The organism is Kitasatospora sp. NPDC002965, from assembly GCF_040611255.1.
In the GTDB taxonomy this organism is placed as follows: Bacteria; Actinomycetota; Actinomycetes; order Streptomycetales; family Streptomycetaceae; genus Kitasatospora.
In genome coordinates, this window is the sequence record NZ_JBEXNT010000006.1 from 1 (window position 1) to 113,982 (window position 113,982).

The 113,982-nt window shown below is 74.6% G+C and carries 98 protein-coding genes, 1 pseudogene and 1 CRISPR repeat array (1 of these 100 only partly in view); of the genes and pseudogenes, 56 read left to right on the plus strand and 43 right to left on the minus strand.

The window, feature by feature from the left end; genetic code table 11:
- Positions 1–359 precede the first annotated feature (359 nt).
- The gene (locus tag ABZY91_RS04255; protein ID WP_355399607.1) at positions 360–1,529 is read left to right on the plus strand and encodes an exonuclease SbcCD subunit D; all 1,170 of its coding nucleotides are present in this window, start codon (positions 360–362) and stop codon (positions 1,527–1,529) included.
- Positions 1,526–4,642, plus strand: a complete 3,117-nt coding sequence (locus ABZY91_RS04260) for an SMC family ATPase (protein ID WP_355399609.1) — start codon at positions 1,526–1,528, stop codon at positions 4,640–4,642. Before ABZY91_RS04255 ends, ABZY91_RS04260 begins: the two co-directional genes overlap by 4 nt.
- Before the next feature lie 65 nt (positions 4,643–4,707).
- Here ABZY91_RS04260 and ABZY91_RS04265 read toward each other — a convergent pair whose 3' ends face one another.
- Positions 4,708–4,971, minus strand: a complete 264-nt coding sequence (locus ABZY91_RS04265) for a hypothetical protein (protein WP_355399791.1) — start codon at positions 4,969–4,971, stop codon at positions 4,708–4,710.
- Positions 4,972–5,126: 155 nt separating this feature from the next.
- Between ABZY91_RS04265 and ABZY91_RS04270 the strand changes: the two genes are divergently transcribed.
- Positions 5,127–5,792 carry a DUF1990 domain-containing protein gene (locus tag ABZY91_RS04270; RefSeq protein ID WP_355399611.1) on the plus strand — a complete coding sequence of 222 codons (666 nt, stop codon included), beginning with the start codon at positions 5,127–5,129 and terminating at the stop codon, positions 5,790–5,792.
- A 75-nt stretch (positions 5,793–5,867) separates the two neighbouring features.
- Here ABZY91_RS04270 and ABZY91_RS04275 read toward each other — a convergent pair whose 3' ends face one another.
- Both ABZY91_RS04275 and ABZY91_RS04280 read right to left on the minus strand, forming a co-directional pair.
- Positions 5,868–6,311, minus strand: coding sequence for a secondary thiamine-phosphate synthase enzyme YjbQ (locus tag ABZY91_RS04275; protein ID WP_355399613.1), 444 nt, complete (start codon positions 6,309–6,311; stop codon positions 5,868–5,870).
- 241 nt (positions 6,312–6,552) lie between these two features.
- A complete protein-coding gene (locus ABZY91_RS04280) occupies positions 6,553–6,822 on the minus strand; it encodes a hypothetical protein (RefSeq protein WP_329880554.1) in 270 nt (89 codons plus the stop codon).
- A 721-nt stretch (positions 6,823–7,543) separates the two neighbouring features.
- Here ABZY91_RS04280 and ABZY91_RS04285 point away from each other — a divergent pair.
- Positions 7,544–9,760, plus strand: a complete 2,217-nt coding sequence (locus ABZY91_RS04285; protein WP_329950491.1) for a CDP-glycerol glycerophosphotransferase family protein — start codon at positions 7,544–7,546, stop codon at positions 9,758–9,760.
- 81 nt (positions 9,761–9,841) lie between these two features.
- Here the strand turns inward: ABZY91_RS04285 and ABZY91_RS04290 are convergent, their stop codons facing one another.
- The gene (locus tag ABZY91_RS04290; RefSeq protein ID WP_329880556.1) at positions 9,842–10,054 is read right to left on the minus strand and encodes an EF-hand domain-containing protein; all 213 of its coding nucleotides are present in this window, start codon (positions 10,052–10,054) and stop codon (positions 9,842–9,844) included.
- Positions 10,055–10,337: 283 nt separating this feature from the next.
- Between ABZY91_RS04290 and ABZY91_RS04295 the strand changes: the two genes are divergently transcribed.
- Positions 10,338–11,006, plus strand: coding sequence for a lysophospholipid acyltransferase family protein (locus ABZY91_RS04295; RefSeq protein WP_329880557.1), 669 nt, complete (start codon positions 10,338–10,340; stop codon positions 11,004–11,006).
- 130 nt (positions 11,007–11,136) lie between these two features.
- Here ABZY91_RS04295 and ABZY91_RS04300 read toward each other — a convergent pair whose 3' ends face one another.
- Together ABZY91_RS04300 and ABZY91_RS04305 are read right to left on the minus strand one after the other, a co-directional pair.
- Complete coding sequence (locus ABZY91_RS04300) at positions 11,137–12,993, minus strand: ABC transporter ATP-binding protein (RefSeq protein ID WP_329880558.1); 1,857 nt, start codon at positions 12,991–12,993, stop codon at positions 11,137–11,139.
- Positions 12,994–13,177: 184 nt separating this feature from the next.
- Positions 13,178–13,954 carry an SDR family oxidoreductase gene (locus ABZY91_RS04305; protein ID WP_355399617.1) on the minus strand — a complete coding sequence of 259 codons (777 nt, stop codon included), beginning with the start codon at positions 13,952–13,954 and terminating at the stop codon, positions 13,178–13,180.
- Between the two features lie 182 nt (positions 13,955–14,136).
- Between ABZY91_RS04305 and ABZY91_RS04310 the strand changes: the two genes are divergently transcribed.
- The 4 genes from ABZY91_RS04310 (at position 14,137) to ABZY91_RS04325 (ending at position 17,563) form a co-directional block, all read left to right on the plus strand.
- The gene (locus ABZY91_RS04310) at positions 14,137–14,337 is read left to right on the plus strand and encodes a hypothetical protein (RefSeq protein ID WP_329880560.1); all 201 of its coding nucleotides are present in this window, start codon (positions 14,137–14,139) and stop codon (positions 14,335–14,337) included.
- A gap of 225 nt (positions 14,338–14,562) precedes the next feature.
- Positions 14,563–15,423, plus strand: a complete 861-nt coding sequence (locus ABZY91_RS04315; RefSeq protein WP_355399619.1) for a hypothetical protein — start codon at positions 14,563–14,565, stop codon at positions 15,421–15,423.
- Positions 15,420–16,358, plus strand: a complete 939-nt coding sequence (locus tag ABZY91_RS04320) for a hypothetical protein (RefSeq protein WP_329880562.1) — start codon at positions 15,420–15,422, stop codon at positions 16,356–16,358. The genes ABZY91_RS04315 and ABZY91_RS04320 overlap by 4 nt, the downstream gene beginning before the upstream one ends.
- Positions 16,359–16,363: 5 nt before the next feature.
- Complete coding sequence (locus ABZY91_RS04325; protein ID WP_355399621.1) at positions 16,364–17,563, plus strand: serine hydrolase; 1,200 nt, start codon at positions 16,364–16,366, stop codon at positions 17,561–17,563.
- 55 nt (positions 17,564–17,618) lie between these two features.
- Here ABZY91_RS04325 and ABZY91_RS04330 read toward each other — a convergent pair whose 3' ends face one another.
- From ABZY91_RS04330 to ABZY91_RS04340, 3 genes are read right to left on the minus strand one after another with little or no spacing between them, the layout of a single operon-like run.
- On the minus strand, positions 17,619–18,512 hold the full coding sequence (locus ABZY91_RS04330; RefSeq protein WP_355399623.1) for an SDR family oxidoreductase: 894 nt from the start codon (positions 18,510–18,512) through the stop codon (positions 17,619–17,621).
- Positions 18,509–19,552 carry an alpha/beta hydrolase gene (locus tag ABZY91_RS04335; RefSeq protein WP_355399625.1) on the minus strand — a complete coding sequence of 348 codons (1,044 nt, stop codon included), beginning with the start codon at positions 19,550–19,552 and terminating at the stop codon, positions 18,509–18,511. Before ABZY91_RS04335 ends, ABZY91_RS04330 begins: the two co-directional genes overlap by 4 nt.
- Complete coding sequence (locus ABZY91_RS04340) at positions 19,549–21,171, minus strand: NAD(P)/FAD-dependent oxidoreductase (RefSeq protein ID WP_355399627.1); 1,623 nt, start codon at positions 21,169–21,171, stop codon at positions 19,549–19,551. Before ABZY91_RS04340 ends, ABZY91_RS04335 begins: the two co-directional genes overlap by 4 nt.
- Before the next feature lie 216 nt (positions 21,172–21,387).
- Between ABZY91_RS04340 and ABZY91_RS04345 the strand changes: the two genes are divergently transcribed.
- The 3 genes from ABZY91_RS04345 to ABZY91_RS04355 all read left to right on the plus strand — a co-directional run bounded on the left by ABZY91_RS04345 (position 21,388) and on the right by ABZY91_RS04355 (position 24,103).
- Positions 21,388–22,164 (plus strand): MerR family transcriptional regulator, encoded by a 777-nt coding sequence (locus ABZY91_RS04345; protein WP_329880567.1) that lies wholly within the window; start codon positions 21,388–21,390, stop codon positions 22,162–22,164.
- Between the two features lie 192 nt (positions 22,165–22,356).
- Entirely contained in the window at positions 22,357–23,382 is a 1,026-nt protein-coding gene (locus ABZY91_RS04350; RefSeq protein ID WP_355399628.1) for an iron-siderophore ABC transporter substrate-binding protein, read from the plus strand.
- A gap of 124 nt (positions 23,383–23,506) precedes the next feature.
- A complete protein-coding gene (locus tag ABZY91_RS04355; RefSeq protein WP_355399630.1) occupies positions 23,507–24,103 on the plus strand; it encodes a GNAT family protein in 597 nt (198 codons plus the stop codon).
- On the opposite strand, the gene ABZY91_RS04360 is transcribed toward ABZY91_RS04355, so the two are convergent.
- Positions 24,055–25,971, minus strand: coding sequence for an SMI1/KNR4 family protein (locus ABZY91_RS04360; protein WP_355399632.1), 1,917 nt, complete (start codon positions 25,969–25,971; stop codon positions 24,055–24,057). The genes ABZY91_RS04355 and ABZY91_RS04360 overlap by 49 nt on opposite strands.
- A gap of 831 nt (positions 25,972–26,802) precedes the next feature.
- On the opposite strand from ABZY91_RS04360, the gene ABZY91_RS04365 reads away from it, so the two are divergent.
- Positions 26,803–27,348: a GNAT family N-acetyltransferase gene (locus ABZY91_RS04365; protein ID WP_355399634.1), complete on the plus strand. Its 546-nt coding sequence runs from the start codon at positions 26,803–26,805 to the stop codon at positions 27,346–27,348.
- A 70-nt stretch (positions 27,349–27,418) separates the two neighbouring features.
- On the plus strand, positions 27,419–28,126 hold the full coding sequence (locus ABZY91_RS04370) for a VOC family protein (protein ID WP_355399636.1): 708 nt from the start codon (positions 27,419–27,421) through the stop codon (positions 28,124–28,126).
- Positions 28,127–28,142: 16 nt separating this feature from the next.
- Here the strand turns inward: ABZY91_RS04370 and ABZY91_RS04375 are convergent, their stop codons facing one another.
- From ABZY91_RS04375 to ABZY91_RS04385, 3 genes are all read right to left on the minus strand, one after another.
- A complete protein-coding gene (locus tag ABZY91_RS04375) occupies positions 28,143–28,913 on the minus strand; it encodes a dienelactone hydrolase family protein (protein ID WP_355399638.1) in 771 nt (256 codons plus the stop codon).
- A gap of 175 nt (positions 28,914–29,088) precedes the next feature.
- Complete coding sequence (locus tag ABZY91_RS04380) at positions 29,089–29,490, minus strand: VOC family protein (RefSeq protein WP_355399640.1); 402 nt, start codon at positions 29,488–29,490, stop codon at positions 29,089–29,091.
- Positions 29,491–29,524: 34 nt separating this feature from the next.
- Positions 29,525–30,505, minus strand: coding sequence for a (2Fe-2S)-binding protein (locus ABZY91_RS04385; RefSeq protein ID WP_355399642.1), 981 nt, complete (start codon positions 30,503–30,505; stop codon positions 29,525–29,527).
- Positions 30,506–31,517: 1,012 nt separating this feature from the next.
- Between ABZY91_RS04385 and ABZY91_RS04390 the strand changes: the two genes are divergently transcribed.
- The 5 genes from ABZY91_RS04390 (at position 31,518) to ABZY91_RS04410 (ending at position 38,859) form a co-directional block, all read left to right on the plus strand.
- Positions 31,518–32,777 carry an ATP-grasp domain-containing protein gene (locus tag ABZY91_RS04390; protein WP_355399774.1) on the plus strand — a complete coding sequence of 420 codons (1,260 nt, stop codon included), beginning with the start codon at positions 31,518–31,520 and terminating at the stop codon, positions 32,775–32,777.
- 128 nt (positions 32,778–32,905) lie between these two features.
- Complete coding sequence (locus ABZY91_RS04395) at positions 32,906–34,777, plus strand: IucA/IucC family protein (protein ID WP_355399776.1); 1,872 nt, start codon at positions 32,906–32,908, stop codon at positions 34,775–34,777.
- Between the two features lie 154 nt (positions 34,778–34,931).
- Positions 34,932–36,653: an IucA/IucC family protein gene (locus ABZY91_RS04400; RefSeq protein WP_355399644.1), complete on the plus strand. Its 1,722-nt coding sequence runs from the start codon at positions 34,932–34,934 to the stop codon at positions 36,651–36,653.
- Positions 36,650–37,867, plus strand: coding sequence for a type III PLP-dependent enzyme (locus tag ABZY91_RS04405; RefSeq protein WP_355399646.1), 1,218 nt, complete (start codon positions 36,650–36,652; stop codon positions 37,865–37,867). Before ABZY91_RS04400 ends, ABZY91_RS04405 begins: the two co-directional genes overlap by 4 nt.
- 194 nt (positions 37,868–38,061) lie before the next feature.
- Complete coding sequence (locus tag ABZY91_RS04410; protein WP_355399778.1) at positions 38,062–38,859, plus strand: inositol monophosphatase family protein; 798 nt, start codon at positions 38,062–38,064, stop codon at positions 38,857–38,859.
- 44 nt (positions 38,860–38,903) lie between these two features.
- Here the strand turns inward: ABZY91_RS04410 and ABZY91_RS04415 are convergent, their stop codons facing one another.
- The 4 genes from ABZY91_RS04415 to ABZY91_RS04430 form a co-directional block, all read right to left on the minus strand.
- Positions 38,904–40,352, minus strand: coding sequence for an aminotransferase class I/II-fold pyridoxal phosphate-dependent enzyme (locus tag ABZY91_RS04415; protein WP_355399780.1), 1,449 nt, complete (start codon positions 40,350–40,352; stop codon positions 38,904–38,906).
- A gap of 71 nt (positions 40,353–40,423) precedes the next feature.
- Positions 40,424–41,779: a diaminobutyrate--2-oxoglutarate transaminase family protein gene (locus tag ABZY91_RS04420; RefSeq protein WP_355399782.1), complete on the minus strand. Its 1,356-nt coding sequence runs from the start codon at positions 41,777–41,779 to the stop codon at positions 40,424–40,426.
- Between the two features lie 389 nt (positions 41,780–42,168).
- Positions 42,169–42,900, minus strand: coding sequence for a response regulator (locus tag ABZY91_RS04425; RefSeq protein WP_355399784.1), 732 nt, complete (start codon positions 42,898–42,900; stop codon positions 42,169–42,171).
- A gap of 95 nt (positions 42,901–42,995) precedes the next feature.
- A complete protein-coding gene (locus ABZY91_RS04430) occupies positions 42,996–44,645 on the minus strand; it encodes a sensor histidine kinase (RefSeq protein WP_355399648.1) in 1,650 nt (549 codons plus the stop codon).
- 241 nt (positions 44,646–44,886) lie between these two features.
- Between ABZY91_RS04430 and ABZY91_RS04435 the strand changes: the two genes are divergently transcribed.
- A complete protein-coding gene (locus ABZY91_RS04435; RefSeq protein WP_355399649.1) occupies positions 44,887–46,329 on the plus strand; it encodes a cation:dicarboxylase symporter family transporter in 1,443 nt (480 codons plus the stop codon).
- A 172-nt stretch (positions 46,330–46,501) separates the two neighbouring features.
- Here the strand turns inward: ABZY91_RS04435 and ABZY91_RS04440 are convergent, their stop codons facing one another.
- A complete protein-coding gene (locus ABZY91_RS04440; protein WP_355399651.1) occupies positions 46,502–47,593 on the minus strand; it encodes a hypothetical protein in 1,092 nt (363 codons plus the stop codon).
- A 45-nt stretch (positions 47,594–47,638) separates the two neighbouring features.
- Positions 47,639–48,211 carry an RNA polymerase sigma factor gene (locus ABZY91_RS04445; protein WP_355399786.1) on the minus strand — a complete coding sequence of 191 codons (573 nt, stop codon included), beginning with the start codon at positions 48,209–48,211 and terminating at the stop codon, positions 47,639–47,641.
- On the opposite strand from ABZY91_RS04445, the gene ABZY91_RS04450 reads away from it, so the two are divergent.
- The 5 genes from ABZY91_RS04450 (at position 48,140) to ABZY91_RS04470 (ending at position 52,497) form a co-directional block, all read left to right on the plus strand.
- Complete coding sequence (locus ABZY91_RS04450) at positions 48,140–48,289, plus strand: hypothetical protein (protein ID WP_355399792.1); 150 nt, start codon at positions 48,140–48,142, stop codon at positions 48,287–48,289. The two genes, ABZY91_RS04445 and ABZY91_RS04450, sit on opposite strands and share 72 nt — an antisense overlap.
- Positions 48,290–48,505: 216 nt before the next feature.
- Entirely contained in the window at positions 48,506–48,910 is a 405-nt protein-coding gene (locus ABZY91_RS04455) for a hypothetical protein (protein WP_329880598.1), read from the plus strand.
- Positions 48,911–49,470: 560 nt separating this feature from the next.
- Complete coding sequence (gene modA, locus ABZY91_RS04460; protein ID WP_355399653.1) at positions 49,471–50,310, plus strand: molybdate ABC transporter substrate-binding protein; 840 nt, start codon at positions 49,471–49,473, stop codon at positions 50,308–50,310.
- A complete protein-coding gene (locus tag ABZY91_RS04465) occupies positions 50,307–51,194 on the plus strand; it encodes an ABC transporter permease (RefSeq protein ID WP_355399655.1) in 888 nt (295 codons plus the stop codon). The genes modA and ABZY91_RS04465 overlap by 4 nt, the downstream gene beginning before the upstream one ends.
- A 175-nt stretch (positions 51,195–51,369) precedes the next feature.
- Positions 51,370–52,497, plus strand: coding sequence for an ABC transporter ATP-binding protein (locus ABZY91_RS04470; protein ID WP_355399657.1), 1,128 nt, complete (start codon positions 51,370–51,372; stop codon positions 52,495–52,497).
- 135 nt (positions 52,498–52,632) lie between these two features.
- Here the strand turns inward: ABZY91_RS04470 and ABZY91_RS04475 are convergent, their stop codons facing one another.
- Together ABZY91_RS04475 and ABZY91_RS04480 are read right to left on the minus strand one after the other, a co-directional pair.
- Positions 52,633–53,298, minus strand: coding sequence for a response regulator transcription factor (locus tag ABZY91_RS04475; protein ID WP_355399659.1), 666 nt, complete (start codon positions 53,296–53,298; stop codon positions 52,633–52,635).
- Positions 53,295–54,599, minus strand: coding sequence for a histidine kinase (locus ABZY91_RS04480; RefSeq protein WP_355399661.1), 1,305 nt, complete (start codon positions 54,597–54,599; stop codon positions 53,295–53,297). The genes ABZY91_RS04475 and ABZY91_RS04480 overlap by 4 nt, the downstream gene beginning before the upstream one ends.
- Before the next feature lie 182 nt (positions 54,600–54,781).
- On the opposite strand from ABZY91_RS04480, the gene ABZY91_RS04485 reads away from it, so the two are divergent.
- From ABZY91_RS04485 to ABZY91_RS04495, 3 genes are all read left to right on the plus strand, one after another.
- Positions 54,782–55,711 carry an ATP-binding cassette domain-containing protein gene (locus ABZY91_RS04485; protein ID WP_355399663.1) on the plus strand — a complete coding sequence of 310 codons (930 nt, stop codon included), beginning with the start codon at positions 54,782–54,784 and terminating at the stop codon, positions 55,709–55,711.
- Complete coding sequence (locus tag ABZY91_RS04490) at positions 55,708–56,511, plus strand: ABC transporter permease (RefSeq protein WP_355399665.1); 804 nt, start codon at positions 55,708–55,710, stop codon at positions 56,509–56,511. Before ABZY91_RS04485 ends, ABZY91_RS04490 begins: the two co-directional genes overlap by 4 nt.
- Before the next feature lie 101 nt (positions 56,512–56,612).
- Entirely contained in the window at positions 56,613–57,140 is a 528-nt protein-coding gene (locus ABZY91_RS04495) for an SRPBCC domain-containing protein (protein WP_355399667.1), read from the plus strand.
- 132 nt (positions 57,141–57,272) lie between these two features.
- Here ABZY91_RS04495 and ABZY91_RS04500 read toward each other — a convergent pair whose 3' ends face one another.
- Complete coding sequence (locus ABZY91_RS04500; RefSeq protein WP_355399669.1) at positions 57,273–57,986, minus strand: aminoacyl-tRNA hydrolase; 714 nt, start codon at positions 57,984–57,986, stop codon at positions 57,273–57,275.
- A 150-nt stretch (positions 57,987–58,136) separates the two neighbouring features.
- Complete coding sequence (locus ABZY91_RS04505) at positions 58,137–59,066, minus strand: hypothetical protein (protein WP_329880612.1); 930 nt, start codon at positions 59,064–59,066, stop codon at positions 58,137–58,139.
- Positions 59,067–59,211: 145 nt separating this feature from the next.
- On the opposite strand from ABZY91_RS04505, the gene ABZY91_RS04510 reads away from it, so the two are divergent.
- Both ABZY91_RS04510 and ABZY91_RS04515 read left to right on the plus strand, forming a co-directional pair.
- Positions 59,212–59,586, plus strand: a complete 375-nt coding sequence (locus ABZY91_RS04510) for a YbjQ family protein (RefSeq protein ID WP_329880614.1) — start codon at positions 59,212–59,214, stop codon at positions 59,584–59,586.
- A gap of 160 nt (positions 59,587–59,746) precedes the next feature.
- Positions 59,747–60,880 carry an NAD(P)-binding domain-containing protein gene (locus tag ABZY91_RS04515; RefSeq protein WP_355399671.1) on the plus strand — a complete coding sequence of 378 codons (1,134 nt, stop codon included), beginning with the start codon at positions 59,747–59,749 and terminating at the stop codon, positions 60,878–60,880.
- 81 nt (positions 60,881–60,961) lie between these two features.
- On the opposite strand, the gene paaE is transcribed toward ABZY91_RS04515, so the two are convergent.
- From paaE to ABZY91_RS04545, 6 genes are all read right to left on the minus strand, one after another.
- Complete coding sequence (gene paaE, locus ABZY91_RS04520; protein WP_355399673.1) at positions 60,962–62,047, minus strand: 1,2-phenylacetyl-CoA epoxidase subunit PaaE; 1,086 nt, start codon at positions 62,045–62,047, stop codon at positions 60,962–60,964.
- Positions 62,048–62,659 (minus strand): 1,2-phenylacetyl-CoA epoxidase subunit PaaD, encoded by a 612-nt coding sequence (gene paaD / locus ABZY91_RS04525; RefSeq protein WP_355399675.1) that lies wholly within the window; start codon positions 62,657–62,659, stop codon positions 62,048–62,050.
- Positions 62,653–63,534 (minus strand): 1,2-phenylacetyl-CoA epoxidase subunit PaaC, encoded by an 882-nt coding sequence (gene paaC, locus ABZY91_RS04530; protein WP_329880620.1) that lies wholly within the window; start codon positions 63,532–63,534, stop codon positions 62,653–62,655. The genes paaD and paaC overlap by 7 nt, the downstream gene beginning before the upstream one ends.
- A gap of 17 nt (positions 63,535–63,551) precedes the next feature.
- Positions 63,552–63,845, minus strand: a complete 294-nt coding sequence (paaB, locus tag ABZY91_RS04535) for a 1,2-phenylacetyl-CoA epoxidase subunit PaaB (protein ID WP_030056311.1) — start codon at positions 63,843–63,845, stop codon at positions 63,552–63,554.
- Complete coding sequence (paaA, locus tag ABZY91_RS04540; RefSeq protein WP_329880671.1) at positions 63,842–64,822, minus strand: 1,2-phenylacetyl-CoA epoxidase subunit PaaA; 981 nt, start codon at positions 64,820–64,822, stop codon at positions 63,842–63,844. Before paaA ends, paaB begins: the two co-directional genes overlap by 4 nt.
- Positions 64,823–65,304: 482 nt before the next feature.
- Complete coding sequence (locus tag ABZY91_RS04545) at positions 65,305–66,888, minus strand: M20/M25/M40 family metallo-hydrolase (RefSeq protein ID WP_355399678.1); 1,584 nt, start codon at positions 66,886–66,888, stop codon at positions 65,305–65,307.
- 165 nt (positions 66,889–67,053) lie between these two features.
- Here ABZY91_RS04545 and ABZY91_RS04550 point away from each other — a divergent pair, with 165 nt between their 5' ends.
- The 3 genes from ABZY91_RS04550 (at position 67,054) to ABZY91_RS04560 (ending at position 69,696) form a co-directional block, all read left to right on the plus strand.
- On the plus strand, positions 67,054–67,179 hold the full coding sequence (locus tag ABZY91_RS04550; RefSeq protein ID WP_329880624.1) for a hypothetical protein: 126 nt from the start codon (positions 67,054–67,056) through the stop codon (positions 67,177–67,179).
- Positions 67,180–67,927: 748 nt separating this feature from the next.
- Positions 67,928–68,944, plus strand: coding sequence for an aldo/keto reductase (locus tag ABZY91_RS04555; RefSeq protein WP_355399680.1), 1,017 nt, complete (start codon positions 67,928–67,930; stop codon positions 68,942–68,944).
- Between the two features lie 161 nt (positions 68,945–69,105).
- Entirely contained in the window at positions 69,106–69,696 is a 591-nt protein-coding gene (locus tag ABZY91_RS04560; RefSeq protein WP_329880626.1) for a TetR family transcriptional regulator, read from the plus strand.
- Positions 69,697–69,749: 53 nt separating this feature from the next.
- Here the strand turns inward: ABZY91_RS04560 and ABZY91_RS04565 are convergent, their stop codons facing one another.
- The 3 genes from ABZY91_RS04565 to ABZY91_RS04575 all read right to left on the minus strand — a co-directional run bounded on the left by ABZY91_RS04565 (position 69,750) and on the right by ABZY91_RS04575 (position 71,019).
- Complete coding sequence (locus tag ABZY91_RS04565) at positions 69,750–70,157, minus strand: VOC family protein (RefSeq protein WP_355399682.1); 408 nt, start codon at positions 70,155–70,157, stop codon at positions 69,750–69,752.
- A 229-nt stretch (positions 70,158–70,386) separates the two neighbouring features.
- Complete coding sequence (locus ABZY91_RS04570; protein WP_329880630.1) at positions 70,387–70,683, minus strand: barstar family protein; 297 nt, start codon at positions 70,681–70,683, stop codon at positions 70,387–70,389.
- A gap of 69 nt (positions 70,684–70,752) precedes the next feature.
- Positions 70,753–71,019 carry a GlsB/YeaQ/YmgE family stress response membrane protein gene (locus ABZY91_RS04575; protein WP_329950459.1) on the minus strand — a complete coding sequence of 89 codons (267 nt, stop codon included), beginning with the start codon at positions 71,017–71,019 and terminating at the stop codon, positions 70,753–70,755.
- Between the two features lie 140 nt (positions 71,020–71,159).
- Between ABZY91_RS04575 and ABZY91_RS04580 the strand changes: the two genes are divergently transcribed.
- The 10 genes from ABZY91_RS04580 (at position 71,160) to ABZY91_RS04625 (ending at position 87,320) form a co-directional block, all read left to right on the plus strand.
- Positions 71,160–72,410 carry a glycosyltransferase gene (locus ABZY91_RS04580; protein ID WP_355399685.1) on the plus strand — a complete coding sequence of 417 codons (1,251 nt, stop codon included), beginning with the start codon at positions 71,160–71,162 and terminating at the stop codon, positions 72,408–72,410.
- A gap of 801 nt (positions 72,411–73,211) precedes the next feature.
- On the plus strand, positions 73,212–73,427 hold the full coding sequence (locus ABZY91_RS04585; RefSeq protein WP_329879545.1) for a hypothetical protein: 216 nt from the start codon (positions 73,212–73,214) through the stop codon (positions 73,425–73,427).
- 153 nt (positions 73,428–73,580) lie between these two features.
- Positions 73,581–78,230: a type I-E CRISPR-associated protein Cse1/CasA gene (gene casA / locus ABZY91_RS04590; RefSeq protein WP_355399687.1), complete on the plus strand. Its 4,650-nt coding sequence runs from the start codon at positions 73,581–73,583 to the stop codon at positions 78,228–78,230.
- The gene (gene casB, locus ABZY91_RS04595; protein ID WP_355399689.1) at positions 78,227–78,937 is read left to right on the plus strand and encodes a type I-E CRISPR-associated protein Cse2/CasB; all 711 of its coding nucleotides are present in this window, start codon (positions 78,227–78,229) and stop codon (positions 78,935–78,937) included. The genes casA and casB overlap by 4 nt, the downstream gene beginning before the upstream one ends.
- Positions 78,934–80,142, plus strand: a complete 1,209-nt coding sequence (gene cas7e / locus ABZY91_RS04600) for a type I-E CRISPR-associated protein Cas7/Cse4/CasC (protein WP_329879542.1) — start codon at positions 78,934–78,936, stop codon at positions 80,140–80,142. The genes casB and cas7e overlap by 4 nt, the downstream gene beginning before the upstream one ends.
- Positions 80,139–80,843, plus strand: a complete 705-nt coding sequence (gene cas5e / locus ABZY91_RS04605; RefSeq protein WP_355399691.1) for a type I-E CRISPR-associated protein Cas5/CasD — start codon at positions 80,139–80,141, stop codon at positions 80,841–80,843. The genes cas7e and cas5e overlap by 4 nt, the downstream gene beginning before the upstream one ends.
- Positions 80,844–80,845: 2 nt before the next feature.
- Positions 80,846–81,640, plus strand: coding sequence for a type I-E CRISPR-associated protein Cas6/Cse3/CasE (gene cas6e / locus ABZY91_RS04610; RefSeq protein WP_355399693.1), 795 nt, complete (start codon positions 80,846–80,848; stop codon positions 81,638–81,640).
- A 5-nt stretch (positions 81,641–81,645) separates the two neighbouring features.
- The gene (cas1e, locus tag ABZY91_RS04615) at positions 81,646–82,611 is read left to right on the plus strand and encodes a type I-E CRISPR-associated endonuclease Cas1e (protein WP_355399695.1); all 966 of its coding nucleotides are present in this window, start codon (positions 81,646–81,648) and stop codon (positions 82,609–82,611) included.
- Entirely contained in the window at positions 82,608–83,033 is a 426-nt protein-coding gene (gene cas2e, locus ABZY91_RS04620; RefSeq protein WP_355399697.1) for a type I-E CRISPR-associated endoribonuclease Cas2e, read from the plus strand. Before cas1e ends, cas2e begins: the two co-directional genes overlap by 4 nt.
- A 320-nt stretch (positions 83,034–83,353) precedes the next feature.
- Positions 83,354–86,678: a CRISPR direct-repeat array (repeat unit 29 nt; unit sequence CTGCTCCCCGCGCCTGCGGGGATGTTCCC).
- A gap of 297 nt (positions 86,679–86,975) precedes the next feature.
- On the plus strand, positions 86,976–87,320 hold the full coding sequence (locus ABZY91_RS04625) for a hypothetical protein (protein WP_329879537.1): 345 nt from the start codon (positions 86,976–86,978) through the stop codon (positions 87,318–87,320).
- 189 nt (positions 87,321–87,509) lie between these two features.
- Here ABZY91_RS04625 and ABZY91_RS04630 read toward each other — a convergent pair whose 3' ends face one another.
- The 3 genes from ABZY91_RS04630 to ABZY91_RS04640 form a co-directional block, all read right to left on the minus strand.
- The gene (locus tag ABZY91_RS04630; protein ID WP_329950457.1) at positions 87,510–88,526 is read right to left on the minus strand and encodes a TIGR03842 family LLM class F420-dependent oxidoreductase; all 1,017 of its coding nucleotides are present in this window, start codon (positions 88,524–88,526) and stop codon (positions 87,510–87,512) included.
- A 116-nt stretch (positions 88,527–88,642) separates the two neighbouring features.
- Complete coding sequence (gene hydA, locus ABZY91_RS04635) at positions 88,643–90,058, minus strand: dihydropyrimidinase (protein WP_355399700.1); 1,416 nt, start codon at positions 90,056–90,058, stop codon at positions 88,643–88,645.
- A gap of 16 nt (positions 90,059–90,074) precedes the next feature.
- A complete protein-coding gene (locus ABZY91_RS04640) occupies positions 90,075–90,917 on the minus strand; it encodes a nitrilase-related carbon-nitrogen hydrolase (protein WP_329950456.1) in 843 nt (280 codons plus the stop codon).
- A gap of 480 nt (positions 90,918–91,397) precedes the next feature.
- Here ABZY91_RS04640 and ABZY91_RS04645 point away from each other — a divergent pair, with 480 nt between their 5' ends.
- From ABZY91_RS04645 to ABZY91_RS04690, 10 genes are all read left to right on the plus strand, one after another.
- Positions 91,398–94,904: a hypothetical protein gene (locus ABZY91_RS04645; RefSeq protein WP_355399702.1), complete on the plus strand. Its 3,507-nt coding sequence runs from the start codon at positions 91,398–91,400 to the stop codon at positions 94,902–94,904.
- 47 nt (positions 94,905–94,951) lie between these two features.
- The gene (locus tag ABZY91_RS04650; RefSeq protein ID WP_101948289.1) at positions 94,952–95,029 is read left to right on the plus strand and encodes a putative leader peptide; all 78 of its coding nucleotides are present in this window, start codon (positions 94,952–94,954) and stop codon (positions 95,027–95,029) included.
- A gap of 190 nt (positions 95,030–95,219) precedes the next feature.
- A complete protein-coding gene (locus ABZY91_RS04655; protein WP_355399704.1) occupies positions 95,220–95,957 on the plus strand; it encodes a cysteine dioxygenase family protein in 738 nt (245 codons plus the stop codon).
- A complete protein-coding gene (locus ABZY91_RS04660) occupies positions 95,951–96,337 on the plus strand; it encodes a rhodanese-like domain-containing protein (protein WP_329950453.1) in 387 nt (128 codons plus the stop codon). The genes ABZY91_RS04655 and ABZY91_RS04660 overlap by 7 nt, the downstream gene beginning before the upstream one ends.
- 326 nt (positions 96,338–96,663) lie before the next feature.
- Positions 96,664–97,866: an ATP-binding cassette domain-containing protein gene (locus ABZY91_RS04665; protein ID WP_355399706.1), complete on the plus strand. Its 1,203-nt coding sequence runs from the start codon at positions 96,664–96,666 to the stop codon at positions 97,864–97,866.
- On the plus strand, positions 97,856–98,524 hold the full coding sequence (locus tag ABZY91_RS04670) for an ABC transporter permease (RefSeq protein WP_355399708.1): 669 nt from the start codon (positions 97,856–97,858) through the stop codon (positions 98,522–98,524). The genes ABZY91_RS04665 and ABZY91_RS04670 overlap by 11 nt, the downstream gene beginning before the upstream one ends.
- Complete coding sequence (locus tag ABZY91_RS04675; protein WP_329879528.1) at positions 98,521–99,213, plus strand: ABC transporter permease; 693 nt, start codon at positions 98,521–98,523, stop codon at positions 99,211–99,213. The genes ABZY91_RS04670 and ABZY91_RS04675 overlap by 4 nt, the downstream gene beginning before the upstream one ends.
- Positions 99,214–99,401: 188 nt before the next feature.
- Positions 99,402–100,355, plus strand: coding sequence for an ABC transporter substrate-binding protein (locus ABZY91_RS04680; protein WP_329879527.1), 954 nt, complete (start codon positions 99,402–99,404; stop codon positions 100,353–100,355).
- A 302-nt stretch (positions 100,356–100,657) separates the two neighbouring features.
- Entirely contained in the window at positions 100,658–101,314 is a 657-nt protein-coding gene (locus tag ABZY91_RS04685) for a hypothetical protein (RefSeq protein WP_355399711.1), read from the plus strand.
- Positions 101,315–102,004: 690 nt separating this feature from the next.
- Entirely contained in the window at positions 102,005–104,104 is a 2,100-nt protein-coding gene (locus tag ABZY91_RS04690) for a glycosyl hydrolase family 18 protein (protein ID WP_355399713.1), read from the plus strand.
- Between the two features lie 270 nt (positions 104,105–104,374).
- Here ABZY91_RS04690 and ABZY91_RS04695 read toward each other — a convergent pair whose 3' ends face one another.
- From ABZY91_RS04695 to ABZY91_RS04715, 5 genes and pseudogenes are all read right to left on the minus strand, one after another.
- The gene (locus tag ABZY91_RS04695; RefSeq protein WP_329949161.1) at positions 104,375–105,670 is read right to left on the minus strand and encodes a multidrug effflux MFS transporter; all 1,296 of its coding nucleotides are present in this window, start codon (positions 105,668–105,670) and stop codon (positions 104,375–104,377) included.
- Between the two features lie 165 nt (positions 105,671–105,835).
- On the minus strand, positions 105,836–106,315 hold the full coding sequence (locus tag ABZY91_RS04700) for a hypothetical protein (RefSeq protein WP_329879478.1): 480 nt from the start codon (positions 106,313–106,315) through the stop codon (positions 105,836–105,838).
- Between the two features lie 509 nt (positions 106,316–106,824).
- Positions 106,825–107,652 (minus strand): annotated as a pseudogene (locus tag ABZY91_RS04705) (alkaline phosphatase family protein); the annotation flags it as partial.
- Between the two features lie 202 nt (positions 107,653–107,854).
- Positions 107,855–108,241 carry an ADP-ribosylation/crystallin J1 gene (locus tag ABZY91_RS04710; RefSeq protein WP_355399716.1) on the minus strand — a complete coding sequence of 129 codons (387 nt, stop codon included), beginning with the start codon at positions 108,239–108,241 and terminating at the stop codon, positions 107,855–107,857.
- Between the two features lie 126 nt (positions 108,242–108,367).
- On the minus strand, positions 108,368–109,558 hold the full coding sequence (locus tag ABZY91_RS04715) for an acyl-CoA dehydrogenase family protein (protein WP_355399718.1): 1,191 nt from the start codon (positions 109,556–109,558) through the stop codon (positions 108,368–108,370).
- 104 nt (positions 109,559–109,662) lie between these two features.
- Between ABZY91_RS04715 and ABZY91_RS04720 the strand changes: the two genes are divergently transcribed.
- Together ABZY91_RS04720 and ABZY91_RS04725 are read left to right on the plus strand one after the other, a co-directional pair.
- The gene (locus ABZY91_RS04720; protein WP_355399720.1) at positions 109,663–110,235 is read left to right on the plus strand and encodes a GNAT family N-acetyltransferase; all 573 of its coding nucleotides are present in this window, start codon (positions 109,663–109,665) and stop codon (positions 110,233–110,235) included.
- 62 nt (positions 110,236–110,297) lie between these two features.
- Entirely contained in the window at positions 110,298–110,615 is a 318-nt protein-coding gene (locus ABZY91_RS04725; RefSeq protein ID WP_355399722.1) for a hypothetical protein, read from the plus strand.
- 8 nt (positions 110,616–110,623) lie between these two features.
- On the opposite strand, the gene ABZY91_RS04730 is transcribed toward ABZY91_RS04725, so the two are convergent.
- Entirely contained in the window at positions 110,624–110,932 is a 309-nt protein-coding gene (locus tag ABZY91_RS04730) for an AzlD domain-containing protein (protein ID WP_355399724.1), read from the minus strand.
- Entirely contained in the window at positions 110,932–111,771 is an 840-nt protein-coding gene (locus ABZY91_RS04735) for an AzlC family ABC transporter permease (RefSeq protein WP_355399726.1), read from the minus strand. The genes ABZY91_RS04730 and ABZY91_RS04735 overlap by 1 nt, the downstream gene beginning before the upstream one ends.
- Positions 111,772–111,840: 69 nt before the next feature.
- Between ABZY91_RS04735 and ABZY91_RS04740 the strand changes: the two genes are divergently transcribed.
- Entirely contained in the window at positions 111,841–112,491 is a 651-nt protein-coding gene (locus ABZY91_RS04740; protein WP_355399728.1) for an XRE family transcriptional regulator, read from the plus strand.
- A 116-nt stretch (positions 112,492–112,607) separates the two neighbouring features.
- Here ABZY91_RS04740 and ABZY91_RS04745 read toward each other — a convergent pair whose 3' ends face one another.
- Positions 112,608–113,982 carry the 3' portion of a cholesterol oxidase substrate-binding domain-containing protein gene (locus tag ABZY91_RS04745; RefSeq protein ID WP_355399730.1) on the minus strand. It continues 554 nt past the right edge of the window, so 1,375 of the gene's 1,929 nt are visible here — the last part of the coding sequence; the start codon falls outside the window, past its right edge — the gene reads right to left on this strand; it ends in the stop codon at positions 112,608–112,610.

Consider the following 113,982-nt stretch of genomic DNA (forward strand, 5'->3'; position numbering starts at 1 on the left):
CCCGAAGCCGCACCGCCCGCCGCGCGGCAGCACCGGCCCGGGCCCGCCGGCCGGGGCCGGGGCGGTCCCGCAGGCCCGGCGGGTCGAGGTGGCCGAGGAGATCGAGGAGGTCGTCGGGGAAGGGGAAGCGGAACTGCCCGGTCATGGCCGTGTCCTTCCGTTCGGTCGTTCTCGCGGTCGCCGCCGGACCGCACCGCACCTGCGGGCTCCCGGCGACCGCGAACATACACACCGTCACTGACAATCGACCGAGAGCGACCTCCGCCGGACCGGGGCAGGTCACGGCTGACGGGCCGCCGTCCCCGTTCCGTCCCCGTTCCGGACCGCGTTGTCGGTGACGCCCGTTATGGTCGGGGACCATGCGACTGCTGCATACCTCCGACTGGCATCTCGGACGCTCGTTCCACCGGGAGAGCCTGCACGACGCCCAGCGCGCGTTCCTGGACCACCTGGTAACGGTGGTCCGGTCCGAACGCGTGGACGCCGTGCTGGTCGCCGGCGACGTGTACGACCGGGCGCTGCCCGGCCTGGAGGCGGTCGCCCTCTTCGACGACGTCCTGCACCGGCTCGCCGACCTGGGCGTGCCGACGGTGTTCATCAGCGGCAACCACGACTCGGCCCGCCGGCTGGGCGTCGGCGCGGGCCTCATCGGCCGGGCCGGCGTCCACCTGCGGACCGACCCGGGCGAGTGCGCCGCGCCCGTCGTGCTCGCGGACGCGGACGGACCGGTCGCCGTCTACGGGCTTCCGTACCTGGAACCGACACTGGTGCGGGAGCGGTTCGGGCTGGCCCGCGGCGGTCACGCCGCGGTGCTCGGCGCCGCGATGGACCAGGTCAGGGCCGACCTGGCGGGCCGCCCGGCGGGCACCCGGGCGGTCGTCCTGGCGCATGCCTTCGTCACCGGGGGCGAGCCCAGCGACAGCGAGCGGGACATCGCGGTCGGCGGCGTCGCGGCGGTGCCCGCGTCCGTCTTCGACGGCGTGCACTACGCGGCCCTCGGTCATCTGCACGGCTGCCAGACCCTCGCCCCGCACCTGCGCTACAGCGGTTCCCCGCTCGCCTACTCCTTCTCCGAGACCGACCACCGCAAGACGATGTGGCTGGTCGACCTCGCGGCGGACGGCTCGGTCGCCGCCGAGCGGGTCGACTGCCCGCAGCCCCGGCCGCTGGCGCGGCTGCGCGGCCGGCTCGACGAGCTGCTGACCGACGAGAGGCACGCCGCCGCCGAGCAGGCGTGGGTGCAGGCGACGCTCACCGACCCGAGCCGTCCGACCGAACCCATGGAAAGGCTGCGACGCCGCTTCCCGCACACCCTCCAGCTGCTCTTCGAGCCCGAGGCGACGACGGCTGACGCCTCCCCGTCCTATGCGGCCAGGGTCAGCGGACGGACCGACCTGGAGATCGCCGAGGGCTTCCTGCGGCACGTCCGCCCCGGTGCCGATCCGGACGCCGACGAGCTGGGCTGGCTGCGCGAGGGCTTCGAACGCGTCCGGCAGACCACCGACCGGAAGGCCGAGCTGCCCCGATGAGACTGCACCGGCTGACCGTCACCGCCTTCGGCCCGTTCGCGGGCAGCGAGACGGTCGACTTCGACGCGCTGGCCGCCGGCGGGCTCTTCCTGCTGCGGGGAGCCACCGGCGCGGGCAAGAGCAGCGTGCTCGACGCCGTCTGCTACGCCCTGTACGGCGAGGTCCCCGGCACCCGGCGGGCCAACCGGCTGCGCAGCGACCACGCCGATCCGAAGCGGCTGACCTCGGTCCGGCTGGAGCTGACGCTCGGCGGGCGGCGGCTGGAGATCACCCGGCTGCCCGAGCAGCCTCGGCCGAAGAAGGTCGGCAAGGGCACGACGGTCGAGCGTGCCCAGACCCTGCTCCGCGAGTGGTCGACGGACGGCGGCGACGCTACCGGGGCCGGGTCCGGGGGGAACGGAGACGGCGACGGAAGCGGCGGGCCGGGCTGGCGGGCGGTCAGCAAGTCGCACCAGGAGGCCGGCGAGGAGATCCACCGGCTGATCGGGATGAGCAGGGACCAGTTCTGCCAGGTGGTGCTGCTGCCGCAGGGTGACTTCGCGCGGTTCCTGAGGGCCGACTCGGAGGAGCGCGGCAAGCTGCTGCGGCGGCTGTTCGACACCGAGCGCTTCCAGTCCGTCGAGTCCTGGCTGGCCGAGCAGCGCCGGGCCCAGGAGGCGGCCGTCCAGACCGGCCGCCGCCGGCTGCGGGACTTGGCCAGCAAGGCCGAACAGGCGGCCGGCCCGGACGCCGAACCCGTCGAGGGCTGGGTGCCGGCCGAGGACGAGCCGGTCGCGCCGACCGGCGTGCAGGCCGGCACCGAGCTCACCACCGGGGTGCTCGGCTGGGCCGCCGTGCTGCGCGGCGGCGCGGCCGAACAGCTCGCCGTGACCGAGGCCGCGCTGGCCGGCGCGGAGGAGGCCCACCTGGAGGCCCAGCGGGCGGGGGCCGCCGCCGAACAGCTCGCCGACCGGCAGCAGCGGCACCGGCAGGCGGTGGCCGAGGCCGCCCGCCTGGCCGGGGACGAAACGGCCCGGACGGCCGACCGCCGCCGGCTGACCGCGGCCCTGGCGGCGGTCGGGGTCGAGTCGGTGCTGCACCTGCGCGACTCCGCCGCGGTCGCCCACCGGACGGCCCGCGAGGAGGAACGACGGCACCGCGCGGCCCTGGCAGCCGCCGGCGGCCCGGACGGCGAGGGCCGCGCCCTGGCGCACGCCGAGGCCGAGGAGCTGGCCGAGGCCGAACGCGGGCTGCGCGCCGAGCTGGTCCGGCTGGAGGCGGCGGCGGCGGACGAGCGGCGCTGCGCCGAGCTGGACGGCGCACAGGCGTCGCTGGCCGCCGACCGGCAGCGCGCCGAGGACCTCGCCGAGGAGGCGGCCGACTGGCTGTCCGGCTTCGAGGCGCGGTTCGCCGCCCTCCAGGAGGAGCAGTCCGTCGCGCGGGACGCGGCCGCGCAGGTCGACCGGCTGGACGTCCGGCGCAGCGAGCTGACCGGCCGCCTGACCGCCGCACGCGGCCGGGACGCGCTGCAGCGGGAGATCGACCGGGCCCGGCCGCAGGCACTCGCGCTGCGCTCCGACGCGCTGGACGCCCGCCGGCACAGCCAGGACCTGCGCGAGCTCCGGCTCGTCGGCATGGCCGCCGAACTCGCGGCACAGCTGCGGGCCGGTGCGCCCTGCCGGGTCTGCGGCTCCCCCGAACACCCGGCGCCCGCCCGGCCGTCCGGCGAGCAGGTCCGCGCGGCCGACGAGGACCGCGCCCAGGCCGCCCAGACGGCCGCCGAGCAGGCGGCCGACACCGCCGAACGGGAGCTCGCCGACCTCCAGGTGCGCCAGGCCGCCGCCGCCGGGGCCGCCGGCGCGGAGAGCACCGACGCCCTGGCCGAGGCCCTCGGTGGGCTGGAGCGGGAGCACCGCACGGGGGTCCGGGTCGCGGAGGGGCTCGGCGCGATCGGGCGACGGATCGAGCAGACCACCCGGGAGCAGGCCGCCCGGCTCACGGCCCTCGGCGACGCGCGTGAGCGGAGTGCCGAGCTCGGCGCCCGGATCCGCACCCTGCACGCCGAGCGGGAGGAGCGGGGCGGCCGGGTGGCGGCGGCCCGGGGCGGCGCGCCGTCGGTCGCCGCCCGCGCGGCCGGCCTGGCCCGCCTCGCGTCGGCCGTGTCCGCCCTGGCGGGCGCGGCCCGGACGGCTGCCGAGGCGGCGTACCGGCTGAAGGAGGCCGAGGGCGAGCTGGCGCGGGCCGCCGTCGCGGCCGGGTTCCCGAGCGCGGAGGACGCCGTCGCCGTCCTGCTGCGCCGGGAGGAGCGCGAGCGGCTGGAGCTGCGGCTGGAACGCCACCGCGCCGAGCTGGCGGCGGCCGAGCGGCGGCTCGCCGAACCGGAGCTCGCCTCCGCGGCGGCCTGCCCGCCGGCGGATCTGCCCGGCACCCGGGACCGGCTCCACGCCGCCACCGACCGCCTGCGGGCGGCGCACGCCGCCCGGGACGCGGCGCGCGCCCGCTGCGACGCGCTCGCCGGGATCGGACGGCAGCTCGCCGAGCTGGCCGGCTCGCTCGCCCCGGCGCTGGCCCGGTACGGCCGGATCAACCGGCTGGCCGCGCTCGCCGCCGGCACGTCCGCCGAGAACCGGCTGCGGATGCGGATGGAGTCGTACGTCCTGGCGGCCCGGCTGGAGCAGGTGGCCGCGGCGGCGAGCGACCGCCTGGTCCGGATGTCCGGCGGTCGCTACACCCTGGTCCACAGTGACGACCGGGGCACCGGCACCAAGCGTTCGGGGCTGGCCCTGCGGGTGGTGGACGCCTGGACCGGCACGGAGCGCGACACCGCGACCCTCTCCGGCGGCGAGAGCTTCTTCGCCTCGCTCGCGCTGGCCCTGGGCCTGGCCGACGTGGTCACCGACGAGGCCGGCGGCATGCCGCTGGACACCCTGTTCATCGACGAGGGGTTCGGCAGCCTCGACGAACACACCCTGGAGGAGGTGATGGACGTCCTCGACGGTCTGCGCGAGCGGGACCGCGCCGTCGGCATCGTCAGCCACGTCGCCGACCTGCGGAGCCGCATCCCGACCCAGCTGCTGGTCCGCAAGGGCCGGCACGGCTCCACGCTGGCCCTGGCGGGGCGGGAGGACGCCTGACCGGGGGACCGACGGCGGGCGTTCGGAACGCCGGGGAGCGCCGGGGAACGCAGGGCCCGGCGCGGTCAGCCGGAGCAGGCGATCCGCTGCGCCTGCTGCCAGGCGCACACCGGGCAGAGCGTGCTGCCCGGGTGGTCGGCGGGCAGCTCGGTCGGGTCGCCGCACAGGACGCAGTCGGCGCGCGGACCGGTCAGCTCCGGATCGTGCACCAGCGCCGCCTCTGCGCCACCGGGCGCCAGGGCACAGACCCCGCTGTCCGTGGCGTCCGTCGCGTCCGGGACGTTCCGGACGTTCCGGGCGTCCTCGTGGTTCGTGACCGCTTCGCTCATGCCGCCTTCCTACTCCGCACCCCGGCCCTGCCGCAAGGCGCCGGGGAGACCGCCCCGGGGGGCGCGGCGCGAGGAACCGGGCCACCGCGGACGGCGAGACCCCGGGGCGAAGGGCACGTCCTGACGTCCGGGAGGCGGCGGGTACGGTGAACCGCATGCCCGACGCCCCTGCGCCGCCCCCCGCCCTGCACCGACGGCTGCTGACCGCCCGGGCCGCCGAGCCCAGCTACCCGGAGGTCGGCGCCACGCGGGACGCCAGGCTGCCGGACGGGTACGCGCACCTGCGACGACGCGTCCATCTCGGACGCGGGCCCGAGGTGCTGGAGCGGGCCGGACGGTACGTACTGGGCTGGGGCAGCCAGCTGGGCACCGGCTTCGCCGTGTATCCGCACACGCCCGCCGAGCCGGGGGCGACCGTCCTGCTGCGCCTCAGCCTGCCCGGCACGCGCCGCCCCCGGATAGTGATCCCGTGCCGGGTGGTGTGGACCGTCGACGAGCCGGACCGGATCGGCTTCGCCTACGGAACGCTGCCCGGCCACCCGGAGTGCGGCGAGGAGGCGTTCCTGGTGTCCATGGACGCGGCGGGCGAGGTCTGGTTCGAGGTGACCGCGTTCTCCCGGCTCGCCGCCCGGTACGCGCGGATCGGCCGACCGGTCGCGCTGCTCTGCCAGTACCTGGCGATCGAGCGGTACCTCGCCGCCGTGGCCTCCGCCGCCGTCGGCCGCCCCCGGACCGGCCCCGACGACACCGGCCCCGACGAGGTGGCCGCCCGGCCCGCGCCGGACGCGCGGCGTACTCCACCGACGGTCGCCGCTCCGTAGCCGGCAGCCGCCGGGGCCCGGGCGCCCGGGCCCGGTGCGCCCGGGCACCCCCGGCCGAGCCCGGGCCGGCCCGGATCAGCCCAGGAACGAGAGCCGGACGGACCGCCGGGGGTTGTCGCCGTTGGTGTCGATCAGGACCACGGACTGCCAGACGCCCAGGGCCAGTTGGCCGTCTATCACCGGCAGGGTGGCGTGCGGGGCCACCAGTCCGGGAACGACGTGGTCGCGGCCGTGGCCGGGACTCCCGTGCCGGTGACGCCAGCGGTCGTCGGCCGGAATCAGCTCGCGCAGCGTGGCCAGGAAGTCGTCGTCGCTGCCCGAGCCGGTCTCCAGTACCGCGATGCCCGCCGTGGCGTGCGGCACGAAGACGTTGAGCAGGCCGTCGCGTCCGACCGCGTGGTCGTTGAGGAACCGCGTGCAGCGGTCGGTGATGTCGAGCGCGACCTCGCGGCTGCCGGTGGTGATCTCGAAGGTCGTGGTCCGGAAGGTCGTGGACGTGGTGTAAGTGTGGTCCGCCATGCCGTCATCCTGGCTCACGCCGGGGGGTGCGGCTGCCAGCCTCGCCGACTCCCCGTGCCGGGGCGGCAAGTCACCGTAGGGTGAGAGGTTCAGACCTCTCGGAGGCCCGGGCACCCGGTCCCGCAGGTCACCTGCGGGAGGCGTGCGGGGGCACGGCGAAGACCCGACGGTTCTGTGAGGATCCGCCGGGCCGGTGCTGGTGGGTGCGAGGGATGACGGGCACCCCGGGGCCTGGTGGCCCTCAGCCGCGCCCGCCGAAGAGACCACGTCGCAGCCGGCGCAGCGGCGCCAGCAGCTTGACCCGTGCGTGACGGCGCGGCGGCGCGGTCGGGGCACTGGCGCCGCGCGGCGTCAGCTCCCTTATCAACCCGAGCGCCTCGGCGGTGTCCACCGCCGGGAGTGCGGGCGCGCCGAGCACAGCCAGGTGACGCTCGATCCGGCGGCCGGTCGCACCGACACCGCACTGGATCGCCGGCACGCGGGGCCGAGTCCGGACTTGCATCTGTTCCATCAGTTTCCCACCCCTACGAGGCGCCAGGGCCGTGAGGCGAAGACTATCCGTGAGAGACGGCCTTCGCGCAACCGTCCTAGTGTGCTGCCACCGTATCGTGCGGCGTCAACTGACACTGCACCAGGGGCCGCTCGGCCGGTCACGACTAGGCATCAATGATGGTGCACGACCGGCCGTACGTCAGCGGGGCCTTCGGGGCACACGCCCGGCGCCCGCCCCGAAGGTGTGCGCCGGGGCGCACGGAGTCACCGCCGTCTCACCTCCCGTAGCCGCCGGGCGGGCGGTGGAGCGAGGGTCGAGCGAGGGTGGCCGGCCACAATCGGAGTCCGACTATCCGTTTAGGAAGTGAACACAGACGAGGGATTGACGCGAGCCTTGGCTCCAAGCAATATCTCTATCGACCGCGCAGGCGTGATCCCCTTCCGCAGGCCCGTTCGACTGATGAAGATTCCGGCTCCCCCGAGCCACTGCCGGGCCGCCTCGACGCTGCGGCGACCCGGCTCGGGCGGTGCCCGGACCGGCGGCCGGCCGTAGAGGGTCGGCCGGGCCGCCACCAGGCTGCCGGTGCCGCCCCGCACGGGTCCGGCACCGGCGGTCCCGGGAGTCCCCGCGTCCGCCCCGTCCCCGCCCGCACCCCCGCCCCGTCGGACCGGCCGCAGCGTGCCGCCGGGACCGCCCCGTCCGGCGGGTACGCGCACGCCGCTCGGTAGACTCGGCCAGCGTGCCAGTTCTCCTCAGCATCGTGCTTCCGGTCCACGGGGTGGAGCGCTTCCTGCCCCGCTGCCTCGACTCCCTCCTGGCGGACGCCCCCTCGTCCGAGTCCCGCTTCGAGGTGATCGCGGTCGACGACCGCTCGCCCGACGGCTGCGGCGCGATCCTGGACGCGTACGCGGCCCGCGACCCCCGGCTGCGCGTGCTCCACCTCGCCGAGAACCAGGGCCTCGGCGGCGCCCGGACCGCCGCCCTCCCCGAGGTCCGCGGCACCTACGTCTGGTTCGTCGACAGCGACGACTGGGTGCCCGAGGGCACCGTCGCAGCCCTCCTCGACGAACTCGCCGGCGAAGCGGCCCGGGAGGAGCGGGGCGAGACCCCCACCGACGTCCTGCTGACCGACTTCACGCACGTGTACCCGGACGGCGGGACCGAGCCCAACCCCTGGCGGCACGTGCTGACCGGCTCGCCGCTGGTGGCCGGATGCACGCTGGCCGAGCACCCGGCGCTGTTCAGGACCGTGATGTCGGTCTGGAACAAGGTGTTCCGGCGCGAGTTCCTGCTCGCCCTCGGGGTCTCCTTCGGCCGCGGCTACTACGAGGACATCTCGGTCACCTACCCGGCGCTGCTCGCCGCCGGACGACTGCGCTACCTCGACCGCCCCTGCTACTTCTACCGGCGGGGCCGCGCCGGTGCGATCACCAGCACGGCCTCCCCCCGGCACGCCGACGCCTTCGCCCAGTACGACGCGATCTTCGACTTCCTGGACCGGGAGCCGGAGGCCCGGCCCGGCCCGCCCGTCCCCGAGTCGCTGCGCACCCTGGTCTTCGAGCGGACCGTCCAGCAGGCGCTCACCGTGTACGACACCCCCGGGCTGGTGCCGGTCGGGCTGCGCCCCGAGTTCTTCCGCCGGATCGCCGGGCACTTCGCCCGCCACCGCCCGGCGGGCTACCGGTTCCCCGGCGGCGTGCGCGGCGTGCAGTACCGGCTCGCGGCGCGCGGCTCACGGCGCGCGTACGCCGAGCTGCGCCGCACCGGCCGGCTGCCGCGCGAACTCGGACGCGGGGCCCGCGCGGTGGCGCCGGCCCTGAAGAAGGGCGTGCGCAGCGGCGCCCGGTTCACCGCGTACAACGCGTTCCGCCGGCTGCCGCTGGACCGGCACCTGGCGGTGTACGCGGCGTACTGGCACCGCGGTTACGCGTGCAGCCCGGCGGCGATCTACGAGAAGGCGAAGGAGCTGGCGCCGGGGATCCGCGGGGTCTGGGTGGTGGAGAACCGCAAGCAGGCGGCGACCCTGCCGGCCGGCGTCCCGTACGTGATCGTCAACACGCCCGCGTACCTGAGGGCGATGGCCACCGCCAAGTACTTCGTGAACAACGTCAACTTCCCGCGGACGATGGCGAAGCGCCCCGGGACGGTACACGTCCAGACCCAGCACGGCACGCCGTTGAAGGCGATGGGCATGGATCTCAGGGACCACCCGGTGGCCGCCGACGGCATGGACTTCGACCGGCTCCGGGAGGCCGTCGACCGCTGGGACTTCCTGGTCTCCTCGAACCCGCACACCAGCGAGCACTTCGCCCGGGCCTTCCCCGGCCGGTACGAGATGCTGGACACCGGCTACCCGCGCAACGACCGGCTGGCCGTCGCCGCGCCGGCCGAGGTGGCCGCGATGCGCGAGCGCTTCGGGCTGGAGCCCGGGCGCACCGCCGTGCTGTACGCGCCGACCCACCGGGAGGCGCGCGGCGGGTACGTGCCGCTGCTGGACGTGCGGGACCTGGCGCGTCGACTCGGTCCCGGGTTCACGCTGCTGGTGCGCACCCACTACTTCCACACCGGCGGTCCGGGCGACCTGGCGGCGGACGAGGGCGCGGCCGAGATCCTGGACGTGTCGGCGCACCCGACCGTGGAGGACCTGTACCTGGCGGCGGACGTCCTGGTCACGGACTACTCGTCGATGATGTTCGACTACGCCGTGCTGGACCGGCCGGTCGTGATCTTCGCGCCGGACTGGGAGGAGTACCGGCGGGACCGCGGCGTCTACTTCGACCTGTTCGAGCAGCCGCCGGGCGCGCTGACCACGGACCCGGACGGTCTGGCGAGCGCCCTGCTGGCCGGGGACCCGGAGCCGGAGGCGCGGGCGGCGTTCCGTCGGCGGTTCTGCCCGTGGGACGACGGCGGGGCGGCGGAACGGGTGGTCCGCCGGGTGTTCCCGACGACCGGCTGAACCCCGCGGAGCCGCCGGCCCGGGCGGGCCGGAAGGCGGCGGGCGGGGCCCGGAGGGATCCGGCGCCCCGCCCGAGCGGCCTCAGCCCTGGCGCGCGGCCAGGAACTCCTCGAAGGTCAGCTCGCCGTCGTGGTTGGTGTCCATCTGCTTGATGACGGCCTCGGCCACGGCGATCGAGGTGGTCAGGTCGCCGAGCTCGCGGGCGACCTTGGCGTACTCGGTGGCGGTGATACGGCCGTTGCCGTTCACGTCGAACTTGTCGAACGCCGCGCGGATGGTGTCGACGTCTGCCATGGGTGGCCCCTCCTGAGGACTGATGAACTGCCGATCCCCCGAGCCCGCGATCTGCTGATCCATTGATCTACAGATCTGCTGATCCAGAAGACCTGCTGATGTGCGTTTCCGACGGCCGTACCCTACCCGGCCGTGGTGAGCGCCACGGTCGGCGGGAGTGGACGGGCTCGGGGGTGGGTGTCGTAGTCTGCGGGTCTGATCCCGGCCCGGCCGGGGGAACGACCGCCGCTCGTCGTATCTCAGGCCCGGGCACCTCTCGGGCGTGCTCGTCCAGGGAGGGACCATGCTCGATCTCGTCACCAGGCTGGTGCTGAAACCGCTCGCCCGGGGGATCTGGCGGCCCACCATCGAGGGCATGGAGAACGTACCGCGCAAGGGCGGCGTCATCCTGGCCAGCAATCACCTCTCCTTCATCGACAGCGTGGTGATCCCGCTGACCGCGCCGCGCCGGGTCCACTTCCTGGCCAAGGCCGAGTACTTCACGGGCACCGGGCTCAAGGGCTCGCTGTCCAAGGGCTTCTTCGAGGCGATCGGCGCGGTGCCGGTCGAACGCGGCACCTACCGGTCGGCGCAGGCCTCGCTGGAGTCCGCGCTGGAGATCCTGGAGGACGGCAAGGCCTTCGGCATCTACCCGGAGGGCACCCGTTCGCTGGACGGCCGCCTCTACCGGGGCAAGACGGGGGTGGCCTGGCTGGCCCTCACCGCCGGTGTCCCGGTGGTTCCGGTGGCCCTGGAGGGTCCGGACCAGATCCTGCCGATCGGCAAGCGGGTCCCGCGCGTCCGGAAGGTCACGGTGCGGTTCGGGGAGCCGCTGCACTTCGACGACCTGCACGGCCAGGCCCGCTCGCTCAAGGCCCGCCGGCAGGTCACCGACGAGGTGATGGCGGCGATCCAGAAGCTCTCCGGCCAGGAGCGCGCGGAGACCTACAACGAGATCCCCAAGGCGGCCTGAACCGGGCCCGCCGGCACCCGTGTCGACCGCAGGGCGGCCACCCCACCGGGTGGCCGCCCTGCGGCGCGCTGCGGGCACCCGGTGGCGTCGGTCGGGCATGCCGGGCGCCACGGACGCGCCGGCGGGGCCGTCAGGCGCGGCCGGGGACGGCGGCCGGGGTCCGGTCGTGGCCGGACGCCTGCGGCGCGGCGGCCGGGACCTCACGGCGGAGCAGCGCGGCGTAGCGGCCGTCCGCCTCCAGGAGCTCGTCGTGGGTGCCCAGTTCGGCGATCCCGCCGCGGTCGAGGACGGCGATCTGGTCCGCGGCGCGGACGGTGGAGAGGCGGTGCGCGATGGTGATCGTGGTGCGGCCCGCCGCCAGGGTGTCGATGGCCTGCTGAACGGCACGCTCGGTGCTGTTGTCGAGGGCGCTGGTGGCCTCGTCGAGGATCAGCACGGGCGGGTTGCGCAGGATGGTGCGGGCCAGTGCGAGCCGCTGCTTCTCGCCGCCCGAGAAGCGGTATCCGCGTTCGCCGACCAGGGTGTCGAAGCCGTCGGGCAGGGCGGCGATGGTGTCGTGGATCTGTGCGGCCCGCGCGGCGGCGGCCAGTTCCTCGTCGGTGGCGTCCGGCTTGGCGAAGCGCAGGTTGTCGGCGACCGAGGCGTGGAAGAGGTAGGTCTCCTGGGAGACCACGCCGACCGCCCGGGACAGGGTGTCGAAGGAGAGCTCGCGGACGTCGACGCCGTCGATGGTGACCCGGCCGCCGGTGACGTCGTAGAGCCGGGGCACCAGGTAGCTGAGGGTGGTCTTGCCGGAGCCGGTCTCGCCGACCACGGCGAGCGAGCTGCCGGCCGGGACCTTCAGTTCGAGGCCGGCCAGCGTGGGCCGCTCCTGGTCCGGGTCGTAGCGGAAGTCGACGCCCTCGAAGCGGACCTCGCCGTGGATGGTCTCCAGGGTGACCGGGCGGTCGGGTTCGGCGATCTCCACCGGCAGGTCGAGGTACTCGAAGATGCGCTGGAACAGCGCGAGCGAGGTCTGCACCTGGACGCCGGTGGAGAGCAGGCTGACGGTCGGGCGGAACAGGCCCTGCTGGAGGGAGACGAAGGCGACCAGGGTGCCGACCGAGACGATCGGCGCGCCGCCGGCCGCCGCCAGTCCGGCCGCCCAGTAGATCAGTGCGGGCATGGCCGCCATCACGATCTGGATGGTGTTCATCCGCCAGCGGCCCGCCATCGAGGCGCGCACTTCGAGGTCGGCCAGCCGGTCGGACTGGGCGGTGAACTCGCGGGAGAGCGAGTCGGACCGGCCCATGGTGCGGCCGAGCAGGATCCCGCTGACCGAGAGCGACTCCTGCACCGCCGAACTCATCGCGGCCAGCTGCTTCTGCCGGTCACCGGTGATCTTCTTGCGCTCCTGGCCGACCCGGCGGCTGATCCACACGAACAGGGGCAGCAGGACCAGGGAGACCACGGTGAGCCGCCAGTCCAGCGCGGCCATGGCGACCACCGAGGCGATCACGGCGGTGAAGTTGGAGACCAGCGAGGTGGCGGTGGAGGTCACCGTGGACTGCATGCCGCCGATGTCGTTGGCGATCCTGGACTGGACCTCGCCGGTCCGGGTCCGGGTGAAGAAGGCGAGCGACATCCGCTGGAGGTGGCTGTAGACGTCGGTGCGCAGGTCGTGCATGACGCGCTGGCCGACGGTGGTGGAGATCAGCGTCTGCAGCACGTTGAAGATGCTGTTGACGACCGCGGCGGCGACCATGCCGAGGGCGAGCAGGGTGAGCAGTCCGGTGCGGCCCTGCGGGATGGCGGTGTCCAGGACGGCGCGGAGCAGGAACGGCGTGGTCACCGAGACCACGGCGGAGGCCGCCACGAGCAGGCCGACGGTGGTGAGGCGGCCGGAGTACGGGCGGAACAGGCCGAGGATGCGCCGCCACTGGGTCGGCGGGCGGGGTTCGCCCTCGGCGAGGGCGGGCGGGGTCCACTGGGTGCGTTCGGGGCGCACGGGCGCTCCTCCCCGGGTCGGCCGCCGCGCGGGCGCCGCGCACGGGGCGCGCGCCGACGGCGGGTGGGCGGTCGGTCGCCCGCCAGCATAGCGAGTGAGACTCATAGTTAGCAAAGCTAATAGTGAGACGGCCTCTGCTCCGCCCGGCGCACGTGCGCCCCGACCGCTCCGCCCCCGCCGCCGGTCAGGTGGTGCGATAGGTGCGCGCCGCCTTGGAGGAGACCCCGCCGAGCCTGCCGGACGGCAACACCCGGGCGATCGCGACGGCCAGCTTGTACCGCTTGCTCGGCACCGAGAGCGACCGCCCCCGCGCCAGGTCGCGCATGGCCTCGTCGACGACCCGCTCGGCGGAGAGCCAGCCCCAGGCCGGGATGTTCCCCGTCCCCATGCCGGCCCGCTCGTGGAACTCGGTGCGGGTGAAGCCCGGGCAGAGCGCCATCAGCCGCACGCCGGTGCCCCCGAGGTCGCGCATCACCCCCTGGGTGAAGCTCACCACCCACGCCTTGCTCGCCCCGTAGGTGCCGCGCGGGAGGAAGGCCGCCACCGAGGCGACGTTGACGACCGCGCCGCGACCGCGCTCGCGCATCCCGGGCAGGGTGGCCGTGGTCAGCCGCAGGATCGCCTCGACGTGCACCTTCAGCATGTCCAGCTCGTCCTGGAGCGGCACGGTCGAGAACGCGCCGCGGTTGCCGAAGCCTGCGTTGTTCACCAGGAGGTCCACCGGCCAGACCCGGTCGGCGAGCCTGGCCTCGACGGCCGCGATGCCGTCGTCGGTGGCGAGGTCGGCGGTGAGCACCTCCGTCTCGACGCCGAACCTCCCCCTCAGGTCCGCGGCGGAACGTTCCAGCCGCTCGGTGTCCCGGGCCACCAGGACGAGTCGGTAGCCGCTCCGGGCGAGCCGACGGGCGAACGCGGCTCCGATGCCGGCGGTCGCGCCGGTGATCAAGGCAGTGGTGGTCATGGACCCGACCGTACCTACTCGCGGGTACCCGGCGGTACCACGGCAGGCCGCGCGGGCACCCCCTCCCCCGGAAACGGTCACGGAGCGTACTGCGGTGGCGGCCGATGGTTCGCACTCGTATCGTCTTTCGAGGGGGGCGCCGCCGGACCAGGCGGTGAAGATCCGATGAGGAGGCACATCTGATGCTTGCTCAGCACCTGACCGGAAGGGCCCCGGCGCCGCTCGCGACCCGGGCCGAACTCGACGCACTCGGTGCGCTGATGGTGGAGGACGAGGCCGTCGTGAGCGACGCGCCCACGTACCGTCCCGAAGCCGCCGCGCTGCTGCTGGTGGGACTCGCACTCCTGCTGTCGCCGAAGCAGCCCAAGGAGAAGACCCGGTAGCCGGAACCACCCGGCCCCCCGGGCCACCCGCGGAGTCTCCCGACCCTACGGCTCACCGGCCCGACCGGAGCCGCGAACCGACGGGCAGGGGCCGCAGGCCATGAGCCCGGGCCCGGCGGAACCTCCGACACGCGGACGCGCCACCGACACGGGGACGCACCGCCGTCACGCGGGCCCGCCGCAGCCCTGAGACACCGCGACACCCCTCAAGGAGAATCACGCACCATGCCAACCGCCGATCTCTCGCTACGCGACGAGTACGCCGCAGCGGTCGAGCGGCTGGCGGGCCGCACCCTCGACGCCCTCCGGGGCGTCGAGGGTGCGGTCGCGCTCGCCGATCCCGGTACCGGCACCGCGCCGCGTCCGGTCCTCGCCGCCGCCCGGGTGCTCGGGCCGGACCTGCTCGCCCCACGGCTGCTCGGTGCGGCCGGCCCCGACGACGAGGCCGTCCTGCTCCTGGCCGAGGCCCTCCTCGCCTTCCCGCCCGCCGCACTCCCCGCGGGCGCCGCGTCGGCGCCCCTCTCCCCCGGCCTTCCGTCCGGCACCGCCGCCTCCCCCCGGCACGGTCCCGACGGACACGGTCCCGACGGCGGACCGGACGGGCTCGGCCCCGACGCCACGGCGGTCGTCACCGCCTGGCGGGACTGGGCGGCCGGAGCCCTGCTCACCCGGGCCTTGGCGTCCACCGCCGACCTCGCCCGCCTCGCCGCCCCCGGCGTGAACCTGGCCGCGCCGCAGCCGGACCGCGTCCCGCGGCTGGAACCCCACGCCTGGCAGGCCTGGTCGGTCCGGATGGCCCAGCTCTCGTCGCTCGCCCTCCCGGACCTCGACGGCCCCGTCCACGACGCGGCCCGCGCGAACACCCTCGCCCTCGCCCGCGGGGCCGTCCGCTCGATGCTCCGGCGCGACCACCGGGTCGCCGCGCGACTGGCCCGCTGGCTCGCCTGGGCCGCCGCCGACGGCCGGCCGGTGCCGCTGGAGATCGCCCCCGTCCTGGAACGGATCCAGGTCGTCGGCGACGGCAGCGCCCGCACCGCGCTCGAACTCTCCATCGCGGACGCCCTGCTGAGCGGAGCCACCCCATGACCGACCACCGGATCCTCTCCACCGCGCAGCAGATCGGCTCGCGCGCGATGGCCTGGCTGCATGCCTCCCACGAGATCGGGTTCGGCAAGCTCTCCGACAACATCACCATCGACCTCGCCGACCCCAACAACGCCTACAAGCCGCTCGGTGAGTGTGCGCTGGCCGCCTCGCTCGTCCTGCGCGACGGCGTCACCGGCCCGCACGACGCACGGATCGCGCGCGAGCTGCTCGACTTCGGCTGGGCCCAGCTCCGGGAAGGGAACCTGCTGTACGAACGGCAGTTGCGCCACCTGGTGATGACCGACCCGCTGGAGACGTACGTCCACTTCGCCAGGTCCGGCTACCGGCACCCCCCGATGGACGAGCTGCTGGAGTCGCTCGCCAAGCTCCGCGCCGTCCAGGTCGCCGAGATCCTGCCCAGCCGGCGGCTCGCGGTCGCCAACGCGCGCCGGGTCGTGGGCCTGCGCAACCAGCCCGACGACTGGGCCGCGCTCGCCGCCGGGACCTGGCTCGGCGCCACCCCCGAACCGTGGGCCGTCGACTGGATGACCGGGTACGACATCACCCACACCGTCTTCCACATCACCGACTGGGGCGCCCGGCCCGAGAACCTGCCCGAACCGATGCGCGACTACGTCCGCGCCTGGCTGCCCGCCTGGGTCGACATCTGGCTGGAGGTCGGCCAGTGGGACCTCGTCGGGGAACTGCTCGTGGTCGACTCCTGCATCGGCGAACCGGTCACCGGGGCGCAGGGCTGGGAGGCGCTCGCCGCCGTCCAGCGCGAGGACGGCCTGATCCCGCGCGACAACTCCGAACCGGTCTCGGACGACCCCGAACAGGCCTTCCGCGACCACGAGCACACCGCCGTCGTCGCGGTGGTGGCCGGTACCGTCACGCTGTCGCGCGCGCTCGGCGGCGCCGCGGTCGCGGCCTGAACGCGATGCCCGGCCCGGACGCGATGCCCGGCCCGGACGCGGTGGCAGGCCCGGACCCGGCCTCCCGGCGGGCGGCAGGCCGTCCGGGCCCGTCCGCCGGCACCGGCGCGGTGGACGGCCGCGGTGGTGTCACGGACGCCCGGGGCCGCGAGGCGGCGGACGGCGAGGACGGCTCCGACGGTCCGGGCGCCGCGCAGGCCGCCGCGCTCGTCCGGGCCGCCGCGCCGCACGCCACCGCCGTCACCCTGGCCGTGACGCGCGGGGACCGGACCGCCGTGCACTGCCACGGCCGGACCGCCGTCGACGGGGAACCCTGCACACCCGACACCGTCTTCGAACTCGGCTCCGTCACCAAGACGTTCACCGCCCTGCTGCTCGCCGTGATGGCCGAGCGCGGTGAACTCGCCCTGGACGACCCGATGGAGCGGCACCTCCCGCCGAACTGGCGGGCGCCCGAGGTCCGTCGGGGCGGCCCGATCAGGTTGTTGCACCTCGCCACCCACACCTCCGGCCTGCCCAGGCTTCCGCCCGGACTGCTCGCGACCGCCCTCCCCGACTGGACCGCCAACCCGTACGCCGGCTACGACGAACGGCTGCTGCGCGCCGGTCTGGCCCGAACCACCGTGCGCCACCGACCCGGTGAGCGGTACGGCTACTCCAACTTCGGCGTCGGGCTGCTCGGCCGGCTGCTCGCCGAGACCGGCCGCACCGGCTACGCCGAGTTGCTCGCCGACCGCGTCTCCCTCCCCCTCGGCCTGCGCGCCACCACCTGCTCCCCCGACGCCCCGCACCGCGCCACCGGCCACCGGCGCGGCCACCCGCTGCCGCCCTGGCGCATCCCCGGCCTGCCGGGCGCCGGAGCCGTCCGCGCCAGCGGCACCGACCTGCTGCACTTCCTCCGCGCCCACCTCGCCCCGGACACCGACACGTTGGGGCGCGCCCTGCGCGAGGTCCGGCGCCCGCGGCTGCGCCTGCCGCGCTCGGCCGACCGGCTCGGGCTGGTCTGGAACTGCCGGACGACCGCGGACGGGCGCGACCTCCTGTTCCACTCCGGCGCCACCCGCGGATTCACCGCACTGGTCGGCTTCTGCCCCCAGACCGCGACGGCGGTCGCCGCCCTCACCAACACCGGTCCGTCGCTCGACGGGCGCTTCGTGCAGGCGGCCTACGACAGCCTGAAGCAGCTCGCGGAGCCGACGGGTTGACCGAGGCCGCGGACGCTGCGTGCCCGCCGTCCGGGCCGGACGGCGGGCACGGCGGTCACTGCTGCTCGGACCGGGCCGCCGTGTCGGCCTCGCCACCGGCCCCGACGGGGCGCAGACGGGAGGCGGCGGTGGCCGCGAGCTGCGGGGCGAGGCGCGCGACGTCACGGGAACCGACCGCGGCGATCAGGGCCGGCAGCATCCAGCGGACCGGCTGCATGCCGCGGAGCCACGCCTGGGCGTAGACGTGCGCGGAACGCCGGGCGATGCCGGCGACCAGGCGGTCCACGGCCGGGTCGAGCGGGTAGGTCTTGTTGGCCGGCCACGGCAGGCGGTCCCGCATCTGCCGCAGGACGGCGTCCTCGTCGGCGCCGCGCACCATGTCCGTGTCGGTCCAGCTCAGGTAGCCGACACCGACCTTGACGCCCTGGTGGGCGACCTCGGCACGGATCGCGTGGGCGAACGCCTCGACCCCGGACTTGCTGGCGCAGTACGCGCTCATCAGCGGCGCCGGAGTGAGCGCGGCCAGCGAGGCGATCTGCAGCAGGTAGCCGCGGCTCTCGGTGAGGGCGGGGAGGAAGGCCCGGGCGGTGGCCACGCTGCCGAGCAGGTTCACCTCGATGACCCGGCTGAACGCCCGGTGGTCGCTGTCCAGCAGCGGGCCCCCGATGGCGATGCCGGCGTTGGCCACGACCGTGTCGATCCGGCCGTAGTGCTCCTTGATCCGGTCGGCGACCTCGGTGAGCGCGTCGACGTCGGTGACGTCGGCCTCCCAGGCGGTGGCGGACGGGCCGCACTGCGCGGCGACCGCCTTGAGTTCGGCCGGCTCCAGGCCGACCAGCGCGACCCTCGCCCCGCGCCGGGCGAGCGTGCGGGCGAGGGCGGCGCCCACACCCCGGGCGGCTCCGGTGACGACGGCGACCTGGGCGGAGAGCGGCGGGGTGGCGGTCATGCGGCGGCGGTCCTCTCGGGGGTGGCGGTACCGGTGACGGACGGGGAGCCGGCGGGCGCAGCGGGCGCAGCGGGCACGGCGGGCACGGCGGGCACGGCGGGCAGGCCGGTTGCCCGCCCGGCGGCGGCGCCGGGCAGATGGGCGACGGCGAGCCGGTCGATCTCGTCGGCCACCTCGGCCGGCCGCTCGATCGGCGCCATGTGACCGACGCCGGGCAGCAGGAGCAGCCCCTGCGGGTCGGCGAGCGCGGCGACGATCCGGTGCGCGTGCACCGGCGGGGTGAGGCGGTCGTCGGTGCCGACCACGACCGCCGTCGGCACGGTGAGCCGGGCCAGTCCGGCACGGACGTCCAGCCGGTCCAGCACCAGGGCCCAGTTGGCCCGGACCGCGGTCGGGCACGCGTGCACGATCCGGGCCGTCACCTCGACCCGGTCGGCGGGCGAACCGGCGCCCATGGTGCCGTACTTGAGGCCGGCCCGGGTGACCGGACCGATCGGCCCGAGCGGCAGCCGGGAGCGCAGGATCCGGCGGTGCAGGAAGCGCCGCAGCCCCGGCGGGCGCACCGCGTCCGGAACGACGCGCAGATCGGCGACCAGGTCGGACGAGCCGGTCGAGATCAGTACGGCGGCGGCCGTCCGCTCGGCGACCTCGGACCGGCCGGCGGCGGCCATCACGGTCATGCCGCCCATGCTGTGGCCGGCCAGGACGGCACGCTCCCCCGCCGGGACGGTCCGGTCGAGCACGGCGGAGAGGTCCTCGGCGAGCGCGCGGGTGGAGTAGCGGACCCTGCTGGGCGGGACCTCGCTGCGGCCGTGGCCGCGCTGGTCGTAGGCGACGACCCGGTACCGGTCCGCGAGCCGGTGGATCACCGGGGCCCAGAAGCGGGTCGAGCAGGTCCAGCCGTGGGCCAGCACGACGGTGGGCGCACCGGGCTGTCCGTACACCTCGACGTGCAGCCGGGTGCCGTCGGCCGAGCGCACGTCCACCTCCTCCGTCGGGGCGGGCGGCACGCAGTCGGCGGGAATCGTCGGGCGGCTCATACCAGGACCTCCTCGGCCTCGGTGGTGGTCGTGCCGCCGGCGGTGTCGCGGCGGCGGATCAGCTCGTACTCGGCGAGGTCGACCCGGCGGGTCGCGCGGCGGAAGGAGCTGGTGGAGGCGGGCCAGAGCACCGTGTTCCTGCCGCTCTTGTCCAGGTACCAGCTGCGGCAGCCGCCGGTGGTCCACACGGTGCGGTCCATCCGGTGCTGGAGTTCGAGGTTCCAGCGGCGCTGGGCCCGGGCGGTCGGCTGCATGGCGGCGGCACCGGTCGAGCGGAGCGTGGTCAACGCGTCGATCAGGTAGTTGAGCTGGGACTCGATCATCAGGATCATCGAGCTGTTGCCGAGGCCGGTGTTGGGGCCGATGACGAAGAAGAGGTTCGGGAAGCCGTGGACGGTGGAGCCGCGCAGCGCCTCCGCCCCGTCCTTCCACTCGTCGGCCAGGCTGGTGCCTGCGGCGCCGAACACCCGGGCCGCCACGGGGATGTCGGTGACGTGGAAGCCGGTGCCGAAGACGATGGCGTCCACCTCGTGCTCGCTGCCGTCCGCCGCGACCAGGGTCGATCCGCGCACCTCGCCGAGTCCGGAGGAGACCACCTCGGTGTTGGCCGCGGCGAGCGCCGGGTAGTAGGTGTTGCTGAGCAGGATGCGCTTGCAGCCGATCCGGTAGTCGGGGGTGAGCCTGGCGCGCAGGGCGGGGTCGGCGACGCCGTCGGCGAGGTGCCGCTCGGCGAGCCGCTGGACCACCTTGAGCAGGCCGGGCCGCCGGACGAAGGCGTCGACCTGGACCTCGCGGAGGGCGAAGAGGACGCCGCGGCGGAGCTTCGCGGTGGCCGGCAGCCGGCCGTGCAGCCACTTCTCCAGCCGGGTGATCTCGCGGTCGCGGCGCGGCAGGACCCAGGCCGGGGTGCGCTGGAAAACCGTCAGGCTGCCGACCTGCGGCTGGATCGCGGGGATGATCTGTGCGGCGGAGGCACCGGTGCCGACCATGGCGACGCGCTGCCCGGCGAGCCGGTAGTCGTGGTCCCAGCGGGAGGAGTGGAAGACCTTGCCGGGGAAGGTGTCCAGGCCGGGCAGGTCCGGGATCTGCGGGTCGGCGAGCGGTCCGGCGGCGGCGACGACGGCGTCGGCGGTCCACCGGCCGGCCGTGGTGACGATCCGCCAGTGGGTCCGCTCGTCGTCCCAGCGGGCTTCGGTGACCTCGGTGCCGAACCGCAGGTGCGGGCGGAGACCGAAGACGTCGGTGACCTTCTCCAGGTACGCGCGGATGTCCGGCTGGCCGGAGAAGCTGCGCGGCCATTCGGCGTTGGGGGCGAAGGAGAAGGAGTAGAGGTGGGACGGGACGTCGCAGGCGCAGCCGGGGTAGCTGTTGTCGCGCCACGTCCCGCCGACCGAGTCGGCGCGCTCCAGGATGACGAAGTCGGTGATGCCGGCACGGCGCAGCCGGACGCCGGCGCCGAGGCCCCCGAAGCCCGAGCCGATGACGGCGACGCGGACGTGGGGGACGGGGGACTCCTCGACAGGGCCGGCCCCGTCGGTCCCGGCGGTCCCGGCGGTCACACCTGCCTCGTCGGTCGCGCCGGTCGCACCGGGGCGGGGGCGCTTGCTGCTGGATGCCATGCGGCGTCCTCCTGGGAGTGGGGCCGTGAGGGTACGTGCTGCCACTGCTCGGCGGGGCGCCGGGTCGCGTCGGTCGTTCCACGCGGACCTCGGGCGCCGATCGAGCCAACCATGCCAGCAATCACTGGCACGATTGGCAGGGTAGCCCTTGCTGACAGTTGATGGAAGAAGCGCGACCGTCCCGGTTCGGCGACCGCCCGTCCTATGCTGATCGCCGTGGACAAGGTCAGCGCAGCCGCCGAGGACAGACAACGCGAGTTCCGGGTGGAGGAACTCGCCAAGGCCGCCGGCATCACCACCCGCACCCTGCGCTTCTACCGGGAGCGGAAGCTCCTCCAGCCGCCGCGCCGGGAGGGCCGGATCGCCTGGTACGGGGAGACCCACCTGGCCCGCCTGCGCATGATCGCCGAGCTGCTGGAGCGCGGCCACACCCTGGGTGGCATCGCCGAACTGATCGGCGCCGGGGAGAGCGGCCGCGACGTGGCCGAGCTGATCGGCCTGGAGGCGGCCATCGTCGCCCCCTGGTCGGACGAGGCGCCGGTGCACCTCGGCTGGGACGAACTGGGGGCGGCCTTCGGGGACCAGCTCACCGAGGAGAACACCGCCGAGGCCGTCGCCCAGGGATTCGTCACCGTCCGGGAGGACGGGATCACCCACGTCAGCCGGCGGCTGATGGACGCCACGACGGCCCTGGTCGCGGAGGGCGTACCGCTCTCCGTCGTCCTGGAGTCCAGCCGGCGGACCCAGGAGCACGTGACCGCGATAGCCGAGATCTTCACCTCGCTGGTCCGCGAGCACTTCCTGGGCGCACTCACCGACGAAGCGCCACTGCCTCCGGGCGAGGCCGCCCGGCTGACCGAACAGATCCTCCGGATCCGCCCGCTGGCCCGGACGGTCACCGACGCCCAGTTCGCGCTCGCGATGGACCGGCGGGTGCACGCCGAGTACGAGGGGCTGCTGCGGCAGCGGCTGGAGAAGCAGGAGGACGACTGACGGCCGGCGGGTTCCGCGCGCCGGCGTCCGACCGCGGCCCGAGCGCCGTCCGAGCGCCGTCCGCCCTCGATCCTCCCGCAGCGCGCCCGTCGTGCGCCCTCCGTCACCGGACGTGACCCTCCGGAGGCGTAGCGAACCGCTTCCCCGGGCAGGGATGGGGCGCCTCGCCGCCTGCCGGAACGGAGTCGCCCGATGCCCGATGCCGCCGCCGCTCGCCCCCTCCCCCGCCGCTCCCTGTTCGCCCTCGCCTCCGGACTCGCCCTCGCGGCCTGTGGATCCGGCGGGTCCGGCGGGTCCGGCGGGGGCAGCGGGGGCGGAACCGGCCCGTCGCCCGGACCGGCCGGGTCGAGCGCCTCCGGCCCGTCGGACGGCGCTCCCCGGGTCGTCCGGCACGCGCGCGGCGAGAGCACCGTCCCGGCCCGTGCCGCCCGCGTCGTCGTGCTGGACACCGACGCCCTCGACTCGGTCGTCACCCTCGGCCTCACCCCGGTCGGCGCCACCACCGTGGCCGCCGGCGCGCCGCTCTCCGCCTACCTGCCCGCGGACCGGCTGGCCGGCGTCAGGACCGTCGGCACCATCGGCGCGCCCAACCTGGAGGCGATCGTCGCCCTGCGGCCCGACCTCATCCTCAGCAACCAGGTCCGCGACGACAAGCGCTACGACGAGCTGTCCAAGATCGCACCGACCGTGCTGAGCGCGACCACCGGCCCCGCGTGGAAGGAGAACGCCCGGCTGCACGCCGAGGCACTCGGCAGGCAGGCGGAGGCCTCCGCCGTGGAGGAGAGCTACCGGACGAAGGTGCGCGAGCTGGTCACCGCGCTCGGCGGCCCGACGAAGGCAGCCGCGCTCAAAGTCGCGATGGCACGCTTCCTGGCCGGCGCCCCCACCCGGCTCTACCTCAACGACACCTTCGTCGGCTCCCTGTTCAAGGACATCGGCGTCGGCCGCCCCGCCGGCCAGGACAAGCCCGGCTTCTCGATCGAGATCAGCCCCGAACAGGTCGACAAGGCGGCGGCCGACGTCATCTTCTACTCCGTCTACGGGGACCAGGCCAAGTCCGACCACGGGAAGATCGTCTCGGGTTCGCTCTGGAGCGGCCTCGACGCGGTGCGCAACGGGAAGGTCTACCAGGTCGACGACAACCTGTGGATGCTCGGCATCGGCTACACCGGCGCGGGCCTGGTCCTCGACCAGATCCGCCGGAGCCTGACGGCCTGACGAGGCGTTCCGTCCTGCTGCGGCCCCGGGGCCCGCCCCGGGCGTGGGACCAGGGCAGCGACGGGTGACGAACGGCTGCGGAAACCACGGTGTCCGCGCAGCCTTACGGGCCTACCATCCGATCATGATCGAAGGTAAGGCCGTAAGGCTGCGCGCCCTGCGCGCGGAGGACGCGGAGCACCAGCTCCGGTGGCGCAACGACCCGGAGGTGGTGCGCTGGGCGGCGGCCGGGGACCCGCTGTTCGGGCCGACCACCGCCGAGGCGCTGGCGGACCGCTTCGGCCGGATCCTGCGGCTGAACCCGCGCGAGGCCGCCATGTTCACCGTCGAGGAGACGGCCGGTGGCCGTGCCATCGGCCTGGTCGACTACCGGGGCCTCGACCCGTACGAGGGGGTCGCCGAGGTCGGGATCGCCATCGGTGAACAGGAGTTCTGGGGACGCGGGTACGGCTCGGAGGCGCTGGGGCTGCTGGTGGACCACCTGTTCGGTGCCTACCCGCTGCACCGGATGGAGCTGGACACCTGGAGCGGCAACGAGCGCGCGGCCCGGTCGTTCACCCGCCTCGGCTTCCGCGAGGAGGGACGCCGCCGCAGTGCGGTGCTGCTGGGCGGCGAGCGGTACGACCGGCTGCTGTTCGGCATGCTCCGGGCCGAGTGGGAGGAACGGCGCCGTCAGGGCGCCTCCGGCGAGCGGGGTTCGAGGAGCGCCACCGTGAGGTAGGACTCCCCGGACCCCGTCCGCGGGGGCGCCCAGGACGGGTTGGCGAAGGTGTGCAGCCGCCCCTCGGTGAGGGCGAACCGGGGCAGGCTCACACCGAACTCGACGGCGAGCGCGGCGAGGACCTCGCACTCGCCCTGCCGCCCGTGCCGGTCCGGACCGAAGTGCCCGTCCGGGTCGAGCGCCGCCGGGACCGCCTCCCGCCCGGTGCGGTCGACGGCCGTCCCCCGGGCGGTGAACCCGTAACGCTCCTCCCCGCCCCCGGCCACCGACAGGTGGAAGAACCGCTCCTGCGGCGCGACGAAGACCGCGACCACGCGCCCCCCGGTCCGGCCCGAGACGGCTGCGGCCGGGGAGGTGAAGCGATCCACGTCGAACCGGGACGGTCGCAGGTCGAAGGCGAAGCTCCAGGGAGTGGCGGCGTCACCCGCGCGGCCGACCACGGCGGGCTCCGACCCGTCCAACGCCACGAACCCGCCGCCCGCCGGTCGACGGACGGCGGGATCCCGGCGACTCGTCGGCGGATCGAGCCGAGCGGCCTCGTCCGCGGCGACGACGACGGGCAGCGCGTCCGGCGCGACGCCCTCGACCAGCACGAAGCGGTAGGGCTCGGGACGCCCGCCCGACGTCGGCTCCGCCGCCAGCCAGGCGAGCCCGTCGGCCTCCTCCGGCAGGTCCGCCCCGTCCGGCCCGTCCGCTGCCGCGACCGGCGTCGGCCGGGGCACGGCTGCGCCGCCCCTCGGTATGCCCAGGAGCTCGTGACCGCGCTCCGGGGTGAGCAGCGGTCCGAGCAGCGGGTCGGCGAGCAGCCCGACGGGCGCGAGGTGGTCCGGCGCGACCGGCGTCCACTGCGGCAGTGCCGCGCGCAGCGTCCGCCAGGCGGCCTCCGTCCCGCCCCAGCGGGCCTGTTCCCGCGCTCGCTCGACGGCCTCGCCGAACGGACCGGGCGCGGTGTAGCGGAAGGTGCGCTCCCGGACCTGCCGGAGCACCGCGTCGGCTTCGCCCCGCAGGCCCTCGGCGAGGATCCCGGTCAGGCGCCCCCAGGACGCGTCGTCGCGGCCCGACCGCACATGGTCGGCCGCGAGGACCGCCACCACCTCACCGAGGAGCCGGGAATCGTGCGGCAGCGCGCCGAACGCCCCGTGGCCCGACGGTCCCCGGAGACGGCGCAGCTGGCCGTACAGCCCGACGGCGCGCGGCCGACCGAACTCGGCGGCCTCGGCCAGCGCCGCCTCCGCCCGTTCGGACGCCCCGGCCAGCGCGTCCAGCCGGGCCGCCTCGACCCGGGCGTCCTGCTCACGGGTGGTGGCGTTGCGGAACGCCTCACCGTGGTCGCTCGTCGCGGACCGGTGGAACTCCCGGTACATCGCCTCCATGAACGCGCGGAACGAGCCGAACCGCTCCGGCGGGGCCGCCCGCCACGAGGCGAAGGAGTACGCCGCCCACTCCCCGTCGGCGTCCCGGTCCTCCGGATCGAGCAGGACGAGCACCAGGTCGGACTCGACGTCCAGTTGGAGGGCACGCTCCCACATCCCCGCCAGCCCGTCCTCCCCCCAGTACTCGCTGATCCCGTGGCCGTCCAGGTGCCAGCGCGCCTCGTCGGTGCCGGCGAGGCGGTAGACGAAGCCCCCCGCGTGCCGCCACCCGTCGCTGACGGCGAGGAACTCCCGGTACGACGGCGGCAGCGCGCAGCCCAGCTCCTCCTCCATCGCCGCGATGCGCTCCTCCGGCGCCGGGTCGAAGCCCAGCCGGTGCGGGCGGCCGGCGCCCTCCCCGCCGGACTGACGGCTCGTCAGGCCGGTGTGCACGTCGGCCCACTCCTCGCTCCAACGGGTGAGGAAGAGCCGCCAGTCGAAGGTCTGCTCGGTCATGGCCGCGATCCTTGCACGCAGCACCGACAGATCCCTTGGACGCCGGGAACGGTCCCGTCCGGCAGCCCTCCACCCCCGCCCGTCCGCGCCCGTCCCCGCCGACGGCTTCCCCGGGAACCTGGCGGCCGCCCGTCAGAACGACTCGGCCGGCAGGGCGACGGCCGGCACGTGCGGGATCCCGAGGACGACCGCGGTGAGCGGGCCGAGGACCGAGGACCGAGGACCGACACGATCATCCACCCGTTCGAACTCACCCTGCGCCGCCGGGCCATGTGGACGCACCAGCCCGCCCCCGCACCACCGAGGGCGAGGAGGAAGCCCGAGAGCACGCCGAAGCCGACGGACGCACCCGTCGACTCCTCGAACGCCTCGCCGTCGGCAACCCCCAGCTGCGCCGTGCACGCCCCATGCCGTCTCCCCCGTCTCCCCCGTCGCCCCGACCGCATCGACGCCCCGGCGCTCCGGCACCGGCCCGGGCACGCCCCATCGGGGGCGGCCGACCGGCGCGCCGACAACGACGGCCCCGACCGGTACCGCCCCGCACAACGGGTCCGGTTCGCCGTCGACCGCTGCGGATCGGCGGCCCTCAGCAGCAGCGACCGGCCGCTCCGCGCAGGACCGGCCGGAGGCTCCCGCACCGTCACCGCACCAGGAGTTCTTCCTTCGGTCACCGCCTCGTACGGGTCGGGCCGGCGTCCACGACCCCGCCACCGGCCGGTCGGGGCCGAGGCCGTCGCGCTCCGGCGGGGGCCCCACGACCGGCTCCGACCACGGCCCTCGACACACCCCCGCACCGTGGACCGCCCCGCCTCCGGCGGTCAGACTGCCACCATGGCCGATCTCCACATCCTCACCCCCGCCGACCCTGCCGACTGGCCGGTCTGGCGGGACGCCCGGCTCGCAGCGCTGGCCGACGCCCCGCACGCCTTCCGGGTGCGGTCCGCCGACTGGCACCACGGTGGAGAGGCACGGTGGCGGGCCCGGTTCGACCGGCCGGACGCCGTGCACGTCGTGGCCGTGCGGGACGACGGCCGGCCCGTCGGGCTGGCCTGCGGACTGCCCGGGCCGGACGGCGGAGACCACGGAGCGGGCACGGGCGGAGACGGAACGGACGAACGCGTCGGCGAGCTGCGGTCGGTCTGGGTCGGACCCGCGGCGCGGGGACAGGGGGTCGGAGACCGCCTGATCGCGGCGGTCGAGGAGTGGGCCCGGCGCGCGGGGTCCACGTCCCTGCGCCTCGCCGTGATTCCGGGCAACGAGGCCGCCGTCGCGCTGTACCGGCGCCACGGGTTCGCCCCCACCGGCGCGCCCGGCGGGCTGCTCCCCGACGGCGTCACCCGGGAGCTCGTGATGGCCAAACGGCTCCGGACCGCGTAGCACAACCCCCGTGCCGCGCCTGCGGATCGCCATGTGCGCCGGAGGCGGGAGCCGCGTAGAGTCCGCGACCATGGCTGAGACGACAATTCCGATCCTGCCCTGCCAGACCCTCCCGCCCGTGCTGGAGTTCTACACCGCCCTCGGCTTCGAGGTGACCTTCCAACAGAAGAGCCCCAACCCCTATGCCGTCGTCGTACGCGGCGGCCTCCAGCTGCACTTCTTCGGCATGAAGCGGTACGACCCGGCCGCCTCCCACAGCACCTGCCTGGTCTGCACCGACGACGTGGACGAGCTGCACGACGCCTTCCGGGCGGGCCTCAAGTCCGCCTACGGCCGGGTACCGATCCGGGGCCTGCCGCGGATCGGCCCGGTCGGCGACACGTCGCACGGTGTCCGGCAGTTCCTGATGACCGACCCGGGCGGCAACTGCCTGCGGATCGTGCAGCCGATCGGTGACGACCAGAGCCACCGCCCCTCCCCCGAAGAGCCGTTCGCCAGGGCGCTGTACCACGCGGCCCTGCTCGCCGACTCCAAGGAGGACCTGACCGCGGCCGCACGGATCCTGGACCGGGCCCTGGAGAAGGAGGACGAACAGCCCCCGCCCGCCACGCTGTTCCGCCTCCTCGTGCTGCGCACCGACCTGGCCCACCGCACGGCGGACACCGCGGCCGCCGCCGGCCTCACCGCCCGGGCCCGGGCCGTTGCCGCCGAACTCACCGACGAAGAGAAGGAGTTGCTCGACGACGACTTCAGGCGCCTCGAACAGCTCGCTCCCTGAGGTTCCGCGGAACCGGTCAGAGCGAGCGCTTCAGCAGGGCGAGCAGTGCCGCCCAGTGCCGGGCGTCGGCCTCGGGCCGGTAGGAGGCGGTGTCGGACTGGGTGAAACCGTGCGGCGCGCCCTCGTAGACCTCGCAGGTGTGGCGGACACCGGCATCGGTGAGCGCCTTCGCCAGCAGGTCGATCTGCTCCACTGGCAGTGACTCGTCCTGGTCGGCGTGGCCGAAGTACAGCTCGGCGCGGACCAGTCCGGCGAGCAGGTGCGGGCTGTCCGGCTCCGCCGTGGCGAGCAGGCCCCCGTGGAAGCCGGCCGCCGCCGCCACCCGCTCGGGGCGGGCGGCGGCGGTCTGCAGCGCGAGCTTCGCGCCCAGGCAGTAGCCCGTGATGCCGACCGGCCCGTCCGTCGCCGCCGGCGAGTCGGCGAGCCACCGCAGGTAGGCGTCGGCGTCTCGGGCGAAGAGTTCCGCGGTCAGCGAGTCCATCATCGGGCCGAGGCGCTCGAAGAGCGTCGGGTCGGTCCGGGTGCTGATCAGCTCGGGCGGCTCGGGCAGTCGGACGAGCGGCGCGCGCCCGAGCCGGTAGAACACGTTGGGCACCAGCACGGTGTACCCCTCGGCGGCGAGCCGGTCCGCCATCGCCTCCAGGACGGGCCGCAGCCCGAACGCGTTCATGTACAGCAGGACGCCCGGGTGGGCCTGCCCGTCGTCGGGGTGCGAGAGGTAGGCGTCGGCGACGCCGTCGGCGGTCGGGACGTCAACGGAGCTGCTGCGCACGGCGATCGTCGTCACGTTCGGTTCTCCTCGGCTCTCGGCGGTCCGGCCCGCAGAGTATCGGGGACGCGGGACGATTCGTCCACGCAATTGCCGACCTGTCGCCGACCCGTCACCGGACACCGGCGTCGGGCCGCAGGTGCCCGCCCGCGCACGCAGCGGGACTCCGGCCCCGCGGTCACGAGCAGGCGGGTCAGGACGCCCAGCCGCGGGTGCAGAGGACGAGGCGGTATCCGTCGGGATCGGTGACGGTGACCCCGAACTCGTCCCAGTAGGGGTTGTGGGCGGGGACGACGGTGCCGCCGTGGGACCGGAGGCGGTCGAGGAGGGCGGGCTCCACCGGCGCACCGAGGTAGACGACGAACAGGTCGTCGACGGTGGGGGTCGGCTCCACCGGGTGGTCGGGGTCACGGGTGAGCTCGAAGTGCCAGCTGCCACCGGACGGCCCGACCATCAGGAGGTCGTGCTCACCGGCAACCCGCTCGGTGCTGCGCCACAGGACGGCGAGGCCGAGGCCCTCGACGTAGAAGCGCTCGGCGGCGGCGAGGTCCCCGGACGGGCGGGCGACGCGGACGTGGGTGGTGGAGTCGATCATGTGCGGGAGCGTACCCGCCGCGCCGCAGGGCTCGTCAGAGTCTGCGCAGCCGTTCCTCGTCGGAGGTGCGGGGGCAGGTGAGGCAGGCGTTGCCGGGCTCGATCGCGTAGTAGAGGCAGCAGCCGAGACGGGTGCGGGTGTGATGGGCCCGACCGTCGGCGCCCCGCAGGAGACGGAAGTCGGCGGCGCCGGGGAGCGGTTCGGTCCGGCCGGGCAGGACGGCCCCGGCCGCCGCCACCGCGGTGGCCTCGCCCGGGCCGATGCCCACGGGGGCGACGACCGCAGGAACGACGACCACAGGAACGAGGTCCGCGGGGGCGGCCGCAGAGCCCGCCTCGGAGGCGGGGTGCCCGGACAGCGAGTGCCCGGAAGCGGCGGGATCCGAAGCGACGACCCCGGTCGGGGGCTCCGCGTCGAGCATGCGCCCGAGGTACCAGATCGCCGAGGCGAGGTCGTCGGTGACCATGCCCCACAGGGCCCTGGTGCCGCGCCGGGTGGGAACGGCGAAGGCGGCGAGCAGCGGTTCGACGTGGCCGACGACGGCGGCCCGCAGTTCCGCGCGGAGCTCGTCCTCTCCCTCAAGGGTCACGTGGGCGCGCGGCCGGAGGACCAGGTCTCCGGTGGGAGCGTGCAGCCAGAGGTCCGTGCCGCCGATCGACGGCACCCGGCGGGCCAGCTGCCAGGGCCCGGCGATCAGCACGCAGACCGACCAGAGGTAGTGGTGCAGCAGCCGGGAGGCGGCCACGTGCGGACGCGGGGCCGTGGCGCCGCGCTCGGCGGCGAGCGGGGCGATCCGGGCGGCCTCACCGTCGAGCGCGTCGGCGAGGGCGGCCGGATCGGTCGCCAGCTCGGCGGCCGAGTACCAGCCCTGGGCGCGGGCCGGGGTGGGTTCGCCGGCTGCGAGCAGCCGGACCCGGAGCGCAGGGCAGAGGTTCAACAGCCTTTGGTAGTCGGCGTCCAGCGGGTTCCGGGCGCAGGCGATGGCGGCAGGCGCGGATGTCCCCGAGAAGATCATCGGCACTCCCGAGATCGCTTTAGGTGAGGCTAACCTTATAGGCACTCAGCAGCACGTTCACGCCACCCCGGGCCGAGGTGCGCGGTATGGACCGACCTGGTCAGGATTTGACGCGATTAGGCTTACCTAACCTAATATCTCGCCCCGTGCCCACCACCGATCCGCAGGCGTCCGCACGCGAGGCTCCGGCGGCGCCGCGCCCCCTGCCGGCCCGGCTTCCGCTGCCGCCGGCCGCCGGGCTCGGCACGCTCCTGCCGGGCGTCGCACCCGGCGTCGCACCCGGCTCACGGACTGCTCCTCCCACCACGGCGCTCGCGCTCGTGACGAGACCTCAGCACAGCATTCGGGCCGGCATCATGACGGTGGTTCGCAATCCTCGGGCGCCCCTCGACCCGGCGACCGGTACCGCGCCCGTACCGCCGCGCGGAAACCCGGCGGGGAGCCCGGGGCGGCGAAGGCCCCGGCCGGACCCGAGACCCGCGCCGCCGAGCCCGGCTCCACGACCGGGGCGAAGAACGGCGGCAGCATGCCGACCGCGTCGGTGGCCCGCCTCACGGCCGGCCCGGCCGGCCCGGCCGGCCGGCGCCGGGGGGTGTCGCCCCGCAGTGCCGTGCTGAACGACGCCGACCCCGACCGACCGGTCCACCCCGGACGTCGACACCTCGATACGGCAGGAGGCAGGAGGCCAGGGCGAACCCGCCCGACGCCGTAGCCGCCCTCGCCACCGTCGGCCCGGCCGGGACCGGCGGGATCCGGCCGAACCGGGGCACCCCGCTCCGGAGGACCTGGACTCCTGACGGCATGGTGGACACCTCGCCGGGACGAGGCCAGGACGTCCGGCGCCGGCGTCCGGGTCGCCGGGGCGGTGCGCGGCGACCTCCCCGAGGCCACGGACATCGGCATCGACATCGGCATCGGCTCGACCGAGTACCGCACCTCCGGCCGGGGCCGGACGACATCGCGCCCACCCCGCCGCCCGCTCCCCACCAACCGGAGAGGACCCCGCGTCGCCATGCGGCTCTACCTGCTCGCCCTCAACCCCACCGACTCGGTGACCCTGGGATTCCTCCCGGCCGCCGCCCGGCTGGGGCTCCCCGTCACCGTGCTCACGGACCGGGCCGAACCCCACCGGCTCGCCTACGAAGACCTGGAGTGCGCCACCGAGGTGCTGGAGTGCGAGGTCCGGGACTTCCGCGAGGTGGTGGGGCTGATCTCCCGGCACCGGTCGTCCGACCCGTCCGACCCGGCCGACGCCTCCGGCGGCCCGGACGCGGCGTTCGCGGTCTTCAGCAACAGCGACCACCTGCAGACCCAGACCGCCCTGGTCGCCGAGTACTTCGGGCTGCCGGCCAAGGACTGGAAGGCCACGCTCCGGGCCAAGAACAAGGGCGAGCTGCGGCGCCACCTCGCCGCCGCCGGACTGGACACCGTTCGTTCGGTCGAACTCGCCCCCGGCCAGGACCCGTCCGGCCTGGGTGAGTTGGATCTGCCCTTCCCCGTGGTCGTCAAGCCGCGCGAGGGGGTCGCCAGCGAGGACGTCTCACTGGTCGCCGACGGCGACGAGCTGGTGCGGCGCTGCGAGGAGGTCCGGCGCCGCCGGACGGACGCGGCCCTGGTCGTCGAAGAGTTCCTGGACGGGCAGCTGTGCACGCTGGAGACGCTCGGCGACGGACGGCGACGGCACGTCCTCGGCGGGTTCCGGACGAGGATCTCCCCTCCCCCGCACTTCGTCGAGGAGATGCTGGAGTTCGTGCCCGCGCACCCGCCGGCCGTGGTCGCCCAGGTACTCGCCCAGCTCGACGCCCTCGGTGTCGGCCTCGGCGCCTGCCACACCGAGTTCGTCGTCCAGCCGGACGGCCGCGCCCGTATCATCGAGGTCAACTACCGTGCCATCGGGGACCACTGCGATCTCATGCTGGCCGAGCTCCTCGGTATCCCCCTGTTCGAACACATCCTCGCCGTCCACCTCGGCCGTGAACTCCCCGCCGACCTCGGTGAGCAGTGCGCCGCCACCGCCCTGCGCGGCCGCAACGAACCGGTCTGCGCCGACCGCGCCGGCACCCTCACCGCCGCGCCCGGACCGTCCGACGAGCGGCGGGACGGCGTCCGGCTCGCCTACCGACCGCTGCGCGCGGTCGGCGAGCGGCACGAGCACTACCGCACCAACCGGGACTACCTGGGCGTGATCTGGGCGATCGGCCCCGACCGGGCCGCCGTCGACACCGCCGTGGCCCGCTTCGTGGCCGCCAACCGCTGGGAGATCACCCCGTGAGCGAGCTCCCCCCGCACGAGGCCGCCGCAGCCGGACGCCACCCGCACGCCCACGGCGGGCCCGGGCACCGTTCGACCGGGCACTGTGCGGCCGACCGCCCCGGGCCTGTCCGTCCCGCGGACGCCGACCTGCCGGTCGCCGACCGGCTCGCCCTCCGGGTGCTCTCCGCGCTGCTGCGCGAGGACGTGCTCGGGCTCCGCACCCACGGCGAGGTGGAGCACCGCGCGGACGGCCCGTGGCTGGTGGCCTCCCGGCCCGCCGAGCCTCAAGCCCAACAGGCCCCACAAGACCCACAAGCCCCACAAGCCCCACAGGTGCCTCCGGCCGTCCTGGCCGTGCCGGTCACCGCCGAGGGCTTCCAGAGCGAGTACGCGGCCAGGCTGCCCCTGCTCTCCCTCGACGGCCGCCCGATCGACGGGCTGGCGGACATCCTGGCCGCGCTCTCCGACCTCGCCGGCGCCGAGGACCGGCCCGGCTGGGCCGCCTTCGCCGAGGAGTGCCGGCAGACCCTCGCCACGATGGAGCTGCACGAACGGGTCCGGGACGACGTCCACACCGCCCTCACCGACCTGTACGGCGCCGACCCGGCCCACTGGACCGGGCCCGCCGCCGCGCTCGGCCACGACACCCTCGCCGCCTACCTCGACCACCCCGTCTACCCGACCGCACGCGGTCGCGCCGGCCTCGGCGACGCCCAGCTGCGCGCCCACGCACCGGAGTTCCACGCGGCCTTCGAGCTGCGCTGGCTCGCCCTGCCGGCCGGCACGCTCGTCCGGCACGGCGACCGACCCCTGCCCAGCTGGTGGCCCACCCCGAGCTGGCTCGGGCTCGACCTGCCCGGCGGCGACCGGGCCTGGGAGACCCTCCCGGTCCACCCGCTCACCGTCGGCGCCTCCCTGGACGAGGCCCTGCGCGCCACCGGTCTGGCGGACCGTGCCGTCCTCGCGGACCGGCCGTACCTGACCGTCGTGCCCACGCTCTCGATGCGGACCGTCGCCGTCGCCGACGACCCCGCCCACCACCTCAAGCTCCCGCTCGCCACCGCCACGCTCGGCCGGCTCAACCGCCGGACCATCAAGCCCGGCACGCTGCTCGACGGCGCCGCCGGCCAGCGGCTGTTCGAGGCCGTGCTGGCGGCCGAACCCCGGTTCGCCGACCGGATCCTGCACACGGACGAACAGACCTGGGCGCACGCCGGCCACGAACTGCTCGCCGTGCTGCTCCGCCGCTACCCGGCCGGGCTGGACCGGTCGGTGACCGTCCCGCTCGCCGCCCTGCTCGCGCCCGCTCCGGGCGCCCCGGCCGGCAAACCGTCCGGCAACCCCTCCGGCGCCCCGTCCGGTCCGCGCGGCGGACGCCTCGTCGTCGACCACCTCGCGGACCGCTTCTTCGGCGGCGACCCCGTCGCCCTCTACGACGCGCTGCTGGAGCTGCTGCTCGACTGGCAGACCACCCTCTTCGGGTACGGCATCGCCCTCGAATCCCACCAGCAGAACATCTCCCTCGTCCTCGACGAGGACGGCGGTCTGCGCCTGCTCTTCAAGGACGACGACGGCCCGCGGGTCCACACCGGCCGGCTCACCGCCCGGTTCGCCGCCGCCGGCGAACCCGGATCCGCAGCCGCGGAGTTCGACGACGCGAGGATCCGGGCCACCGACGACGGGCCGCTCACCGACCTCTTCACCACCATCACCGCCCACCTCTGCACGGGCTCCCTCGCCTTCGGGCTCGCCGCCCACGGTCGCGCCGAACTCGGCTCACTGCTGGCCCTGTTGCGCCGACGGCTGACCGACGCCATCGACCGGATCGGCCCCGCGGGCCGACCGCTGCGCGCCGCCCTGCTGGACGCCGAGCGGCTTCCGGTCAAGGCGATGGTCACCGCGGGCACCCTGCTCAGCAAGCAGCGGTCGGGCGCCGCCGACATCAACAAGCACTACACCACCGGCCCCAACTACCTTCTTCCGCAGAGCTTCCCGCCCCCACGGGACAGCGGCAGATGACGGCCCGCCGCCCCGGCGCCCCGGCCGCGACGCAGGCCGGTCGGAGGGGCCGGACACCCGGGCGGACGGCCGCCGCCCTCGATCCCGCTGCCCGGGGTGACGCCGTGGCCGCCGCCGCACCAGCCCTCCCCTTCCGCCAGCGTTGGAGTCGCCCATGACCGACGAAATGCCCACCGCCGACCACGCGGTGGCCCACACCCTGCTCAACTGCCTGCTGCGCGAGGTCTCCGCGCCGGAACACCAGACCGCCGTCGCCGGCGGCCGTCTGCTGGTCCGCCTGCCCCGGCGCGGCACGTTACTGCGCGTGGCTCTGCGCCGCACCTCCCTGCTCGGAGCACACCGGTTCACCGGTCCGGTCGAGGAGGAACACGCCGACGGCTGGCGCGCGTTGGACTGGCTCGACCTCGCCGGGTGCGTCCAGGGCGAGCTGGAGCTGCGGACCGGCACGGTCAACGACGAGTTCCTCGACCAGCTGACCTCCAGCCACCGGGCGGTCACCGCCGGCCTGTCCGACCGACCCGCCCCCGGACCGGACCGCTACCTGGAGTCCGAGCAGGCCCTGCTCTTCGGGCACCGCTTCCACCCGGCCCCCAAGTCCCGCTCCGCGGAGAGCGGTGACTGGCGGGCCTACGCGCCGGAGGCCCGGGCGGTGTTCCGGCTGCGCCACCTCGCCGTCCGGGAGGAACTGCTCGCCGGGTCGTCCACCGACCCGGCCGCCACCGCCCTGCTGGACGGGCTCGGCGACGCCCCGGAGGGCTACCGGCTGCTCCCCGCCCACCCCTGGCAGCACCGACTCGTCGGCGACCACCCGCTGCTGTCGGGCGCACTGCGGCGCGGCGACGTCCTCGACCTCGGCCCCGGCGGCGCACCGTTCGCCGCCACCGCCTCGGTCCGCACCCTCTACGGTGCGGACGCGTTCCTCAAGTTCAGCCTCAACGTCCGGATCACCAACTGCCTGCGCAAGAACGCCGCCTACGAGCTGGCCGGAGCCGTCGCCCTGACCCGGCTGCTGGCCCCGGCCCTGGCCGACCTCGCCGCCCGCTTCCCGGACGCGGTGATCCTCCGCGAACCCGCGTTCCGCACGCTCGCCCTGCCCGGCGCCGACGGCCGGCCCGACCCGTCGCTGTACGAGGGGTTCGGCCTGATCGTCCGCGACGGGTTCGGCGGACTGCTGCGCCCCGGCGTCACCCCGCTGCTGGCCGCCGCCGTGGCCGACGAGTACCCCACCAGTTCGGCGCACGTCTCCCGGCTGCTCGGGGGCTCCGCGGACGCCGGCCGGGCGCTGGACTGGTGGACGGCCTACCTGCGGCTGCTCGTCCCCCCGGTGCTCGCCGCCTACTTCGACCACGGCGTGGTCCTGGAACCTCACCTGCAGAACGTCCTGATCGGCGTGGACCCGGCCGGGCGGCCCGTCCAGGTGCTCTTCCGCGACCTGGAGGGCACCAAGCTCGTGCCCGACCACCACGCGGCGCCGCTCGCCGCCCTGCCGCCCGAGGTGGCCGGCCCGATGGCGTACGACGCCTCGCGGGGCTGGGACCGGGTGGTCTACTGCCTGCTGGTCAACCACGTCGCCGAGCTGCTCGCCGCGCTCGCCGATCTGCACCCGGAGGCGGAGGGAGCGCTCTGGGACGCCGTCCGCCGCGTCCTGGAGGAGTACGCCGCCGTCCACGGGCGGCCGCCCCGGCTGCGCGCGCTGCTGGCCGGCGTGCCGCTGCCCGCCAAGGCCAACCTGCTGACCCGCTGGGAACGCAGGCGCGACCGCGAGGCCGGGTACGTCCGGCTGCCCTCGCCGCTGGCCCGCTCCGTCCTCGCGGAGGCGGCCCGCGTCCCGAACCCCGCCCAGGCCTCGCCCGTCCCCGCCGGAAGGACCCGATGACCGCCACCGAGCGCGTCCGCCGCCACGTCGCCGATCTGGCCGCCGACCGACTTCCCTGCTACGTCTACGACCTGGCGGAGCTGCGGTCGCACGCCGCCGGAGTCCGGGCCGCACTGCCCGAACGGGTCGAGCTGTACTACGCGGCCAAGGCCAATCCGGACGCTCCGGTGCTGGCCGCGCTGCGGGCCACGGTGGACGGCTACGAGGTCTCCAGCGCAGGCGAGTTGGCGCATGTCCGGGCCTCGGTGCCGGACGCCCCGCTGGCGTTCGGCGGGCCTGGCAAGACGCCCGACGAGATCGCCGCTGCCGTCGACGCGGGCGTGCACCGCTGGCACGTCGAGAGCGAGCAGGAGCTGCGGCGGCTCGCCGTCGTGCTAGGCGACCGGCCGGACGCCTCGGTGGACGTGCTGCTGCGGGTGAACCTGCCGGTCGGCGCGGGCTCGCTGGGCTCGGCGGCGCTGGCGATGGGCGGCCGCCCGACACCGTTCGGGCTGGACCCGGACCGCGCCGAAGCCTGTGTCCGCCTCCTCACCGACCCGCTCGGCCCGCTCGGTCCGGTCCGCCGCCGCCTGCGGCTGCGCGGCGTGCACGCCCATCTGGCGAGCGGGCTCGCGGCCGCCGAACAGCTGGCCCTGGCCGGGCGGATCGTCGGCTGGTCGGCACGGCTCGCGGAGCGGCACGCGTTCCCCCTGGACGAGGTCAACGTGGGCGGCGGCATGACCGTCGACTACGCCGACCCGGCCGCCCGCTTCGACTGGACGGCGTTCGGCGAGGGCCTCGGCAAGCTGCTCGACCGGCACCCCGGGTTGACGCTGCGGATCGAGCCCGGCCGGGCGCTCACCGCGTACTGCGGCTGGTACGCGACCGAGGTGCTGGACGTGAAGCGGAGCCACGGCGAGGACTTCGCACTCGTCCGGGGCGGCACCCATCACCTGCGCACCCCCGCCACCCGGGGTCACGACCAGCCGTTCACCGTCCTGCCGGTCGACGCCTGGCCGCACGCCTGGCCACGCCCCGCCGTCACGGGCGGGCGCGCCACGCTGGCCGGTCAGCTCTGCACCCCGAAGGACGTCCTCGCGCACGCCGCCCCGGCCGCGGCCCGGCTCCGGACGGGCGACCGGGTGCTGTTCGACATGGCCGGGGCGTACGCCTGGAACATCTCCCACCACGAGTTCCTGATGCACCCGCGCCCCGGGTTCCACCATCTGGGGTGACGCGCACCGGCAGCCGGGCGGTGGGTGACGGCCGCCGGGTGACGGGCGACCGCTCGGGCCGGCGACTTCCAGGTGACAGACTGCGGAATCCGTCACCCGGAAGTCGTCCGCGCCCTCCCACGGGGGGACGGCGCAGGCCGTCACCGTACTGACGTGCGAAAGTGGTAGCCGGTGAAGGGAGCGGGTACGTGCTGATGGACAAGGTGGCGGAGATCCTCGTCGAGGCGTCGGCCGAGGTGGTGGAGCCCCGGTTCCGGGCGCTGGCCGCCGGAGAAGTGATGGAGAAGGCCCCCGGCGAGGTGGTGACCGTCGCCGACCGCGAGGCGGAGGTGATCATCGCCCGGCGGTTGCGCGAACTGCTGCCCCTCCCCGTGGTCGGCGAGGAGGCCGTCGCCGCCGACCCCGCCCTCGCCCTCGCCCTGCACTCCGAGCCAGCGGCCTGGCTCGTCGACCCGGTCGACGGCACCTCGAACTTCATCGCCGGCCGCCCCGAGTACGCCGTGATGGTCTCCCTGGTCCGCGACGGCCGGACCGTCGCCGCCTGGATCTGGCAGCCCGCCACCGCCACCTCCTACACCGCCGAACTCGGCGCGGGCGCCTGGCGCGACGGCCACCGCCTCACCCGTGCCCCGGCCGCCGCCGACCCCGCCAAGTGGCGCGGTTCGGTGAAGAGCCGCTTCCTGGACCCGGACCGCCGCCGCACGGTCGAGGCCAACACCATCGCCTTCGGCGAGATCACCGCCGGGCGCCACGCCGCCGGCATCGAGTACCCCGACATCGCCGACGGCGCGCTGGACTTCATCCTCTACTGGCGGACCCTGCCCTGGGACCACGCGCCCGGGTCCCTGCTGGTCAGCGAGGCCGGCGGGGTCTCCGCCCGCCTCGACGGCTCCCCCTACCGTCCCGAGGCCCCGGGCTGCGAGGACGGCCTCCTCGTCGCGGCCGACCCCGCCACCTGGGAGCGCACCCGGGACATCCTCCTCACCCGGTAGGACCGGGGGGCGGGCACCGCGGAGCCCGCCCCGGGCCTCCGCGGTCAGCCGCGCCACACCTCCCGGCCCGCCGAGACGACCTCACGCAGCAGACCGGCCACCTCCTCCGGGGTGGTGTGCGGGTTGAGCAGCGTCAACTTCAGCCGGACCCGGCCGGGCCCCTCGCCGGGCAGCTCGGTCCGCCCGACGACGGCCCGGCCCTCCCGCAGCAGCACCCGGCGCAGCTCGGCGTTGGCCTCGTCGACCGCCGCCGGTTCGCCGTCGGCGCCCGGCGGGCGGTAGCGGAACAGCAGGGCCGTGAGGACCGGTTCGGCGTGCAGCTCCAGCTCGGGTTCGGCCCGGACGGTGTCCGCGGCGGCCCGCGCGAGGTCGTGACAGGCGTCGACCAGGCGACCGAGGCCGGCCCGGCCGAGGGTGTGCAGGGTGACGGCGATCTTGAAGGCGTCGGCGCGCCGGGTGGTGCGCAGCGACTGACCCAGCAGGCTCGGGTAGCCGGCCCGTTCGTCGTCGGCCGGGTTGAGGTACTCGGCCCGGCGGGCGAGCGAGACGTACGACTCGGCGCGGCGGACCAGGAAGACACCGGCGGCGGCGGGCTGCCAGCCGAGCTTGTGCCAGTCCAGCGAGACGGAGTCCGCGCGGGCGATGCCGTCGAGGAGCGGGGCGAGCCGGTCGGAGAGCAGGGCGCCGCCGCCGTACGCGGCGTCGACGTGCAGCCAGGCCCCGTAGCGGGTTGCCAGGTCGGCGAGCGCGGGCAGCGGGTCGACGGCGCCGGTGTCGGTGGTGCCCGCGGTGGCGACGACGGCGATCGGGGTGTGCCCGGCCCAGCTCGCCCCGGCCAGGGCGTCCGCCAGCGCGGCCGGGTCCATCCGCAGGTCGCGGTCGACCGCGACGGGGACCACGGCCCGTTCGCCGAGCCCGAGCAGGGCGGCGGCACGCTGGACGGAGAAGTGCGCGGCCCGGGAGGCGAAGATCCGGGGAGTGGCGCCGGGCGGCAGGCCGTCCAGTTCGACGATGCCGTCGAGTCCCTGGTCGCGGGCGAGCATCAGGCCCATCAGGTTGGACTCGGTGCCGCCGGAGGTGAGGACGCCGGAGGCGTGCGCCGGGTCGTAGCCGACGAGGGCGGCGAGTTCGGCGAGCAGCGCGGTCTCCAGCGCGGTCGCGGCGGGGGCCTGGTCCCACGAGTCCTGGGAGGGGTTGAGCGCGCTGACGGCGAGGTCGGCGGCGACGGCCACGGCGAGCGGCGGGCAGTGCAGGTGCGCGGCGCAGTACGGGTCCGCGGGGTCGGCGGCGCCGTGGGCGAGCAGGTCGGTGAGCCGGGCGAGCGCGTCGGGACCGGGCGCCGCGGCCATCGCGGCGGTGACCCTGGCGGCGGTGTCGGCGGGGCGGCCGGCGGGCAGCGGCCCGCCCCGCCGGGTGGCTCCGGTCTCCAGCGCGTCCAGGACGGCGGCCAGCAGCGGGCCGAGCGCGGCCGGGCCGCCGACGCCGCCGGACAGGGCGTCGGCCGCCGGGCCCGGGGCGACGGGTCCGCCGCCGGCCCCGGGCCCGCCCTCCGCTCCGGCCGCGTTCACGCGGACCCCGCCACGCGCGGTCCCGCACCGGTGCCTGCCGCCGAAGCGGCGGAAGCCGCCGCGACGGCGTCCGCGAGCCGGTCCAGCACGGCCGCCACCTGCTCGTCGGTGATGGTGAGCGGCGGCAACAGGCGCAGCACGGCGTCGTGCCGCCCGCCGAGTTCGACGATCAGCCCGCGCGCCAGGCACGCCTCGCGGACCCGGACCGCCAGCTCGGGCGCGGCCGGGCGGGCCCCGCAGGCGTCCGGTTCGGCGGTGGGGTCGACCAGCTCGACGCCGATCATCAGCCCGCGTCCGCGGACGTCGCCGATCACCGGCAGCTCCCCGGCGAGCGCGCGCAGCCTTTCGACCATCCGCGCGCCGACCACCGCGGCCCGCTCCGCCAGGCCGTGGGCGGAGACGAACCGCAGGGTGGCCGCGCCGGCGGCCATGGCCAGGGTGTTGCCGCGGAAGGTCCCGGTGTGCGCACCGGGGCGCCAGCCGTCGTACTCCTCGCGGTAGACGACGACGGCCAGCGGCAGGCTGCCGCCGATCGCCTTGGAGAGCACCATCGCGTCGGGGACGATCCCGCTGTGCTCGACAGCCCACATCGCCCCGGTACGGCCGACGCCGGTCTGGACCTCGTCGACGATCAGCGGGATGCCGCGTTCGGCGGTGATCCTGCGCATCGCCCGCAACCAGCCGTCGGGGGCGGGGACGACACCGCCCTCGCCCTGCACGGCCTCCAGGACCATGGCGGCGGGCCGGACGACCCCGCCGGAGGGGTCGTCGAGCAGTCGCTCGACGTAGGTGGCCGACAGCTCGGCGCCGGCCTCGCCGCCGACCCCGAACGGGCAGCGGTAGCCGTACGGGTAGGGCAGGCGCGCGACCTCACCACCGCTGGGCAGCGGCTCCTTGACGGCGACGTTGCCGGTGAGCGCGAGCGCGCCGGCGGTCATGCCGTGGTAGGCGCCGGTGAAGGCGAGGGCGCCGGAGCGGCCGGTGGCCGTCTGCATCAGTTTGAGCGCGGCCTCGACGGCGTCGGTTCCGGCCGGCCCGCAGAAGTGCACCCGGGCGCCGTCGGCGAACCCGGGCGGGAGGCTCTCGAAGAGGGCGGTGGTGAAGTCGTCCTTCTCCGCGGTGGCGAGGTCGAGCAGGTGCAGGGGCGCGCCGCTGTCCAGGGTGCGGCGGATCGCCTCCAGCACCACGGGGTGGTTGTGGCCGAGCGCGAGGGTGCCGGCGCCGGAGAGGCAGTCCAGGTAGCGGCGGCCGTCCGCACCTTCGACGGTCATGCCGTTGGCGCGCACCGGGACGATCGGGAACGACCGGGCGTAGGTGCGGGCGGCGGACTCGCGGACGCGCTGACGGCGCAGGACGGCCGTGGCGGCCGGTGCGGCAGGAGCGGTGGGTACGGGGACGGTGGGGACGGTCGGACCGGTGGCGGGCTCGGCGGCGAGCGTCAAGGCGAACTCCCAGGAAGTTAGGTAAGCCTAACTTTAGAACGGAGGCCGATCCGACCTCACCCTGGGGCCGTCAGAACCACCCGAACCGGTGACGGACCCCCCTCGGCCGGTGACCGCCCGAGACCTCAACGACCAAGGCCGCCAAGAGGTTACGGGGACCCCCCGACGAAGTGCGGGCCCGACGGGCGAGGTCCGCCCCCGGCCGGCAGCCCCCCGGGCCGCACGGTCGCGAGTGCGCGATCGACGCGGCAGTCGCCCCGACCGCGACGGCACGGTCCGGCCGCTCCGCGACGAGCGGGTCATGCCGATCCCGGCCCGATCCCCTCCCCGCCTCCGCCCCCGCCCCCGCCGGTCCAGCGGTAGCAGAGCTCCGGGCGGCCGACGGTGCCGTACCGGGGTTCGCGGGCGGCGAGCCCGGAGTCGACGAGGTGCTCCAGGTAACGGCGGGCGGTGATGCGGGAGACCCCGGCCGCGACACCGGCGGCGGCGGCGGACAGACCGGTGCGGGCCTCGCGCAGGACGGCGGCGACGGTGTCCAGCGTCGGGGCGCTCAACCCCTTGGGCAGCGCGGTGCGTTCGGGGGTGCGGAGCAGCGCGAGGGCCTGGTCGACCTCGTCCTGACCGGTGGCCTCGCCGGCCCGGGCGAGGGTGTCGCGGTAGCGGGCGTAGCGTTCCAGGCGGTCGTGCAGCGCGGCGGCGCCGAACGGCTTCAGCAGGTACTGGACGACCCCGGCGGAGACCGCCTGGCGGACCATCGCGAGGTCGCGGGCCGAGGTGACGGCGATGACGTCGGTGGTGTGCCCGGCCGCGCGCAGGGTGCCGCAGAGCTGGAGCCCGTGCCCGTCCGGCAGGTAGAGGTCGAGCAGGGTCAGGTCCACGGGCCTCCCCGCGGCGCGGGCGCGCTCCAGGAAGCGCAGCGCGTCGGCGCAGCCGTGGACGGTGCCGACCGCCCGGAACCCGGGTTCGCGCCCGACGTACAGGGCGTGGGCGGCGGCGGCCACCGGATCGTCCTCGACCACCAGGACCGTGATCTCGGGCCGTCGGACGGGCCCGCCGGAGGGCCCGTTCGACGGCCTGCCCGACGACCTGTTCGACGACCCGGCCGGTGGCGTCCGCGGGGCCGGGTTCACGGCGCCACCGCCGCGCGCGGCCGGGGCGGCCCGGGCTGCCGGACCAGCGGGAGCCGGACGGTGAGCACCGCGCCCCGGTCCCGGCCGACCTCGACGGTGCCGCCGTTGCGCCGGGCGGCCTGGGCCACCAGTGCGAGGCCGAGTCCGTGCCCGCGGACGTCCTGCTTGGTGCTCCAGCCGCGCCGGAACACGTCGTCCACGGCGGCCGGGTCAATGCCGGCGCCGGTGTCGGCGACCCGGAGCAGGAGGTGGCCGTCGTCGATCCGCGCGGTCACGGTGACCTCGGGCTGGACGGGGCTCTCGGCGGCGCCGGCGATCGCCGCGTCGACGGCGTTGTCGACCAGGTTGCCGAGGACGGTGATCAGGTCGCGGGCGGACAGCCCCGGCGGCAGTACCCCGTCGTCGATCGAGCTGTCCGCGGTGAGCGTCAACTCCACGCCCCGTTCGGCGGCCTGGGCGGCCTTGCCGAGCAGCAGGGCGGCCAGCACCGGCTCGCCGACGGCGGCGACCACGCGGTCGGTGAGCCGCTGGGCGAGGGCGAGTTCGGCGGTGGCGAACTCCACCGCCTCGCGGTGGCGGCCCAGTTCGATCAGCGAGACGACGGCGTGCAACCGGTTCGCGGCCTCGTGCGCCTGCGCGCCGAGCGCCTCGGTGAACCCGCGCACCGAATCCAACTCGCCGCTCAGCGCCTGCAGTTCGGTGTGGTCCCGGAGGGTGAGGACGCGGCCGAGACCGGTACCGATGGTGGAGGTGTTGAGCACCACCACCCGCTCCGCGGTCAGGTGGACCTCGTCGCGCACCGGAACGTCCCCCAGCACCGCGGCGACGAGCGCCTCCGGCAGGCCGAGTTCCCCGATCGGCCGGCCGTCCAGGCTCCCGGTCAGGCCGAGGAGTTCGCGGGCCGCGTCGTTGCAGAGCACCACCCGGTGGCGGCGGTCGAGCAGCACGAGCCCTTCGCGCACCGCACGCAGGGTGGCCTGGTGGTACTCGTAGAGGTGGCTGAGCTCGGCCGGACCCATCCCGTGAGTATGCCGCCGCAGACGGGAGTTGGCGAGGTAGGTGCCGATCCCGCCGACCGCCAGCGCGGCCCCGGCGACCCCGACCAGGGCGAGCAGCGGGCCGCGCAGCCGGGCCGAGATGGACTGCACGGTGATGCCCGCACTCACCAGCGCGACCACCCGGCCCCGGTCGTCCAGCACCGGCGTGACCACCCGCACCGACGGGCCGAGCGTGCCGGTGTAGGTCTCGCTGCGGGTCTCCCCGGCGAGCGCCCAGTCGATGTGGCCGAGGAAGGTCCGGCCGATCTGCTCGGGGAGGGGGTGGGTCCAGCGGACGCCCGCGGTGTCCATCACGGTGACGAAGGAGACCCCGGTGTCGACGCGGACCCGCTCGGCGTACGGCTGGAGGACGGCGGTCGGATCGGGCCCGGAGACGGCGGCCAGGACGGCCGGCGAGTCGGCGACCGCACGGGCGACGGCGGTGACCTGGCGGCGGGCCGCGTCCTCGGTGCGGTCGGCGGTGAACAGGTAGGCGAGCACGGCTCCGCCGGCCACCACGGCGGCGACGATGACGACCTGGACGACGAAGAGCTGTCCGGCCAGGCTGCGCACCGGCCGGCGCGGCGAGGGGAGGGTGCGCGCGGACATGCCTGTCAGTGTGCACCACGGTCCGCGGGGGCCGGCCCGCACCCGGGCGCCGCCCCGGACCGGCGCCACGGCCCTCCCGGGCCTCCCGGCCCTCCGCCCGCAGCCCCCGGACCTCGACCGCCGCCCCGTGAACTCTATGAACGCAAACGTGACCCGCGTCACGCCCCGACCCCATAGTCGGAGCGGCCCACCACCCGGGGCCGCCAGGAGCGCAGGGCACAGCTGGGCGAAGGAGCCGCAGATGTCGATCACCGGAGCAGGGCCGCAGGCCGGGGCCGTCAGACGGAAGGACCGCACCCACGTCCTGTACCTCGCCGTGATCGTGGCGGTGGTCGCGGGTGTCGTGGTCGGACTGACCGCGCCCGGCTTCGCGGTGGAGCTGAAGCCGATCGGGACCGGCTTCGTCAACCTGATCAAGATGATGATCAGCCCGGTCATCTTCTGCACCATCGTGCTGGGCATCGGCTCGGTCACCAAGGCCGCGAAGGTCGGCAAGGTCGGCGGACTCGCGCTCGGCTACTTCCTCACCATGTCGACCGTCGCACTCGCCATCGGCCTGCTGGTGGGCAACCTCCTGGAGCCCGGCGGCGGCCTCCACCTCACCACCGCGCTCGCCAAGTCCGGCCACGCCCAGGCCGCCGCCGGGGGCGCCCAGTCCACCGCCGACTTCCTGCTCGGGATGATCCCGACCACCATGCTCTCCGCCCTGACCGAGGGCAAGGTGCTCCAGACCCTGCTGGTCGCCCTGCTGGCCGGCTTCGCGCTGCAGGCGATGGGCCCGGCCGGAGCGCCGGTGCTGCGCGGCGTCGAGCACGTGCAGCGGCTGGTCTTCCGGGTCATGTCGATGATCATGTGGGTGGCCCCGATCGGCGCCTTCGGGGCGATGACGGCGGTGGTCGGCGCGACCGGCACGGCCGCACTGAAGAGCCTCGCCGTCATCATGATCGGCTTCTACGCGACCTGCGCCCTGTTCGTGGTCGTGGTGCTCGGCACGCTGCTGCGGCTGGTCGCGGGCGTCAACATCTTCACCCTGCTGCGCTACCTCGGCCGCGAGTTCCTCCTCATCCTCTCCACCTCCTCCTCGGAGAGCGCGCTGCCCCGGTTGATCGCCAAGATGGAGCACCTGGGCGTCAGCCGTCCGGTGGTCGGCATCACCGTCCCGACCGGCTACAGCTTCAACCTGGACGGCACCGCGATCTACCTCACGATGGCGTCGATCTTCATCTCCGAGGCGCTGGACAAGCCGATGTCGGTGGGTGAGCAGCTGTCCCTGCTCGTCTTCATGGTGATCGCCAGCAAGGGCGCGGCCGGGGTCACCGGCGCCGGGCTGGCCACGCTCGCCGGCGGGCTGCAGTCGCACAAGCCGGCGCTGGTGGACGGGGTCGGGCTGATCGTCGGCATCGACCGGTTCATGTCCGAGGCCCGGGCGCTCACCAACTTCGCGGGCAACGCCGTGGCCACCGTCCTGGTCGGGCAGTGGACCGGCGAGTTCGACCGCGAGCGGGCGCGGCAGGTCCTGACCGGCGCGGTGCCGTTCGACGAGCGGACCCTGGTCGACACCCACGCGGGCCCCGCCGACGCCGCGGCCCCGGGCGCGACGGCCCCCGGCGCGGTTCCCGCTCCGGTCGGCCCGCCCGAGCCCGCCCCGACCGCCCACGGCACCCCGAGCGCGGCGGCCGTCTGACCCCCGGTCCCGCCCTCCCGACGAGACTCCCCCGGCCCGGCGCCCCGCCCAACCCCCCGGAACGGCGCCGGGCCGGGGGTCCCCCCTTGCCCGGCCCACGACCGGGCCGCGGCGCCCCCGCCGGAACCCGGACGGACCGACCACGTCGGCCGACCCGTCCACGGACGCGCTCTCAGATCTCCTCGGACCCGCTGACCGCCCAGCTCAGGCCGGTCGCCGGGTCCTCCAGCGCGAGGTGCAGGTGCCGCAGCCGGTCCGCCGGGTCGTCCCAGGTGAAGCAGCGCATCCGCGCGACCAGGGCGTTGACCTCCCCCCGGTCCGGGCGGTCCGCGCCGGTCATCGCGGTCAGCACCCGCCAGAGCGCCAGCCGCCCGTGGGCCGCACCGCGCGTCCGGTCCGCGACGCCCGCCTGGACCAGCGCCGGGCAGGCGAGCGCGAACGGCAGGTACCCGCCGGTCACCAGCCGCCCGGGCGCCAGCTGGGCGGCGGCGCACTGCGCGGTGCCCCGGACGCAGACCGCCACCGCCCAGCCCGCCAGCTCGGCCAGCGCCCGGGTGGCCGCCTGCCCGGGCAGGCGCGTCCCCGGCCCGGGGAGCTCCACCGGGCCGAGGCCCTCCCGGCTGGCGGGCAGGGTCAGCAGCGCACTGCGCGAACCGCCGCCCGGCAGGTACTCCCGGACGCGCACCCCCTCGCCCCAGCCCGCGGACTCCCAGGGCTCCAGGAGCAGCGGGACGCCCTCCAGGTCCGGTTCGGCGCCGTAGGAGAGGTCCTCGCCGAGCAGCACCCGGGTCTGCGCGACCAGCCGCCGCACCTCCGCCGGGCCGAGCAGCGGGGCCAGCCGCCGCCAGGAGTGCCGGGTCGCCAGCACCTCCCAGAGCGGCCCGGCGTCGTGGTCGTCCGCACCGGCGGCGGTTCCGGGGCCGCCGTCCGCGTCGAACAGCCGGGCGGCCACCTCGGGCGGCGCCGCGTAGGCGATCAGGTGGCCGAGGGGCGCGGTCGCGACGGCGGCCCGGGTCCGGGCGGCGCCGTCGAGCACGCGTCCGCCGCCACCGGGGGCGCCGGAGCCGCCGGGCCCGTCACAGCTCCCGCAGCTCTCGCAGCCGCCGCGGTCGTCGTAGCCGTCGTAGCCGTCATGACCGCCGTAGCCGGCACGGCCGTCGAGCGCGATGGCGGCGGACCGGGCCTGCCGGTAGGCACCCAGCAGTTCGGTCCAGCGGCCGTCGTCGGCCAGGGAACGGAGCCGGTGCTCCTCGTACGTGATCACGATTTTCAGCGTACGGGCCGATGCGCCGGACGAGCTGACTTACCGTCAGTTCGGTGCGTCGGAGCCGGCGGAGGCCGGACCGCCCGCCCCGTCCCGCGGTGCCGGCAGCCGCCCCGGGGGTGGCGCGCCCGACCCCGGACCGCTCTCCCGTTCGAGGACGGCACGGAGCCGGGCGAGAGCCCGCCGCCGGGTGACGGCCAGGGTGGAGCGGTGCACGCCGAGCAAGCGGGCGGCCTCCTCCAGGCTGTACCCGTCGAGGTCGATCAGGAGCACCGCCCGCGCCTGCTTTACCGTCAGACAGCCCAACAGCCGGACCACCTCCCAGTGCGCCTGGAGCTCCCCCACGCCACCGCCCGACGCGTCGGCCCGTCCGGCCCGGCCCGGCCCGCCGTACGCGTCCTCGGCCGCCTCCGACAGCACCGTGCGGCGACGGTCGCGGCGCCACTCGTCGCGGAGGATGTTGACCATCGTCGTGAACGCATAGGCGTACGGCTGCGGATGGCGGAGGAATCGGTCGGGGCGGCGCGCTATTCGCAGATAGGCGTCGTGGACGACATCACCCGCGCCGAACGGGTTTCCGGTCAGCTGAACGGCCGCCCGATGGAGCCTCGGCAGCAATTCCGTGAACACCCGATTGAAATCGGCCCGGTCGGCATCGGAACCGGCGTCCGGATCCGGTTCACCTCGACAGTCTGACGAGAACTCCATGCCGCTCCCCTCGGAAATCGGCACCCGAAAGACCAGGTGGCACGCACCGGCCACCCGGACTGTGACGCAGGTCACATCATAGTTCGTCACCCCACTGTGCGCAGTCATTCGTGTGCAATACGTCACCGTCCGGACGGCGCAAGGGAATTGGTTTTCCTCGCCGCCCGGCCGGGGCCACATCACATGAGCGAGGAGACAAACGCCATGACCGGTTGTATCGCCCGGAACATCGCCAGGCTCGGGATGGTGGCCGCCGCCGCCCTCGGCGTGCTCGGCACCACCACCCTCCCGGCCACCGCCGGGCCGACCGCCCACGCGCCGGCCGCCGAGCAGGCCCGCGCCGCCGACCAGACCATCACGGCCGGATCGGGCGTCGCGTCGCCCGCCGCGATCACCGCCTCCTACCACTGCGTCATCACCGCCGACTACGGCTGGCGCTGGGAGGGCAACTGCCGGATCTACTCCGGCGAGCTGCGCACCATCACGTACTGCGCCAACGGCACGTCCAGCACCGGCCTCTGGATCGGCGCCCGGACCGAGCCGTGGGCGGTCTGGGGCAACTGCCCGGGCTCCAGCTGGACCCGGATCGCGTTCCAGTCGCGCGGCTGACCTGACCGCGCCCACCACGACGGGGGTGGGGGGGCGGCGGGGGCCCGCCCCCCCCCCCCCCGCCCCCCCCCCCCCGCCCCGCCCCCCCCGCCGGGGGGGGGGGGGGCGGGGGGGCCCCCCCACCCCTCCCGCCTGCCCGCAGCCCCCGGACGGCCCCGGGCGGACCCCGGCGGACCCGGCGGACACCGGGCGGGCGAACAGCAGCCAGGCCAGTCGGCCGGCCGGCACGACCGAGACATCGAACGCCGCGCAGCCGGGGTTCTCGGAGCGGCCGGACCCGCCGCAGGTGAGGTCCGGCCGGTCGGCCGACTGTGCGCACGGCGTCCGGGCAGGAGCCGCTCCGGCCTTTCGAGCCACGCGCGCGCCAAGGGTCTTCGCTCCCTCGGCGACCGGGCTTGAGGCTTCCGACAGCGGACCCGCCACCTTCGACCGCCCTCGCCTGTGCGATGAGACAGGCGACTATCCACTCGCAATTGCGGCACTATAATCACCGAAATCGCCGCACCTGCGGTGAGGACCCCGCGCCCCTTCCGGCGCGCCCAGGAGGGGAAGCAAGGGACATGAACACCCGCAGACTCGCCGTCGCCGCCGCCGCGGCCCTCGTCCTCGGCCTCGGAGCCACCGCGTGCAGCAGCGACGCCGGCAACGGTGGTGGCGCCGGGAGCCCGGGCACCACCGGCACCGCGACCACCGCGGGCGGCGCCGGCGCCGGGGCTCCGAAGGCCACCGGCTCCGTCACCGTCTTCGCCGCCGCCTCGCTCAAGGAGAGCTTCACCGAGCTCGGCAAGAAGTTCGAGGCCGCCAACCCGGGCGCCAAGGTCACCTTCAACTTCGCCGGCAGCTCCGCCCTCGCCGCCAGCATCAACTCCGGCGCCCCGGCCGACGTCTTCGCCGCCGCCAGCCCGGCGACCATGAAGACCGTCACCGACGCGGGGGGCGCCACCGGCGCGCCGAAGACCTTCGTGAGGAACACCCTCGCCATCGCCGTCCCCAAGGGCAACCCCCGGCACGTCGCGGGCCTGGCCGACCTCACCGCCCCCGGGGTGAAGGTCGCGCTCTGCGCGAAGGAGGTGCCCTGCGGCGCCGCCGCCCTGACGGCGCTCAAGGCCGCCGGCGTCGCCCTCACCCCGGTCACCCTGGAGCAGGACGTCAAGGGCGCGCTGACCAAGGTCGAACTCGGCGAGGTCGACGCGTCGCTGGTGTACCGCACCGATGTGAAGGCCGATGCTGCGAAGATCGACGGCGTGGACTTCCCCGAGGCCGCCCAGGCCGTGAACGACTACCCGATCGCCGCCCTGGCCAAGGCCCCGAACAAGGACGGCGCCGCCGCCTTCGTCGCCTACGTCCAGTCGCCCGAGGCTCAGCAGGTGCTCACCGCGGCGGGCTTCCAGGCGCCGTGATCCGCCGTACCGCCGGCCCGTCCACCGGGGACGGCGCCCGACCGACCACCGCGGGCGCGCCGGTCCGGGGCCCCCGCACGCCCCGGACCCGCCCGTGGCGGCGGGCGCACCGCGTGCCGCTCACGCTGCTGCTCCCGGCGCTGCTCGGCCTGGCGTTCCTGGTCCTCCCGCTGGTCGGGCTGCTGGTCCGGGCGCCCTGGAGTTCGCTGTCCGACCAGCTCACCAGCCCGCAGGTGTGGGAGGCGCTGCGCCTCTCCCTGGTCTGCGCGACGGCTGCCACCGGAGTGTCGCTGGTGCTGGGGGTGCCGCTGGCCTGGCTGCTGGCCCGGACCGAACTGCCGGGCCGCCGGCTGATCCGGGCCCTGGTCACGCTGCCGCTGGTACTGCCACCGGTGGTCGGCGGCGTGGCGCTGCTCCTGGTGCTCGGGCGGCGCGGCATCGTCGGCTCGTGGCTGGACTCGGCCTTCGGCATCACCCTGCCGTTCACCACCACCGGCGTGGTGATCGCCGAGGCGTTCGTCGCGATGCCGTTCCTGGTGATCAGCGTCGAGGGCGCGCTGCGGGCCGCCGACCCGCGTTACGAGGAGGCGGCGGCCACGCTGGGCGCCTCCCGGCTGACCACCTTCCGCCGGGTGACGCTGCCGCTGATCGCGCCCGGCATCGGCGCCGGCGCGGTACTGGCCTGGGCGCGGGCGCTGGGCGAGTTCGGTGCGACGATCACCTTCGCGGGCAACTTCCCGGGCCGGACCCAGACCATGCCGCTCGCCGTCTACCTGGCGATGGAGTCCGACCCGGAGGCGGCGATCGCGTTGTCGCTGGTGCTGCTGGTGGTGTCGGTGGCCGTGCTGGCCGGTCTGCGCGAGCGCTGGATGTCCACGCCGTGAGCCCGGCCACCGCCCGGCGGCCCGCCCCGGGCCTCGCACCGGCCCCCGCCCCGGCCCCCGCCCCGGGCCTCGTCCCGCGCCTTCTGCCGCGCGTGGCCCGGCGTCCCTCGCCCCGTCCCTCCCCGGAACGCGCCCCGGGTACCGCCCCGGGCCATACCCCTGGACCGCCCCGCCGATGACACCCGCCACCGACCCCGCCGGCCCCGCCGCCCCGCCGCCCGGCCGGGACCCCGGCCCGGCTCCCGCTGCCGCCGGCCTCGACGCCCGCCTGCGGGTGGACCGCGCCTCCTTCACCCTGGACCTCGCCCTCTCCGCCGCCCCCGGCGAGGTGGTGGCCCTGCTCGGGCCGAACGGCGCGGGCAAGTCCACCGCCCTGCGCGCACTGGCCGGGCTGCTCCCGCTCACCGACGGCCGTCTGAGCCTGGACGGCCGGGTCCTGGAGGACCCGGCCCGGCGGCTGCACACCCCGGCCGAGGAGCGTCCGGTGGGCGTGGTCTTCCAGGACTACCTGCTGTTCCCGCACCTCAGCGCGCTCGACAACGTGGCCTTCGGCCCCCGCTGCCAGGGCCGCCCCAAGCGGGAGGCGCGCGCCGAGGCCGCCGGCTGGCTGGACCGGATGGGCCTGGCCGAGCACGCCGAGGCCCGCCCGGGGCGGCTCTCCGGCGGTCAGAAGCAGCGGGTCGCACTCGCCCGCGCGCTGGCCGTCCGCCCGAGGCTGCTGCTCCTGGACGAGCCGCTGGCCGCCCTGGACGCCCGCACCCGGCTCGACGTCCGGGCTCAACTGCGGCGCCATCTGGCCGAGTTCGAGGCAGTCGCGGTCCTGGTGACGCACGACCCGCTGGACGCGATGGTGCTGGCCGACCGGCTGGTGGTGATCGAGGACGGGCACGAGGTGCAGTCGGGCAGTCCCGCGGAGATCTCCAGGCGCCCGCGCACCGACTACATCGCCCGGCTGGTCGGCCTCAACCTGTACCAGGGCGCCGCCGAGGGCCGTCGCGTCACGCTGGCGAACGGCACGGCGCTGGCCACCACCGAGGAGCTGTCCGGACCGGCCTTCGTGGCGTTCCCGCCGTCCGCCGTCACGCTGCACCGCGAACGGCCGACGGGCAGTGCGCGCAACGTCTGGGAACTGACGGTCACCGGGCTGGACCTGCACGGCGACCAGGTCCGGGCCGATCTGGCCGGCCCCGTCCCGATGGCCGCCGACCTGACCCCGGCCGCGGCGGCGGAGCTCGACCTCGCTCCCGGGGCGACGGTGTGGGCGGCGGTCAAGGCCGCCCAGACGCACGCGTACCCGGCCTGACGCCCCGCCTCCTCCCGCCCGCCCGTCCGCCCGTCCCCCGGGTGGTGCCCGCCCGGCGGCGGCCATCGGCATCCACGCCGGACCCGCGCCGGACCCGGAAGCACCTGCGGGCGGCTGCCGGGGACTGCCGGGCGGCTACTCGGCGGGCACCACGAAGCCCGCCTCGTACGCGGCGATCACCGCCTGGGTGCGGTCGCGGGCGCCGAGCTTCGCCAGCACGCTGCTGACGTGCGTCTTCACCGTCTGCACCCCGAGGACCAGGTGCGCGGCGATCTCCCCGTTGGTCAGGCCGCGGGCCACCAGACGCAGCACCTCGGCCTCACGGTCGGTCAGGGCGGCGCGGGCCAACGTCTCGCGCGCCTCCCGGTTGCCCTGTCCGGCGGCGAGGCGGCGGATCTGGGCGGGGAAGAGCAGTGACTCCCCGGCCGCGACCAGCCGGACCGCCCGGGCGATCTCGGCCGGCCGGGTGCGCTTCAGCAGGAAGCCGTCCGCCCCGGCGCGCAGGGCCTGGTAGACGTAGTCGTCGATCTCGAACGTGGTGACGACCAGGATCTTCGGCGCGTACCCCCCGGGGGCGGCCGCGTCGCGGACCAGCTCACGGGTGGCGGTGAGTCCGTCGACCCCGGGCATCCGGACGTCCATCAGCACCACGTGCGGACGCAGCCGGCGGGCCAGGGCGAGCGCCTCGGCGCCGTCGGCCGCCTCGCCGACGACCCGCAGGTCGCCCTGCGCCTCCAGGACGGCGCGCAGTCCGGCGCGGACCAGTTCCTCGTCGTCGGCCAGCAGAATGTCGATCATCACGCGCCCAAGCGTAGGGGCACGCGAACGGCCAGCACCCACTCGCCGGACTCCACCCCGGCCGAGGCCTCCCCGCCGAGCAGCACGGCCCGTTCCCGGATGCCGCGAAGTCCCTTGCCGCCCCGTCGCGGTGACGGCCGGACCGCCGTCCCGCCGCCCGCCCGGGAGGCGTTGACGCAGCGCAGCTCCAACCGGCCGTCCCGGACGGCGATCCGGACGGTGATCGGTTCGCCGGGCGCGTACTTGAGGGCGTTGGTGACGCCCTCCTGGACGATCCGGTAGCCCTCACGGGAGAGCACGCCGGGGAGCTTCGCCGGCGCCACGTCGATCCACGCCTCCACCGGGCTGCCCGCCGCCCGCGCGGTGTCGAACAGCGTGGGCAACTGCTCGATCCCGGGCCGTTCGCGCGCGTCACCCGTGCTCCCGGCCTCGCCGGACCCGAGGGACCCGAGGGACCCGAGGGCATCACCTCCCGCCGCGGCCGTCTCCCCTGCCGTGCCCGGTCCGTCCTCCCGCGTGTCACGGAGCAGCGCGAGCGTCCGCTCCAGGTCGTCCATCGCCTGCCGCCCGGTCTCCTCGATGACTTCGAGCGCCTTGGCGACGAACGCCGGATCGCCGACCTCGCGAGCCGCCCCGGCCTGAAGGACCGTCACCGTCAGGGCGTGGCCGATGGAGTCGTGCAGCTCGCGGGCCAACAGGTTGCGGTCCAGGAGGCGTTCGGCGCGCAGCTCCGCGGCGGCCAGCCGCTCGGCCGGTGAAGGCCCCAGCAGCCGCTCCGCCATGGCGAGTTGGAGCCGACCCGCCCAGACGATCAGCCATCCGAGCCCGAACAGCAGCACCGGCGCCAGCAGCGGGTACCAGGACGGCCCCTCCAGCGCGGGGAGCCGGACGCCCTGCAGATCCGGCGTCCTGGTGGTCAGCAGGTCGACGGCGGCGATCGGCACCAGCACCGACAGGGTACCGACGGCCGTCCCGAGCGCGACCCGGCCGACCAGCCAGGCCGCCGTCCGTCGACGGTCGGCCCAGGTGCGGGCGGGCTCGGCGGCGATGTCCCGCTCCCGGTCGGGGACGAGCAGCAGCCTCGCCTGCACCCCTTCCGCCCGGCGCATCGCGGGCACCAGCGCGGCCGCCACGAGCAGTGCCGCGTCCACCGGCACGGCCCGGAGCAGGAGTTCGGCCAGGCTCGGTCCGGAGACGCCCGGATAGACCATCAGGACGACGCCGGAGAACACGCACCCGATCACCAGATGCAGCCAGCGCGCGTACGTCACGGCGCTCAGCAGGGGCGCGAGTATCCGGGGCATGGCGCCATCCTGCCAGGTCAGCGCCGCGGGTGGCCTCCCTCTCGGGAGGGAGAAGCATCCCCTCCCGGGCGGGATCCGCCACCCGGGTCCGCCGCGGTCCCATGGAGACGTCGGAGCGGCGGCCCGTCGGAAGCGGAGCCGCCGACGGTCCGCGACGAGCGGTGGAGAGGGGAAGGGCAGACGTGATCAAGGTTGAGGGCCTCACCAAGGAGTACGCCGGGGCACGCGTGGTGGACGACCTCGACTTCGAGGTCCGGCCCGGGGTGGTGACCGGGTTCCTCGGGCCCAACGGAGCGGGCAAGAGCACCACCATGCGGCTGGTTCTCGGTCTGGCCCGGCCGACCGCCGGCCGGGCCCTGGTGAACGGCCGCCCGTACGCCGAACTGGACGCTCCGCTGCGGCAGGTCGGCGCGCTGCTCGACGCCCACGCCCTGCACGGTGGCCGCACGGCGCGCGGCCACCTGCGCTGGCTGGCCGCCGGCAACGCCCTGCCGGACCGCCGGGTCGACGAGGTGCTCGCCCAGGTCGGCCTCGCCGACGCGGCCGGCCGGCGGATCCGGGGCTTCTCGCTCGGCATGCGCCAGCGCCTCGGCGTGGCCGCCGCCCTGCTCGGCGACCCGCCGGTGCTGATGCTCGACGAGCCGGTGAACGGCCTCGACCCGGAGGGCATCCGGTGGATCCGCACCCTGCTGCGGGGCCTGGCCGCCGAGGGCCGCGCGGTGCTGGTCTCCTCGCACCTGATGACCGAGATGGCGCTGACCGCCGACCACCTGGTGGTGGTCGGCCGGGGCAGGCTGCTGGCGGACTCCGCGACCTCGGAGTTCATCGACCGCCACGGCCGCACCCGGATCCGGGTGCGCGCGGTCGACCCGGCGAAGCTGGACGCCCTGCTGGGCGGCTCCGGCCTCGGCGCCCGTCTCGCCGGCGCCACCGCCGAACCGGCGGACGGCGGCGCCTGGGAGGTCAGGGGCGCGGCGCCCGAGCAGATCGCCGCCTTCGCCGCCGCCGCCGGCGTGGTGCTGTACGAGATCGCGGTTCAACAGGATTCCCTGGAGGAGGCCTTCATGCGCATGACCGCCGACAGCGTCGAGTACCGGGCGGTGGCGGCATGAGCGCCCTCGCCACCCCCACCGCGCCGCCGACCACCGCGCCGCCGACTGCCACGCCGCCGACTGCCACGCTCCGAGCCGCGCTCCGCGGCGAGTGGATCAAGCTCACCACCCTGCGCCCGCTCTGGATCACCCCGCTCGTCGCCGTCGCACTCACCGTCGGCCTCGGCGCCGCCGTCGCCGCGACGCTCGGCGAGAAGGACGCCGGCCTCGCCGACGACCCCGGGGTGGGCATCCACTACGGCCTCAACTTCGGTCAGGCCGCCCTGGTCTGCTTCGGGGTGCTGCTGGTCGGGCAGGAGTTCCACACCCGCATGATCGGCGTCTCGCTCACCGCCGTCCCGCGCCGAGGCCGCCTCTACGCCGCCAAACTCGCCCTCGGCGCGGCCGTCGGCCTCGGCGCCGGACTGCTCGGGAGCGCCGGCTCCCTCGCCGGCTACGCCGCCTTCGTGCCCGCCGGCTGGGACGGCCCCGGACTGGTCCGCAGCGCCACCGCCGGGGTGCTCTATCCGGCGCTGCTGGTCGTGTTCTGCCTCGGCCTGACCACCGTGCTGCGCAACCTCACCGCGGCGATGGGCCTGCTGGTGCCGACGGTCTTCCTGCTCAGCCCGCTGCTGTCCGGCGTGCCGGTCGTCCGTCACGCCGTGCAGTTCCTCCCGGACCGCGCGGGCCAGTACGCGCTGCTCTACGTCGACGACCCGCAGGTCGCGTACGGGCACTGGACCGGCCTGCTGATCATGGCCGGCTGGGCCGCCGCCGCCGCGTACGGCGGCCTGCGGACCCTCCGCCGGTACGAGGTCTGACCCGGGCCCGCCCCACCCTCCGCCGCCACGTGCAACCCTGGAGTTGCACGTAGCGGCGGGGGCGTGCGATCCTCGGGCAACGGATCGGGGAGGTTCACGGCATGGTCACCGGCAGCATCGAACGCGAGATCGTCATCGCCGCACCGCGCGAACGGGTCTGGGAAGTGCTCACCCAGGCGGAGTTCCTGGGCGCCTGGTTCGGCGCCGACGCACCCGCCGAGATCGACCTCAGGCCCGGCGGGCGGATGGTCCTCGACCACGGGCCGCGCGGCAGGCTGCCGGCCAGGATCGAACGGGTGGAGGGACCGGGCCGCTTCTCCTTCCGCTGGTCGCCGGGCACGGCCGGAACGGGGGCGGCTGTGGCCGCGTCCGCGGCCGGCGAGGAGGCCGGAACGGGGGCGGCGGCAGGCGGATCGACCCTGGTCGAGTTCACCCTGACCCGGGAACCGGGCAACCACACCCGGCTGCGCATGGTGGAGAGCGGGTTCACCGCGCTCGCCCCGCTCACCGCCGACACCCGGACCCGGTGCGAGCAGGACGGGACGGACTGGACGTGGAAACTGACCGAGCTGGCCTGCCACACGGAGCGGATCACCGCCCGGCGACCTCGAATGACGGAAAACAGCTGACGGACGACAGGATGTGGCACCTGTCGTCCGTCAGCTGCCGCAATTCGGCCGGTCGTCGTCTCAGGCCGACCCGCACCGCACGAGCCCGCACCGCACGGGCCGGCTCCGGTCGAGGCGGAACCGGCCGCAAGCTCAGCCCCGCAGTGCCGGGTGGTCCGCGACGACGGTGCTGCTCCCCGGAGCGATCTCCGTGAAGCCCGCGTCCTGCACCAGCGGCAGACCGCTCGCCACCAGCTCCGCCCAGGCCTCGGGCCCGGCCGTCCGGACGGCGAGCGCGAAGCCGGACTCGGCCCACTCCTTGCGCTGCGCGTCGTCCAACCGCCACCAGGCGAGCTGGGCGGCGTGTCCGGTCTGGGCCATCGTCTTGCCGGCGCTCATCTCCACCTCAGGATTCAGCCAGAGCACCGGCACCCCGGGCGCCGGGGCGTCGACCGGGCCGCTCTCCTCCAGTTCGGTGCCGGACACCTGGAGCTTGGCGAGCTCCTTGGGCCAGCCGTCGAGCGGAACCGGCGGGAACACCCGCACCTCCGCCTCCCGCCCGGCCACCGTGATCCCCGGCAGCTCGCCCGCCCGGTTCCACTCGCCGCCCCGCGCCCGCCGGACCACCTTGCGGATCCGCGCGTCCTCCCACGCCTCGACCAGCTCCGTCCACTCGCCGTCCGGCTCGGTCACCCGGCGGTCGGTCAGCAGCGTCAGCACGGCCCGCGCCGAGGTCTCCAGGGCATCGGTCCGGCCGGGCGGCGCGGTCCGCTCCAGCCGGACGACCAGCGGCAGCACGTACTGCGGCCGGGCATCGCGGTCCTCGGGCGTCGGGTCGGGGACGGGGGCGTCGAACGGAGAAGTCACCGGTCCAGCATGCCAGCCCCCGCGGCCCCGAGATCACCGCGGTGCCCGCCGCGGCACACCGGTCGGCACCGCTCGGGGCCGGTCGCCGCGGCTCGGGGCCGCCGGAGCCGGAAGCCCGACCGGCGCCTGTCGGCGCCGTGCCGCCGCCCGTCAGCGCCGGAAGCCGCGCTGCGGGTCGCGCTCCTCCGCGTCCTCGTACGTCAGGAACCAGCCCTCGGGGTGGGTGGCCGCGAGCAGCAGCTCGGCCCGCTGCTCCGCGTTCAGCTCCGCGTCGCCGTCGTCCGGCCCGTAGACCCCGAACAGCTCGTCGTGGCAGCCGTCCCAGTCGTAGTCGTACAGGTCGGCCGGGAGGTCGCCCATCATGTCGGCGACCGACTCGGGCTGCGCACCGAGCAGGGTCCGGGCGTCGACCAGGGCCAGCCGCAGCGCGATCTCCTCGGCCAGGCACCGCGGCAGCGGCCACTCGCCGAGCGCGAGATCGTCGGCGAGGTCGTCGAAGGCCCGGGCCATCGTGCGGCGCCAGGCCCGGTGCAACCGCCAGGTGCGCTGCGGCAGCCGGCTGAAGACCGTCCAGTCCGTCTCCTCGCCGTCGACGACCGGCTCGTCCTCGTGCTCGTCGAAGTCGTCGTACGCGGCGTCGGCCAGGCCGATCAGCTGGGCGTGCAGCAGGCAGGCCGTACGCGGCGTCAGCGTCCAGTCGCCGGACGAGCCGCCGTCCTCCTCGTCGCCGTCCAGCGGGAACAGCTCGGCGAAGTCCGGTGCGAAGTCCTCGGTGACGCTGATCTCCAGCGTCCCCCCGAGTGCCTCGACGCCCGGGATCGCCGCCACCAGCCGGTCCGGGTGCAACAGCGCGCCGAGCGCCGCGTTGGCGTCCTCGGCCACCTCGCGCAGCAGCTCACGGCGCTGCCCGGCCGGATCGATGCCCTCGAAGTCCAGTTCCTCCACGGCCGCGATCGCCGCAGCCCGCAGCGCGGGCCAGTCGCTGATCCGCAGACCCAGCACCACCGTCGCCTCGATCTCCTGCGCGCCGGAGTCCTCCGCCGCGCCCGGCCCCTGTGGATGATCGCTTCGCTCGCCCATGGGGCTACGGTACGGCCTTTCGGGCCTCCGATCACCGGTCTGTTCCGGCTACCCTACGCGTTCTCGCCGTCACCGGGCCGCCCCGCGGCGAGTCCGGGCCGCGCGCCTCTGTGCCGGGAGGGCCGCCCGCCCACAGGATGAGCCCATGGCAAACATCGACGAGTACGGCGGCGGGCAGCACCCGGACGCCCAGGTCCTGGTAGTGACCACCAACGACATCCCCGGCTTCCGGGTCGACCACGTGATCGGCGAGGTCTTCGGCCTGACCGTGCGCAGCCGGCACATCGGCAGCCAGATCGGCGCCTCGCTGAAGTCGCTGGTCGGCGGCGAGCTGCGGGGTCTGACGAAGACCCTGGTGGAGAGCCGCAACGAGGCGATGGCGCGGCTGGTCGAGCAGACCAAGGCACGGGGCGGGAACGCGGTGCTGATGTTCCGCTTCGACGTCACCGAGGCCGCGGACGTGGGCACCGAGGTCTGCGCCTACGGCACGGCGGTGGTGATCTCCCCCGCCGTGCCGTAGGCGGCGGACGGTTCCTGCGCCGGGACGCCGGCCCGGTGGCGGCCCTCGGGGCCGAGGCCCGCCACCAGGGCGGGCAGGCGGCGGGCGGGCAGGCGGCGGGCCTCGGGCGACAGGCCGCGGGCGGCGGGAACACGAGCCGCCCCACCGATGTTTCACCGGCGTGACTGTTTACGGTGCAACCAACCCGGGCGAGGTACGACACGTCGACGTCCTGGTGGTGGGCGCGGGCCAGGCCGGTCTGTCAGCCGCCTACCACCTGCGCCGCCGCGGCTTCGCCCCCTCCCCGACCGGCACCGGTCAGGAGGGCGGGTTCGTCGTCCTCGACGCCGACGCGGCCCCCGGCGGGGCCTGGGCCCACCGCTCCCCGTCGCTGCGGATGGCCACCGTGCACGGCTTCCACGACCTGCCCGACTTCGAGCTCCCCGAGCCGGACCCGGAGGCGCCCGCCCGCGAGGTCGTACCGGGGTACTTCGCGGCGTACGAGGCGAAGCACGCGCTCCCGGTGGTGCGCCCGGTGACCGTTCGGGCCGTGCGGGCGGAGTCCCCGAGCCCGCACGCCCGGCTGCTCGTCGAGACCGACACCGGCACCTGGTCGACGCGGGCCCTCATCAACGCCACCGGGACGTGGACCCGCCCGTTCCTCCCGCACTACCCGGGGCACTTCGCCGGACGCCGGCTCCACTACGCCGACTACCGGGGGCCGGAGGAGTTCGCCGGCCGACGGGTGCTGGTGGTCGGCGGCGGGGCGTCGGCGATCCAGGTGCTCTCGGAGGTGGCGGCCGTCGGCGAGACGGTCTGGGTCACCCGGACCCCGCCCGTCTACCACGAGGGACCGTTCACCTCCGAGTACGGCCGCGAGGTGGTGGCCAAGGTCGAGGAACGGGTCCGCCGGGGTCTGCCGGTGCGCAGCGTGGTGAGCGTGACCGGGCTCGGCCCGTCGGTCGCCTACCGCCGTGCCGAGGAGCTGGGCGCGCTGCACCGCCGCCCGATGTTCGACCGCCTCACCGAGCGCGGGGTGGCCTGGGGCGACGAGGAACTCGCCGTCGACGCGATCGTGTGGGCGACCGGCTTCCGGCCCGAGGTCGGCCACCTCGCCGGCCTGGGCCTGCGCTCCCCCGGGGGCGGCATCGCCCTCACCGGCACCCGCGCCACCGCCGACCCGCGGGTCCACCTGGTCGGCTACGGCCCGTCCGCCAGCACGATCGGCGCCAACCGGGCCGGCCGGGCGGCGGTCAACGAGATCGTCACGCTGCTCGGCGACCCGGCCGGGGCCGATGCCGCGGTCGTCGGCTGAGCGGCCGCCCGGCCGTGAGCCCGCCCCGCCGGCCGGGTTCCTCGCAGCGCACCGGGCCGAGCTGCTCAGCGGTCGAGCCGCTCAGCGGTCGTAGTCGACCGTCACCCGGTCGGTGACCGGTCGGGCCTGGCAAGTGAGGACGTAGCCGGCCGCCAGTTCCTTCTCCTCCAGGGCGAAGTTGCGCCGCATCTTCACCTCGCCCTCGGTGACCAGGGCGCGGCAGGTGCCGCAGACCCCGCCCTTGCAGGCGAACGGCAGGTCCGGGCGGGAGCGCTGCGCACCGTCCAGGATCGACCGGTCGCGCGGCAGGGCGAGCGTGCTGCCGCGCCCGTCGAGGACGACGGTGACCTCGCTGCGTTCCCCTTCGTCCGGGCCCGGGCCGTCCTGCACGCGCTCGGCGATCGGCTCGTCCTCGGCGTGGAAGAGCTCCTGGTGCACCCGCGCGGCCGGCACGCCCAGCCCGGCCAGCAGTTCCTTCGCCCCCGCGACCATCCCGAACGGCCCGCAGAGCCACCAGTGGCCGACGGCCTCCACGTCGACCAGCGCCTTGAGCAGGGCCCCGACCCGTTCGGGGTCGAGCCGGCCGCTGAGCAGTTCGGCGTCCCGGGTCTCCCGGGAGAGCACGTGCACCAGCTGGAGCCGGCCGAGGTAGCGGTCCTTCAGGTCGGCCAGCTCGTCGGAGAACATCACGGTGTCGCTGCGCCGGTTGCCGTAGAGGAGGGTGACGGTCGAGGTGCGGTCGGCGGCCAGGACGGAGGCGGCGATGGAGAGCATCGGCGTGATGCCGGAGCCGGCCGCCAGCAGCACGTGCTCGGCGGGTTCGGCGAGGTCGGGGCTGAAGAGACCGGACGGCGTCAGCACCTCGACCTCCTCCCCCGGGCCCGCGTCGCGCACCAGCCAGCGGGAGAACAGCCCGCCGGGCACCTCCCGGACGGCGATCCGCAGCGGACCGCCGGCGGGGGCGCAGATCGAGTACGAGCGGCGCTCGTCGACACCGTCCACCACCCGGCGCAGCGTCAGCGTCTGCCCCGGCCGGAACGCGAACGCGTCCGCGAGCCCGTCCGGCACCGCGAAGGTCACCGCGACGGCGTCCTCGCAGAGCCGCTCCACCGCTGCGACCCGCAGCAGGTGGAAGGTGGGGCGGCGGGCGGGCAGGACGGCGGCCATTCAGATCTCCTTGACACGTTCGAAGGGCTCACGGCAGTTGCGGCAGCGCCACAGCGCCTTGCAGGCGGTGGAGCCGAACCGGGACAGCTCCTCGGTGTCGGCGCAGCCGCAGAGCGGGCAGACGACGGGGGCCGCGGGGGCGACGTGCCCGCGCACGGCAGCGGGCCGCGCGCCGGCGCCCGTCCCCGTGTCCGGCGCGTCCGACCGGTCCGCGCGCCGGGTCGGACCGAGGCTCAGCAGACCCGGCCCCGGGCCGCCGCCGGAGGCCGCGGCGCCCGCACGGGGCGGGGCGATACCCGCCTCGACGAGCTTGCGGCGCCCCTCGGCGGTGATCAGGTCGGTCGACCAGGGCGGGTCGAGCCGCAGCCGGACCCGGACGTCCGCGTACCCGGCCGCGCGCAGCCGCCGGTCCACGTCCGCGGCCATCTCGGCGACGGCGGGGCAGCCCGAGTACGTCGGGGTGAGCCACGCCGTCACGGCGCCGCCCTCCACTTCGACCTCGGACAGCACGCCCAGGTCGGCGAGGGTCAGCATGGGCAGCTCCGGATCGGGCACCCCCGACGCGACCTCCCACGCCCTGCCTCGGGCGACCGTTCCGGCCGCGGTCACCACGTCGCCCCCGGGTGTGCCCGGGCCAGCACCTGGAGCTCGGCCAGCAGCAGGCCCAGCGCCTCGGTGTGCACCCCGTCCCGGCCGGCCCGGCCGCCGACCGCCGCCAGCCCGGGGACGTCCGGCACGGCCAGCCCGGCCTCCGCGAGCACGCCCGCCAGCGAGGCCAGCACCGGCTCGCGCAGCGTCGCCGGGTCCGTACCGACCCGCAGCTCGACCGGATGCGCCGTGAACAGTTCCTCCAGCAGCGGCCAGACCGCGTCCACCCCGGCCTGCATCCGCCCGGCCGAGTACGGCGTCCCGTCGCCGAGCCGCAGCGTCCAGGCCGTCGCGTACTCGCGGTGGTAGGCGAGCTCCTTCACGCCCCGCGCGGCGACCGCCGCCAGCACCGGGTCCGCGTGCCCGGCCAGCGCCTCGTACAGCGCGCCGCGCGCCGTGGAGAAGAGCAGCAGCCGGGCGATCGAGAACGCGAAGTCCCCGTTCGGCGCCTCGACCAGGCGGACGTTGCGGAAGTCGCGCTCCTCCCGCCAGTACGCCAGGTCGTCCTCGGTGCGCCCGGACCCGTCGGCCTGCCCGGCCCGGGTGAGCAGCTGGCGGGCCTGGCCGAGGAGGTCGAGGCCGAGGTTGGCGAGCGCGACCTCCTCCTCCAGCTCCGGGGCCCGGGTGCACCACTCGATCAGCCGTTGGGAGAGGACGAGCGCGTCGTCGCCGAGCATCAGGCAGTAGGCGGCCAGGTCGGTGCCGTCCAGCCCGGGCGGCACGGTGGTGTCCACCCCGAGCAGCGGGTCGGCGAAGCCCGTCCCGTACGCCCAGCGGCCCTCGCCCTCGGGCTCGGGGGACGCCTCGGCGAGGCTCAGGTACACGTGGTCGTCGGTCATGGTTCGGCTGCTCCCGGTCAGATGTGCGGGACATCCTCGGGGATGTCGTAGAAGGTCGGGTGGCGGTAGACCTTGTCGCCGCTGGGCTCGAAGAAGGGGTCGCGCTCGTCCGGGGTGGAGGCGGTGATCGCGTCGGAGCGGACCACCCAGAGACTGACGCCTTCGTTGCGGCGCGTGTAGAGGTCACGGGCCGCGAGCAGGGCCATCCGGTCGTCGGCGGCGTGCAGCGAGCCGACGTGGACGTGGTTCAGGCCGCGCCGGGGGCGGACGAACACCTCGTAGAGCGGCCAGCCGGCCTTGGACTCGGTCACTTCCCGTTCTCCTCTTCCGCTTGCTGCGACTCCGCAGGCCGCTCCGCCTGCTGCGGCTCCGCCGGGTGGCGGGCCTCCGCGCGACGCTTCGCCGCGTAGGCGACGGCCGCCTCGCGGACCCACGCGCCGTCCTCGTGGGCGGCCCGGCGGCGCTCCGTCCGCTGGGCGTTGCACGGGCCCTGGCCGTGGATGACCCGGGTCAGCTCGGACCAGTCCGGCTCGCCGAAGTCCCAGCTGCCGCGGTCCTCGTTCCAGCTCAGGCGGGAGTCGGGCAGGGTGACCCCGAGGTGCTCGGCCTGCGGGACGGTCATGTCGACGAAGCGCTGCCGCAGCTCGTCGTTGGTGTGCCGCTTGATCCGCCAGGCCATCGAACGGGCGGTGTTCGGCGAGTCGGCGTCCGACGGGCCGAACATCATCAGCGACGGCCACCACCAGCGGTCGACCGCGTCCTGGACCATCCGGCGCTGCGCCTCGGTGCCGCGCATCAGCGTCATGAGCAGTTCGTAGCCCTGACGCTGGTGGAACGACTCCTCCTTGCAGATCCGGACCATCGCGCGGGCGTACGGGCCGTAGCTGCAACGGCAGAGCGGGACCTGGTTGCAGATCGCGGCGCCGTCGACCAGCCAGCCGATCACCCCGACGTCGGCGAAGGTCAGGGTCGGGTAGTTGAAGATCGACGAGTACTTCTGGCGGCCGGAGATCAGCTTCTCGGTCAGCTCGGCGCGGTCCACCCCGAGCGTCTCGGCGGCGGCGTAGAGGTAGAGGCCGTGACCGGCCTCGTCCTGGGCCTTGGCGAGCAGGATCGCCTTGCGGCGCAGGGACGGCGCCCGGGTGAGCCAGTTGCCCTCGGGCTGCATGCCGATGATCTCGGAGTGCGCGTGCTGCGCGATCTGGCGGATCAGGGTGGCCCGGTAGGCGTCGGGCATCCAGTCCCGGGGCTCGATCCGCTGCTCGGCCGCGATGACCGCTTCGAACAGCTCCTCCGGCGTCTGCCGCTCCGGGCCGGGCCCGCCGGTTCCGTGGGCCCGGCCCGCCGCGTCCGCCGGGCTCGTGCCGTGCGACTGCCGGGCGTGCTCGGGGACCGGCTCGGCCACCTCTGCTGTCACCGCGGTCCCCTCTCTCCTGTCCGTGTACCGCTGCCCCGGTGCGTCGACGACCTGCCTCGACCACCGACCGAGCAACCGACTGACCGTTCGGTCGGTACCATTGTGCGCGGTGAGACGGCAGCATGACAAGGGACATCGACGGCACGGCACGGCGGAAGCGGAAACGGGCCGTCACGGCAGGTGACGGCCGGCGGGCGCTCCGGGCGGCCGGCGACCGGCGACCGGCGACCGGCGGATCCTGGAATCCGCCGACCGCCGACCTCGGCCACCGGCCCTCGGCCCTCTACCGGCTGCTGTCAGCTCGGCCGTCACCCCCCGCGGTACGGCCGTCGCCGCACCGCGGGGGGTGACGCTCAGCCCTCCGAGCGGTCGCGCAGGCGCGGCAGCGGCACGGCGAGGAGCGCCGCCAGCAACGCGATCCGCGGCGCCAGCTGGTCGATCCGGATGTGCTCGTGCCGCGCGTGGGCTCCTCCGCCGACCGCGCCGAACCCGTCCAGCGTCGGCAGCCCTCGGGAGCCCGGCAGGTTGGTGTCACCCGCCCCGCCCGCCGGACCGCCGTCCAACTGCTGGCCGAGCACCGCCGCGAGCGAACGGACGTGACGCAGCAGCGGATTGCCGGACCGTTCCGGCCACGCGGGACGGCTGGACAGCACCTCCGTCCGCACCTTCGCCCCGGCCCGGAGTGCGGTCAGCCGGGCGAGACCGTCCAGCGTGCCGCGCTGTGCCTCGGTGGTGGAGAACCGCAGGCCGAGCTCGGCCTCGGCCCGGCCGGCCACCACATTGGCACGACTGCCGCCGCTGATCCGGCCCGCGTTGAGCTCCGTGCCGGGCTGGTTGACGAGGCCCCGTACCGCGACCAGCTGGTCGACCAGTTCGTCCACCGCCGAGACGCCCTCGGCGGCGTCGTTCCCGGCATGCGCCTCGCGCCCGGTGACGGTGAGCCGCACCCGGGTCGAGCCGCGGCGGGCGGTCTTGAGCCGACCGTCCGGGTGCGGCGGTTCGAGACCCAGCACGGCGGCCGCGCCGCGCAGTTGACGTTCGACGACGCGGCGGCCGTCCGGACTGCCGACCTCCTCGTCGGAGACGACGACCAGGCGGACGGTGCGGTGCGGCTGCTGGCCGAGGTCGGCGAGCAGCGCGAACGCGCCCTCCAGGGCGGCGAGTCCGCCCTTCATGTCGACCACGCCCGGCCCGCTGAGGACACCGTCCTGCTCGGTGACCGGCCAGTCGGCGAGGGTGCCGACGGGCCAGACGGTGTCGTGGTGTCCGACGACCAGGAGGTGCGGCAGCGCCTCGTCCCGCCCCTCCCACTGGAACACCAGGTGATCGCCTGCCGGGCCGGGTTCGCGCCGGAAGGTCGCACCGGTGGCCCGGAAGCCCGCGGCCAACTCCTCGGCGAGGGCGTCGAGTCGGGGCGCGTCGCCGCTGGGGGACTCGATCCGTGCGAGGTCGGCGCAGCGGCGGCGGACGGCGCCGGCCAGCGTCCGGGCCCGGGTGGTGAGGGCCTGGGGCAGACCGGGAAGCGCGGCGGTGGGACCGGTCTGGCCCTCGCCTTCGGGAACGGCCGGAGTGTGGGGGGCCGCTGCGGGGGGTGGTGCGGCGGCGGGTGCGGGGGTGGCCGGAGCGAGGGCGGTTCGGGCGTTGACGGCGGTACCGGGCCCGGTCACGCCGGGTGCGGCGGCGGTCCTGGTCGGCTCGGCCGTGGTGACGGCTGTGTCGACGACCGTGTCGGTGGAGGTGGCGGCAACGGTCGTGGCGGCTACGGCCGCACCGGTCGTGGCGGTTTCACCGACCGGGCCGGTCGGGCCGGTCGTACTGGTCTTGCCGGCCTTGCCGGTCGTACTGATCTTGTCGGTCGGATCGGTCGCGCCGGTCGGGTCGGCGGTGACCGTGGTGGCGGTCGGTGCGGCGGACGGCCGGACGGCTTGAGGACTCAACGCTCGCCTCCCCGGCCGCCGCCGGTATACAGCGGCCGGTCCGGACGGCCCGGCCGGCCGGGCTGCCCGGCCCCGACCTGACCGGCGGAACCGGCAGGACCGGTGGGAACGGCGGCCCGTCGGAACGGTCCGTCCGGTCCAAGTGCGCTGGAACGGCTGGGCGGCATGCTTGGCATTTCGTCCTCCTCGCTCGATCCGGCGGCCCCGGTCGTCCCGGGGCCCCCGGTGGACATCGGCATCGACCACGGCGGGCGCAGACACCTGCACCACCACAGAGAAGCCGAGATGTGAGCCTAGAAGAACCGTTCGGTTTCCTGCGAGGTGGCCCTGCTCCCAGAGTGCCGGGACGGGGCCCCACCCCGAACGTCCGACCGCGGAACGACAGTCGGCGCACGGCGTGCGGGCCTGACTCGACGCACGGACGCGGTCGCCGGATCGCGCCCACCTCCACCATGGACCCGACGCCGGGGTTCGGCAGCGCAAGACGCCAAGGCTCGTCTTTTCCAGGCCAGATGGGTGACACCGACTCGGCCGACAGTACTGGCCGACGGTGGTCGGGAACGCCCGGTACGAACGGATCAGGACGGAACGAACCAGGGTGAACCGTGCCGAATCCCCCGGAGCGGAACCGGTCGGCCGGTCGGCCGGTCGGCCGGTCGGGGACCGAACGAACCGGGCGGGGGATCAGGACGGAGGCGGGAGGGTCGCCCCGCCCACCGACCGGCCCGGGCACCCTCGGCCTCGATTCCATGACGGTGGATCAGCTCCGGGCCGGCCCCCGCTTCCGCACAGGCCCCCAACACCGCCCGTTCGTGTGCCACCCCGCCCATGTGCCGACGGAGCTGTCGGCGGAGCGTCCCGACGGAAGGCGCCGGTGCGGCGCCGAGCAGGGCGGCGACATCCGCTCGATGATGGATCGAGCCGCCGATTGACAAATAACAGATGACAGATTTTGAATTCTGTCACCACTCGTGCCACAGTCGAACCGGGCCACCCTCCCTTCGGCCCGCCCCCTCCCCCACCCCGCCAGGAGTTGCGCATGTCCGCCACCGCCCACCCGATCCCCCGCCGCACGCTCGGCGCCACCGGACCCACCACCTCCGCCCTCGGCCTCGGCTGCATGGGCATGTCCGACCTCTACGGCCCGGCCGACGAGGCCGAGAGCATCGCCACCATCCACGCCGCGCTCGACGCCGGCATCACCCTGCTCGACACCGGCGACTTCTACGGCATGGGCCACAACGAACTGCTGATCCACGAGGCGCTGCGCGGCCGTGACCGCGAGGAGGTCCGGATCAGCGTGAAGTTCGGCGCCCAGCGCGGCCCGGACGGCCAGTGGCTCGGCTACGACGCCCGCCCCGCCGCCACCAAGACCGCCCTCGCCTACACCCTGCGCCGCCTGCGCACCGACCACATCGACGTCTACCGCCCGGCCCGGCTCGACCCGGCCGTGCCGGTCGAGGAGACCGTCGGCGCGATCGCCGACCTGGTCAAGGCCGGCTACGTCCGCCACATCGGCCTGTCCGAGGTCGGCGCCGACACCCTGCGCCGCGCCGCCGCCGTCCACCCGATCAGCGACCTTCAGATCGAGTACTCGCTGATCTCGCGCTCCGTCGAGGCCGAGATCCTGCCCACCGCCCGCGAGCTGGGCATCGGCGTCACCGCGTACGGAGTCCTGTCGCGCGGCCTGCTCAGCGGCCACTGGCAGAACGACCGCGCGCTGTCCGGCACCGACTTCCGCGGCCACAGCCCGCGCTTCCAGGGCGACAACCTGACCCACAACCTCCGGCTCGTCGAGGCGCTGCGCGCCGTGGCCGCCGAGCGGGGCGCCAGTGTCGCGCAGGTCGCGATCGCGTGGGTGGCCTCCCGCGGCGAGGACGTCGTCCCCCTGGTCGGTGCCCGCCGCCGGGACCGACTCACCGAGGCGCTCGGCTCCCTGGACGTGACCCTCACCGAGGCCGATCTCGCGGCGATCGAGGCGGCGGTCCCCGCCGGGTCTGCCGCCGGGGACAGGTACGCTGCCGCCCAGATGGCCCATCTCGACAGCGAGCACTGAACCGCGGGGGCACAGGCGTCCGCCGCGACCGCAGTACGCTGCCGGAGAAGGGCCGTCCGTACTCGCACCGCCCGCCGGTACGGGTCGGACACCCCCGTCAGCCCGACGTCCGCCCGCCACCCCGCGGGCGGACGCACCACCCGTAAGGACGTACCGCCCCCGTGGCCACGGACAGCGCACTCACCGCCGAGCAGATCCTGAGCGCGACGGAGGACGCCCTCAGGCGCTTCGGCCCGGCGAAGGCCACCGTCGTGGACGTGGCCCGCACCCTCGGGGTGAGCCACGGCAGCGTCTACCGGTTCTTCCCGAGCAAGGCGGCGCTGCGCGAGGCCGTCACCCAGCGGTGGCTGGACCAGGCCCACCACGACCTGCAGTCCGTCGCCGCCGAAGCGGGCCCGGCCTCCGAGCGCCTGCACCGCTGGCTGGTGACGCTGTTCGCCGCCAAGAGGAAGAAGGCGCTCGACGACCCTCAGCTCTTCGCCACCTACATGACCCTGGTCGGCGAGAACAGCAGCACCGTCGAGGCCCACGTGGAGACGCTGATCCGCCAGATCGGCCAGATCGTCCGGGACGGCGTCGAGGCCGGGGAGTTCCGGGACTCCGGGACCGGTTCGACCGCGCGCGCGGTGTTCGAGGCGACCGCGCACTTCCACGACCCGGCGTACGCGGGCGAGTGGTCCGACCCGGCGGCCCAGGAACGGTTCGAGGCGCTCTGGGGGCTCGTCCTCGGCGGCCTGGCGGCCAAGCCCTGACGACAGCGGGCGCCCGGGCGCCCGTCGACCGCCCGGGGCAGCCCCGGGCGCCGCTACTTCTCCGACTGCGTGATCCGCACCGTGTTGCCCGAGGGGTCGCGGAACGCGCAGTCGCGCGGGCCCCAGGCCTGGTCGACGGGCTCCTGGAGGACCTCGGCCCCGAAGGCCCGGACCTTCTCGAAGGTGGCGTCGAGGTCGTCGGTGCGGAAGACGAACATCGGCAGCGCGCCCTTCGTCAGCAGCGCCTGAAGGGCGTCGCCGTCCGCCTGGGAGCGGCCGGCGTGCGGCTCCGAGAGCACGATCTCCAGGCCCGGCTGGGCGGCACTGCCGAGGGTGACCCAGCGGAAGTCGCCCGAGGCGACGTCGTTCCGCACCTCAAGACCGAGCGCGTCGCGGTAGAAGGCGAGCGAGTCGTTCAGGTCGTTGACGGTGATGTTGCAGTACTTCAGTGCGATGTCCATGCGAGTCACGCTAGGCGGCAGCCGGGTCACCCGCTTCTCGAATCCTGCTCGATCCGTAGGCCGGACCGTCGCCCGGTCCAACACCCGGCCCGTCGCCCGGCCCGTCGCGCGGGTCTTCCGGGGTCATGGCAGCAGGGTACGAGGGCCCGGACAGCGGGGCCCCGAGCCGGAGGGCCCGGAGCCGTCGGGGCGGCGGTCCGCCACCGCCGGGTCGAGCGGGTCGGCCCGGTCAGTCCCGTGCATGCACGACGAGCCGGTTCCGCTCCCCGTCGAAGGTGGCACCCAGGGCCCGGGCCTCGCGTCGGCCGCCAGCGAAGAGGCCCTGCCGGTCGACGTGGACGGTCAGGAGGTCGTGGTCGTCGATCACCTCGGAGATGCCCCGGGTGTCGATGGTGTCCGCCCAGGCGTCCAGGTTCCGGCCGAACCACACCGGCAGGCCGCACGGACCGGCGACCGCGTCCCAGAAATCGTCGAGGGAGTCGATCGGCCGGCCCCGCAGGTTGACGATCAACTCGCTGTGCGTCATCACAGCAGGGTAGCCCGACCCGGGCGGACCCGGGCGGACCCGGCGGCCGGCCCGGGAGGCACCCGGCGGTCAGTCCCTGGAGTGCCCGAAGAAGATCCGGTAGAGGAGCAGCAGCACCAGCGCGCCGCCGATCGCCGACGCCCAGGTCGCCAGGTCGAAGAACTGCGTCGTCACCGGCCGGTCCAGGAAGCGTGCGGAGATCCAGCCGCCGACGAACGAGCCGGCGACGCCGATCAGGGTGGTCACCACCAGGCCCCCCGGGTCCCGCCCCGGCAGCAACAGCTTGGCCAGGGCTCCGGCCACCAGGCCCAGCACGATCCATGCAACGAAGCTCATGCGTCCTCCCGCCCTCATGTCGGCTCGGCGGCCCGCGCCGGCCGTCCTGCCAGGAGGGACGCCGCCGTGCGCCCCCGTGGTTCCGGTGCGCCGGGCGTGGCACCGGCCGCACCGCCCGGCACCACCGGGATACTTCCGCCATGCGCATCCTGATCGCCACCGCCGGCTCACGCGGCGACGTCGCCCCCTTCACCGGGCTCGGAGCGCGGCTGCACGCGGCCGGCCACCAAGTCGCCGTCGCCACCCACACCACCTTCGCGGACACGGTCCGGTCCGCCGGCCTGGAGTTCTGGCCGCTGCCCGTCGACCCGCGCGCCGAACTCGCCTCCGAACGGGGGCAGAACCTCCTCCGGACCGGCACCGGCCCGCTCGGCATCGTCCACCTCACGCGCCTTGCACGGTCGTTCATGCCGGGGCTCGGCGACGCCATCGCGGCGGCCACCTCGGCCGGCGCGGACCTGCTGCTCACCACCGGCACCACGGCCGCCCTCGGCCAGGTGGTCGCCGAGGCGGCCGGGATCCCCACCCTGACACTCCAGCTCCAACCCATGGCCCCGACCAGGGAGTTCGCCCCGGTGGTCACCGGGACCCGGTCGCTCGGCGCGGCCGGCAACCTGCTCGCCGGACACGCGGTCCAGGCCGCCGTCGACCACCTCTTCGCCCCGGCCGTACGCGGCCTCCGCCGCCAACTCGGCCTTCCCCAGCGGAGCGTGGCGCACGCGAGGAGCTCCCACTCGGTCCTGCACGGCTTCTCGCCGGTCGTCGTCCCGCGGCCCGCCGACTGGCGCCCCGGGCTCGCCGTCGCCGGGTACTGGTGGCCGCACACCGATCCCGGCTGGCAACCTCCGCAGCGGCTCCTCGACTTCCTCGCCGCCGGGCCTCCGCCCGTCTACGTGGGCTTCGGCAGCCTGGTCGTGCCCGACCCCGAACACCTCACCCGGACGGTCCTCGCCGCACTGCGCGCCGCCCGGGTCCGCGCCGTCCTGCAGTCCGGCTGGAGCGGCCTCGTCACCGCCGACAGCGACGACGTCCTCACCATCGGCGACACCCCGCACGACTGGCTCTTCCCCCGCGTGGCCGCCACCGTCCACCACGCGGGCGCCGGCACCACCGCCGCCACCCTCCGCGCCGGCACACCGACCGTCCCCGTCCCGGCCCAGCTCGACGCCCCGTTCTGGTCCACCCGCCTCACCCGCCTCGGCACCAGCCCCGGCCCCGTCCCCCTCCCCCAGCTCACCGCCGCCCGCCTCGCCACCGCGATCCGCCGGACCCTCGACACCCCCCACCACCGCAACTGCGCCCGGGCCCTCGCCACCGCCCTCACCGCCGAGGACGGCACCGCCAAGGTCCTCACCGCCATCGACCGCCTCACCGACTCCCACTCCCGGTAACCTGACGGCCGGATCCCGCCGACGGCCCAACTCGCCGCGAACGACCGAACCCCAGCAAGTTGCTCGAACCACCCACCACCCCTGACAACCCCCCAGCTCCCGAACTCTGCTCCCCGCGCCTGCGGGGATGTTCCCGGCATCTCCGGCATGGGCGGCTGGCTCAAGGACTGCTCCCCGCGCCTGCGGGGATGTTCCGGCGGTCTCGTCGGCGCCGACCTCACGAAGCTCTGCTCCCCGCACCTTCGGGGATGTTTCCTTGTTGCCCTGGGTGCAAGCGCCCAGGGGATCCTGCCTTATGCCTTTGAGCCCGGGGTGGCTGGGCTCGGCGGTAGCATGCTCCCCGCGCACCGCGAGTGCGATGCGACGCACAACGATCACTGCTCCCCCGGGCCTGCGGGGGATGGCCCCAGCGTCGTCGGCTTGCCGGCTGCCGCGCCGTAGTGCTCCCCGCCCATGCGGGGGTTGTCGGGCCCCTTTGGCGCTCCGCCCAGATCGCCGGCCTCGCCCAGCCTCGAAGAAGACGTCGCAAGGGCGACCGAGCCGTGTGATCCAACAGTGTAGTCAGCTTGCTGGCTGCTGCCAGAAAGCTCCCAGGGGGTCCAACCCAACGGAAATAAAGCGGAGTTGGTGTTGGAGCTCTCTCATGCGTACGCTCGCCCCGAGAGTCGACTGACGTCACGTCACTTTCATGCAATGCCCATACATCCGGGCACCTTCACTCATCACAAGACGACGATGGCCGGGCCCGCTGCTCCTGCAAGAACTCGGGCCCGGCCTACCCTCCGTGAAAGGAGTTCGTTCATGGTAACTCGAACGGCAAAGCGCCCCCTGGACAACCAGGGTCTGGTGCAGGCAGCCGCACTGCTCACCGCGTGCGTGACGGCTGGAGCGGGCTCCTCGTCCGCCGCCGACAGCGGCGTCCGCGCCGTCATCGCCGTGCTGGTGGTCGTCCTGATCGCCACAGTCGCTCTGCGGCGGCCGACCGGATCCGCGGCGCCGAAGCGGCCCAGGCGCTGAGGCCGCGCCGGTAGCGCCGGGCGCGCACCGAACGCGGTGCGCGCCCGGCGCAGGCGATCGAATGCGACCGGATTTGCGACCGCATCCGAACAGATCCCTTCAATACCGTTCTTCTCCTCGCACCCGGGAGCACTGTCCGTGTTGAATCGCCGCGTGACTGGACCACTGGCCGGTCCGGATCTCAGCGGGCGGTTGTCGGCTGCCGCCCGTTCGGTCTGGGCCAAGCACGACCGCGACACCGAGGCGTGGCTGCCGCTCTGGCGCCACCTCGCGGACAGCAGCGCGGTGGCGGCACTCCTCTGGGACAACTGGCTGCCGCAGAACGTAAGGAAGTTGATCACCGAAGCGCTCGGGCCCGGCGAGGACCGGGCTCGCACCCTCACGGTATGGCTGGCGGCCACGCACGACATCGGAAAGGCAACCCCGGCCTTCGCCTGTCAGGTCCCACAACTTGCCGAGAAGATGCGGCAGTTCGGCCTCTCCATGTGCGACGAGAAGCAGTACGGCACCGACCGTCGGCTCGCTCCGCACGGACTCGCCGGCCAACTCATCATCCAGGAATGGCTCGTGGACCGGCACAGCTGGCCTCATCGGGCCGCCGGGCAGTGGGCGGTGGTCGCCGGCGGACATCACGGAGCGCCTCCCGGACATTCACAGGTGCACGACCTCGACCTGCGAGAAGACCTGCTCCGTACGCCGGGCGAGAGCGAAGGGCTCTGGCACGACGTGCAGTTCGAGATCCTGGACGCGTGCACGGAGCTATTGGACGCGGGCGGGGCCATCGCCCGAGCCAAGACCGCGAAGCTTCCCCAGCCGGTCCAGATTCTCCTCACCGGCGTGGTCATCATGGCCGACTGGATCGCCAGCAACCCGGACCTCTTCCCCTACTTCCCCGAGGACTCGCCCCGCTCCGAGGAGGATCGCATCGCGTCGGCTTGGGCCGGGTTGCGCTTGCCGCCCTCCTGGCAGGCGGGTGACCTCCCCTCCGACGCACGCGCGTTGATCAAGTCGCGGTTCGACCTCCCCTCCGGCGCGGAGCCGCGCCCCGTACAGGTGGAGGCCGTCCGGCTGGCGCGCGAGCTGCCCGGATCGGGGCTGCTGGTGATCGAGGCGCCGATGGGCGAGGGCAAGACGGAGGCCGCCCTGGCCGCCGCCGAGGTCTTCGCCGCCCGCACCGGTGCGGGCGGCTGCTACGTGGCGCTACCCACCCGGGCGACCGCCGACGCGATGTTCGCGCGGCTCACCGCCTGGTTGGGCCACCTGCCCACCGACGGGCAGCGGGCGGTGTTCCTCGCGCACGCGAAGGCAGCACTGAACGACGAGTACGCGGGCATGATGGCCGCCGACCGGCACCGGATCCGGGCCGTGGACCCGGACGGCCCGCCCAGCACCGGCCACCGCGTACGGCGCAAGAACGCCGGGCTGATCGCCCACCAGTGGTTGCGCGGCCGGAAGAAGGGCCTGCTGGCGTCGTTCGCCGTCGGCACGATCGACCAGGTGCTGCTCGCAGGCCTCAAGAACCGCCATCTCGCACTGCGTCACCTCGCTCTGGCCGGCAAGGTCGTCGTGATCGACGAGGTCCACGCGAACGACGCCTACATGAACACCTACCTGGAACGGGTGCTCTCCTGGCTCGGGGCCTATCAGGTGCCGGTGGTCATGCTGTCGGCCACACTTCCCGCCGCCACGCGGCGCGCCCTCGTGCGGGCGTACTGCGGGGAGGAGGACGTTCCCCCCGGGCCGGAACGGGAAGCAGAGGCGACCGGCTACCCGCTGCTCACCGCCGTCTCCCCCGGCCACCCGCCGCTCATCCGCACGCCGACCGCCGACGGCGCCCGCCGCACGGCCGTCCGGCTGGAGCGCCTCGACGACGACCTCACCGTCCTCACCGACCGCTTGGCGCTCGAACTCTCCGACGGCGGCTGCGCACTGGTCGTCCGCAACACCGTGGACCGGGTAGTCGAGACGGCCGAACGGCTGCGCGAGCGGTTCGGCGACGAGGCCGTCACCGTGGCCCACTCCCGCTTCGTCGACCTCGACAGGGCCCGTAAGGACGCCAGCCTGCTCGCCCGGTTCGGCCCGGACGGCGACCGCCCGGCCGGACCTCACCTCGTCGTCGCCAGCCAGGTGGCCGAGCAGTCGCTCGATGTCGACTTCGACCTCCTGGTGACCGACTTGTGCCCGGTGGACCTGATGCTCCAGCGCATGGGCCGTCTGCACCGCCACCGGCGCGGCGAGGGGCAGGACAGGCGGCCTGTCCGGCTGCGTACGGCCCGCTGCCTGGTCACCGGGGTCGACTGGGCGGCGCAGCCACAGCCGCGTCCGGTGAAGGGCTCGACAGCCGTCTACGGGCGGCACCACCTGCTCCGCTCGGCCGCCGTGCTGCTGCCGCACCTGGAGGGCGCCGCGCCACTCACGCTGCCGGACGACATCGGCCCGGCGGTCCAGCGTGCCTACGGCGTTGGCCCGGTCGGCCCGCCCGACTGGGCCGGAGCAATGGCCGAAGCCGCCGAGGAGCAGCGACTCGCGGACGCTCGGCAGACGGCCCGTGCCGAGGTCTTCCGGCTGGACGGGGTACGCCGGCCGGGCCGCTCGCTGGTGGGCTGGCTCGACGCCGGGGTCGGGGACGCGGACGACCAGCGTCCGGGCCGGGCACAGGTCAGGGACGGCGAGGAGAGCCTGGAGGTGATGGTGGCGATGCGCCGCGCGGACGGCCGCCTCACCACGCTCCCCTGGCTGGACCGGGGCCGGGGCGATCTGCCGCTCCCGACCGAGACCGTCCCCACCTGGCAGGCCGCGCAGGCGCTTTCGGCGAGCAGCCTGCGGCTGCCCTACCACTTTTCCAAGCCTTGGGTGATCGACCGGGCGATCCGGGAGCTGGAGGGCCTCTACGTCCCGGCCTGGCAGGTGAAGGAGTGTCCACAGCTCGACGGCGAGCTGGTGCTCCTGCTGGACGAGCAGGGCCGCACCCAACTGGCCGGATACGACGTGGAATACAACGCGAACGACGGTCTCGCGGTGCACCCGGCCGGGGCCCGCGACGTGAGATTGGTGAGAAGCGTGCCCTCGTTCGACCTGGTGTCCCGACCCTGGCTTCCGGTCCAGCGGCTGGACGGCACGACCGCCGAGTTGTCACTGCGCGAAGTGTTCGCCGAAGCCGCCGGCATGCGCAGGCTGGTCGGGGACGTACCGACGCAGGAGTTCGCCCTGATGCGACTGCTGCTGGCGATCCTGCACGACGCCGTCGACGGCCCCGTGGAGCTGGAGGACTGGGAGGATCTCTGGAACGACCCGGGGGCATTCGCCGCCGTCGGACCGTACCTCGACCGGCACCGCGAGCGGTTCGACCTGTTGCACCCCGGTGAGCCGTTCTTCCAGGTCGCCGGGCTGCGCACGGAGAAGGACGAAGTGGCTTCGCTCAACCGGCTGGTGGCGGATGTGCCGAACGGCGAGCCCTTCTTCACCATGCGGCTGCCCTCCGCCGAGCGGCTCTCCTTCGCCGAGGCGGCGCGCTGGCTGGTGCACGCGCACGCCTTCGACACTTCCGGTATCAAGTCGGCCGCCGTGGGCGACGGCCGGGGCAGGAACGGCAAGGTGTACCCGCTGGGTACCGGTTGGGCGGGCGGCCTCGGGGGCGTCCTGGCCGAGGGAAACGACCTGCGGACGACCCTGTTGCTCAACCTGGTGGCCGCAGACACCCCCGGGGCGCGTTTCCGCCCCGATGACCGGCCGTCGTGGCGACGCGGCCCGTACGGCCCGGAACCGGACCCCGGGGCGGCGGACCCGTCGGTCCGCCCGTCCGGCCCCCGTGACCTGTACACCTGGCAGTCCCGCAGGATCCGGCTGCACCACGACGGGAGTTCGGTCCTCGGGGTCGTGCTCTCGTACGGCGACCCGCTCCCGGGGCACGACCTGCGCTTCGGCGAACCGCTCTCCGGCTGGCGGCGCAGCCGGCCGCAGGAGAAGAAGCTGGGCCGGTCCCCGGTGTACCTCCCGCGCCAGCACCGGCCGGAGCGTGCGGCCTGGCGCGGGCTTCCCGCCCTCCTGCAGGCTCGGAGCCACCGTGACGAGGTCCAGAACGGCGAACCTCCGGACGCGCTGCGTCCACTGGTGCTCGACTGGGTCGCCCGGCTGGCCACCGAACGGGTGCTGACGCGCGACCTGCTGATCCGGGCCCGGACGGTCGGCGCGGTGTACGGCACTCAGCAGTCGGTCGTCGACGAGCTGGTGGACGACGGCGTCGCGCTGGCCGTGATCCTGCTGCACGAGGAGGATCCGCGCTACGGACAACGGGCCGTCAGCGCGGTCGAGGCTGCGGAGAGGGCCGTACAGGCTCTCGGAAACCTCGCCGCCGACCTCGCCGAGGCCGCCGGTTCCGAGGGCGACGCCCCCAGGACCGCTGCGGCCGAGCGCGGGTACGCCGCACTCGACGGCCCGTTCCGGCTCTGGCTGCGGGACCTCGGCGGACACACCGACCCGGCTCTCGCGCTCGACGCCTGGCACCGGCGGGCCCGGGAGCACATCGCCGCCCTGGGCGCCGATCTGGTGGACACCGCCCCGTGGGCGGCTCGCGAGGGACGTGTGGTGGCGGGTCGGGGCGGCGGCCGGGTCTGGCTCAACGACGCCTTGGCCCACCGGCGTTTCGGGTTCGCGTTGGCCCGGGCCCTCCCGTCCCCGGGCGCACCGAGTGCACCGAGCGCGCCGACGACCCCGAATGCACCGGCCGCACCCATCTGGTCGACCACGCCGGACAGCCCCGGTGAGGACGACCACGAACACGTTCCGGAGAGCGAGGACCGATGACCACCGTGCCCGTCCCCCCGCCCCGCCGCACCGGCCTCGGCCGGACGGGCGAGGCGACGCACCGCTGCCTGGCCCGGCTCCAGTACGGCTATCACCGCGACGAGGCCGCGGCGGTGGCCAGGGTCGCACAGATCCGCCGCGGCGCGGGACGCCCGGTGGATGCACTGCCCGAGCTCTGGGGCCTCACCGGCCTGGAGCTCCTCTACCCGGACGGAAGGGTCCGGCCGACCGACACCGCGGCGGAGAACGCGATGCACACCGCCGTGACCCTCTGGTCGCTCCACCAGCAGTCGCACCGCAACAGCGGGATGCACCGCCTCGATGGGACCGGACTCGGTTTTGCGGTCAGGCAGTTGATGCCGGTCGACGATGTGGACGAGCCACTGCGGAAGCGGTTCGTCCGGGTCGGCGCGGCGCCCGTCTTCGACGTTCTCGCGCAACGACTGCGCGAGATCGTGGTGCTGCTGCACCGGGCCGCCGTCCCCCTCGACTACGGGGTACTCGCCGACCAGCTCTACCTGTGGCAACTACCGGGGCGGCGGGCCGAGGTGACTCGGTCCTGGGGGCGCGGCTTCCACGCCTACCGGCCACCCCGAACTGCCGAGGTGGCCACCCCCGGAGCCACCGCACCGGGCGAGCCGATCTCCACCGGCCCCTCGCCCGACCACCACCTCGACCTCATCGACAGCGACAAGGACCAATCGTGAGCCGTACGATCCTGGACGTCCACATCCTGCAGACCGTGCCGCCGAGCAACCTCAACCGGGACGACACCGGCTCGCCGAAGTCCGCGGTGTACGGCGGGGTACGCCGGGCCCGGGTGTCCAGCCAGGCGTGGAAGCGGGCGACCCGCCGGGCCTTCGACGGTCTGCTGGACCCCGCCGAGCTGGGTGTCCGCACCAAGAAAGCCGCCGAGCTGCTTGCGGCCCGGATCATCGCCCGGGGAGTCGACGTCAAGGAGCCGGAGGCCTGGCAGGCCGCCGCCGACACGATCACCGCCGCGACGGGCGCCAAGGTCGAACCACCCAAGCGGAAGAAGGACCTCGCGGCGAAGACCGGCGCCGAGGACCCGGCGCCGGAGTCCGCGTACCTGCTGTTCCTGAGCACCCGCCAGCTCGACGCGCTCGCCGAGCTGGCGTTGGAGGGGCTGAACGACCCGGGCGGGGTGAAGGAGTTCCTCAAGAGCAAGGAGAACCGAGCCCGGGCCCGGGAGGCCGCCAACACCCGGCACTCGGTGGACATCGCCCTGTTCGGCCGCATGGTGGCCGACGCCTCGGACATCAACGTCGACGCCGCCGCCCAGGTGGCGCACGCGATCAGTGTGCACGCGGTGGAGAACGAGTCCGACTACTTCACGGCAGTGGACGACCAGCGGGGCGACGACGAGCCGGGGGCCGGCATGATCGGCATCGTCGACTTCAACTCGGCGACGCTGTACCGCTATGCGGCCGTGGACGTGGACCGGCTGCGACACAACCTCGGCGACGCGATGCGCCCGGACGAGCCCGCGACCGAGCCGGTCCGGCGTGCGGTCCAGGCCTTCGTCGAGGCCTTCGTGACATCGATCCCCAGCGGCAAGATGAACACCTTCGCCAACCAGACGCTCCCGGACGCGGTGATCGTCAAGCTCCGATCGGCCCGGCCGATCAGCTTCGCCGGGGCGTTCGAGGAGGCAGTGGTCCCCGGCGGGGGCGGCCTCACCGGCGGCCACGTCACCGCCGCCTGCGCACAGTTGGCCGCGTACGTACCCGAGGTGGAGCGGGCGTTCGGCGCAGCAACCGAGGAGAGCTGGGTCCTGCGGGTCGGCGAGCGGACGGCCTCGCTCGCCGGGCTCGGCACCGAGGTGGGCCTCGGCGAGCTGGTCGAGGCGGTCGGCGCCGCGGTGGCAGGCCGGCTGGGGCCGGACGCATGAGCGTGCTCCTGCTGCGGTTGGCGGGGCCGCTCCAGTCCTGGGGCGCGTCCGCGCGGTTTGCCCGGCGGACCACCGAGGCCGCGCCGACCAAGAGCGGGGTGGTGGGACTGCTCGCCGCCGCACTGGGACGGGACCGAACCGCCGACCTTGCCGATCTCGCCGCCCTGCGGTTCGGCGTCCGAATCGACCAACCCGGCACCCTGGTCCGCGACCTCCAGACGGCCCACCACGGGGACACGGAGAAGGCGATGCCGCTGTCCGAGCGGTTCTACCTGGCGGACGCCGTCTTCGTCGCGGCCGTCGAGGGCGACGACGCGACGGTCGGCGAACTGCTGACGGCACTTCGCGCGCCCGTCTTCCTGCCCTACCTCGGCCGTCGTTCGTGCCCGCCGAGCGGGCCGGTCGAGCTCGGTGTCCGCCGCGGCGTCGGGCTCCGGCAGGCGCTGGAACGCGAACCCTGGCAGGCGGCACGCCGGCACCGGTCGCGACACCCGTCGCCGACCGTGCCGCTGACCGTCCTGACCGACGCCGAACCCGCAGAACAGCCGCGGGCGGACCTGATGCGCGACCTGCCGCTGAGCTTCGACCCCCGGCACCGCCGGTACTCCATGCGCGGCGTGACCTCCTGCGTGGTGGACGTGCCGGCGCTCGGCCCCTCTCACGATCCGACGGCCCACCTGAACCCCCTGGAACCGGTCTGAAGATGTTCCTCACCCGCTTTCGCGTCAACACCGCCCGAGCCGGGGCACGCCGACTGCTCTCGTCGCCGCAGCTACTGCACGGCGCCGTCATGGCCTCGTTCGCCGACCACGATGCGACTCCCGCTCCCCTGCCGACCGGCGGCCCGACGATCGCGCCTGCGACCACAGCCACGGCCGTACCCGTCGCGTCGACAGCCGCCACACTCGCCGAGACCTCCCCCCGGGTGCTCTGGCGCATCGATCACAACTCCCGTACCGAGGTACTGCTCTACCTGGTCAGCCCGCAGCGCCCCGACCTCACCCACCTGGTCGAACAGGCCGGCTGGCCGACCACCGGCGGCTGGCAGACATACGACTACGGTGCCTTCCTCGCCGCCCTCACCACCGGTTCGACCTGGGCCTTCCGACTGACCGCCAACCCGGTGCACAGCATCCGCCGCACCCCCGACGAGCCGATCAAACGCACCGCACACCAAACCCACCACCACCAGGCGGCCTGGCTTCTGAAGCAACAGGAGAGGGCGGGCTTCACCGTCGCCGAGAAGCCGCCCGAGCACCGGCTACTGGCGGAAGGGGACGAACGGGAACTCGTCGTCCACCGCCGCCAGGGCCTCTCCTTCGGCAAGAACGACCGGACGAACGGCGGCCGGCACAAAGTCACCCTGACGACCGCGACCTTCGACGGCCGGCTGCGCGTCACCGACCCGGACGCACTGCGCCGTACCCTCACCGCGGGACTGGGCAAGGCGAAGGCCTACGGCTGTGGGCTGATGACGCTCGCACCGGTACGGGGCTGATCGGGATGGGTGCGACTCCTGCCGCCAGGCCGACGTCCACGCCGCGCGAGCTGACCCGGATCGGCGACCGCGTCTCCTTCCTGTACCTGGAACGGTGCGTGATCAGCCGCGAGGACAACGCGATCACGGCCACCGATGACGGGGGTGTGCGCCACATCCCGTCCGCCACCATCGGGGTCCTCCTGCTCGGACCCGGCACCCGGGTCACTCACCAGGCGATGAGCGTGCTGGGCGAGTCGGGCGCGGGTGTGGTCTGGGTGGGCGAGCACGGGGTTCGGTACTACGCGGGCGGTCGGGCTCTGACCCGGTCGGCCGGACTCGCGGAGGCCCAGGCCATCGCGTGGGCCAACCTGCGCCACCGACTGGACGTGGCTCGGCAGATGTACCGCCTGCGCTTCCCCGACGAGGACCCGAGCGGGCTGACCCGACGGGAACTGCTCGGCCGCGAGGGCGACCGGGTGAAGGGCACCTACCGCAGGGAGGCGGCCCGAACCGGCGTCCGCTGGGTCCGGCGGACGTACGACCCTGGTGACTTCGCGGCTGGCGACGCACCGAACCAGGCGGTAACCGCTGCCGCACAGTGCCTGTACGGGATCGCACACTCGGTGGTCGTGGCGCTGGGTTGCTCCCCGGCCCTGGGGTTCGTGCATTCCGGTCACGAGCGGTCGTTCGTCATGGACGTGGCGGACCTCTACAAGGTGGAGTTCGGTATCCCGGCCGCATTCGACGCGGCAGCCGAGGGACCGGACGATGTGGCCGGGCGGACCCGTCGGGCGCTGCGCGAGCGAATTCGCGCGGCGGGACTGCTCGACCGGACGGTCTCCGACATCCAGGGGCTACTCTCCGCCTACCGCCGGTCGGAGCCGGACACGGCGGCGCTGAACGGGGAGGCGGACGAGGTCGGGTTGCACACCGACCGGAACGGCACTGTGGCAGGCGGCCGCAACTACGGTGCGGAGGCGATCTGGTGATCACTCTGGTGCTCGCCGACTGTCCCGTCGGCCTGCGCGGGCTGCTCACCAGGTGGCTCACGGAGATCTCGCCGGGTGTGTTCGTCGGCGCCCCGTCGACGCGGGTCCGGGAGGTGCTCTGGGAGGAGGTCCGGACGTACCGTGGCCGCGGCCGGGCGCTGCTCACCTACAGCACGGACACCGAGCAGGGCTTCGCGTTCGAGACGCACGAGCACCGGTGGCATCCGGTTGACCACGAGGGGCTGACGCTGATCCACCGTCCCTCGGACCGTCCACAGCCTCGCCCGGAGGCCCGTCCGCCGATCTCCGCAACCGAAGCCATGCGAACCAGCCCGCCCGGCGCCTCCGCTCGGACGGCGGGCGGGAACGAGGGCGCAGGGTGGAGCAAGGCCGCCAAACGGCGCCGGTTCGGGGCCCGTTAGCTCCAACAGTGAGAAGGCCACCCACCACGGAAACGGGCGACGGTGGAACGGCTCCAGGACGTGCCACGACTGAAGAAGCGGCGTAGGCGGTATGAGGATTCGCCAAGGAGCCCGACAGGAGAACCGGGAGGATGCCCTCGCAACCCGCCTTCTTCGTGGATGGCGACACCACTTCATCGCCGCCCATTCCCGCACCGGATAGCCTGCCGGCCCGGATTCACCGCCAGCACACCAAATCAACCGGAAAACACGGAATGCCCGATACCCAGCAAGTTGCTCAGATCGCCCTCGCCCCCTGACACCCCCCCAGCTCACCAACTCTGCTCCCCGCGCCTGCGGGGATGTTCCCGGGAAACACCTCCACGGGATTGCACACCGAATCTGCTCCCCGCGCCTGCGGGGATGTTCCTCCTCCGGCGGCAGCGGGGAATTGGGAGGCGGTCTGCTCCCCGCGCCTGCGGGGATGTTCCCCCGTCGAGCCTCTCCCGGGCGTCATCGACCATCTGCTCCCCGCGCCTGCGGGGATGTTCCCAGCCGTCAGGCTGCACCTGACGGGCCCAGAGTCTGCTCCCCGCGCCTGCGGGGATGTTCCCGGGAAACACCTCCACGGGATTGCACACCGAATCTGCTCCCCGCGCCTGCGGGGATGTTCCCGGCGAACCACTCGGTCTCGCCGAGACGCCAGCCCTGCTCCCCGCGCCTGCGGGGATGTTCCCCGCTACCAGCGCGCACTCCGCAGGGCGCATTCCTGCTCCCCGCGCCTGCGGGGATGTTCCCCCGACCGTCGCCGCTCGAATGCTGGACGACGACTGCTCCCCGCGCCTGCGGGGATGTTCCCCCCAGAGCTCCACCACGACGAAGGAGAAGGACCTGCTCCCCGCGCCTGCGGGGATGTTCCCACGGGAGAGGTGGTGTCTGCCATGGATGTCACCTGCTCCCCGCGCCTGCGGGGATGTTCCCCAGGCCGCGACCTGCTGGGCCGCCGAGATCGTCTGCTCCCCGCGCCTGCGGGGATGTTCCCCGGATGCTGAGCGTCGCACTCCGGCTCGTCCACTGCTCCCCGCGCCTGCGGGGATGTTCCCTTGGGACGGCATGGCGTGGCCGAATCGCTGGTCTGCTCCCCGCGCCTGCGGGGATGTTCCCAGCTCGCGCAGGATGCGGCCCGCGCGGACGGTCTGCTCCCCGCGCCTGCGGGGATGTTCCCTCCGTGCCGCCGAGGACGAGCTCGGCACCCTCCTGCTCCCCGCGCCTGCGGGGATGTTCCCGGCGGTACATCGATGTCCCGCAGGGAGCCGTCCTGCTCCCCGCGCCTGCGGGGATGTTCCCGGGTTGAGGCTGCCGATGGCGCCCTTCATGGCCTGCTCCCCGCGCCTGCGGGGATGTTCCCAGCGCCTCGTCCACACCGTGGGCCCGTGCCGCCTGCTCCCCGCGCCTGCGGGGATGTTCCCTGAATCGAGAGTCCGTCTCCGCAGCCTGAAATCTGCTCCCCGCGCCTGCGGGGATGTTCCCTCGGCCGTCCGCGAGCACACCCCCGCCACGGTCTGCTCCCCGCGCCTGCGGGGATGTTCCCCAGAGCTTGACCGCATCGCCGGTGATCGACTTCTGCTCCCCGCGCCTGCGGGGATGTTCCCCGGCCGCTGATCGTTCCGTCGGGCTCGACCGTCTGCTCCCCGCGCCTGCGGGGATGTTCCCAGCAGGGCGTGCTCACCGCCTGGGACGCGGACCTGCTCCCCGCGCCTGCGGGGATGTTCCCGAGGCCGACCACTACCCGCTGTCCCGTCGCGACTGCTCCCCGCGCCTGCGGGGATGTTCCCCTAGCCTGGCCGACGTACGAGCCCGGGGCCGCCTGCTCCCCGCGCCTGCGGGGATGTTCCCCCGCCGTACCAGGCGCGCGCCTTCTTCTACGGCTGCTCCCCGCGCCTGCGGGGATGTTCCCATCGGCGTGGCCTGCGGGCCCAGCTCGCTGGTCTGCTCCCCGCGCCTGCGGGGATGTTCCCGACACGCCGACCGGCAACGATGATGGTGGTGTCTGCTCCCCGCGCCTGCGGGGATGTTCCCTTCGGTGGGACGGGGGCAAAGCCCTGCTCCCCGCGCCTGCGGGGATGTTCCCTTCGGACCCTTCGGTGGGACGGGGGCAAAGCCCTGCTCCCCGCGCCTGCGGGGATGTTCCCGCGGCGGCGAACCGGCGGTCAAACGGAACCGGCTGCTCCCCGCGCCTGCGGGGATGTTCCCACCGTCGGCAACGGCGGCCAGCAGGCTCCGCACTGCTCCCCGCGCCTGCGGGGATGTTCCCGCGCGGGCCGGGTTGGCGGTCACCCAGCCGGTCTGCTCCCCGCGCCTGCGGGGATGTTCCCTCGATCCGGCCGAGCAGTAGCAGAGACTCGGCCTGCTCCCCGCGCCTGCGGGGATGTTCCCGCGGTCTCGCACCTGGTCGACTCGACAGACCTCTGCTCCCCGCGCCTGCGGGGATGTTCCCGCGGGCTTGGCCAGCCACAACAGGACCGTGTACCTGCTCCCCGCGCCTGCGGGGATGTTCCCAAAATGGCCACCGCATCGGGGGCCGCCACCGCCTGCTCCCCGCGCCTGCGGGGATGTTCCCGTGTGCCGGAACTGGTGGGGGTGGATGTGCGGCTGCTCCCCGCGCCTGCGGGGATGTTCCCTGGGCGAGCGGGCCCATGATGTCGGGGTCCATCTGCTCCCCGCGCCTGCGGGGATGTTCCCGCCCGGGAGTCCGTGAGAGCGCCCGGGTCGGCCTGCTCCCCGCGCCTGCGGGGATGTTCCCGTCCGCAAGAACGAGGGCACGCTCCAGCGAACCTGCTCCCCGCGCCTGCGGGGATGTTCCCGGCCCGGTCCACACGCACATCAGCGCTCTCGTCCTGCTCCCCGCGCCTGCGGGGATGTTCCCTCCCCACCAGGCCCACCGCCCCGGTACCGCCACTGCTCCCCGCGCCTGCGGGGATGTTCCCAGCTCCTCCACGTCCTCGGTGCCCGGCGCCCCCTGCTCCCCGCGCCTGCGGGGATGTTCCCAGGACCCTGTTCGCGTCGGCCCGGCGGCTCGGCTGCTCCCCGCGCCTGCGGGGATGTTCCCAGGTGACGACGGCCTCGGGGGCGAGGGTGGTCCTGCTCCCCGCGCCTGCGGGGATGTTCCCAGCGTGTTGGCGCCCGCTCAGACCCGGGTCAACTGCTCCCCGCGCCTGCGGGGATGTTCCCACACCGAGGGCGCCCCACCGGAAACACCGGCGCTGCTCCCCGCGCCTGCGGGGATGTTCCCCGGCGCCGGAGCCGGACACATCGCGGTCGCCCCTGCTCCCCGCGCCTGCGGGGATGTTCCCAGCTCGCCGACACCCCTCCGGACCACGGCCAGCTGCTCCCCGCGCCTGCGGGGATGTTCCCGTCATGACGGCGTGGCGGGTGGCGCCAGCGACCCAGTCGTCTGCTCCCCGCGCCTGCGGGGATGTTCCCGGGTGCGGCAGAGCGGGCAGGTCTGGCGGGCGCTGCTCCCCGCGCCTGCGGGGATGTTCCCTGGAAGGTGTCGATGACGCTGTACGGGCCGTTCTGCTCCCCGCGCCTGCGGGGATGTTCCCCACCAGGACGACCCGTAGCTCTTCGCCTTGGGCTGCTCCCCGCGCCTGTGGGGGTGTCGCCTTCACCGTCGGCCGGCGCCGTGCCGCGCTGGGCGCCGCGGGCCATGTGCGGGAGGTCGCCCGCCTGTCCGGTCGGCCATGGAGAGTGGTGTACCGGCCATCCTCCTTACCCTTCCTTGCAAATGTTCATGCCAATCGACAGGCTGTACGTGTCCGCACGGCTGCCGTACCGACCGGTCACCGCCCCACCGCGGACGCCGTCAGTTGGCGCTACGTCCGGTCCGGCATCCCGGGGCCGGAACGGCGCGAACGGCACCAAGGCGCACCGGAACCGTCCGAGAAGAGATGAGGAAGAAGCATGCGCAAGATCGCGATGGCCATGACCGCCCTGTCGCTCGCCGTGGGAACGGGGATCGCCGCGGCCCCCGGCGCCGTGGCGGCGACGACGTGCCCGAGCGGGGCGGTCTGTATCCGCGAGTTCGGCGGAGACATCCTGAGCAAGAACATCTTCTACAGCTACGGCGCCCACAACCTCGACAACGTCACCGGGTACCACATACTCGCCAACAGCCAGACCGGCGGCGCGGGCTTCGAGCTCTGCCGGGGCTACAACGGCACGGACTGCTCGATCACGTACCGCACCACGGGTGACTACCCCTCGATCGACTTCACGCCGATCAACTCCATCCTCCTCGTGCCGTAGTCGGGCGTAGTGGGCCACCGGCCCGCGGCCGCTCGCCCGCCGGCCTGTGGCGCTCCGTCCGGTCTTCCCGATCCGTGGTCGACCGGCGGGAGACGGCTGGTGCTGCGGGCGGCCCGTTGGCGCGGTAGGCGCCCTCCCCGCGCGCCTGCGAAGTGGGTTCCGGGAGGTGGTGGCGCCGGGGCGGCCTGGTCACGGCAGGCGCGGGATGAGGTCGGTCCCGTAGGCGTCGATGGTGGACTCGACGGCGTCGTGCATGGCGTAGATGGCGAACTGGTCGACGCCGAGGGAGCGGAGCTGTTCGAGGCGGGCGAGGTGGGCGTCGGGCGGGCCGATGAGACAGAACCGGTCGACGATCTCGTCGGGGACGAAGGCGGTGTCGGGGTTCCCGGCGCGGCCGTGGTGGCTGTAGTCGTAGCCCTGCCGGTCCTTGATGTAGGCGGTGAGGGCTTCGGGGACGAGGTCGGAGTGCTCGCCGTAGTGGGTGACGAGGTCGGCGACGTGGTTGCCGACCATGCCGCCGAACCAGCGGCACTGTTCGCGGGCGTGGGCGAGGGCCGCCGGCGAGTCGTCGGCGGTGACGTAGGCGGGCGCGGCGACGCAGACGGTCACCGCGTCGGGGTCGCGGCCCGCCTCGGTGGCGGCCCGGCGGACGGCCTTGACCATGTACTCGGTGAGGTAGGGGTCGGCGAGTTGGAGGATGAACCCGTCGGCCTGGCGCCCCGTCAGGGCGAGGGCCTTGGGCCCGTAGGCGCCCATCCAGACCGGCAGGGCGGCGCCTTCGCCGACCCACGGCAGGTGCATCTCCGTGCCGTCGACCTCGGCGGTCCGGCCCTCGGCCAGCTCCTTGATGGCGTGCATGGCCTCGGACAGCCGGGCGAGGGTGGCGGGATGCCGGCCGGCGACCCGCATCGCGGAGTCGCCGCGCCCGATGCCGCAGACCGTGCGGTTGCCGTACATGTCGTTGAGGGTGGCGAAGAGGGAGGCGGTGACCTCCCAGGTCCGGGTGGAGGGGTTGGTGACCATCGAGCCGACCTTGAGCGTGCTGGTCTCGGCGAGGATGCGGCTGTAGATGACGAAGGGCTCCTGCCACAGGACGCAGGAGTCGAACGTCCATCCGTGGCTGAAGCCGGCCCGCTCGGCGCGGACCATGCGGTCGACGAGCAGGCTGGCGGGCGGGTCGGTCTGCAGCACGAGGCCGATGTCCATGGCGGGCTCCGGAGGTCGGGAGGAGGGGGAACGGGAACCCGCCCGGGCCGTGACCCGGGCGGGCGGAGGAGCAAGGGCGGCCGGAGGCCGGGGAGGTGGGCCCGGACGGGCGGGGCTCAGTCCAGGTACCGGCAGGTGTCACGGCGCAGGAAGGTGCCGTGGCCGGCCCGCCCGAGCCAGGTGCCGTGGTCGAGGACGACCGTGCCCCGGGAGAGGACGGTGCGGGCGCGGCCGGTGAGCGTACGCCCCTCGTACGCCGAGTAGTCGACGTTCATGTGGTGGCTCGCGGCGGAGACGGTCTGGACGGCGTTGGGGTCGTAGACGACCACGTCGGCGTCGGCACCGGGGGCGATGGTGCCCTTGCGCGGGTGCAGGCCGAACATCCGGGCGGGCGTGGTGCAGGCGATCTCGATCCAGCGGCGGCGACTCAGTCGCCCGTCGACCACGGCCTGGTGGAGCAGGTCCATGCGGTTCTCCACGCCGGGCAGGCCGTTGGGGATCTTCGAGAAGTCGCCGCGGCCGAGCTCCTTCTGCCCGGTGTAGCAGAACGGGCAGTGGTCGGTGGAGACCACCTGGAGGTCGTTGGTCCGCAGGCCGCGCCAGAGCGCCTCCTGGTGCTCCCGGGGGCGCAGCGGCGTGCTGCACACGTACTTGGCCCCCTCGAAGCCGTCGGCGCCCTCCTCGGCGAGGTTGTCCGTGGAGAGGAAGAGGTACTGGGGGCAGGTCTCGCCGAAGACGGGGAGGCCCTCGTCGCGGGCCCGGGCGAGTTCGGCGAGGGCGGAGGCCGCGGAGACGTGGACGACGTAGAGGGGGCTGCCGGCGACCTGGGCGAGCTTGATGGCGCGGTGGGTGGCCTCGGCCTCCAGGAGTTCGCGGCGGACCTCGCCGTGGTACCGGGGGGCGGTGCGGCCGGCGGCGAGGGCCTGTTCGACGAGGACGTCGATGGCGATGCCGTTCTCGGCGTGCATCATGATCAGCCCGCCGTTGGCGGCGCCGCGCTGCATGGCGCGCAGGATGCGGCCGTCGTCGCTGTAGAAGACGCCGGGGTAGGCCATGAACAGCTTGAAGGAGGTGGACTCGCCGGAGTCGACGAGCGCGTCCATCTCCTTGAGGACCGCGTCGTTGACGTCGGAGACGATGGTGTGGAAGGCGTAGTCGACGGCGCACGTGCCGTCGGCCTTGGCGTGCCAGGCGTCGAGACCTTCGCGGAGGCTGCCGCCGACGGGCTGGACGGCGAAGTCGACGATGGTCGTGGTGCCGCCCCAGGCGGCCGCGCGGGTGCCGGTCTCGAAGGTGTCGGAGGCGTGGGTCCCGCCGAACGGCAGTTCCATGTGGGTGTGGGCGTCGACGCCGCCCGGGATCACGTAGTGGCCGGCGGCGTCGATCAGGGTGTCGGCGGTCCAGGCGAGGGCGGCCTCGCTGCCGGTGGTGGCGAGGGCGACGATGCGCTCGCCCTCGATGAGGACGTCGGCGCGGAGTTCCTCGGTGGCGGTGATGACGAGGCCGCCGCGGATGACGGTGCGGGTGGTCATGGTGTGGTCGCCCCCCTCACGCCTCGGCCAGCGGCCCGTACGCGTCGGGGCGGCGGTCGCGGTAGAACGCCCACTGCTGCCGGACCTCCTCGATGAGGCCCATGTCGAGGTCGCGGACGACGAGTTCCTCCTCCTTGTCGGAGGCGACCTCGCCGACGAACCGGCCGCGCGGGTCGACGAAGTAGGAGGTCCCGTAGAAGTCGTTGTCGCCGTACTCCTCGGTGCCGACGCGGTTGATGGCGGCGACGAAGTACTCGTTGGCCACGGCGGCGGCGGGCTGTTCGAGCTGCCAGAGGTACGCGGAGAGGCCGCGGCTGGTGGCGGAGGGGTTGTAGACGATCTGCGCGCCGGCGAGTCCCAGGGCCCGCCAGCCCTCGGGGAAGTGGCGGTCGTAGCAGATGTAGACGCCGACCTTGCCGACAGCGGTGTCGAAGACGGGCCAGCCGACGTTGCCGGGCTTGAAGTAGTACTTCTCCCAGAAGCCCTTGACCTGCGGGATGTGGTGCTTGCGGTACTTGCCGAGGTAGCTGCCGTCGGCGTCGATCACCGCGGCGGTGTTGTAGTAGACGCCGGGCTGCTCCTCCTCGTAGACGGGGACGACGAGGACGAGGCCGAGTTCGCGGGCGAGTTCGGCCATCCGGCGGACGGTGGGTCCGTCGGGCACGGGCTCGGCCCAGCGGTAGTGCTCGGGTTCCTGGACCTGACAGAAGTACGGGGCGTTGAAGACCTCCTGGAAGCCGAGGATCTGCGCGCCCTGCGCGGCGGCCTCGCGGGCGTACCGCTCGTGGAGGGCGATCATGCTCTCCTGGTCGCCGGTCCACCGGGTCTGGACGAGGGCGGCACGGACGATCTGCGACATGGGTACCTCCGCAACTCCGCGGTCCGTCCGGGGGTCGGGCCTGCGGTCTGAGGGTTGACGGGGCGGTTCTGCCTGCGGCACCGCGGACGGCACCGCACTACGGGCCACGTGGAGCGCCGCGCACGGCTCCGCGCGCCGGTGCGTTCCGGCACGACCGCGCACGGTGTCTACGTGCGTAGAAAGTTGGTGCGTCGACCGTAGGCCCGGCCTCGGTCGCCTGACAATACGTCGGACGTAACGCGCCCGGGGCGATCCTGTTACGCGGACACGCGGGGTCTCGTAGATGGGATGAAACGGTCATCTACCCCAACAGTGCTCGCCTTACTCATTCGGGTGAATCGTGTGCGAGGTGGTGCGGGTCCGGGCAAGAGGGTTGATGATGCTGCTCCGGTCCGTCGCCGGGCGGTCGCCGACGGTGAGCCACCGCCGGTCCCCGGCCCCGGCGTTCGGTCGTTCACACGTGTGCAGGGGGAGGTGGACGTGACGGCTGTACCCGAGGATCGCGGAGGCCCCGCGCACCCTGCCCGCTCGTACCCGGCGCCTCCGCACCCGGCGCGCCGACGCCCGGTACCGGCGTGGGCCGGAGTCCTGCTCGGGCTCGGCGTCCCGGTACCGGCCGCCCTCGGGTGGCTGCTCTTCGCGCGGTGGACGACGGACGGCCAGGGCGCCCGGGACATCCGCCTCCAGCTGGCCGGCTCCCGCGCCGCCGCCGCGGCCGTGGTCGCCGACCGGGCCGCCGACTTCCGCGCGTCCCTGGACGCGGACCTCTGGCTGGTCTGCGGCTACTCGGTGACGCTGACGGCCGCCGGGATGCTCGGCGGATACGTGTTCACGCGGCCGCACTGGCGGCTGGTCGCGCTCGTCGCCGGCCTCGCGGGCGTGCTGGCGGGTGCCTGTGACCTCGCCGAGGACCTCCTGCTCGACGCCGGGCTGGGCGGGGGCGGTCCCGGACCGGCGGGCGGTGACACACCCTTCCTGGCGGCGGCCGCGTTCGCCACCGTGAAGTGGCTGCTGCTCCTGCCCGCGGGGGTGGTCGGCACGGTGGTCTGCTCCGCCACCGTCCACCGGGCCGCGCGCGGGGTGCTGCGGCGGCCAGCGGAGGAGACGGCCGGCGGGCCGAACGGCGGGCCGGACGGCGGGACGACCCACGGTCCGAACGGCGGTCCGAGCGGCGGGTCGAGCGGCGCACCGGAGGACGGGCCGAGCGCCGTCCACGGCGACGAACCGGACGGCGGACCGGATCGCGGACCCGACGGCGGACCCGACGCCGAACCGGACCGCGGACCGGAGCTGATCCCCCCGTGGCCGGTGGCGACGGCGCGGGGCGGACGGTGGCCACCCGGACCTCGGGCCCACGGGCCGCTCACCCGACAGGCCCGCTGGCGCAACGCCGCCCGGGTCCCGCCCGGCCGCGAGCACGCCCCGCTCGGTTTCTGCGTCTCCGGCGGCGGCATCCGCTCGGCCTGCGTCACCCTCGGGGCCCTCCAGTCCCTGCGCCCGTGGCTGAAGCAGGCCCGCTACCTGGTCTCCGTCTCCGGCGGCGGCTACACGGTCGGCGCCATGCAGCTGGCGCTCAGCGACTCCGCGCCGGCCTGCCCCGTCCGGGCCGTCTCCGGTCTGACCGCCGACACCGTGCTGGAGCCCGGATCCCCCGAGGAGGACCACCTCCGACGCCACGCCAAGTACCTGGCGGACGGCGCGGGCGAGTGGCTGGTCGCCCTCGGCACGCTGCTGCGCGGCCTCGTCGCGGCGCTCGCCCTGCTGCTCGCCTCCGTCCTGGTGATCGGCCTGGGGCTGAGCCGCTTCTACCACCTCGTACCGCTCACCGACCTGGACGACCTGGCCGCCGTCGGTCTGCACACCCAAGGCCCGGTCACCGGGGGCGGCGTCGGCGGGCCCGGGCTCGGCCCGCTCGCCCTCCGCGCCCCCGCCCTGCTCACCCTGGCCGGGCTGCTGACGGCTGCCGCCCTGGGCTGGCTGCTCTGGCTGCTGACCTTCTCCTGGCTCGGCTGGGACACCCTCCTGCCGCGCGTCCTGCGCCGGTTCTCGCAGGCCGCACTCGCCGTGGCGGCCCTGGTCACGCTCGGCGTCCTGGCCGTACCCGGGCTGGCCTGGGGCGCGGTCCGGCTGCAACAGGCGCTCGCCGTCGGCGCACGGCAGACCGGCGCCGGCATAAGCGCCACCGTGCTGCTCAGCTACCTGGCCCTGCTGCTCGGGATCCTCTGGCACGGCCGGCACGCCATCGAACAAGGGGCGGCGGTGCTCGGCGGGCTGGTCCGCGGCACCCGGCGGATCGGCGGCAGCCTCACCGGGCGGATCGCCGAGTACCTGGTGCTTTGGTCGGCGCTGGCCGCGCTCACCGCGGGCGCGCTGCTGGCGCTCGGCTGGGCGGTGGCCACCGGGCACGCCTGGCCGCCGGCCGCGCAGCTCCTGCTGCCCCTGGTCCTCGGCACCGTCGGCCTCAACCTCGACCAGACCTGGATGGGCCTGCACCCCTTCTACCGTCGGCGCCTCGCCGCCGCGTTCGCCGTCCGCCGCTCGGTCGAGCGCGGTGCCGGTGGCCAGGACGGTGCCGGCGACGGTGCCGGTGCCGGTGCCGGTGCCGGTGCCGGTGACCGTGACGGCGGGGAGGTGCTCGCCCGGCCGTACCACTTCTTCCGCGAGCAGACCCGCCTCAGCCACTACGGCGCCCGGCACCCCGACTTCCCGCAGGTGATCTTCGCCGCGGCGGCCAACCTCTCCGGCAACGCGCGCACGCCGCCCGGCCGCCGGGCGGTCTCGTTCACCTTCTCGTCCGACTACGTGGGCGGACCGGACGTCGGGTACGCCCGCACCGACCTGCTGGAGCGACGCACCCGGCGGCACATCGGCCGGGACCTCACGGTGCAGTCCGCGATGGCCGTCTCCGGCGCGGCGTTCTCGTCCGCGATGGGCCGTCAGTCGCGCGGCTACCAGGGGCTGTTCGCGATCACCAACGCGCGGCTCGGGACCTGGCTGCCCAACCCGGCGGCGCTCGCCCCGCTCTGGGCCGCCGACCGGGACTGGCGGTACGCGCCGCAGCCCGCCGTCCGCCGGCTCCCCTACCAGCTGCGCGAGGTCTGCGGCCGGTACCCGATGGACGCGCGGTTCCTGCTCACCACCGACGGCGGCCACTACGAGAACCTCGGACTCGTCGAACTCCTGCGGCACGGCGTGCGGACGGCGGTCTGCATCGACGCCAGCGGCGACTCGACCTTCGCCGCCACCCTGGCGGCGGCGATCACCCTGGCCCGCGAGGAGCTGGGCATCACCATCACCCTCCGCGAACCGGACCTGCTGATCCCGGGCAGCGCCGGGACCGCGGGCGCCGCCGGGGGCGACCCGCACGGGGGCCCGTCCTCCGACGGGGCCGGGCACCCGCCACTGCGCGGCCTGGCGGCGCGGCTGGCCGACCGGCTCTCCGCCCGGGCGGTGGTCGTCGGTGACATCGAGTACCCGTGGCCGCTCGACCTGGACGACGGCTGCTCCGCGGACGGCGCCGATCCGTCGGCCGCCCGGCGGGGCACGCTGATCGTCGCCCAGGCCGCCCTCACCGCCGGCATGCCGTACGAGTTGCACGCGTACGCGATGACCGACGCGTCCTTCCCGAACGACAGCACCAGCGACCAGTGGTTCGACCACCGGCAGTTCGACGCCTACCAGACCCTCGGCCGGTACCTCGGCGAGCAGGCCGAACCCGCAGTGAAGGCGGCCCTGTCCGGCGCCGGGCCGAGAGCCACGTCCGGGACCCGGGCCGGTTCGGGCTCCGGAACCGGGACCGGGACCCCGGCCGGGACCGCCGCCGATACCGCCGCCGGGGCCGCCCCCGGCACCGGACCGCCGCCCCCGCCGGGGGCCACGTCGGTTCCTCTGCCCGGGCCCGCTCCGGCGCCGGACGCCGAGGTGGCGGGCGGTCCGCCGACCGGTCCTCCCGCCCCGCCCGATCGGGCGCGCGGCCGGCGACCATGAGGGTGCTCGCTTGACTCGTGCCCGTTCCGTCGGGAAGGATCCGGCGCATGGACTCCGGCACCACTCTGGTCTGCCGCCTGCACGTCGATCTCCGACGCCAGGCGAGTTCCATCTGTGCCTGTTGACCCTGTCCTTCCCCGCCGGCCCCTCCCTGTGACACTCCCCAGGACCCGCGCCGCGCACCCGCTCTCCTGACGCGCCTCCCCGTGTGACCCGCCTCCGGCCGCCCCGCCGGCCCGGCGCACCGCACCCGGGCACGGCCGTACCGCCGCCGCACGGCACCACCCAGCGCCCGCCTTCCCCGAGGACACCCACATGAGCCTGGACCTCGCCACCGACACGCTCGCCTCCGCCGTATCCGTCGCATCCGCCGCCGCCACCTCGGCTGCGGCGTCCCCTGCCACCGCCTCCCCGGCCGCGTCCGTCCCCGGCGCCCCCGTTCCCGGCACGTCCGCTTCCGGCACGTCCGCTGCCGGCGCCCCCGTCACCGGCACCTCCACCGCCGGCGCCGACGCTCCCGGCGGCAGCGCGGCCGGGAGAGCGACCGGCACGGCGGCCCCGACCGGGTCCGGCACCGTCGTCACCGAGGAGGGCCGGGTACCGCTCACCCCGAGCACGCTGCGGGCCGTCGTCCGCGAGCTGGCCGAGCAGCCCGACCAGTGGATCCACCACGTCCGGCTCTCCACCGAGGAGCGCTGGTACCGGCGGCTGGTCGCCGACGACGACCACGAGGTCTGGCTGATCAGCTGGCTGCCCGGCCAGTCGACCGGGTTCCACGACCACGGCGGCTCGCGCGGCGCGTTCACCGTGGCGCTGGGCGAGCTGGAGGAGCTGTCGCTCGGCGGCCCGGAGCAGGGCCTGCTGATCCGCCGGATCCAGTCCGGAACCACCCGCGCGTTCGGGCCCGAGTACGTGCACGACGTCCGCAACACCGCGTCCGGACCGGCGGTCACGCTGCACGCGTACTCGCCGCCGCTCAGCTCCATGGCGCACTACGAACTGCGGGCCGGCGGCCTGGTCCGCACCTCCGAGGAAGGACCCGAACAGTGGTGACCACGATCGACGACCTGGTGGCGCGCTCCCGTGAGGGGGTCCACCGGCCGGGGGCCGAGGAGGCCTACCGGGCCCAGCTGGACGGCGCCCTGCTGGTGGACATCCGGCCGGCGGCGCAGCGGGCGGCCGAGGGGGAGATCCCGGGCTCGCTGATCATCGAGCGGAACGTGCTGGAGTGGCGGCTCGACCCGACGGGCAGTCACCGGATCCCGGAGGCCGCGGGACACGACGTGGCGGTGGTCGTGGTCTGCTCGGAGGGGTACGCGTCGAGCCTGGCGGCCGCCTCGCTGCGCGAGCTGGGTCTGCACCGGGCGACCGACCTCGACGGCGGTTTCGTCGGGTGGGCCGCCGCCGGACTGCCGACGCGTCAGGGCGGCTGATCCCGCGCCAGGACCGTGAAACCGGCGCCGCAGGACGCCGCCGATCCGCCGGCCTCGACGCCGCTGGATCGTCCGCCGTCCTGCGGCGGCCGGGAAATCAGGGACAGGAGGTTCATGAGGTCATAGGCTGATCGGAGTTTCAGCCGGTTCGATACTGGGCAGCCACGCGGGCGGAGGAACGCCCGGGCAGACGACGACGTCACACGCCGCAGTTTGTCGACAAAACGCCACCGACCCGACCGTCCGTCACTCTCCCACCGCCTATCGACCGACCTACACCACCATCGGCGCCGCCACCGGGGGCCGCCGAGACGAGGAAACTCCCCGTGATCAGATTCGACGGCGCGGGCAAGCGCCACCCCGACGGCACCATCGCCGTCGAGGGCCTCGACCTCGACGTCCCCACCGGGCGCACGACCGTGCTGGTCGGCCCGTCCGGCTGCGGCAAGACGACCCTGCTGCGCATGGTCAACCGCATGGTCGAGCCGACCTCGGGGCGGGTCCTGCTGGACGGGGACGACGTCGCCCGCCTGGACCCGGCCAAACTGCGGCGCGGCATCGGGTACGTGATCCAGCAGGCCGGGCTGTTCCCGCACCGGCGGGTGATCGACAACATCGCGACCGTCCCCTACCTGCTCGGCTGGGACCGGAAGAAGGCCCGCGCCAGGGCGGCCGAGCTGCTCGACCTGGTCGGGCTCGCGCCCGAGACCGCCAAGCGGTACCCGTTCCAGCTCTCCGGCGGCCAGCAGCAGCGGGTCGGCGTCGCCCGGGCGCTGGCCGCCGACCCGCCGGTCCTGCTGATGGACGAACCGTTCAGCGCCGTCGACCCGGTGGTGCGGGCCGGGCTCCAGGAGGAACTGCTGCGGCTCCAGTCCGAGCTCCACAAGACCGTCCTGTTCGTCACCCACGACATCGAGGAGGCCGTCCGGCTCGGCGACCAGGTCGTGGTGCTGCGCGAGCAGGGCCGGATCGCCCAGCTCGCCGACCCGCACACGCTGCTCACCGCGCCCGCCGACGAGGACGTCGCCGCGTTCCTCGGCCGTGACCGGGGCCTGCGCGGGCTCGGCCTGCGCTCCGCACGCACCGTCGCCGTGCACCCGGTCCACGACGGGCCGAGGTACGGCGGCTGGGAGCTGGCGCTGGACGACGAGCGCCGGCCGATCGGCTGGATCGACCGGGACGCGGCCTCCGCCGTCCTGCACCCGGCGCCCGGGTTCCACCCCGAGGCCGACACCCTGCGCGGCGCACTGGACGCCGCCGTGCTGTCCCCCTCCGGGGTCGCGGTCGCACTGGACGCCGACGGCCGGGCCACCGGCACGGCGGACCGGGAGGCCGTCCTGGCCGCGCTCGCCGGGGCGCCGACGGTGACGGTCGGACGATCCGCCGGGCCCGGCGGGCCGGACGTGGCCACGCGCTCCGGCGGCGCCGGAACCGGAGCAGGCGAGGCACGGGCGGGCGAGGCCGGAAGCGGAAGCGGAAGCGGAAGCGGAAGCGGAAGCGACGCGGACGGAGCCGGCGGTGGACGATGAACCGATCATCCGCTGGTACTGGATCGGCGACCATCTCGGCTACCTCGGCGACCTGCTGGCCGACCACGCCGTCATCGCGCTGCTCCCGGTGCTGATCGGCCTGCTGCTGGCGATCCCGCTCGGCCTCGCCTGCACCCGCTTCCCCCGCCTGTACCAGCCGCTCGCCGCCGTCTTCAACATCGTCTACGCCCTGCCCTCGCTGGCCGTCTTCGTGGTGCTCATCCCCTACACCGGGCTGGCCACCCAGGCCACCGTGATGATCCCGCTCACCTTCTACGCGGTCGCCGTCCTGCTGCCGACCACCGTGGACGGCCTGCGCGCCGTCCCGGACGCGGTCCGGCAGGCGGCCACCGCCATGGGCTACGGGCCGTGGCACCGGCTGGCCGCCGTCGAGCTGCCCGCCTCCGTGCCGTACCTGGTGGCCGGCCTGCGGGTCGCCGCGGTCTCCAGCATCTCGCTCGCCTCGGTCGGCGCCCTGGTCGGCCGCGGCGGGCTCGGCTACCTCTTCATCGACGGGTTCCAGCGCACCTTCCCGACGCCGATCGTGGCCGGCATCGTACTGATCGCCGTACTCGCCCTGGCCGTGGACCTCGTGCTCGTCGGCGCCCGCCGCGTGCTCGCGCCCTGGGCCGTCCGGGAGAAGGGGGCGGGCCGGTGAACTGGCTCAGCTGGCTGGGGGACTTCTTCTCCGCCCCGGACCGCCGGAGCGGTCCGAACGCGATCGTCCACCGGATCGCCGAACACCTGCTGCTCTCCGGCGAGGCGCTGCTGTACGCCGCGGTGCTGGCCGTCCCGCTCGGACTGCTGATCGGCTACACCGGACGGGGCGTCACCGTGGTCACCGCGATGGCCGGCGCCGCCCGCGCCCTGCCGACGCTCGGGCTGGTGACGCTGGCGGTGCTGCTGGCGGGGGTCGGCGACACCGCCGTCCTGTTCCCGCTGGTCGCGCTGGCCGCGCCGCCGCTGCTGGTCGCGGCGGTCGAGGGGGTGCGCGGCACCGACCCGGACGTCCGGGACGCGGCGCGGGGCGTCGGGCTGACGCACCCGCAGGTGCTGTGGCAGGTCTGCCTGCCGTCCTCCCTCCCCACCCTGCTGGCCGGCTTCCGGACGGCGACCGTCCAGGTCATCGCGACCGCGACGGTGGCCGCCTACGTCGGGCTCGGCGGGCTCGGCCGGTACGTCATCGACGGCCTGGCCACCCGGGACTTCGCGATGACGATCGGCGGCGCGCTGCTGGTCGTGCTGCTCGCCGTCGCCGCCCAGTTGTTCTTCGCCCTGCTCGCCCGGTACGCGCTGCCTCCCGGCCTGCGCGCACAGCAGCGGGCCGCGTCGCGGCAGCCGTCGTGACGCCGGACGGCCACCGGAGCGCCCGGGAGGACCGGGCCCTCCGGGCGGCCCGTGCCGCCCGGGGCGCGCCGCGACAGCTCCGCGTTCCGGCCGCCCCGGGCCTCCCGGGGCGGCCGGAGCCCCCACGTCCTCAGACTCCCGACGCACCTGACACCCGACACGTACATCCCGAAAGGACCCATATCACCATGTCGACATCCGTGCCGCGCAGAGCAACCGGCCACCGGGCCGCCGCCCTCGCCGCCCTGGCCGCACTCGCCCTCACCGCCACCGCCTGCGGCTCCTCCGGCGGCGACCCGCTGGCCGCCGCACCCTCGACGGCCGGCGGCTCCGCCGCGACGGGCGCGGGGTCCGGTGGCACGGTGGTGGTCGGCTCGGCCAACTTCCCCGAGAACGTGCTGCTCGGCTCGATCTACTCGCAGGCGCTCAAGGCCAAGGGCGTCAAGGTCGAGGAGAAGTTCAACATCGGCAGCCGCGAGGTGCTCTACGGGCAGCTGCAGAACGGCAGCCTGACCGTCCTGCCCGAGTACAACGGCGCCCTGCTCGCCTACCTCGGCGGCAAGACGGCCGAGCCCACCAAGGACGCGGTCAACGCCGAGCTGGCGAAGACGCTGCCGGCCTCGCTGGCGATCCTCGACTCCTCCCCCGCCGAGGACAAGGACACCCTGAGCGTCAGCCAGGAGAGCGCCGACAAGTACGGCCTCAAGAGCATCGCCGACCTGGCCGGAAAGGCGGGCGAGTTCACCATCGGCGGCCCGCCGGAGTTCAAGTCGCGCCAGGAGCAGCCGCTCAAGGACGTCTACGGGCTGACCTTCAAGGAGTGGAAGCCCACCGGCGAGACCACCGCCAACGCCGTGAAGGACGGGTCGATCCAGGTCGGCAACGTCTTCTCCACCGACCCGAAGATCGCCCAGCTGAAGCTCGTCGCGCTCACCGACCCGAAGAACCTGTTCGGTGCGCAGAACGTCACCCCGCTGGTCAACAAGGCGAAGGTGGACGCGACGTCGTCGGCCGCGCTCAACGCGGTGTCGGCCAAGCTGGACACGGCCGGCCTGCTGGCGCTGATGAAGAAGGTCGCGATCGACAAGGAGGACCCGTCGGCGGTGGCCAAGGACTGGCTGAAGAGCAACGGGCTCGGCTGACACCGCGTCGCGCGGGGCCGGTCGGGAGGACGGCCCCGCGCGCGGGCGGATCACCCTTGCGCGGACACCTCCGGGGCGAACACCCGGCGCGGGCCTCTCGCGGCCGGACCGCGCCCGCCGCCCTGCCGTCCCCCGTCGCCCCCTGCCGTCCCTCGCCGTCGAGCGCCGATCGGAGCGCCACCCGAGCCGTCCGGAGCGCCACCCGGAGCCGCCGGGTGACCACCGCCCGACCGGGCCGGTGACCTGGATCTCCGGTTCGGCAGATCTTCCCCTGAGCGGCGCGGACATGACAGTGTGACGGCATGCGCACTCGTCTCCTCGCCGCCACCCTCACGGCATTCGCCGCGGTGAGCCTCGCCGCCTGCTCCGGCTCGGAGTCCGGCACCACCGCGGCCGGCGCCTCCGCATCCGGCACCCCCGCCACGTCCACCGGCGGCACACCGGCCGCCACCGCGTCCGCCCCGGCCCCCGCCACCGGCGCGACCACCGGCGGGGGCACGTCCGCCGGAGCCCCGACCGGGTCCGCGACCGGCGCCCCGCCCACCCCGGCGGCCACCCCGGACGCTCCGGGCGCCACCGCGCCCGGCGGGACCGCCGCTCCCGCCCCGAGCGCCCCCGCCCCCGCCGACTCCCCGGGGGCCCCGGTCTCCGCACCGCCCAAGCCGGCCCCGCCCACGGACGCGGGCCTGCCGAGCAAGCCGGCCGCCGACGTCTCCGCCCAACTGGTCGCCGCGCTGGACGCGATCGACCCGGCGATCGTGGGCGGCAAACCGGAGCAGGCCGTCGACAGGGCTCGCGCCCAGTGCCAGTCGATGTACCAGTTCCCCAAGGACAGGGCCAAGCTGGTCGAGCTCGCCGACCAGCGGTTCACCACACCCGACCGTCCTCAGGGTTTCGGCGCCGAGAAGGCGGAGAAGATCCTCGACGCACTGCGCTCCACCCTCTGCCCGCCGGCCTGAGCCGGTCCGGCAGACCCTGGACGGCCCGGTGTCCTGAGCGCCGGGCCGCCGTGGCCGCGCGCGTCGACCAGCGCGCGGCCACGGCACCCGCATGCCCGGCGCCCGCACGCCCGCCGTCAGCGGGCGGCCTGCGCCACCACCCGCGCGTCCGGCGCCGGCGCGCCCGGACGGCGGACGGGGCCGCAGAGCGCCGGCCGTGAACCGTACCCGGCGCCGCCCACCGCCGCGCCGGCCGTTGCCGTGACCACACCGGCGGACGGCGGCACGAACCACCCGGCCCACCGCCGGCCCCGGCCCGCCGGCAGGCCGGATCACGGCCACGAGGTGGGCGCACATGCTCCGCTGACGAACTGTTAGGAGTCTTGACAGACGAGTGGTCTAGTCCAACCATAAGCATGTCGATCCGACCGGGATGCACTGTGGGGGTGTGACCACCGGCGGCTGAGGCACTGCCATGCCCTGCCATGCTCCACCCCCAGACCCGCTGCGGCGTCCGCGCGTTCGCGCACCGCCGGCCGTCCGTGCCGCGTGTCCACGGGGTGCGCATGCCCGCTCCGCCGCCCCCGCCGCACGGTTCGCATCTCCCGCTCCACAGTGCCCCGCTCCACGGCCCCCACCGTTCGACCGTTCCGCCGCGAAACTCCGCACACTTCACCAACGTCCGGCCCCACCAAGTCTGTTGGAGAACCAATGCGTCTACGCAGAACGATTCAGGCCGCCCTGACGGCCTGTGTCACCCTGGCCGCCTCGGCCGGAATCGTCGCCGCCGGGGCGACCACCGCGGGAGCGGCCCCCACGGCAGCGACCACCTCGTCGGTCTCCGCCTCGGCCGCCGCCACCCCGCTGCCCACCCGGGTGTTCGCCCCCTACTTCGAGGCCTGGACCGGCGAGAGCCCGGCCACCCTGGCCGCCCAGTCCGGTGCCAAGCACCTGACGATGGCGTTCCTGCAGACCGCGACCAAGGGCTCGTGCACGCCGTACTGGAACGGCGACACCTCGCTGCCGGTCGCCCAGTCCTCGTTCGGCGCCGACATCGCCACCATCCGCGCCAACGGCGGCGACGTCATCCCGTCCTTCGGCGGCTACACCGCCGACACCACCGGCACCGAGCTGGCCGACAGCTGCACCGACGTCAACCAGATCGCCGCCGCGTACCAGAAGCTGATCACCACGTACGAGATCAGCCGGATCGACCTCGACATCGAGGTCGACTCGCTGGACAACACCGCGGGCATCGACCGCCGCAACAAGGCGATCAAGGTGGTGCAGGACTGGGCCGCCGCCAACGGCCGGCAGATCCAGTTCTCCTACACCCTGCCGACCACGCCGACCGGCCTGGCCGCCAGCGGCCTCGCGGTGCTGCGGAACGCGGTCACCAACAACGCCCGGATCGACGTCGTCAACCTGATGACCTTCGACTACTACGACAACGCCCAGCACGACATGGCCGCCGACACCCAGACCGCGGCGACCGGCCTCTACAACCAGCTGGCCCGGCTGTACCCGACCAAGACGCCCGCCCAGCTGTGGGGCTCCATCGGCGTCACCGAGATGATCGGCGTCGACGACTTCGGTCCGGCCGAGACCTTCACGCTCGCCAACGCGACCACCGTCTACAACTGGGCGGTCTCGAAGGGCATCAACACCCTGTCGTTCTGGGCGCTGCAGCGCGACAACGGCAGCTGCCCGGGCGCCACCGCCCGTGACAACTGCTCCGGGATCAGCCAGAACACCTGGGACTTCACCAAGATCTTCAAGGCGTTCACCAGCAACACCCAGCCGACGAACGACTTCTCGGTCGGCGTGAGCCCCGACTCGGGTTCGGTGGTGGCCGGTTCGTCGACCAGCGCGAACATCACCACCGCCGTCACCACCGGTTCGGCGCAGAGCGTCAGCCTCACCGTCACGGGTGCCCCGGCCGGTGTCAACGCCACCGCCACCCCCGGCAGCGTCACCGCCGGCTCCCCCGCCACGCTCAACATCACCACGGCGGGCACCACCACACCCGGCACCTACCCGCTCACCATCACCGGCACCGCCCCCTCCGGCACCCACACCAGCACCTACACGCTGAAGGTGACGAGCACCCAGCCCGGGAACGACTTCTCGGTCGGCGTGAACCCGGTCTCCGGCACGGTCACGGCCGGTGCGGGCACCAGCGCGAACATCACCACCGCCGTGACGTCGGGTTCGGCGCAGAGCGTCAGCCTCACCGTCTCCGGTGCCCCGGCCGGCGTCAACGCCACCGCCACCCCCGGCAGCGTCACCGCCGGCTCCCCCGCCACGCTCAACATCACCACGGCGGGCACCACCACACCCGGCACCTACCCGCTCACCATCACCGGCACCGCCCCCTCCGGCACCCACACCAGCACCTACACGCTGACCGTCACCGGCGTCACCCCGCCCGGCGGCCTGGTCAACGGTGGCCTGGAGACCGGCAGCCTCGGTCCGTGGACCTGCCAGAGCGGCGGCTCCGTGGTGAGCACCCCGGCCCACTCCGGGTCCTACGCGCTCCAGGTCGCGGCCAGTGCCTCGCAGACCGGCCAGTGCCAGCAGACCGTCACGCTGGCGCCCAACAAGGCCTACACGCTGACCGGTTGGGTCCAGGGCAGCTACGCCTACCTCGGCGTGAGCGGCGGTGCCACCGGCTCCGCCTGGACCAGCGCGAGCGGCTGGACCAAGCTCACCGTGCCGTTCACCACCGGCGCCTCCGGCACCGCCACGGTGTACCTGCACGGCTGGTACGGCCAGGGCAATGTCTTCGGCGACGACTTCTCCATCGCCTGACGGCACGACAGCCGGCGACGGCCTGAAGCCGACGGCTGACGGCTGACGGCCTATTCCGTCGGAGGACGGACGAGCCCGGCCGCCCCGTCAGGGGTGCCGCTCAGGGGTGCCGCGACCACGCGTCGCGGCACCCCTGACGCGGTTCCTGCCGGAGTACCGCGGCACCCGCGGGACCAGGGCCGCAGGCCGGCGCGGCGCGCTGCCGCGAAGGCAGCGGCCCGGCCGCCCCACGGGGGACGGGCGGGCCGGCCGGGCGCGTTCCCCGCCCCGCTACGCGACGGCCGGCTTCGGGGCGTCGGCCGGGGTCGACCTCCCGGGGCGGCAGAGGACGGCGTAGGACGTGGCGGCCAGCACCGAGCAGCAGAGCACGACGATCGCGAGCAGGACCGCCGACGGCTTGCCGCCCAGGCTGCTGAGCGGGGCGACGATCGCGCCGCAGAGAAACGTTCCTGTGCCGATGAGGGCGGAGGCGGAACCGGCGGCCTTCGGGGCGACCAGGCTCAGGGCGCGGGCGGCGGAGTTCGGGAGGACGATGCCGAGGCTGCCCATCATCACGAAGAGCGAGGCGCAGAAGGCGACCAGCCCGAGGTCCCAGACCGCGGTGACGAGGAACAGGGACACGCCCGCCGCGATGGACGTTCCGAGGCCCACCGTCATCAGCGTCCCGGCCGTGAAGCGGTGGGCGAGGACGCGGCCGTTCAACTGGGTGACACCGACGATCGCCAGCGAGTTGAGCCCGAACAGCAGGCTGTAGGTCTGCGGGGACACGTGGTAGACCTGCTGGAGCACCACCGAGGAGCCGCTGATGTAGCCGAACAGCGAGCCGAAGGCGAAGGTGCTGGTCAGCGCGAGGCCGAGGAACGGCAGCCGGCGCAGGAGTCCGCCCATCGTGTGCAGCGTCGTCCCCAGACCCCCGCCGTGCCGGGCGGAGGCCGGGAGGGTCTCCCGGAGGGCGGCGAAGGCGATCAGGGTGAGCAGCAGGCCGAGGACGGCCAGCGCCCCGAAGGTGCCGCGCCAGGAGGTGACGCGGAGGAGCTGGGCGCCGACGAGGGGCGCGAGGATCGGCGCCAGTCCGGATATCAGGGTGATCGAGGCGAGGAAGCGGATCATCGCGACGCCCTCGAAGCGGTCGCGGGCCACGGCGCGGCCGATGACGAGCCCGGCGGCACCGGCGGCGCCCTGGACGAAGCGGCTGGCGATCAGGACGGGCAGGTTGGGCGCGATCACGCAGACGATGCTGGCGACGGTGTAGACGACGAGGCCCGCGAGCAGGGGCGGGCGGCGGCCGAGGCGGTCACTGAGCGGTCCGAAGATCAGCTGGCCGGCGGCGACGCCGAACATCGAGAAGGTGAGGGTGAGCTGCACGGCTGCCGGTTCGGCGACGAGGTCCTCGGCGATCGCGGGGAGGCCCGGCAGGTAGAGATCGGTGGTGAGGGGGCCGAGGGCGACCAGGCCGCCGAGGACGGCGATGGTGGCGCGGCCGGGGGCGTCTGCGGTTCCGGGGTCGGTGGGGGCGGCGGGAGCGGTCGACGTGTCACCGGCGGGGCCGGCGGTCGAACCAGGCATGGGGCTCCTCTCGGAACGAACGCGGGAGTCGTGCTCGCTCCGTCCTACCCCAGCGGCCCGGCGCCCCGACAGTCGGGGTCCGCCGCGTGGCCCACGGCCCTCCCTCCGCCGCCCCCTGCCGACCGGGGGGCGGGCCCGTCGGTGCGGGGTCGTCGGGCGGGCCCGTCAGTGCGCGACGCGCTCGGCCCGCAGGGCGGCCTGGACGGCGGCGCCGTCCTGCCACGCGTAGAGCCGGTTGCCCGTCAGGGTCACGTTGTAGTGGCCGCAGGAGCCGGTGACCTTCGAGACGACGCCCTCCGGGAACCAGCCCGCCTTGAGGGTGGCCGGTGCCGGGTGGCCACCGCGGCCGGATGCGGTGGCGGTGCACCCGGCGGGCAGCCTGCCCTCCGGCAGGGTGGCGATCAGCAGGCGGTCGTCGCCGGTGGTCGAGGCCAGGTACCGGACGGAGGAGGCGTTGTCCGGCAGCCAGGTCGGCACCGAGTGGCGGCCGGCCTTGGCCTCGCTGCCGCTGGCGTAACTGGACTGCTCCTGGTGCCGGCCGTCGTACCAGTCGACGACCCGAGGTCCGACCGCCACGGCCGCGGCGGCGACGGCCATGCCGGTGCCGGCCACTCCGAGTACGACCTTGCCCACGATGCCGTTCATGCCCGCCTGCCCTCTCCTCCTGTGGTGCCGCCCCGTGCGGCACCGCCACCACTGCTGTGCGGCGCGCCGTGCGACACCGCCCGCCCGGGCCGTTGCCCGAGCCGTTCTCCGGACCACTGCCCGGAGCACTTCCGTACCTCTGCCGGAACCGCTGTCCCCCGCGGCCGTCGCCGACCCGGTCCGGGGGCCGGCGCTCCGGTTGTCTCCCATCCTGGCCCGTCCGCCCCTGTCGGGACGTCACCAGCAAGTCGCGACCGTCCGCCGTCCTTGGGGGGTACGCCCTCCACCTTCAGGCGTACGCGAGGCCGTCCGGTCTAGGGGTTCACCCTGGTCGAGCCTGGCCCGGACGGGGCCGGGGCGCACCCGGCCGGGGCCGCCCGGGTGCGCGGGCCACCCGCTTGCCGGACACCGCACCGGGCCCGGCGTACCGGGCCCTCGTACCGGGGCCGTCCGACCGTCAGGCCCCGTCAGGCCCCGGCCGGGACGGGCCGGGCGACGGGGAACGGACGGCCGTCCAGGGTCCAGTGCGGGTCGATCGGCCGGCCGAGGGCCGCGTACACCTGGGCGGCGACGTCCGGGTGGCGGATCTCGCCGGTGGGCGGCGCGGCGGGGATGTCCGGCCCCGCGCAGGCGACCCAGGCGGTGCGCTCCTCGGGGGTGCGTCCGCCGTGGCCCCCGGCGTCGACGTGGCCGTGGTCCGTGACGACGATGATCGTCCACGCCTCGTCGGCGTAGCCGGGCCTGGCCCGGACCGCGTCGAGCAGGCGGCCGAGCCGTTCGTCGGCGGTGCGCATCGAGGCGCGGTACTCGTCCCCGCAGCCGAGGAAGTGGGCCGTCTCGTCGACGGCGCCGAGGTAGACGAAGGAGGCCTCCGGGTCGGCGGCGCGCAGGACGTCGACGGCCTCCCGGGTGACCTCCTCGTCGACGGCCTCCCAGGCTTCGGGGGTGTCCTCGGCGGGGGCGACGTAGCTGAGCCGGCCGGGTGCGCGGAACAACGGTCCGCCGGACTCGCCGATCACCAGCGGGTCCCAGCCGGCCGCGACGTAGGTGCGGCGGCGGTCCTGCCGGGCCAGCCGGGTGGTGAAGTCGGGGAAGACGTCGAGCCGGTTGCCGCCCAGGTGGTTGCCCCAGACGCCGTGCTTGGCGGGTTCGACGCCGGTGACGACGGTGGCCCAGCAGGGCCCCGACATGGTGGGCGTGGACTCCGCCACCGTGACGGGCGCCAGGAAGCCGGCCCCCGCGACCTCCGCCAGCCTCGGCATCGGGACCTGCTCCAGCAGGTCGTACCGGACGCCGTCGATTCCGACGACGAGGACCCGGGGCCGGGGGCGAGGCAGCGGTGGTACGGACATGAGGGCGGTGGTTCCTTTCGCGGTGCGGGTGCCGGACCCGCCCGCGAGGGCGTCACCGACCGCGTCATGCTTCACGCCTTTCCGGACCACCAGGTGTCCTCCGGCACAACGCCGGGTGGCCGTGCGGCGTCCGGTGTCACCGCGCGCGGGTCGTCGGATCGGGCGGCCGGGAGCCCGAACGGCCCGGTCACGACGCGGGCCTGAACTCGTGGACGACCTCGATGCGGCCGACGATGTGCCGGTTGAACTCGGGCAACTCCTCTGCGGGCACCCAGAGTTCGAGGATCGTCCGGCCGCCGGCCCGCCGCACGGGATAGCGGGCGAGGAACGCGGTCTCCACCTCGAACCGCGTGACGTAGCCGACCCCGGACGCGGGGACGTTCCAGTCGCGGGCGATGCGGATCGCGTAGTCCTCGTTCAGCACCGGGTAGAAGATCGGCTGGTCGGGGAGGCGGGGCGGCCAGGCGCGCCGGTCCGCGGCCTCGACCAGGGCCAGCTCCGCGGGACCGGTCGGGCGCCAGAGGGTCGTGGTGGGCGTGGCTGGGGTGACGGGCTGCGCCGTCGGGCCGTTCATGGTCACCGAAGGTATCCACGAACGGCCCGGCGGACGAACCGTTTTCCCGTGCGGTGCCGCCGCGGACGCCGCGCGGGACCGGCCCGGACCCGGCCGGTGGCGACGGTCCGCAGCCGGGACCGGCCGTCAGCGGTAGGCCGACTCTCCGGTGATGGTCTCCCCGAGGACGAGGGTGTGGATCTCACCGGTGCCCTCGTACGTGAGCACCGATTCGAGGTTGTTGGCGTGCCGCAGAACGGGGTACTCGGTGGTGATCCCGTTGGCGCCGAGCACGGTGCGGGCACTGCGGGCGATCTCGAGCGCGGCACGGACGTTGTTCAGCTTGCCGAAGCTGATGTGCGCCGGGCGGGCCGCCCCCTCGTCCTTGAGCCGGCCGATCCGCAGCGCGACCAGGTACGCCTTCTCGACCTCCAGCATCATCTCCACGAGCTTCTGCTGGGTGAGCTGGAACCCGGCGATCGGCCGGTCGAACTGGATCCGGCTCTTCGCGTAGTCGAGCGCGGTGGTGTAGCAGTCGCGGGCGGCGCCGACCGTACCCCAGAGGATGCCGTAGCGGGCCTCGTTGAGGGAGGAGAGCGGTCCGCGCAGGCCGCTGACGCCGGGCAGGACCGCGTCGGCGGGCAGCACGACCTCGTCGAAGGCCAGTTCGCTGGTGACGGACGCCCGGAGCGAGAGCTTGCCGTGCACGTCGGTCGCCGTGAAGCCGGTCGTGCCGGGTTCGACCAGGAAGCCCCGGACGCCGTCCTCGGTCTGCGCCCAGACGACGGCGACGTCGGAGACGCTGCCGTTGGTGATCCACATCTTGGAGCCGGAGAGCACCCAGTCGGCGTCCTCGCCGGCGCCCTTGCGGCGGGCCCGGGTCCGCATGTTCGCGGGGTCGGAGCCGAAGTCCGGTTCGGTGAGGGCGAAGCAGCCGATGAGTTCACCGGCCGCGAGACCGGGCAGCCAGCGCTGCTTCTGCTCCTCGGACCCGAAGGCGTGGATCGAGCGCATGGCCAGCGAGCCCTGGACGGAGACGAAGCTGCGCAGCCCGGAGTCGGCGGCCTCCAGCTCCATGCAGGCGACGCCGTAGGCGGTGGCGGTGGAGCCGGTACAGCCGTAACCGTCGAGGTGCATGCCGAGGACACCGAGGGCGCCGAGCTCCGGGGCGAGTTCGCGGGCCGGGAAGACGCCCCGCTCGAACCAGTCGCCGACGTGCGGGCGGATCCGCTCGTCGGCGAACCTCCGCACGGTGTCGCGGACGAGCCGCTCCTCGTCGGTGAGCAGGTCACCGACGGCGAGCAGGTCGGCGGGGTCGATCCTGGTCGGCTTCGCCATGGGAGCTCCTTGTTAGTCTCGACGGGTGCCGGTCGCAGCGCTGGGTACCGGCGAGTATTCCGCACGGGCCCTGCCTTCGGAGGGCCGGCGGCGAGGGAGTGAGCATGTACACAGTCCGGCGGCTGGCGGCGGGCGAACTGCGGGACTCGGCGGGGCCACTGGCCGAACTCCTGGTCGACACCGTCGGCAGCGGCTACTCCCTCGGGTTCCTCGCCCCGCTCGACGCCGCCGAGGCCGCCGGCTGGTGGCGGGCCCTGGCCCCGGACGTCGCGGCCGGCCGGCTGCTGGTCTGGGCCGCGCACCACGACGCGGACCACCGGATCGCGGGGACGGTGCAGCTGCGCCCGGCGACCCCCGCCAACGGCCGGCACCGGGCGGAGGTGGCCAAGCTGATGGTGCACCGGGCGGACCGGGGCCGGGGGCTGGCCGGCCGGCTGCTGACGGCACTGGAGTCGGCGGCCGTGGAACACGGGATCCGGACCCTGGTCCTGGACACCGAGACGGGAAGCCCCGCCGAGCGGCTGTACGCGGCGGCGGGCTGGACCCGGGTCGGCACCGTGCCGGACTACGCGACCGACCCGTCCGGGACGCCGCACGCGACGACCGTCTTCTACAAGGCACTGCCCGCGGAACCGGCCGCCGGGGCGGACGTCCGCCCCGGCCGGGACAAGCTCTAGGATGACCGCTCTCGCACACGGGCGGGATGCGGGGGGACGTGACGAGACGTGAGGGGTGGACCGTGACGCGTTGGGCATTGGTCGTCCAGGAGACCGACGGAATAGGCGACGACCGGATCTGGGGCACCAAGGTGCTCGCCGAGATCGAGGGCAGCCGCGAGGACGCCCTCGCCGAACTGCGGAAGCTGGTCCCGTCGTACACGCCGCAGCACCCGTTCAACAGCCGCCGGCGCACGCTGCTGCGGGACGGCGACACCTACATGCTGATCTCCCGGGGGAGCATGCGGGACTACCACTGCGTCTTCAAGGTGTGGGAGCTGCTGTGGGACAGCAAGCGCCCGGAGGTCCAGCAGGAGCGGCTCACCGACGGAACCCGCTGAGCATCGGCTCAGGAGACCCCGGCGAGCCGGAGCAGCGCCGTGGTCGCGGCGGCCGCCACCACCACGAGCGGGAACGGCGCGCGGCGCAGCACGAGGACCCCGGCCACCAGGACGCCGGCGGGGCGGGCCCAGCCCGCGAAGTCGTGGCCCTGCGTGAAGGTTCCGGTGGCGACCAGGGCGACCAGCAGGACGGCGGCGGCCACGGCGAGCAGGTGGCGTACGCGGTCCGAGACGGTGAGCCGGTCACCGAGCAGCGGGCCGGCGATCCGGAACGCGTAGGTGCCGGCGGCCAGCAGCAGGACGGCGAGCAGGGGCATCAGTGGACCTCCTCGGCGAGGGGGGTCGGCCGGCTGCGGTCGGCCGCACCTCCGGCACTGTCGGCGGGGGCGGACGGGGCCGCGTCGCCGGACGGGCCGGCCTTCGCGGCGGAGTCCGAAGGGCAGCCGGCCGGGTCCGCGGGGACGGCGGTATCGGCGGGCCGGGCGGGATCGGCGGGGCGCCGGGCGAACAGCAGGCCGGCCAGGGCGAGCAGGACCGGGACGCCGGCCGGCAGGAACGGCGTGGCGGCCACCGCGACCACGGCGCCGGCCAGGGCGGCCGTCCGGGTGCGGGGGTCGGTGAGCGACGGCAGGACCAGGGCGAGCAGCACGGCCGGGAAGGCCGCGTCGAGACCGAGCGCGTCGGTGTCACCGATCATTCCGCCGGCCGCGGCGCCGACCAGCACGGAGGCGTTCCAGACGCCGAACAGGGCGAGGCCGCAGACCCAGTACGCGGCCCGGCGCCGCCGCCGGTCGGGCTGGAGCAGGGTGAAGGCGACGGACTCGTCGGTCAGGAGCTGCGCGCCCAGCAGTCTCCGCCACCAGGGGCCGTCGAGCACGCCGGCGACGGTGAAGCCGAAGGGCAGCAGGCGCGCGTTGAGCACCAGTCCGGTGGCGACGGCGGCGAGCGCGCCGCCGCCGGAGAGGACGACACCGATGGCCGCGAACTGGGCACCACCGGCGAAGACGAGGACGGACATGACGACCGGCACCCAGAGCGGGAGACCACCGGAGACGGTGATCGCCCCGAACGAGGCGCCGACCAGGGCGTCGGCGAGACAGACCAGGGCGATGTCACGGAGCGTGGAACGTTCCAGGGTTCGGAGGAGCGAACGCATGTCCAGTAGAGTGAACCCCATGGCTGCCGTTCGTCAAGGCGAACGCTTGGACCTGTGGAGCGAACGCGGATGAGTGACACCAGCGACGGGATCCCCCCGACCGACCGCCCTGCCCGGCCCTCCGGTGCCGGCGCCGGCAGCGGCCAGGGATCACACCCGGGCTCCGCCACCGGATCGGAGCTGATCGGGCTGATCGCGGCGTCCATCCGGCGCGAGCGCGAGCGCACCGGCCTGTCGATGGCCGAGCTGGCCCGGCGCGCGGGGATCGCCAAGTCGACGCTCTCGCAACTGGAGTCGGGCGCCGGCAATCCCAGCGTCGAGACGCTCTGGGCGCTCGGCGTCGCCCTGGACGTGCCGTTCAGCCGGCTCGTCGACCCGCCGCGCCCGGTGGTCCGGGTGGTGCGGGCAGGCGAGGGCCCGGTCACCCACTCCGAGCGGGCCGACTACGCCGCGACCCTGCTCGCCTCCTGCCCGCCCAACGCCCGCCGCGACATCTACCGGATCGACGCCCAGCCCGGCGAGACCCGGGCCTCCGACCCGCACATGACGGGGACGGTGGAGCACGTCCTGCTGGGTGCCGGACGGGCGCTGGCCGGGCCGACGGAGGCACCGATCGAACTGGGGCCGGGCGACTACGTGAGCTACCCGGGGGACGTCCCGCACGTCTTCCGGGCGCTGGAACCCGGCACCCTCGCGGTGATCGTGATGGAGCACATCTGACCGGACGTCGGACGGGTTCCGTCCGGCTCACACCCGCAGGACCCTCAGGTCCTCAGGTCCTCAGCCCCTCACGCCTTCACGCCCTCACGCCCTCACGCCCTCACGCCCTCACGCCCTCACGCCTTCAGAAGCCGGTCGAGGAAGGGGTTGCCGAAGACCCGGTGCGGGTCGTGCCGGTCGAGCACCGCGATCGCCTCGTCCCACCCGGGCCCGCCGCCGTCCCGGTGGCTGGCGGGGATGACCCGGTCGAGGACGTCCGGGTCCGCCCAGGCCGCGTCCTCGGTGTAGGCCCAGCCCTTCGACCACTCGACGCGCAGACCGGCCCTGGTGCCGTCGAAGGAACGCAGCAGGGCCTGTTCGAGGTCCCTGCCGAAACGGTGCAACCCGGGCGTGTTGGGGAAGCCGAGCACGTCGAGCCAGACGGCGGTGTCCCACTCGGGCCGGTCGGGACGCGGGCGCAGCGCGGAGAGCAGCGGCGGGCGCGCCCCGGGCACCCCGGACCACGCGGGGTCGTCCAGGCCGGTGACCCGGATCTCCACCGCGCCGTTCACCGGGAACTCGCCCCGCGCCCGGTAGGCGTCGAGCAGCGTCCGGTACCGGTCGGCGAACTCGGCCACCACCCACTGGAGATCGGCCCGACGGGCGAGGATCGCGTAGCCGTTGGCGGTGACCCGCAGGGTGGTGGGCCGCACGTACTGGAGCAGGGTGCGGGACGGACCCCAGAGGTCGGAGCGCAGGCCGCCGGCGAGCAGGTGGGTGAGCACCTCGCCGGTGAGCAGGTCGCGGATCAGACCGCCCGAGAGCAGGATGTCGGTGATGTCGCCGGTGAGCGCCACCTTGGCGATCAGGTACTGGAGTTGCCCGAAGAGCGGGGCCACGGCCCAGGAACCGCCGACGAGTTCACCGGCCAGACGGGCGACGGGCTCCGGAATCGAGTCGGAGAAGGGGTAGTTGTAGGGCTCGTCGACGGCGCGGGAGCCGAACGGGCGGGTCGGGGCGACGCTCCAGGTCTTGAGCCAGGGGCGGTCGGTGTAGGCGAACCAGATGGCCTCGGCGCGGCCGTCCCGTTCGACGAAGTCGGCGAAGGTGCGCGGCCGGCCGGCGGTACCGGGCCGGGCGAAGAGTTCGGCGGCCGGGATGTCCAGCCGGCTGACGCAGCGCAGCGGCCGGTCGGCACCGGCCCGGAGGACCACCTCCGTGAGGAACGCCCGGCCGAGGTGGACCAGGAAGGCGGCGCTGTCGGCCTCGGACCGGTCGAAGGTGCGCAGGGCGTACCGGTCGGTGGCCGGGTCGTGGACGACGGCCGTGAGCCGGGTGACCTGGTTGCTGACCGAACCGTAGCCGTGTCCGTCGGGCCGGAGTTCGCCGGCCGCGGGGACGGCGGTGCCGTGGCCGCCGATCGCGAGCACGCCCCCGACGGTCAGTTCGCCCGGGGCCGGCACGGCGGTGAGGCCGAGACCCCGGCCGGCCAGGTGGGCGAGCAGGTCCTCC

Coding starts and splice junctions, on each gene's coding strand:
- ABZY91_RS04275 (WP_355399613.1), bottom strand. CDS start 6,311: ATGGCGGACCACACTTACACCACGTCCACGACCTTCCGGACCACGACC.
- ABZY91_RS04430 (WP_355399648.1), bottom strand. CDS start 44,645: ATGTCCGCGCGCACCCTCCCCTCGCCGCGCCGGCCGGTGCGCAGCCTG.
- ABZY91_RS04325 (WP_355399621.1), top strand. CDS start 16,364: ATGCCCGGCCCGGACGCGATGCCCGGCCCGGACGCGGTGGCAGGCCCG.
- ABZY91_RS04260 (WP_355399609.1), top strand. CDS start 1,526: ATGAGACTGCACCGGCTGACCGTCACCGCCTTCGGCCCGTTCGCGGGC.
- ABZY91_RS04685 (WP_355399711.1), top strand. CDS start 100,658: ATGCGCACTCGTCTCCTCGCCGCCACCCTCACGGCATTCGCCGCGGTG.
- ABZY91_RS04695 (WP_329949161.1), bottom strand. CDS start 105,670: ATGCCTGGTTCGACCGCCGGCCCCGCCGGTGACACGTCGACCGCTCCC.
- ABZY91_RS04625 (WP_329879537.1), top strand. CDS start 86,976: ATGCGCAAGATCGCGATGGCCATGACCGCCCTGTCGCTCGCCGTGGGA.
- paaC (WP_329880620.1), bottom strand. CDS start 63,534: ATGACCGACGACCACGTGTACCTGAGCCTCGCCGAGGCGTCCCCCGAG.
- ABZY91_RS04320 (WP_329880562.1), top strand. CDS start 15,420: ATGACCGACCACCGGATCCTCTCCACCGCGCAGCAGATCGGCTCGCGC.
- ABZY91_RS04505 (WP_329880612.1), bottom strand. CDS start 59,066: ATGGGCGAGCGAAGCGATCATCCACAGGGGCCGGGCGCGGCGGAGGAC.
- ABZY91_RS04350 (WP_355399628.1), top strand. CDS start 22,357: ATGCCCGATGCCGCCGCCGCTCGCCCCCTCCCCCGCCGCTCCCTGTTC.
- ABZY91_RS04310 (WP_329880560.1), top strand. CDS start 14,137: ATGCTTGCTCAGCACCTGACCGGAAGGGCCCCGGCGCCGCTCGCGACC.
- ABZY91_RS04280 (WP_329880554.1), bottom strand. CDS start 6,822: ATGGAACAGATGCAAGTCCGGACTCGGCCCCGCGTGCCGGCGATCCAG.
- ABZY91_RS04295 (WP_329880557.1), top strand. CDS start 10,338: ATGCTCGATCTCGTCACCAGGCTGGTGCTGAAACCGCTCGCCCGGGGG.
- ABZY91_RS04290 (WP_329880556.1), bottom strand. CDS start 10,054: ATGGCAGACGTCGACACCATCCGCGCGGCGTTCGACAAGTTCGACGTG.
- ABZY91_RS04510 (WP_329880614.1), top strand. CDS start 59,212: ATGGCAAACATCGACGAGTACGGCGGCGGGCAGCACCCGGACGCCCAG.
- ABZY91_RS04355 (WP_355399630.1), top strand. CDS start 23,507: ATGATCGAAGGTAAGGCCGTAAGGCTGCGCGCCCTGCGCGCGGAGGAC.
- ABZY91_RS04340 (WP_355399627.1), bottom strand. CDS start 21,171: ATGGCATCCAGCAGCAAGCGCCCCCGCCCCGGTGCGACCGGCGCGACC.
- ABZY91_RS04330 (WP_355399623.1), bottom strand. CDS start 18,512: ATGACCGCCACCCCGCCGCTCTCCGCCCAGGTCGCCGTCGTCACCGGA.
- ABZY91_RS04555 (WP_355399680.1), top strand. CDS start 67,928: ATGTCCGCCACCGCCCACCCGATCCCCCGCCGCACGCTCGGCGCCACC.
- ABZY91_RS04580 (WP_355399685.1), top strand. CDS start 71,160: ATGCGCATCCTGATCGCCACCGCCGGCTCACGCGGCGACGTCGCCCCC.
- ABZY91_RS04690 (WP_355399713.1), top strand. CDS start 102,005: ATGCGTCTACGCAGAACGATTCAGGCCGCCCTGACGGCCTGTGTCACC.
- ABZY91_RS04640 (WP_329950456.1), bottom strand. CDS start 90,917: ATGTCGCAGATCGTCCGTGCCGCCCTCGTCCAGACCCGGTGGACCGGC.
- ABZY91_RS04565 (WP_355399682.1), bottom strand. CDS start 70,157: ATGGACATCGCACTGAAGTACTGCAACATCACCGTCAACGACCTGAAC.
- ABZY91_RS04365 (WP_355399634.1), top strand. CDS start 26,803: ATGGCCGATCTCCACATCCTCACCCCCGCCGACCCTGCCGACTGGCCG.
- ABZY91_RS04480 (WP_355399661.1), bottom strand. CDS start 54,599: ATGCCCCGGATACTCGCGCCCCTGCTGAGCGCCGTGACGTACGCGCGC.
- ABZY91_RS04550 (WP_329880624.1), top strand. CDS start 67,054: ATGCTTGGCATTTCGTCCTCCTCGCTCGATCCGGCGGCCCCGGTCGTC.
- ABZY91_RS04490 (WP_355399665.1), top strand. CDS start 55,708: ATGAGCGCCCTCGCCACCCCCACCGCGCCGCCGACCACCGCGCCGCCG.
- ABZY91_RS04435 (WP_355399649.1), top strand. CDS start 44,887: ATGTCGATCACCGGAGCAGGGCCGCAGGCCGGGGCCGTCAGACGGAAG.
- ABZY91_RS04360 (WP_355399632.1), bottom strand. CDS start 25,971: ATGACCGAGCAGACCTTCGACTGGCGGCTCTTCCTCACCCGTTGGAGC.
- ABZY91_RS04575 (WP_329950459.1), bottom strand. CDS start 71,019: ATGAGCTTCGTTGCATGGATCGTGCTGGGCCTGGTGGCCGGAGCCCTG.
- hydA (WP_355399700.1), bottom strand. CDS start 90,058: ATGACCACCCGCACCGTCATCCGCGGCGGCCTCGTCATCACCGCCACC.
- ABZY91_RS04265 (WP_355399791.1), bottom strand. CDS start 4,971: ATGAGCGAAGCGGTCACGAACCACGAGGACGCCCGGAACGTCCGGAAC.
- ABZY91_RS04495 (WP_355399667.1), top strand. CDS start 56,613: ATGGTCACCGGCAGCATCGAACGCGAGATCGTCATCGCCGCACCGCGC.
- ABZY91_RS04370 (WP_355399636.1), top strand. CDS start 27,419: ATGGCTGAGACGACAATTCCGATCCTGCCCTGCCAGACCCTCCCGCCC.
- ABZY91_RS04700 (WP_329879478.1), bottom strand. CDS start 106,315: ATGAACGGCATCGTGGGCAAGGTCGTACTCGGAGTGGCCGGCACCGGC.
- ABZY91_RS04400 (WP_355399644.1), top strand. CDS start 34,932: ATGACCGACGAAATGCCCACCGCCGACCACGCGGTGGCCCACACCCTG.
- ABZY91_RS04650 (WP_101948289.1), top strand. CDS start 94,952: ATGGACTCCGGCACCACTCTGGTCTGCCGCCTGCACGTCGATCTCCGA.
- ABZY91_RS04655 (WP_355399704.1), top strand. CDS start 95,220: ATGAGCCTGGACCTCGCCACCGACACGCTCGCCTCCGCCGTATCCGTC.
- ABZY91_RS04455 (WP_329880598.1), top strand. CDS start 48,506: ATGACCGGTTGTATCGCCCGGAACATCGCCAGGCTCGGGATGGTGGCC.
- ABZY91_RS04380 (WP_355399640.1), bottom strand. CDS start 29,490: ATGATCGACTCCACCACCCACGTCCGCGTCGCCCGCCCGTCCGGGGAC.
- ABZY91_RS04385 (WP_355399642.1), bottom strand. CDS start 30,505: ATGATCTTCTCGGGGACATCCGCGCCTGCCGCCATCGCCTGCGCCCGG.
- ABZY91_RS04255 (WP_355399607.1), top strand. CDS start 360: ATGCGACTGCTGCATACCTCCGACTGGCATCTCGGACGCTCGTTCCAC.
- casB (WP_355399689.1), top strand. CDS start 78,227: ATGACCACCGTGCCCGTCCCCCCGCCCCGCCGCACCGGCCTCGGCCGG.
- ABZY91_RS04630 (WP_329950457.1), bottom strand. CDS start 88,526: ATGGACATCGGCCTCGTGCTGCAGACCGACCCGCCCGCCAGCCTGCTC.
- ABZY91_RS04315 (WP_355399619.1), top strand. CDS start 14,563: ATGCCAACCGCCGATCTCTCGCTACGCGACGAGTACGCCGCAGCGGTC.
- ABZY91_RS04730 (WP_355399724.1), bottom strand. CDS start 110,932: ATGCCCCTGCTCGCCGTCCTGCTGCTGGCCGCCGGCACCTACGCGTTC.
- ABZY91_RS04740 (WP_355399728.1), top strand. CDS start 111,841: ATGAGTGACACCAGCGACGGGATCCCCCCGACCGACCGCCCTGCCCGG.
- ABZY91_RS04335 (WP_355399625.1), bottom strand. CDS start 19,552: ATGAGCCGCCCGACGATTCCCGCCGACTGCGTGCCGCCCGCCCCGACG.
- cas6e (WP_355399693.1), top strand. CDS start 80,846: ATGTTCCTCACCCGCTTTCGCGTCAACACCGCCCGAGCCGGGGCACGC.
- ABZY91_RS04410 (WP_355399778.1), top strand. CDS start 38,062: ATGGACAAGGTGGCGGAGATCCTCGTCGAGGCGTCGGCCGAGGTGGTG.
- ABZY91_RS04585 (WP_329879545.1), top strand. CDS start 73,212: ATGGTAACTCGAACGGCAAAGCGCCCCCTGGACAACCAGGGTCTGGTG.
- ABZY91_RS04405 (WP_355399646.1), top strand. CDS start 36,650: ATGACCGCCACCGAGCGCGTCCGCCGCCACGTCGCCGATCTGGCCGCC.
- ABZY91_RS04570 (WP_329880630.1), bottom strand. CDS start 70,683: ATGACGCACAGCGAGTTGATCGTCAACCTGCGGGGCCGGCCGATCGAC.
- ABZY91_RS04680 (WP_329879527.1), top strand. CDS start 99,402: ATGTCGACATCCGTGCCGCGCAGAGCAACCGGCCACCGGGCCGCCGCC.
- ABZY91_RS04735 (WP_355399726.1), bottom strand. CDS start 111,771: ATGCGTTCGCTCCTCCGAACCCTGGAACGTTCCACGCTCCGTGACATC.
- ABZY91_RS04470 (WP_355399657.1), top strand. CDS start 51,370: ATGACACCCGCCACCGACCCCGCCGGCCCCGCCGCCCCGCCGCCCGGC.
- cas1e (WP_355399695.1), top strand. CDS start 81,646: ATGGGTGCGACTCCTGCCGCCAGGCCGACGTCCACGCCGCGCGAGCTG.
- modA (WP_355399653.1), top strand. CDS start 49,471: ATGAACACCCGCAGACTCGCCGTCGCCGCCGCCGCGGCCCTCGTCCTC.
- ABZY91_RS04390 (WP_355399774.1), top strand. CDS start 31,518: ATGCGGCTCTACCTGCTCGCCCTCAACCCCACCGACTCGGTGACCCTG.
- ABZY91_RS04270 (WP_355399611.1), top strand. CDS start 5,127: ATGCCCGACGCCCCTGCGCCGCCCCCCGCCCTGCACCGACGGCTGCTG.
- cas5e (WP_355399691.1), top strand. CDS start 80,139: ATGAGCGTGCTCCTGCTGCGGTTGGCGGGGCCGCTCCAGTCCTGGGGC.
- ABZY91_RS04715 (WP_355399718.1), bottom strand. CDS start 109,558: ATGGCGAAGCCGACCAGGATCGACCCCGCCGACCTGCTCGCCGTCGGT.
- ABZY91_RS04720 (WP_355399720.1), top strand. CDS start 109,663: ATGTACACAGTCCGGCGGCTGGCGGCGGGCGAACTGCGGGACTCGGCG.
- ABZY91_RS04305 (WP_355399617.1), bottom strand. CDS start 13,954: ATGACCACCACTGCCTTGATCACCGGCGCGACCGCCGGCATCGGAGCC.
- paaE (WP_355399673.1), bottom strand. CDS start 62,047: ATGGCCGCCGTCCTGCCCGCCCGCCGCCCCACCTTCCACCTGCTGCGG.
- ABZY91_RS04710 (WP_355399716.1), bottom strand. CDS start 108,241: ATGAACGGCCCGACGGCGCAGCCCGTCACCCCAGCCACGCCCACCACG.